This is a genomic window from Cedecea neteri, from assembly GCF_000758325.1.
Lineage (GTDB): Bacteria > Pseudomonadota > Gammaproteobacteria > Enterobacterales > Enterobacteriaceae > Cedecea > Cedecea neteri_B.
The window spans coordinates 2,006,815-2,122,157 of the sequence record NZ_CP009459.1 but is presented as its reverse complement, the minus strand read 5'-3'; the positions used below and the strand labels follow the sequence as shown (position 1 = coordinate 2,122,157).

Sequence of the window (115,343 nt, the reverse complement as noted above, 5' to 3'; positions counted from 1 at the left end):
TTAACCGCAGAGCAGCAACAGCAGCTTGCCGAGAGTTTGCAGGCGCTTACTCTGGAAGAGAAAAAGCTGTCCGCAGAGCACCAACAGCAGCAGCTACACCAGCAATGGCTGGCCCAGCAAACCCGGCTTTCCGCCGACAAAGCCCAAAAGCAACAGGCGCTCGAGGGTGCCAGTCAGGCGCTCAAAGACGCAGAGCCCATGCTGGCGAAACTCACCCGAGCCCTACCCGCCGAAAAACTTCGCCCTCACTGGCAGCGGCTGCAGGAAAAACAGCAGTCGCTGAAGCAAAACAGCGAGGCGGCGGAGAAAGTGATTACCCGCTTACAGCAGCTTTCCGTCCGCCGGCAGAAAACCCGAATGCTGGCCGCCGAGCAGGCTCAGCGGCTGAAGAGTGAAGCTCAGCAGGTGGAAGACTGGCTCGCGGCGAATGACCGCTATCGACTTTGGTCTGCCGAACTGACGGGCTGGCGCATGGCATTCATGCAGCAGCAGCGCGACGAAAAACAGCTGACTGAACTAAAGCAGGCCCTCGAGGCCAGTCGGCTAAAGCTACAGGCGCTGCCGGAGCCAAAGCTTGGCCTTTCTCCTGATGAAGTGAGCACTCATTTACAGCGAATGCTGGCAACCCGGCCTGCTCGCCAGCTGTTGGCTACTCTGCAGCCGCAGTTTGCCACGCTGGAGAAACGCAAAACCGAGCAACAGCGCGAGCTTATCGAGCTGGAGAAACAGATTGCCGAGCGTGAGGTTGAGCTGGGGCAAAAGCGCCAGCAGTACAAAGACAAACGCCAGCACGAAGCGGATCTGGAAAAAGTCGTTGAGCAGGAAAAACGCATCCAAAGCCTTGAGGCCGAGCGCGCTCGCCTGCAGCCTGATTCGCCGTGTCCGCTTTGCGGCTCAACCCAACACCCGGCTGTAGAGGCGTATAAAGCTCTCGAGCCTGGGGAGAACCAACAACGCCTGGCCGCCCTTAAGCAAGAAGTGGCTAAACTTGCAGAGCTTGGCTTTGCCCTTAAAGGTCAGCTTGATACCCAGCGCCAGCAGCGCGAAAAACTGGCCCAGGCCGGCAGCACCATTGAGGCAGAAGAAAAGTCGCTCTCGGCCCGCTGGCAGCAACAGTGCGCGGAACTCGCTATCGCGCTAACGCCTCAGGACGATCTCAGCGCCTGGCTTGACGAGCAGGAACAGCGCGAGCAACAACTGCGCCAGCTCGGCGAGCGGCAAGCGTTGGAGGCACAATATCAGCGCGACAGTCAGCAACATGAAAAGCTGAATGCGGACTTTTTGGCGCAGCGCGCTTCGCTACAGGCGGGGCTGGAACAAGTCGGTCTCCAACGTCCGGAGCCGGGCGAAGAGCAAACCTGGCTTGAGACTCGCCACAAGGAGTCTCAGCAATGGCAGCAGCAGCAGGACAAACTGCCGCAGCTTCGCCAGCAGCTCTCCGCTCTCGACATGTTGCTCTCAACCCTTGTGGACGATGGCTCCAGCCCACTGCCGCTGGATGAACACGAGCACCAGGCTGCGCTGCAAAACTGGCAGGCGCTGCATAACGATTGCAACCTGCTTGAAGGGCAGCGCCAGTCACTGCAACAGCAGCTGAAGCAAAGCGAAGAAGAAAGTACGGCGGCGCAGACGCAGTTCAGTCATGCGCTTTCGGCCAGCCAGTTTAGCGATGAGGACGATTTCCGCAGCGCCCTGCTGGAAGAGACCGAGCGTCTTGAGCTGGAACAGCGTAAACAGCTTCTGGAGCGGCAGCATCAGCAGCAGGTCACTCTGCTGGAACAGGCTGAAAGTGCGCTGACACAACACTTATCGGCACGGCCAGAAAATCTGCATGAAGAAACAGCCCCTGGTGCACTGGACGCACAGATCTCAGCGCTTGCCCTCCAGCTGCGTGAGAATGCTTCACAACAGGGTCAAATTACCCAGCAGCTGCGGCACGACCAGGAAAACCGGGTTCGCCAGCAGACGCTAATGCTGGAGATAAAAGCCTGTGAAGCGCAGGTGGAAGACTGGGGCTACCTCAACGCGCTTATCGGCTCCAAAGAAGGGGATAAATTCCGCAAATTTGCGCAAGGTCTGACGCTGGATAACCTCGTCTGGCTGGCAAACAATCAGCTCAATCGCCTGCACGGGCGCTACCTGCTGCAACGTAAAGACAGCGAAGCACTTGAATTACAGGTTGTCGATACCTGGCAGGCCGATGCGGTACGTGACACCCGCACGCTTTCCGGCGGCGAAAGCTTCCTGGTGAGCCTGGCACTGGCACTGGCGTTATCCGACCTGGTCAGCCATAAAACCCGGATTGATTCCCTGTTCCTGGATGAAGGTTTTGGCACCCTGGACGCGCAGACGCTGGATACCGCACTCGACGCGCTGGATACGCTGAACGCCAGCGGTAAAACCATCGGCGTGATCAGTCACGTTGAAGCGATGAAGGAGCGGATCCCGGTGCAGATTAAGGTGAAGAAGATTAACGGGTTAGGTGTCAGCCGGCTGGATAAGGTTTTCGCGGTGGAGTGATTTTTGTCCCGGCTCGCTTTATGTCCGGTGCTGGCTTAAGCCACAGATCCGCTTCTGGTTTTTTACCCTCACCCTAACCCTCTCCCTAAAAGGGAGAGGGGATAGACAGTGCTCTCCGTCACCTGTTTCGCCCTCGCCCCTTTGGGGAGAGGGAATAGATTGCCTGCCGTTCTGACCTGTTGTTTTCTCCCTCTCCCCCATGGGGAGAGGGTCGGGGTGAGGGGTGATTTACTTCTCTATCGGCCACAGCCACGCCGCACCGCGAACGCCGCTGGAATCCCCGTGTACCGCTTTGCGAACGGGCGTTTCACACTCGCCGCCAAACACCCACGGCTTAATCAGCTGCGGCACCGTCCGGTATAAACGCTCCACGTTGCTCATCCCACCGCCCAGCACGATCACATCCGGATCCAGAATGTTGACGATATGCGCCAGCGACTTCGCCAGACGCGTCTCATAGCGGCTGATAGCCAGCTCTGCCAGCGGATCCTGCTGCTCTGCCAGGCTGATAATCTCATGCCCTTTCAGCGTTTTTCCGCTCAGGCGCTGGTAGTCCGTGCCAAAACCGGTGCCGGAAATAAAGGTCTCAATACAGCCCTGCTTGCCGCAGTAGCACGGCACTTCTTCCCGGAAACGCAGTTCGTCTTCATCCATCCACGGCAGCGGGTTATGCCCCCACTCGCCTGCGGTGCCGTTACCGCCGATCAGGCTCCGGCCATTGATCGCCACGCCCGCGCCGCAGCCGGTGCCGATGATCACCGCGAAGACGATCGGTGCCCCTGCGGCAGCGCCGTCGATAGCTTCCGACACCGCCAGGCAGTTAGCATCATTCGCCAGCCTGACCTCGCGCTTGAGCGCCACGCTAAGATCTTTGTCAAACGGCTGCCCGTTCAGCCAGATTGAGTTCGCATTTTTCACCACCCGGGTATAAGGGGAGATCGAGCCTGGGATCCCAAGCCCTACCGTACCGGTCTCGCCCGTGGCTTCTTCCGCCAGCCTTACCAGCTCAACAATGTTTTTGATGGTGGCCTGGTAGTCGTTTTTTGGCGTGGGCAAACGGTGGCGGTAAAGCTGTTTCCCGTCGTCTGCCAGCGCGATCACTTCTGTTTTAGTCCCACCGAGATCGATACCTATGCGCACAAGAACTTCCTCATTTGGTGATAATTATCAACTACCTAAAATGCAGGCCAAGCAAAGACAATGAAACGAGGCCGTCAATTCGTTATCATGCCCGCTGCGTTTAACTGACAACCTGGGACAGAATCATGCTGTGGTTTAAAAATTTAATGGTTTACCGTTTAAGCCGTGACATCACGCTGACGGCGGATGCAATGGAAAAACAGTTAGCCGCCTTCACCTTCACCCCTTGCGGCAGCCAGGACATGGCCAAAACCGGCTGGGTGTCGCCGATGGGCTCGCACAGCGATGCATTAACCCATGTTGCCAACGGCCAGATTGTGATTTGCGCCCGTAAAGAAGAAAAAATTCTGCCCGCTCCGGTCATCAAACAGGCTCTTGAAGCCAAAATCAATAAGCTGGAAGCGGAACAGGCCCGCAAGCTGAAAAAGACCGAAAAAGATTCCCTGAAAGACGAAGTACTGCACTCCCTGCTGCCGCGCGCTTTCAGCCGTTTTAGCCAGACAATGATGTGGATAGACACCGTCAACGGCCTGATCATGGTTGACTGCGCCAGCGCCAAAAAAGCGGAAGATACGCTGGCCCTGCTGCGTAAAAGCCTGGGTTCTCTGCCGGTGGTACCGCTGGCGCTGGAAAACCCTATCGAACTGACGCTGACCGAGTGGGTGCGTTCAGGGGATGTTCCGGCAGGTTTTGCGTTGATGGACGAAGCAGAACTCAAGGCGATCCTTGAAGGCGGCGGCGTGATCCGCTGCAAGCAGCAAGAGCTGGTATGCGATGAAATCGCCGCGCACATTGAAACCGGCAAAGTGGTCACCAAGCTGGCGCTGGACTGGCAGGAGCGTATTCAGTTCGTGCTGGCGGACGACGGCTCGGTCAAGCGCCTGAAATTTGCCGATATCCTGCGCGAACAGAACGACGATATCGACCGGGAAGATTTTGGCGGACGTTTCGACGCCGATTTTATTCTGATGACCGGCGAGCTGTCGGCGCTGATTACCAATCTGGTGGAAGCCCTGGGTGGGGAAGCGCAGCGTTAATCGCTGCGACTGACGCATAAAAAAGCCCCTCGCGGTGAAACGAGGGGCCTGAAACTCAGTTATTTATCGGCCAGGTAGCGGCAAAGGTAGGACGTTGGCTCGGCAACCTGCAGATGAAACTCGCTGTGGCCCGGAACGTTAAAGACTTCGCCCGCAGCATAGGTTTTCCACTCTGTTTCTCCCGGCAGCAAAACGTGCAATGCGCCGCTCACTACGGTCATCTCTTCCGGCTGGGCGGTCCCGAAGGTGTATTCCCCCTCCGCCATCACCCCAACGCTCGCACGGCCAGTGCTGCTGCTGGTAAAACCGATGGATTTTACTTTCCCGGAGAAGTACTCGTTACTCTGAAGCATGGACAGGCCCTTTATCGACATTATTGAAAAAACCACTATAGAGGCGAACTCTCCGGCCTGTCACGCAAATTGTTAATTCCGTTCAGATAAGCAATTCTGCAGCTAATCTGGCCACCAGTACGTTGGATAACAGCACCGGCACATCCAGCTGCTTTTGCAGTAAATCCCGGTGTTTTTGATGGTAGCCGAGGCAGTCGAGGACCAGAACGTCCGCCCCTTCCGCCATCAGTTTTTTTCCCGCCTCCAATAGCTCGTTTTCACTGCCATGTATCGGATTCGCGAGCGCGTAACGCGGCGGATGGGTCAGCTTGTGCCACTTCAGTTCCTGGAACTTAATCATTTCGGCCACCGGCAGAATGATCCCCACCTGATGACCATCCACAATCGACGCCACCAGCGGAGGAATGATGCGCTCAGGCTCCAGCAGGATGGCATTGCGGGCGCTTAACCCCGTCAGCGGCATCGTGCTCATCAGCAGGATAACTTCGTAGCCCTGATTATCCAGCTGTTCGATGATCCCCTGCATCGCTATCGAGATTTTGTTGCGGCCAACTGAAGTAATGGTGTTATCCGCCAGCAGCGTGAGCAACGTGTCTTCGCCTGGGGATGGGGAAAACTGAAGACGAACTTCCTCGGAGGAGAGATTGCCCAACAGGCTGACCTGGGAGATTTGTTGTTCAGAGATATGTTCAGTTAAAAAAGGTAAAACCTCACTGACTGACACTTTGCCGACGGTGAGAATGGCTACAGTTGGTTTCATGCTTCGCTCCGCTATTACTCAGTTACCGCCCTCTTCGCTGCACTGCTCCACGTCCGCTATGAAATAACTCCGCCGGGGTCGATCGTTTTCTGATCGCCACAATCCGCAGCATACAACCAGAGCGACATCGAAATCCTTAACGAAACATCAACTACTGAGCAACATCTCTAATGGAATATATTTTAGCTAAATGAATGAGATAAAAGTTTCTCTTATGAAGGAAGTCTCACGCGCAGCGTACGCCTGAAAATGCCGGTCAGGAACCAGAAGGAAGGCAGTTGAGTGGCCATCGCTCGTCCTCAATTTCTTATGGATGAGCGTTAAGTATAGGCTAACTGGCGCGGGCCATTTGTAATGCGCTAAGGATGGCTTCCACTACCGCATCCGGCGTGCGGGTGGCGTCCACAATGTGGCGGGCAACCTGCCGGTAAAGCCCTTCACGAGCGGCGAGCACGTCAACGATTTCATCGGTCACGCCTTTCCCGGTCAGCGTTGGGCGCTGCCCTTCTTCCGGGGAAGCGGTCAGGCGTGAAGCCAGCACCTGCGCCGGGGCATGTAACCAAACGGGGATGCCGTTTTCCTGCATAAACTGCCGGTTGCCCTCTGCCAGCACCATGCCGCCACCGGTCGCCACCACGGTCGCCGGAGCCGTCACGCGCTGCAGCGCATCGGATTCACGAGCACGAAACCCTTCCCAGCCCTCTTCGGCCACAATCTCCGCCACGCTCTTGCCGGTGTGGTTCAGCAGAAAACTATCGGTATCGACAAAGGCGTAACCCAGCGTTCTCGCCAATGCCTGACCGACGGTCGTCTTACCACAGCCGCGAGCGCCGACTAAGAATAGGGGTTGAGTCATCAAAGATAATCCTCGGAAATGCGGGCCTGAGGCCACAAGGGGTAAAAGCAGGAAAACAGAATGCGATAATACCACTAAACTAGTACGCGACAAGTGTAAACCTATGGTTACAAAAATGAAATTTATCGCTTAAAACCCAGCTATAACGGCATTAACTGATACGTAACAAGTGTAAACTAAATCCACCACCTGCTAACTGCGCCACAATACTTTAAACGCCAGGCCAATGACAACCCTTAATCTGAGATTCGGTAACACATTTATGGTTAGCTTTACGATTAAGGCGTTTCACCGACGCTGAATGTGATCCAGACTCGTTTTAAGATTTCATCATGACAGAGGTATGAACCATGCAAGCTGAAGAGCAACGTCTTATTGACGGGCTTTTTGACCGTCTGAAACAGGCCGAAAGCCAAAGTGCCACCCGCGATGCGGCCGCCGAACAGCGGATTGCGCAACACCTCAGCCAGCAGCCGGGTGCCGCCTACTACATGACGCAGACGATCCTTATTCAGGAAGCGGCCATGAAGCAACTGAATGGCAAAATTCAGGCCCTGGAAGCGCAGGTGAGCGAGCTGGAGCAGAAATCTCGCCAGCAGCAAAGCAGCGGCGGTTTCCTTGCCGGATTATTCGGTGGCGGCAGCAGCAACAGTAATAATACGGCTCGTGGCTCCGATCCGATTCCGGGTAGCCAGAACTATGGTACCTCTTCTGCACCAGGCTACGGCGCACCTCAACAAGGTGGATACAACGCCCCTGGCGGGTATGGTGCACAGCAGCAGCAGGCTGCCCCTGCCAGCGTTCCGCGTGCCGGAGGCGGGTTCTTATCTGGCGCGCTGCAAACCGCAGCGGGCGTAGCCGGTGGCGTCGTGGTGGCAGAAATGCTAACCAGTATGTTCCACCGCAGCCAGCCGGAAGAGATCGTTAATATTATCAATGAACCAGCGCCGACCTTCGACAACAGCTCATTCGACTCGGTCAATGACTACAGCCAGGTCGACGACCGTCAGTTCCTGAACCAGGGCGGCTGGCAGTCGCAGGACAATACCGATTACGGTAACGATGATTTTGGCGGCGACGATTACGGCGACGACGACGACAGCTTTATCTAAGACTTTTGCGCCCGCGCGACCTTCAGCAGCCACTTTTCCAGCTCATTGGCAAACTGCTGGCGGTCGCGCTGGCTCAGGCTGTCCGGCCCGCCGGTTTGTACGCCGCTGGCGCGAAGGGTATCCATAAAGTCACGCATCGTCAGGCGTTCACGAATGGTTGCAGGGGTATAAAGCTCGCCGCGGGGATTCAGCGCCACCGCCCCTTTCTCCAGTACGTCCGCCGCCAGCGGAATATCAGCGGTGATCACCAGGTCGTCTTTCTCGCAGCGACGCACAATTTCGTTATCCGCCACGTCAAATCCAGAGGCAACCTGAAGGCTGCGAATAAACCGCGACGGCGGCGTTTTCATCCCCTGATTGGCCACCAGCGTGACCATGACCTGAGCGCGATCTGCCGCGCGAAACAGCACCTCTTTGATGACTTTTGGACACGCATCGGCATCCACCCAAATTTGCATTATGGCTCCTGACTTTCGGTGGGAATGGGGGCGATTTTGCCGTGCTTTTGCCGAATGACAAAATTTATCTGTTTCCACCCCGGCCCGCTCGCCATTGAGTGCAAACATAGCCTAAGCGATAAAAAGCGCGTTAAGCTATGACCATCAAATAACAAAACACATCACCATGGAGTCATGCTATGGACAAGAAAATAGGGTTTATTGGCTGCGGTAACATGGGCAAAGCCATCCTCGGCGGCCTGATTTCCAGCGGCCTTGTGCCTGCCGGCAATATCTGGATCTACACCCCGTCGCCGGACAAAGTTCAGGCCCTGTGCGAAGAATACGGCATTAACCCGGCGCAGAGCGCGCAGGAAGTCGCGCAGATAGCCGACATCGTCTTTGGCGCCGTGAAGCCAAACATCATGCTTAAGGTGCTGAGCGAAGTTAACTCCGATCTGAATAAAGACACCGTGATTATCTCCATTGCCGCGGGCATCACTCTGGAAACCCTGGCCAAAGTGCTGGGCCATGACCGGAAAATTATCCGTGCGATGCCGAATACCCCTGCGCTGGTGAACGCGGGCATGACGTCAGTCACGCCAAACGCCCTGGTCACGCCGGAAGACATTGCCGATGCGGTGAGCATTTTCCGCAGCTTTGGCCAGGCCGAAGTGGTCAGCGAAGCAATGATCCACCCGGTCGTGGGCGTCAGCGGCTCTGCCCCGGCATACGTCTTTATGTTTATCGAAGCTATGGCCGATGCCGCCGTGCTGGGCGGTATGCCGCGCAAACAGGCCTACCAGTTTGCCGCTCAGGCGGTGATGGGCTCGGCGAAGATGGTGCTGGAAACCGGCACCCACCCGGGCGAGCTGAAAGACATGGTCTGCTCCCCTGGCGGCACCACCATTGAAGCGGTCAAAGTGCTGGAAGAGAAAGGTTTCCGCGCCGCCGTGATGGAAGCGATGGTGAAGTGTATGGCGAAGTCGGAGCTGCTCGGGAAGTCCTGATGTTGACAGAGCCCCTCACCCTAACCCTCTCCCCGAGGGGGAGAGGGAATTAGAGCGAGCATAAATCTTCTGTTCCCCCTCTCCCTCTCCCTCTCAGGGAGAGGGCCGGGGTGAGGGTCATTCAAAACAACTTACTTTTTCTTCAGGCAATTACTCATAAAGGTTTTTCTGGCGTCGCCCTTCAGCGATTGCTTCGCCGCGTCCGCATTACAGTCCTTCATTTTTTGCTGCTGAGGCGTCAGGGTTTTCCCCGCTGCGGCAGGCGCTTCCCCTTTGAGACAGCTGCTCATGTAGCTCTTACGCTGATCCCCTTTCAGAGATTGCGAAGCCGCCTGCTGATTACAGGTTGTCATACGCTGCTGCTGAGGCGTCATCGTTTTATCTGCCGCCGTTGCTGACCCAACCAGCCCTACCAGTAACACCGCTAATAATGAAAATTTCATACCTTATTCCTTTTTTATTGTGACGTTTAAAGTCTGGCCTAAGGCAAAAAAAATGCGACGTTTCCGCCGCATTTTTTTCTTACCTGTTACGCAAACACGCCTTTACTCCAGCGCCATCGCCGATTTCATGGTGTAGAACAGGTCGGTCTGATCGGTCAGTCCCACCACATTGGCGGCATGTGGGCCATAGGCTGCCACGCGCAGCTGGGTGCCGGTGTGCTCCTGAGATTCTCCCTCGGAATTACCGTAGCTGATGACCATCACCGCGCCGTCTTTGGTGTTCAGCGCCTGAGTCAGGCCAGGAGCTTTGGTGTCCGGCGCCACAATCTGGCTGGAATGGGCGTGATCGGCGGTGACGATAACCAGGGTATTGCCGTCTTTACGGGCAAACTCCAGCGCTTTTTGCACGGCTTCATCGAGATCGACCGTCTCGCCGATCTGTCCACAAGGGTTAGCGGCATGATCTTGTTTATCAATAGACGCACCCTCAACCTGCAGGAAGAAGCCTTTCTCGTTGCCTTTCAGCAGGTCGATAGCTTTTTCGGTCATCTGCGCCAGGGTTGGTACGCTGCTGTCGCGCTTCGGATTTGCCGTACAGGTCACGGCAGGCTGATCTATATTCCCGTGGTAAGTGGCCTTCGGGCCTTCCCAACGCACCGGCATATTGCCGTCGGCGAACATACCGATCAGCGGCTTCTGCTGGTTAGCTTCAGTCACCGCCGCAAGGCCAGCGGCGTTATCCACCCACTGATAGCCACGAGCATCGGCCTGCTCGCGCAGGGTTTTCCCGTTCCACTCACCGGCCTTCGCCGTTTCGCTAAAGGTTTTTGCCCCGCCGCCAAGCGTCACGTCGGCGCGGGTATTCAGCAGTTGCTCGGTAATAGAGCCTTTGCCCCCGTTTTCCAGCGCGTTAGTGGCACATTTTTCGCTGGTCGCGTTTGGGCCATAGCATTTACGCCCCGTCACGTGGGAAACCAGCGCCGCTGGCGTGGCATCCTGAATTTCTGCCGTGGAAACGTTGCCCGTCGCCTTACCGGCCGCCTTCGCCAGTTCGAGGATGGTCACGTGATCTTTCCCCTCGACGTCCACGCCCAGCGCGCCGTTATAGGTTTTCACGCCGGTACTCCACGCCGTGGCGGAAGCCGCCGAGTCGGTGACGTAATCCGGCTTTTTCGTTTTCTTGTCTAAAGAATAATGGGTGTATTGCCCGGTCAGCGGTAAGGCATCAATCCCTTTAAAGAAACCACCAGCCCCTTCGGCATAGTTTCTGGCGGCGGTAATTTCCGAATCGCCCATTCCGTCGCCAATCAGCAGAATAATGTTCTTCACTGTTTTATTGTTGAGCGAGGCCCGGATCGCTTCAGTTTGATCGCCTGTAATACGGCGAGCACCACCCGGCTGAGTTAAATCTCCCTGAGCGGCGCGACTTTCCAGAGGGGAAGAGGATGTTTCTTGTGATTTTGATGGGGCGCTGACAAGCAGCAAAGGCAGCAGGCTGGCGATAATTACGCTCTGTTTCACTTTATTTTCTCCATGTAGTAACTACTGAATATAAATAAAAACAGAGCGAGTATAAAAATGACTTATGACACTAATATGACAGTGAAATTTGATTCAACTACGGGGATGGATAAGGAGCTTTTTTAAATATTGTCGGAGTAATTCGGTATCCTGGACCGGCACTGCCGTCTTTGGGGAAGCATCATCTAACGCCCCTTCAATGCTGGCAACCAGTGCCGAACGCTCTCCCTGTTCAAGGCGTCTCAATAAGGCTGTTACCACTATTTCCAGTGCTTCAACCTGAGCAACCAGCTCTTTCGATTCTTCTTCCTTTTCGGCGAGCTTAACCAATAACTCAGCAATAAGATTTTTCATTTTCTCAGTCCCTGCGGGGTTAAGGCATGACGTTAACACTCAGATCCACCTGAGAGCAATATCCCAGGTTAAATATGTGCGTCACAGCAAATAGCGGCAATATTAAAATGATTCTCTCTGATAATAATCCCGACAACGAATCTTTTGCACCACAAAAAAAGAATAATGGAATATTATTCTCTAAATCTACAGCGGCGGACTAAATGAATAATAAGTCGAAATCAATCTTCATATTTCGCTCAATAATATCCCACGCAGAGAAACTGACTGGCGGCTAAGCGCTTTTGTCAGCCAGCGCCTGACGGGCATTTTTGCGCTTAAAAGCCACCGCCAACTGCCAGACATTGAGCAACACAACCACGGCGGTTGCCGCAAAAACGTAACGAAAACCGGCCATTGCGGAAACCCCGGCCCCCATTAAAGGCCCGGCGACATTCCCCAAATACATAAACGACTGGTTATAACCGAAGATACGCCCGGTGACCTGGTCGCTGCAGTATTTGAGTAACAGCGTTTGCACCGCCGGTAACATTGCCCCGTCAGCAAAGCCCAGCAAAAAGCGCAAGATACCCAGCTGCACCGGCGAAGTGACGAAGGACATGGCCAGGAATAACACCACGGCGCAGCACAGCGTCGCCATCAAAATACGTTCAGTGCCAATCCGATCCCCCAGTTTGCCCAACTTAGGCGCGGCAAAGAGCGCGGATATGCCCGGCAAGGCGGCAATAAATCCGCTCATAAACGCAATATTGTTGCTGTCCGGGGCCAGCTGTTTGATAAACAGCGCCAGAATCGGGCCAATCGAGCCGTTACAGAGCTGGATCACCAGCGTGGTGATAAACAGACTGAGGATCAGCCACGGATAGGGCAACGTGGCAAACACCTCTTTCCCGGTCAGGCGCTCATCTTTACTGATTTTCGGGCGAGCGCCCTCTTTAATCAGCAGCAGCGTCACCAGGAAACTGACCATCAGCAGCCCGGCAGTGGCAAAGAAAACCGGCCTTAGCCCAAGATGATCCGCCATAAAACCGCCGAGCAGCGGACCCACGATCACGCCGCTGATTTGCCCGGTTGAGAGCGTACTGATAGCCCAGCCGCTGCGCTCGCGTGGCACCTGAGAGGCAATCAGCGCCATCGCATTAGGAATATAACCCGACGTTAACCCCATCACCGCGCGCAGCAGGAACAGCTGCCAGACGTTGGTCGCAAAGGCCTGGAGAAGAATCGCCACCGCCATACCAAACGAGGCGCGAAGCAGCATCAGCTTGCGCCCTTTGCGATCGGCCAGGCTGCCCCACATCGGCGAAACGATGGCCGAAACCAAAAACGTGACGCTGAACGTCAGGCCGGACCAAAGGGAAAGGGCTTCATGGGATGTGACGCCAAGCTGCTCAACGTAGAGCGGAAGAAAAGGCAAAATTTGGCTGATCGCAAGGCCGGTAAAAAAACAGCCGAACCAGACCGAAATGAGATTGACCTTCCAGGACTCCATAGCGCGCTTTTTCAAAGGGGATGCAACCAGAACAGAACGATTTCTGGAAAGCTTATCACACTAATGAATATCGCCGTCAGCGCCCCACCGCTGTCATTACGATCCAGACATGATTGCTTACTAAAGCACATATCCTGCCCGAGTGGACAGGTTGATGCAGGAACCACATGAATCCCCGGAATGAGCGTGCTATGTTGTCCCCTTTCGTAAAGTTTATGGGTGGATTAAAGGCATGGCAAAACTGCGGGTTGGTATCGTGTTTGGTGGAAAATCGGCAGAACACGAGGTGTCGCTGCAGTCGGCAAAAAATATCGTCGACGCCATTGATAAGTCGAAGTTTGATGTTGTGCTGCTGGGGATTGATAAACAGGGCCAGTGGCATATCAACGATGCGTCCAGCTACCTGCTGAACGCCAATAATCCGGCGCTTATCGCCCTGAACCGATCAGAGAAAAACGTGGCGCTGGTCCCCGGCCAGACCGAACACCAGCTGATTGAAACCAGCACCGCAGAGCAGCTTTCCCAAATCGACGTGATTTTCCCGATTGTGCACGGCACGCTGGGCGAGGACGGTTCCCTGCAGGGCATGCTCCGCGTCGCCAATCTGCCGTTTGTCGGCTCCGGCGTGCTGGGCTCAGCGGTCAGCATGGACAAAGACGTCGCCAAACGCCTGCTGCGCGATGCGGGCCTGAACGTTGCCCCTTTCATCACGCTGACCCGCGCTAACCGCGCCAAAATCAGCTTCGCCGAGATCGAAAAACAGCTGGGTCTGCCGCTGTTTGTGAAGCCAGCCAACCAGGGTTCCTCTGTCGGCGTCAGCAAAGCCAGCACCGAAGAGCAGTACCACGCGGCGGTGGCGTTAGCCTTTGAGTTTGACCATAAAGTGGTGGTTGAAACCGGCATTAAAGGCCGTGAAATTGAGTGCGCCGTGCTGGGGAATGATTACCCGCAGGCCAGCACCTGCGGCGAGATCGTGGTGAACAGCGAGTTCTATTCTTACGACACCAAGTACATTGATGAGCAAGCGGCACAGGTCGTTGTCCCGGCGGCGCTCGACGCCGACGTTAACGACAAAATCCGTAAAATCGCCGTGCGTGCCTATCAGGCGCTGGAGTGCAGCGGTATGGCCCGCGTTGACGTGTTCCTGACGGAAAATAACGACGTGATCATCAATGAGATCAACACGCTGCCGGGCTTTACCAACATCAGCATGTATCCCAAGCTGTGGCAGGCCAGCGGCATCAGCTACCAGGAGTTGATTACCCGCCTGATCGAGCTGGCCCTTGAGCGCCACCAGCAGGACTGCGCGCTGAAAAGCTCAATCACTTCGTAATACTTAAGGCTCCGCCGTGTCCGACTCTTCCCGGGGACGGCGGATAATAAAGCCTGCTATCCAAAAACCAATCGCCCAGGTCACCAGCCCCACCGCATAGCTCTGCCAGCCCTTCGTTTCCAGCCCCAGCAGGCCGACCACGCCATTCAGAATAAAAATCAGCCCAATCGCCACCGCATAGTAGTGCCAGTCCCGACGCATTTTCAGGGTTAACATAGCCGCCTCACGCATTCAAAAATAAGCCTGCAGGCATTGTCGCACATCGGCGGCGGAGAAACGCGCGGTTGCCACGCACTCCGCCAGCATAATGTTAACGAGATTTACTTTAAGTTACTAAAATGTGAACTTGAGCAAAAAATGCAAATCCAGGAGGATTCTGGCCTTCAAATTACCAGCAATCTGATATTGACAACGCTTATCACCTGCCAAAATTCACGCCATGAGATACCACACATTGGGTTCAGATTGCGTTTTTACGGGAGGTCGTGATGCCTGATATTTCATTGTCGAAAGCCGTTATTCCGGCTACTCGGGTCATAATGACAGAAAAATCAGAAAGATCGGTGCCGGGCAATATTGCCTATGCGCTGTTCGTTCTCTTTTGCTTCTGGGTGGCCACCCAAATGCTGAATCTTATTGTGCAGGCGCCCGGCCTGCTGGAGTACCTGGCGCAAGGCAACGATGCCAGCCGCCCGCGCATTGAGATGGGCCTGGCGGTCAGCACCGTATTCGGGCTGATTCCCTTCCTGCTTGGCGCTGTCGCCATCGGCATTGTCGCCCTGACGATACGCCTGAGAAACCGCCGCCACTCCGCCTGGTATTACTGATCAAAAAGGCGGAAGCTTTGCCGCTTCCGCCCGTCATCGTCACCTCTGCATACAGCTTGCCCGCCTGTCGTCCACGCGTTTTGCAAACCAGGCCGTGGTCAAATTACGGGTAATTTTAGGGCTTTCAAGCACGATCCCCGGCAGGATTTCTCTGGCCAGCGGCTGCCCCGACTTTTTCTCCGCTATCGCAAAGACCTGCTTGTAAAGGCTGGTTTTTTCGAACCCAATGCTGTCGCCTTTTTGCAGCGCCCGGCGGATTTCGCTGTCGCTCATATCCAGCTGTTTCGACAGCTTACGCACCGCCATTTCAGTGCTGCTCGGTTTATCGCTGGTGTACAGAATCAGGTCGCCGTCCAGCGCCAGCTTCACGCCCGTCGCCTTACTCACGGCGCTCTGGAAAGCCGCATTGCGGCTGGCGTACCAGCCCGCGTTGTAGTCGGCGAAGCGATAAAGCGGTTTCGTATAGTTAGCTGGGTAATTCAGCAAATGATAAGTCCCGAACCAAAGCCCACCGCGGCGGGTGAAAACTTCCTGCCGCACCGTTCCTTCTATTTTCCACGGGTAGCCATCGGTATGTTTCTCGGCAAAGGCCACGCTCACCTGCATCGTGCCGCCGGTGCGTACCGGGTTAAAGCTGCCGAACAGCTTTTGCCCCATCGGCACCATCGTCAGGAAATCATCGAAAATAGCGCTGAGCTGCCCTTCGGTTTTGACGTTATCCAGCCGCTCGCTATAGCTTTTGCCGTTGGGGGAGTTAATCCGCAACGCGGTGTGCACCAGCAGCGGCGGGATGTGCATTTTCTCCGCGCGGCGGTCGATCTCTTTCCAGGCAATTTTATTCAACCCCGGCACCGCCGGATCGGCCTGCAAATTAGACTCCTGCAGCGCCACCGCCAGCACAGAACAGATATTCTCTTCGCTCTGCTCGAGGTTCTGGCTTTTCAGGGTCGTCAGCAGATCTTTTGCCAGCCCATCGCGGTCTTTTACCCCGGCAGGGATTTTGCGCTGGGCCAGGGTTTCGATATCCACCGGTTTTGCCGACGTTGTCGTGGTGCCCGGCGTTGTGGTTTTGGTTGTACAACCGGCCAGCACAAGCAGCGCCAGCAGCCCCGGCACGGCAAGCCGCCGGGCCTGAGAGACAGAACCCACCATGTTAATTTCACTCCCTTTCATCATCACCCGCACCACCCTGCCTGTTTTTCAGTTTGTGCGCTACTGGAAATCACCGATTGACAACTAGATGCCTGGTCAGTAATTTCATTTGCAACTACTGACCAGGCAAATACCATGAGTAATACTACGGGTAATCCCTATTCCAAACTGCACCTCGGCCTGCTGATTCACCTGTCGAACCAGTTCAAAGACCAGCTCATCACCCAGTACTTTTCGCCGATGGGCATCACCGGTGCGCAATTTAAAGTCTTGATAAGCATCTTTAAGGGCTTTAACAGCCCGGTAGAAGTCAGCAAAAACCTGGTGATGGATACCGGCGCCATGAGCCGCATGCTTGAACGAATGGTGAAGCGAGATCTGATCGTGCGAAACGTGAATCCCGAAGATAAACGCCAGGTCATTCTGGCGCTGACCGAGAAAGGGCAAGAGCTGTGCGAAGCTTTCCAGAACGATGCGCTGGCGTCGATCATCGGCACCCTTACCGAGCGCCTGACGCCTGAAGAAGCAAAGCAGCTCAATGAACTGCTGATCAAAATGCTGCCGGATGAGATCACCGAGCGCCACCTCTAAGCTTTCTGATTAAGGCCACATAAAAATGCAAACCTCTACCGAGCAGGTTGAACGCGCGCCGAGTAAGCGCAAGCGTAACTTCGCCATTTTTCTCATTATCCTGCTGCTGATCGGCGCGGGCTGCGTGGCGTGGTACATGCTTTACGCGCGCTATTACGAAACCACCGACGACGCCTACGTCAACGGCAACCAGGTCACGCTGACGCCGCAAATCGGCGGCACGGTAACGCAGGTCAGCGTCGATGAAGGAGACTACGTCGAAAAAGGGCAGCCGCTGGTGCAGCTCGACCCGAGCGACACCGAAATCGCGCTCCAGCAGGCAGAAGCTAACCTGGCGAATACCGTGCGTCAGGTACGTGGGCTTTACAGCACCGCGGATAACTACCGGGCCCAGGTCGCCGCGAAGCAGGTGGCGCTACAAACGGCACAGAGCGACTACGCTCGTCGCCAGAAGATTTTTGCCACCGGGGCCATTGCCGCTGAAGACCTGTCCCATTACCGCGATGCCGTCACCAGCGCGCAAAGCGATTTAGTCGCCGCACAGCAGGCATTACGCACTAATTTAGCGATGGTGGATGACACAGTTATCGACAGCCATCCGGAAATTAAAAGCGCCGTAGCGACACTGCGCCAGCGCTTCCTCGATAACGCACGTAGCACCATCGTTGCGCCGGTGAGCGGCTTTGTCGCCAAACGCGCCGTTCAGCTGGGAATGCGTGTTGATTCCGGTACCACCCTGCTGGCGATTGTGCCGCTGGACCAGGTCTGGGTAGACGCCAACTTCAAAGAGAGCCAGATGCAGGACATGCGCCTGGGCCAGAAAGTGACGCTCACCGCCGATCTCTACGGGGATGACGTGGAGTATCACGGCACCATTGAAAGCCTTGGCATCGGTACAGGCAGCGCCTTCTCGCTGCTGCCGGCCCAGAACGCCAGCGGGAACTGGATAAAAATCGTTCAGCGCCTGCCGGTCCGCATTACGCTTGACCCGCACGACATGCAGAAACACCCGCTACGGGTTGGCCTGTCGATGTTTGCTCGCGTAGATATTCGCAATGCAGACGGCCACCTGCTGCCGCAAAAAACCGTCGCCGCGCCGCGCTTCACCACCGACGTTTACCAGAACGCGCTGGACGAAGCCGACAAACTGGTCACGAAAATCCTTCATGACAATAGCCAGCCGGTAGCGTCAGCCAACCGCTAAGAGAGACGTTATGCAAGATAAGGCGGCGTTTACGCCTCCCAGCCTGCTGCTGGCGACTATCGCGCTGTCGCTGGCGACGTTTATGCAGGTGCTGGATTCCACCATCGCTAACGTGGCGCTGCCGACGATCGCCGGTAACCTCGGCGTCAGCGCCGACCAGGGCACCTGGGTTATCACCTCGTTCGCGGTGTGTAACGCCATTGCCCTGCCGCTGACCGGCTGGTTTACCCGCCGGTTCGGGCAGCTAAAGCTGTTCGTGGGTTCTGTAGCGCTGTTCACCCTCACCTCGTTCCTGTGCGGCTTTGCCCACAGCATGACCGAGCTGATTATCTTCCGCGCGCTGCAGGGCTTTTTCGCCGGGCCAATGTTCCCGATGTGCCAGACGCTGTTGCTGATTATCTTCCCGTCCAGCAAGCGAAGTATGGCGCTGGCGCTGCTGTCGATGGTGACGGTTGTCGCGCCGATTGTCGGGCCGATCACCGGCGGCTGGATCACCGATAACTATTCCTGGCCGTGGATCTTCTACATCAACGTGCCGATCGGGATCTTTGCCGCCATCGTGGTCTGGACGCAGCTGCGCGAGCGTGAAGAAACGACCACCATAGCCCCTATCGATTACATCGGGATTGCGCTGTTGGTGCTGGGCGTGGGGCTGCTGCAGGTGGTGCTGGATAAAGGGAACGATCTCGACTGGTTCGCCTCGCCGGAGATAATCACCATGTCGGTTATCTCCGCGGTTTCGCTGGTGTCGTTTGTCATTTGGGAACTGGGCGAGCGCCACCCGATAGTCAACCTGCGGTTGTTCGCCGACCGTAACTTCGCCATCGGGACGCTGTCGTTGACGCTGGGCTATGCGGCATTCTTCGCCATTAACATCATTTTGCCGCAGTGGCTGCAAACCCAGATGGGCTACACCGCAATTTGGGCCGGGCTGGCGGCTGCCCCGATGGGCGTGCTGCCGCTCTTGCTGACGCCGATAGTCGGGCGCTACGCCAACAAGGTTGATATGCGCCTGCTGGCCACGCTGTCGTTCCTGACCATGGGCGCTTCGTGCCTGATGCGCGCGCAGTTTAATACCAACGTAGATTTCCGCACCATTGCTGAAGTGCAGCTGTTTATGGGGATTGGTGTAGCGTTCTTCTTCATGCCGATCACCACTATTGTGCTGTCGAACCTGCACGGCGTTGAAGTTGCGGAAGGTTCTGGCCTGGCCACCTTCTTCCGCGTGCTTGGCGGGTCGTTTGCCTCGTCGCTGACTACCTGGATTTGGTCGCGCCGCGAGGTTTATCACCACGCCAACCTGACGGAGAGCGTCTCAGCTTACAATCCGTCAGCGGTGGATTACCTGCACAAGATGGGCGGCGCCACGCAGCAGCACCTGGCCGTAGTGGATAAAACCATTGAGCAGCAGGCCTATATGATGTCGACCATCGACTACTTCTGGCTGCTGGGCTGGGGCTTTATGGCGCTGATTGTGGTGATTTGGTTTGCTCGTCCGCCGTTTGTGCGGGCTGGTGCACCCGGCGCCCCTTCCGCAGGGCACTGATCAAAAAAGGGATGGCATTGCGCCATCCCTTTTCTTTTCGCCTCAGACGGCTTCTTCGGTGCCCGGCACCGGCTCATCCTGCAGCGTACGCTCGAAGCTGCGCAGACGTTTGTAGATAGACATCAATTCAACCAGCGTGGTCCAGGAGCTGATCAAATACTGGAACGAGCCGCGCACCTGGCCAAAAGCATTCAGAATCTGTTGCATGATACCGAAGGTAATAGCCCCCGCAGAAATCGTCGGGAACAGCAGAAACATACCGAATAATGCATCCAATTGCAGATAGAGAATACGGGCGATATTGAAATAGGTGTAATGGAAGTAGAGACGGAAATAGTTATAGCGAACATCTTCGTACAACGCTTTCACCGTCGGCGGCGTCGCGCGAGAAGCATCATCCTCACCATAAACCAATTCTTTACGGTAAGCCGCCTCAACGCGCTGATTATTAAACTGTAAACCCGGCAGCTTAATACCCACCAGCGCCAGCAGCCCGGTGCCAATTATTGACCAGATAATTGCCGCAATCACCAGACCATAAGGGATATTGCCCACGATAGGGATATCTTTAACATACGGAGACAGCGTCACCAGTATCGGCAGGAATGCGATTAACGTCATGACTGACTGCAACAAGCTCACTCCCATATCTTCCAGAGTAGAGGCAAAGCGCATGGTGTCTTCCTGCACACGCTGAGCAGCCCCTTCGATATGACGCAGCTTCTGCCAGTGTTCCATATAGTAGTCATTCATCGCGGTGCGCCAGCGGAAGACATAGTGGCTAATGAAGAACAGATTCATAACCCCCACCGTCACCGAGATTAACGCAAGGCCAAGGAATGCCCCAGCTTCGCTATAAAACTGGCCAACAGACACTTTATTGGGTGCGCTAAGTGCCGTTTGGATCAAACTGTAAAACGGATTGTACCAGGCATTTATCGCCACCCCGACTTCGACTAAAAACCAGGTGACAAAAACGATCAGCGAGGAACCGAGAATCGACCAGCGCTGCCAGGGATGGGGGCTAAAAATAAACCAGGCACCGGCAAACAGGCCAACACAAACGGCATAAAAAGCATAAAAAACAAGAGACTTAACTGCCCATAAGCGTGTCGCCCCAATGGGTAATTGCTGGCTGGCGCCTGCAAGATTCTCTAACCACAGGCCGCCACCGGCCTGCCAGAATATAACTGCGAGTAGTCCCCATATTGCCGCTGAAAGAAAAAACAGCTTCGGCGACGGGAAGAAAGATTTGAACATGACAACACTCCTGGTACGACTTTTTGTTGTTATATCTGCCGGTTATAGCGAACGTTCTACGATAATGCTTGCAGAATGTTGTATCAAGGAGTGAGAGAGGCTTACATAACTTAGCGCCAGCCGTCGAGAATAGCCGCCGTCGTTTTTACCGCCAGCGTATTGCCCGGAATCGACAGATTGGCCCAAACCTCGTTGTGGTGATTAATCAGCGCTTCGGCGCTCACCGATGCACGGTCCGCCGTGGTATGGGCGTCGCTGGCAACCGTCATCGCATAGCCCCGGCTGACACCGTTTTTGACCGTGGTATCCACGCAGTAATCCGTGGCGCAGCCACATACCACCAGCTCATCAATTCCATCCTGTTTTAACAACGAATCCAGCGTCGTGCGGTAGAAAGCATCACAGGCGGTTTTGGTCACATACAGCGCATGTTCCGGGCGATGCAGTTCGGGAATAATGTCGAACGCTTCACTACCTGGCTGAAGCTCTGCCTCGTGATGTTGAATAAAAATCACTTTTTCTGCGGCATCAATAAGCTGATTAATTCTGGCGGCGGTTTGTTCACGGGCACGGCGGGGCGACTCTAAAACGCCGTTTTGCATATCGATAACCATCACAACGCGGGCTGCAGGCATGCTAATTCTCCTCAAATAAGAAGAAAAAAAGCTTAGCACACCTGCCTGAAGATTAAATCGTGTAGAGCCCGGCGTGGCCAAAAGGCCGGGTTTTAAAACGACGGTGCAGCCACAGATACTGCTCCGGCGCGCGCATAATTTCGTGCTCAATCTTACGATTCATATAGGCTGCGGCAGCCTGCTCATCTTCGCCCGGATAATCACAAAACTCCGGCTCAATGACCAGCTGATAACCAGTCCCGCAGGGTTTGCGGATCAAAACCGTGGTCAGAATGGCGGGTTTTGCCAGGCGAGCAATAGTAAAGGTGCCGTTGGTTGTCGCGGCCTGCTGAACAGCAAAGAAAGGCGCAAAAGAACTGCCTTTCGGACCATAGTCCTGATCCGGGGCAAACCACACCGCCTCACCGGATTTCAGCGCTTTCACCATCCCCTTCAGGTTGCGCCTGTCGAGCATCGCTTTGTTGGAGCGCGACCGCCCCCGGGTTTGCACGTATTCCATAACTTTGTTGTTGTGTGGCCGGTACATCGCCATCATGGGGCGACACAGGCCCATTACGCGCCCGCCCAGTTCCAGCGACATAAAATGCACGCCGATAACCATCACGCCTTTGCCTTTGTCGCAGGCGGCGTTGATGTGCTCCAGGCCGCGAACCTCAAACCACTTGCGTACACGTTCATCAGACCAGAACCAGGCCATGCCGGTTTCAATCAAGCCCATGCCGAGCGAGCCAAAGTTTTTCTGAACGATCATCTCGACCTGCGCCTCAGTGTAATGCGGGAAGCAAAGGCGAAGATTCTGGCGGGCAATAGTGACCCGACGCTTGAGAAAACGCATGGAGAAACGACCAATCAGGTCGCCCATTTTCATCAACACCGGATACGGGAGCTGCACCCATAGCCAAAGCACACCCAGCCCAAACCAGGTAAACCAATAGCGAGGATGCAAGAGGCATTTATAAAACAGCGGTTTAGTAGACATATTCACTTCTTTAATGCGAGGAGATGATGTATCGCATAAAGAATTGAATCAATCGCGGTACGCCTTAAGCCGTTACTAAGATTCCGGGGTTCAGCAATAGTTGCACTCGGACCGTTAATAACGAGCAGGATAATACGCACTTTTTGCTAAAGCAGCGTAGCGAAATCATCTGTCTTTAATCTTATTTAAGATCATTCTTTAGGGCCGCCGGGCAACAGCGCCAGCCGGGACGTACACACGGGCAAAAAAATGCTTTATTAAGCCGCAACTGGCAAACTTTCGTACGCCAGCTGGTGATGTAACGCACGGTTACGCTTTTCAGGCCGTAAAGGCTGAATTGACGCTTTGCATAAGGGCGCAGAGTAGTATAAATACCTGCAATACCGCCTTATTTTTTAAACTGGATTTTTGCGTTGAAAACTCGTCTTCCTCGTCTTCTTTTGCTGGCCGCTGCGCTGCTGCCGTCACTCGGTTTTGCGCAACCGTCTCCGGCGCCTGAATTTGCCGCCGACGTTGTCGATCGCTACGCCAACCATATTTATTACGGCAGCGGCGCAACCGGCATGGCCATCGTGGTTATCGACGGTAACCAGCGGGTATTTCGCAGCTTCGGCGACACCAGACCGGGCAATAACGTTCGCCCACAGCTGGATTCGGTGATCCGCATTGCCTCACTAACGAAGCTGATGACCAGCGAAATGCTGGTAAAAATGCTCGATCAGGGCAAAGTCCAGCTCAACGATCCGCTCAGCAAATATGCGCCTCCCGGCGCGCGGGTGCCGACCTTTAACGGCCAGCCGATTACGCTGATTAACCTGGCCACTCACACCAGCTCCCTGCCGCGCGAACAGCCCGGCGGCGCAGCGCACCGCACGGTGTTTACCTGGCCGACGCGGGATCAGCGTTGGAACTGGCTCTCGCAGGCCACGCTGAAAGCCGCCCCGGGCACCGTGGCCGCTTATTCAAACCTGGCGTTTGACCTGCTGGCCGATGCCCTGTCCCGCGCAACAGGCAGGCCTTATGCCGACCTGTTCGATGAGCAAATCGCCCGCCCGCTGGGCATGAAAGACACCACCTTTACCCCTTCGCCAGACCAGTGCAAGCGCCTGATGGTCGCCGAGAAAGGTGCCAGCCCTTGTGATAACACGCTGGCGGCGGTGGGCAGCGGCGGCGTTTACTCTACGCCAGGTGACATGATGCGCTGGATGCAGCAGTTCCTCTCTTCCGACTTCCATCATCGCGGTAATCAGGCGGACAGAATGCAAACCCTGATTTATCAGCGCAGCCAGCTGCATAAGGTCATTGGCATGGACGTACCGGGGAAAGCTGACGCGCTGGGCATGGGCTGGGTCTGGATGTCACCGAAAGAAGGCCGACCGGGCATTATTCAGAAAACCGGCGGCGGCGGCGGCTTTATCACCTACATGGCGATGGTGCCGCAGAATAACGTGGGCGTTTTTGTGGTGGTCACACGCTCGCCGCTGACCCGCTTCGTCAACATGAGCGACGGCGTGAACGATCTGGTGACGGAACTCAGCGGCAATAAGGCTGTAGTAACACCGGCATCCTGAAAATTGCGCGCGGCGTTTAGCTGACCGCCGCGCCATTTTTACGGCGCTTCTTATCCACATACATAAGGGTGTCCGCCTCACGCAGCGCGTCGTCCGGCGTGGTCGTCGCGGGGTTAACGGCGATAGCTCCGATGCTCGGCCCCGCATAGTCAATCACGCAGGACTTAAGCTGATACTCTCCGCTCAGCAGCTCTGACAGCCTGGCGCGAAAAGCACCGGTCGCTCGCAGGGCTTCGCTGTATTCCGTTGGCCCCGCCCCGGCAACGATAAACTCATCGCCGCCCAGTCGCCCTAACACTTCATCGCCTCTCACGCCCTCTTTCAGCCGCTGGCCGATGGCGCAAAGGAAATCATCTCCGGTTTCATGACCGTGCATGTCGTTTATTTGCTTAAAACCGTCCAAATCGGCAAAGGCCACCAGCACGTAGCGGGCGTCATCTTTGGCGCGGGAGAACAGACGAGGCAGCTGATCGAAAACCGCGCGGCGGTTAGGCAACCCGGTTAATTCATCGGTATAGCTGGCGGTTGTCAGCGCCACGTTGGCCTGCTGCAGCTTCTTCATCAGTTGCTCATTTTGGATCTGCTGGGCAATGAGCTGAGAAAACAGCTGTAAGACCTGTTCGCTATGATCGGTCAGCACGCGCTGCTCGGAGCTGGCCGCGCAGAGCGTGCCATAGAGCGAACCATCGGCAAGGGTGACCGGCGTGCTCACATAGGTCACAATCCCCAGCGCCTTTGCCGCTTCAGAGTCACCCCATACGCTTGCGACATCGCAGGTATAGCGGCGGCCTTCGTCTAAAGCACGTTTGCACAGCGTATCTTCCCAGGGGACGGAGAGCCCTTCCGGGATATTCATCGCCCTGGTATTGCGGGAGAACACAATATGCTGCTGGCTGCCCTCCGCGTCGATGCGGGTCAGGTAGGTGGATTCCATATTGGTCACCAGCTCCAGCATTTCCAGCAGCTGTCTGACCAAACCTTCCAGAGTGTATTCGGCGTCTAAGGCGGAAGATATACGCTCAATTAGATTATCAATCATCACACTGAAATACCTTTATCGGAGGTGCAGACTTAGCGCCGGGAAGCGCACTTTTTACCGTATCACAACGGCAACTTCTACCCCTCAAAATATGATATTTCTGCCGGTAATTAAACCTTGCAAAATGTAGCGCCTTAGTGTGAATGCAGCTTGCCCCGGGAATCCAGAGAGATAAGTACCACCGAAGAGATAATCAACAGCGACCCCAGCCAGTCCGGCAGTGTAAAGCTAATGCCCAGCAGCAGCACCGACAGCAATGCGCTGCTTAAAGGCTCCGCGCAACTCAGAATGCTGGCCTTTGGCCCGCCAATCATTTGCGCCCCGGTCAGGTAGAGACTGAAAGTGATCGCCGTGCCGACTATCACCAGGTAGAAGAAGGCCAGCAGGGTGCCGCCGGTGGCGGTGAAACTGCCGATTTGGCTGGCGTAAAACGGCAGCAGCGCCGCGCCGCCCAGCAGCATACTCCACCCCACAACGGGCAACGTGCCGTAGCGCGCAATCAGCTTCGAGGGATAAGTCGTGTAGAACGCAGCGGCAAACGCGGAAGCGATCCCCCAGAACAACGCGCTGCCGGAAATCGTAATCGATGCCGGGTTGCCGTGGGTCACCAGCACAAACGTCCCGATTAACGAGGTGCCAATCGCGGCATAGACCAGTTTGCCGGAACGCTTTTTCCGCACAAAGGCAAACCAGGCCACGATAATGGTCGGCGAAAGGAATTGCAGCACCGTCGCTGTCGCGGCGTTGGACTGTTCGATGGTCAGCAGGAAGGTTAGCTGCACCGTCAACGCGCCGCAGAGGGTAAAAATCAGCAGGGAAATCAGGTCGTCACGCTGTTTAAACACGGCGAAGATTTTGTCTCCGTGCATAAACGACAGCATCAGCAGAATCAGGCCGGAGAACAGCAGCCGCAGCATAGTCAGCGACGCAGAGGAAATATGGCTCTGCTCCATAATGTACTGTGCACAAACCCCGGAGCTTCCCCACAGCACCGCCGCAAACAACACATACAGCATCCCTTTCCGACTAATGCTCATTCCCCTGCCCTTTTAACGCCTGTTTCTTTAGGACAGCATGATAGCGTAAATCCGGGAGGATAAGGTGCCGGACAGTGCTGCTGACAACGTCCGGCGGAGTAAAATTAACTGACTTTAGAGCGCCGCATGACGACTTATGCTTTACGACGCAGCAGCTTAAAGGCAATAAAGAGGCACAATATCCAGGCCGGCAACAGCATGGCAGACACGCGCATCCCGTCGATGGTGCACATCAGCCCCAACACCATCATCATAAAGGCGATGCACAGGTAGTTGCCGAACGGGTAAAGCAGCGCCTTAAAGCGGGTTTCATGCCCCTGACGGCGCATCGCGCGGCGGAACTTGATGTGCGCCAGCGAGATCATGATCCAGTTCAGCAGCAGCGTCGCCACCACCAGCGCCATCAGCAGGCCAAAGGCGTCATGCGGCAGCACGTAGTTTAAAACGACCACCAGGGAAGTGATCGCGCCAGACAGCAGCAGTGAATTGATCGGCACGCCGCCACGGCTGACCTTCGCCAGGAATTTTGGCGCATTGCGCTGCACGGAGAGGCCGAACAGCATGCGGCTATTGGAATACACGCCGCTGTTATAAACCGACAGCGAAGCCACCAGAATCACGAAGTTAAGCGCCGAGGCGACCACATTGCTGTTCAGATCGTGGAAAATCATCACAAACGGGCTGCTGTTGGACTTGATCTCCAGCCACGGGTAGAGCGAAAGCAGCACCACCAGCGAGCCGATATAAAACAGCAGAATGCGATACACCACCTGGTTTACCGCCTTAGGAATGGTGGTGTGCGGAGAACGCGCCTCGGCAGCCGTAATGCCGATAAGCTCCAGCCCGCCGAACGAGAACATGATCACCGCGAGGGACAAAATCAGCCCGTGCCAGCCCGTGGCGAGGAAGCCGCCGTGCTGCCAGAGGTTGCTGACACCCGCGCGCTCGCCGCCGTGGCCGGAAGCCAGCAGCCAGATGCCGAAGCCAATCATGCCGACAATTGCCAGCACCTTGATCAGCGCAAACCAGAACTCCATTTCGCCGTAGAGGCGCACGTTCACGAGGTTCGCGGCGTTAATCACCACGAAGAACAGCGCCACCCAGGTCCAGGTCGGCACCTCGGGGAACCAGTACTGCATATAAATGCCGCCGGCGGTCAGCTCCGCCATGCCGACCAGCACGAACATCACCCAGTAGTTCCAGCCGGACAGGAAGCCAGCAAACGGCCCCCAATATTTATAGGCAAAATGGGAAAACGAACCGGAAACCGGCTCTTCAACCACCATCTCACCGAGCTGACGCATGATCAGAAATGCAATGATCCCCGCCACGCCGTAGCCCAGCAGGACGGCAGGCCCCGCCATTTGGATAGCCGGGCCAATGCCGAGAAAGAGTCCGGTACCGATCGCGCCGCCCAGCGCAATCAGCTGAATGTGGCGATTCTGCAAGCCGCGCTGTAATTGATGGCCATCCTCCGGCCCCGCACTCTTGCCCTGTGGCTCAGAGGCGACTGACGTGTTTTTCACGCCCTGCTCCTTTGTGATTTGTCAAAGGGGCACCTTTTAACACCTGAAGCTAATAGTGGCAAGGAATGGTTACACTTCGGAAATAATCCCTGGTGAATGTTATGCTCGCACCCGTTTATCACCAGAGGAAAGGAGCAGGCATTGAAAACGCAAAAACGGGCGCTGGGCTGCGTGGCTATCGTCGTGGATGATTACGACAAAGCGATTGAATACTACACCCAAAAACTGGGCTTCACGCTTGTGGAGGACACGCCTCAAGAGGGAAAACGCTGGGTAGTCGTCACGCCAAACCCGGAAAGTGACTGCCACCTGCTGTTGGCCAAAGCCACCAACGAACGCCAGCAGGCCGCTATTGGCGATCAGTGCGGCGGCAGGGTTTTCCTTTTCCTTCATACCGATGATTTTTGGCGCGATCACGCCATGATGACGGCCAACGGCGTGCATTTCTGCGAAGTTCCACGAGAGGAAGAGTACGGCACGGTTGCGGTCTTCGAGGATCTCTACGGCAACCGCTGGGATCTGCTCCAGCACAACTAATACGCTTTGTACGGGCAAAGGAACAAATCGCTATAAGGCATAGCGTTTCGTTGTTAGACACTGACAATTCCGGCTTTTATCTTTCGTCATGATTTGTAAATTTTACAGCAAAAAATCTTGAGGGAATGCTATTGGCCAGGTTACTTGACGCATTACAAACAAAACCCACGCGCTTTCGCCTGGCCTTACAGGCAGCCCTGATTAGCAGCGTGGTGGTTTTCTCCGGCGCGGCGGCGGCCGATGACATCTTAAAAGAGGGCATCACGCCCGCCACCGACGCCAGCCAAATCCCGGCCACGGCCAAGCTGCGCAAAGACACCGTGGTCGCCGGGATTTCCGAACCTCAGGGGATCTTCAACCCTTACTTCTTCGTTAACGGCTGGGATGAAAACGTCACCAACGTCATTTTCTCACGCCTGATTGACTGGGACAGCCACGGCAATCTGGTCCCTGGACTTGCCGAAAGCTGGACGGTCAGCCCGGATGGCAAAGTCTATACTATCAAACTGCGCCCTGGCCTGACCTTTAGCGACGGCTCCCCGCTCACCGCCGAAGACGTCGCGTTCACGCTCACCGTGCTGTATGACCCGAAATATGACGGCGATACCGACATCACGCTTGCCAACATCGCGGGCGGTGCCGAATACAAAGCCGGGAAAGCCGATAGCGTCAGCGGTCTGAAGGTGATTGACCCACTCACGCTGCAGGTCACCACTACCCAGCCGGGTGCGACCACGCTGGGCAAGATTGGCGGCCCGGTGCTGTCGAAGGCTTACTACGGCAAAGGCTACCAGCGCGGCAACCTCGATTATCTGCGTACCCTGCACGGCAAACCGCTGGGCAACGGCCCGTATGTGTATGAGAAATATATCCCTGGGCAGGAAATCCGCTTCCATGCCAACACCCATTTCTATCGCGGTACGCCGCCAACGCCACGCTTTATTTACCGCGTGACTAACCCGTCCACCAATTTCCAGCTGTTCCAGACCGGCGAGACGGATTACGACGCCTTTACTTCCCGTCCGGACGATATCGAACAGCTAAAACTGCTGGGCTTCGCCAATATCAACCTTTACGGCTCCAGCGACTACAGCAAAGTTGAATTCAACGTTCGCCGCCCGGCGCTTCAGGACGTTAAAGTTCGCCAGGCGCTGATCTACGGCCTGGATCGCCAGAAACTGATCGATGTGGTGTACCAGGGTTATGGCACGGTTGCCAACGAGCCGATCTCGCCGATCTCCTGGGCCTATAACCCGGAAGGCGTGAACCCGTACAAATTCGATCAGGCGCAGGCGAAAAAACTGCTGGATGAAGCGGGCTGGAAGCCTGGCCCGGACGGCATCCGCGTGAAGGACGGCAAGCGTCTGGAGCTGACGCTGCTGGTCAGCAAAAAAGTGCTGAACGACGCGCTGATCCCTATCGCGAAAGAAAACTGGCAGCAGATCGGCGTGCTGCTGAAGCCGCAGGTTGTCGACTTCAATGCCCTGATGGCGCAGCGCAAAGCGGGCAACTACGATCTGGCCTCCTTCAGCACCAGCACGCTGAACGATCCGCACGACGGCGTGTGGGATTACTACAGCACCGAAGCCAAAGAATCCGGCTATAACAATCCGCAGGTGGACAAGCTGATTAACGAAGGCAACGCCACCCTCGACGAAGAGAAGCGTAAAGCTATCTACCACGAGCTGTACAAGGTGCTGGCGGCAGATCCCCCAGCGATTCTGCTCGGCAACCGCAAAATCCTGTCCGCCAGCAGCGCCCGCGTCACCGGCTTTAAGCCAGACATCTACAACGGCCTGACCGGCAGCCTGCCGGATGTGAAAATCGTTAAGTAACGCAGTAACCCTTGCCGCCGCCCTTTCACCGGGGCGGCGGCAGTGAGAAAGTGATGAAAAATTTTATTCTGCGCCGCCTGCTGCAAACCCTGCCGATGCTGCTGCTCGCCTCGTTTATCATCTTCATGCTGTTCGCGAAAACGCCCGGCGATTTTATCGACGGTAATATTACGCTTACCGCCGCCCGTGCTGCCGAGCTAAAAGCGATTTATGGCCTCGACCAGCCGCTGTTCACCCGCTATCTCCACTGGCTAGGACAACTGCTGACGGGAGACCTGGGTTTCTCTCTGCAATATCAAATCCCCGTTAGCCAATTGCTGAACCAGTACATCTGGAACTCTTTCCTGCTGGCCTCCATCGCGCTGGTGTTTTACTGGGGGATTGGTCTGGCGGTAGGGATTGTTTCGGCCATGAGGCCCAATTCGCTGTTTGACCATCTGGTGAGCGTGCTGGTGTTCGCCGCCATGTCTTTCCCGACCTTTTTCCTCTGCCTGCTGCTGATCAAATGGTTCGCGGTGGATCTGCACTGGCTGCCGGTCGGCGGCATGACCAACACCGGCAGCGACGCCACCGGCTGGGCCTACGTCGTGCAGGTTGCCGCCCACCTTGTGCTGCCCGTGCTCGCACTGGTGATGCTGCAGGCGGGCAGCCTGACGCGCTACTTCCGCGCCAGCATGCTGGACGTAGTGAAGATGGACTTTATCCGCACCGCCCGCGCCAAAGGGCTGCGCGAACGCACCGTAATTCTTAAACACGCCCTGCGCAATGCGCTGCTGCCGATCATCACCCTGCTGGGCTTTGAGCTGCCGGGGCTGTTCTCCGGGGCAATCATTACCGAAAAAGTCTTTAACTGGCCAGGCGCCGGCCACATTCATATTGATTCCCTCGCCGCCCGTGATTACCCGGTGCTGATGGGTTTCACGCTGTTTCTGGCGGTACTGACAATCCTCGGCAACCTGATTGCCGATGTGCTTTACGCGTGGGCAGACCCGCGCATTCGGGTGAGGTCGTGATGCTCAGCTCTCTGTTTTCTACTAACCGCCGTCTGCGCAAGGCCGAAATTCCGGCGCTGGCACAGGTGACACCTTCCCCGTGGCGCCAGGCCTGGCAGGCGCTGAGGCGCAACCGCCTGGCGATGTTCTGCCTGATTCTGCTGATAGTGATGGCAATCTGGTGCGCCCTGGGGCCGCTCTGGTCGCCGTGGAAGGACGACGCCACCGACGCCCTGATGATCAACAAGCCGCCGGGCGAAATCCACTGGCTGGGCACCGACTTCCTCGGGCGCGATGTTTACACCCGCCTGTTGCTGGCCGGGCGCATCTCATTAATTATCGGCCTGCTGACCATGCTGCTCTCGGTCACCCTCGGCTACCTGCTCGGCGCGGTTTCCGGCTATCTCGGCGGCTGGACCGACAAACTGATTATGCGCCTGGCAGACCTGGTGATGACCATTCCCAGCCTGCCGCTGCTGATTGTCGCGGGTGCGATGCTGTCGGAGCTCGACTTCTCGCCGGACTCGCGCATTTACATGGTGGTTATCATGCTGAGCCTGCTGGAGTGGCCGAAGCTGGCGCGCCTGGTGCGCGGGCAAATCCTCTCCCTGCGCGAGCGCGACTTTATGCTGGCGACCCGCGTATTAGGCCTTTCCGCCCGTCGCCGCCTGTTCGGGCACCTGCTGCCGAATACCATTCCGATTCTGGTAGTGATGGCGACGATGGCGGTAGCCAACGCTATTCTGATGGAGTCAGCGCTGAGCTACCTCGGCCTCGGCGTCGTGCCGCCCACGCCTTCGTGGGGCAACATGATGGACAGCGCCAACAGCCTGATCGACTTCCAGCGCCGCCCGTGGCTGTGGATGCCGCCGGGCATCGCCATTTTTATCACCGTGATCGCCATTAACGTGCTGGGCGACGGCCTGCGCGATGCGCTGGATCCGAAAATGAAGCGAGGCGCGAAATGAACGAAGCGCTGATTGAGTTTAATAACCTTTCTCTCTCCTTCGCCGGAGAACAGGGCCGCGTGCGCGCCGTGCAGGACGTGTCGTTTACCGTTCATGCCGGGCAAACCGTTGGCGTCGTCGGCGAGTCAGGCTGCGGTAAAAGCGTGACCGCCATGTCGCTGATGGGCTTACTCCCTCCACAGGCGGCTCGTATCGACGGCGGCGAAATCCTGTTTCAGGGAAAAAACCTGCTGGGCCTGAAACCTGCGCAGATGGCAGATTTGCGCGGCAACGAACTGGCGATGATTTTCCAGGAGCCGATGACCGCCCTGAACCCGGTGCTGACTATCGGCGACCAGCTTTGCGAGCCGCTGCTCCGCCACTGGGGCGAAACACCCAAAGCCGCCTGGCAGCTGGCGACACAAATGCTGACCGACGTCGGGCTGGCGCGAGCGGAAAGCCTGATGGCCAGCTACCCACACCAGCTTTCCGGCGGGATGCTGCAGCGCGTGATGATCGCCATGGCGCTGAGCTGCCGGCCAAAGCTGCTGATCGCCGATGAGCCGACCACGGCGCTGGACGTCACCGTTCAGGCGCAGATCCTGCGTCTATTGCGGGATCAGGCGCGCCAGCACCATATGGCGCTGATGCTGATCACCCACGATCTCGGCGTTATAGCCCAAATGGCGGAACACGTCGTGGTGATGTATGCCGGGCGCATCGTCGAGCAGGGGCCAACGGCGGAGGTGCTCCGCCATCCGCTGCATCCATATACCAAAGGGCTGATTGCTTCCCGGCCTGTTCCCGGCGAACGCCGCCGCAGGCTCTATTCGATTCCCGGCCAGGTGCCCGATTTAGCCGCCCTGCCGCCTTACTGCGCCTTCACCGATCGCTGCGAACGCGCCACCGAGCGCTGCCGCCAGGGCATTCCGGCGCTACTCGGGCAGCAGCGACAGGCCGCCTGTTTTTACAGTGAGTTAGCGGAGTCCGCATCGTGAACACTCAGTACGTTATTGAAGTCGAAGGGCTCAAAAAACACTTCCCGCTGCGCGACGGGCTGTTCGGCCAGCAAACCGGCGAGCTGCGCGCGGTGGACGGCGTCAGCTTTAACATTCGCCAGGGCACCATTTTCGGCCTCGTGGGCGAGTCCGGCAGCGGGAAAACCACCGTCGGCCGCACCCTGCTCGGCCTGTATGACAAAACCGCCGGTAGCGTGAAGTATCGCGGCAAAGAACTGAGTGAACTGAGCGCCAAGGAGTCGCGGGCATTGCGCCCCAAAATCCAGCTCGTTTTCCAGGATCCTTACAGCTCGCTAAACCCGCGCATCCGCGTGGGCGATGCCATCGGCGAAGCGATGCTGGAGCACAAGCTGTGTACCCGCGCCGAACTGCGGGACAAGGTGCTGGAAGTGATGAAAATTTGTGGCCTGGCGCCTCAGCATTACAACCGTTTCCCGCATGAGTTTTCTGGCGGCCAGCGCCAGCGCATTGGCATCGCCCGCGCGCTGATCCTTAACCCAGATTTTATTATTGCGGACGAACCGATCTCGGCGCTCGACGTCTCCATTCAGGCGCAAATCATCAACCTGTTTTCCGATCTGCGCGACGAACGCGGCGTGACGTTTCTGTTTATTTCGCACGATCTCGGCGTGGTGGAACACCTCTGCGACGACGTCGCGGTGATGTATCTCGGCCAACTGGTGGAAACCGCCAGCCGCGACGTGCTGTTCAGCCGACCGCTGCACCCCTATACGCAGGCGCTGTTAGCAGCCGTCCCGACGCTGGACCCGGACAGCGAGCCGGTAGCCGCCATTCAGGGCGAAATCCCCGATCCTTCTCGCCCTCCTTCCGGCTGCCGTTTCTCTTCGCGCTGCCCGCTAGTCACCGACCGCTGCCGCCAGGAAGTCCCGGCGCTGCGGGAAGTGGGCGACGCCCACCGCGTCGCGTGTCATTTGGTGTAGCTCTGCGATTCAGGCAGACAGCGGCCTGAGTACGCTGTCTGCCACCACTTGCCCGGACTCCAGCTTGATCAGCCTGTCCGCCAGCGGGAAATAGCGGTCATCGTGGGTAATGGCGAGCACCGTTTTGCCCTCCGCTTTCAGCAACGGCAGCAGCACTTTGTAGAACACCTCTTTAAAGCCGGGATCCTGATCCGCCGCCCACTCATCAAACAGATAAAAAGGCCGGTTCTCCAGCCACGCCTGCAGCAGCGCGAGGCGTTTACGCTGCCCCTGAGAAAGCGCGGTGGTTGAGAAGCGCCCCTCCCGGAAGGCCACTTTGTGGTCGAGCTTCAGCAGATGCAGCAGCTTGTTCACCTGATCCGCGGTGCGCTCGTGGACGTTATCCACGTCATCAAACAGGAAGAAATCATTGAACACCACGGCGAAGTGCTGGCGGTAGATCTCACGCTGCTCGGGCGTTATCAGCCTGCCGTTAAGCCGAAGTTCGCCGCTGTCCGGCGGGTAAAGGCCGACCAGCAGATTAGCCAGCGTGGTTTTCCCGCTGCCGTTGCCGCCCACCAGAAAGACAAGCTCGCCCTGGGCGAAACGAAGATTAAGCGGCCCGAGGGTAAAACGTTCCCCCTCTTCGCCCTGATACTCGTAGCGAATATCGGCCAGCTCAAGGCTGTCAAAACGCGGCAGGCTTTTCAGCGGCAGCAGCTTTTCCTGTGGCAGATCGGTTTTAAGCTGGGCGATTCGCTGGAGCGCGATGCGGGCGCTGGTCACCGTCGGCAGCGCCGACAAAACGCCTTCCACCGGAACAATCATGTACAGAAAAATCATCGTGTAGCCGGTCATTACCGCCGAGCTAAGCGCCAGCGACTCCCGCAGCCAGTAGAGCACCACGCCGATAAACGCGAAGAACAGCACGCTGCCCCAGCTCTTCGCCAGGCCGTAAAACACATACCCGCGAGTGCGTTCGATGCGAACCGCCTCAATGTTCTCGCTCAGCGGCCCGTCGACAAAATGTCGTCTGCGCGGCGGATTCAGGCGAAACTCGCGCCCGCCATCGAACAGTTTTTTACACTGGGCGATCAGCGTATCTTCCCGCTGCCGCGAACTGCGCAGCAGCCCCAGCGCTTTGCCGTGGGCGGCGCGGTAGCCCATCGCCCCCAGGCCAAGCACCAACAGCGCCAGCAGCAGGACCTGCCACGACAGCGTGCCGAGGTAAATCAGGCAGCCGACAATCGCCGCCCCGTAGATAAGCAGCCCCGGCAGGCTGACGAAAAAGACCACCAGCGTGTCGAGATCCTGGGTCAGAATGGACACCGCTTTCGCCATGCCGGTTTTCTCCAGCTGCGCCCACGCGGTTTCGCTAACGTGATCAACCACGTCTTTGCGCAAAGTGGCCTTCACTTTTTGCCCGAGCCACATAAACAGCGTTTCGGCGAGCACGCGGGTGCCCAACATTAACGCGGCCAGCAGCACAAACTTCAGCGCCACGTCGGCCAGCCCGCCGGGCGGCAGCGTCAGGCTATGGTTGATCACCGCCAGCAGCGAGGCGTTGCTTAGCCCGCTGACCACGCTGGCAAACGCCGCCAGCACCAGCCAGCCGCCCACCAGGCGGAACAGCATCATTAACAGAGACATTGTTACTTCCTTTTCGACATTACTCTTCCGGCGCTATTGTTGATGTGTATGCGCCCGGCTACGGATCAGCGGCCATACCAGCAGCGGTACGCCGACCAGCGACGCCACCAGCCCTACAGGCAGCTGACGCGGATAAAGAAAATTGCGGCCCATCCAGTCCGCCAGCACCATAATCAGCGCGGACAACAGCGCGGCGGTGAACAACTGCGCCATCGGGCGTTTCGCGCCAGCTTTACGCGCCAGATGCGGCCCCAGCAGCCCGACAAACGACACCGGCCCGACGATCAGCGTGGCCAGTCCGGTCATCAGTGCAGCCAGCGCCAGTACGCTAATCCTCGCCCTGGCGACATTCACGCCCAGCGAGCCGCTCACCTGCCCGAGCGGCAGCAGCAGCAGCCAGCGTTTGCACAGGGGAGAAACCGCCAGCAGCAGCAACATGGCGAAGAACACGCCGATGGCGATGCCGTTATTGACGTAGTAGGTGCTGCCGGTCATCAGCTGCAGCAGCATCGAACTGGCCTGGCGGTTATTCAGCATCACAATGCTGGCGATGGCCTGAAACAGGGCGTTCAGCGCCAGGCCGTTGAGCAGCACCCGCTGCGGGTTAAAGGCGCTCTGGCGGCTGCTCCACAGCGTCACCAGCAGGCTGATCAGCGCCCCGGCGGCGCTGCTGAGGATCATCAGCCCCGTTCCACCCGCCGGGAACAGCAGCAGAAATGCCGTCACGCCCATCGCCGCCCCGCCGCCGATGCCGAGGATCTCCGGGCTTGCCAACGGGTTGCCGCTGACGCGCTGCATCAACACGCCCGCCGCCGCCAGCAAAGCCCCGGCACTCAATGCCGCCAGCAGGCGCGGCAGGCGCATCGGCAGCAAAGCAGGTTGTTCCGCGAGCGTCGTCCAGTGCCAGCCGTGCAGCCCCTGCCCGACAAACAGCGACAGCACAACAGCCACCAGCAGCAGCGCAAAAGCCATGCCCGCCGGAAACCGCACGCCGCCCGCTTCGCCTTCGTAAGCCGAAGGTGTGGTGTCCAGCACCTGATGCCGGGCCTTGCCCGCCAGCAGGATCAGCAGCGGCCCGCCGGTCAGGGCAGTTAACATCCCCACCGGCAGCAGCTGCCCGTCCAGCAGCGTGACACGGCTGACGCACAGATCGGTGAACCACAGCAAACCTGCCCCGATAAGCAGCGAGTGGCTGAGCATTTGCCGGGTGGTACGTGCCCCGCCTAAGCGCGCCAGGTGCGGGGCGGCCAGGCCGATAAAGCCAATCACCCCGACGCTATTAATGATTAAGGCACTCATCACCAAAGCCAACGCCATCGCCGCCGAACGGATCAGCAGCGGGGATGCGCCTAAGCTACTCACCATCGCCTCCGGCAGCCTGAGCAGCGCCAGCGGGCGCAGCAACAGCAATAACGCCAGGCCGCACAGCCCGAGCCAGGGCAGAATCGCCGTCACGCCACCCCAGTCCTGCTGTGCCAGCGAGCCGCCGCCCCACATCAGCACCGACAGCAGAAAACGGTCGTTGATCACCGCCATGATCATGGTCAGCGAGCCGCACCACAGGTTGACCAGCATTCCCGCCTGAATCATCACTAACGGCGACAGGCGCTGCCGCCATGAAAGCAGCAACACCAGCAGCAAAGCGGCAACTTCCCCGGCAATCACTACCCCAGTTCGCGCCGACAGCAGCGTGGCCGGGAACCACATCGACGCCACGCCCAAAGCCAGCGTCGCGCCAGAGGTCATGCCGAGGGTAATCGGCTCCGCCAGCGGGTTGCGCAGCGCCCGCTGCATCAGCCAGCCGCAAAGGGCCAGTACAGCGCCGCCGAGCAAGGCCATCACCTGACGCGGGAACCACATGGCGTGCAGGATCACCGCCTGCGCGTCAGGCATTTGCGAGCTAAACAGCACGTTCAGGCCGTGCAGAAGCCCGCCGTACTGCGCGACGTTTTGCAGCGCCATGACGATGCTCGCCAGCCAAAGCCCGGCGATCAGCAGCCAGGAAGCCGTTGTTTTTCCCGTCTCAGCCATGCTGCCACCCCGCTACGATTTGCCCCAATGCGTCGGCAATGCGCGTGGCCGTCACCAGCGCACCGCCGGAATTGAATTTTTGCGCCGGGAAAGCCAGCTGAGTCTGAGAGGTGAGCGGCAGGCGCTGCCAAAGCAGTGAACTCTGCCAGCGTTGGATCTGCGGCCATTGCCCGTCCTCCGGCAAAAGAATCAGCCCGGCATTGTCTGCGCCAATGCGCGTCAGCTCGACCATCGCCTCGCCCTGCGCGTTAACGCCGCCGTGCCAGGCGTTGCTGAAACCACAGCGCGACAGCACATCTCCGGCGAGGCTGCCCGCGCCGTAAAGCCGCATATGCAGCGCGTCTACCGGCGTGGCGATAAACAGCGGGCGTTGATAAGCCGAGGCGGATTCTCTGGCGCGAAGCGCAGCCTGTTCAAAGGCCGCAGTGACGGCACGAGCCTGGGCCTGGCGCTGGAGTACAACAGCCAGCTTATCGAGGGAAATTTGCCATTCGGCGAGGCTGCCGGTTGGCAGAGTCAGCGTGGGCGTAATGCGCTCCAGCTGCGGCTTAAGCAGCGTATGGCCCGGCGTGATAACGATCAGATCGGGCTTCAGCGCATACAGGGTTTCGAGGTTTGGCTGAAATAGCAGGCCAATATCCACCACGCTGGCAGGCAACTCCGGTGTGCCTATCAGCTTGCGGTACCAGTCAGGTGCCGATACAGACTGCGGCGTCACGCCGAGCGCCAGAATTAGCTCGGTCAGCCCCCAGTCCAGCACCGCCAGACGCTGTGGAGGCCCGGAAACGGCACCAGCCGCCCCGATAAACGGGGCGGCCAGCGCAAAGGTCAGTAAACGTCTGCGAGAAAGCATTCGCTTACCACTGGTAACTTAACGTTGCCACGTACTGACGCTTAACCGCGTACTCACAGCCGTTGTTCTGACAGGCAGCGAGGTAGGTTTTGTTCGTCAGGTTGGCGGCGTTAAGGGCGACCTGCCACTGGCGATACTGCCAGCCAATACGAGCGTCATACACCGTGGCACCCGGCACCTGCAGCGAGTTGTCGGTTGTCGCATAGCTTGGGCCGACATAGCGCACGCCGCCGCCGAGCGAGAAACCATCCAGCGGGCCGCTGAACGCGTACTGGCTCCAGAGCTTAGCCAGATTGCGGGAAATCCCCATCGGGTGTTTGCCTTCGCTGCCGTCGTTCGCCTTCAGCACTTCCGGGTCGGTCAGCGAGTAAGACGCGAGGATCTGCCAGGCTGGGGTGACGTTCACTTTTCCTTCCAGCTCGATCCCACGGGAGCGGATCTCCCCGGTCTGCACGCTGTAGTTCACGTGATCGGGATCCGGCGTGGCGACGTTGGTCTGACGCAGATCGAACAGCGCCAGGGTAAACAGCGCGTCCATTCCGACCGGATCGTACTTCAGCCCGACTTCGGTCTGCTTGCCTTTGGTTGGCTTAAACGCATTGCCGTTAAAGTCGGTGCCGGCGCTCGGCACAAACGAGGTCGAGTAACTGATGTACGGCGCAATGCCGTTATCAAAGTGGTACAGCAGCCCCGCGCGGCCGGTGGTGGCGTAGTCGTTGCGCGTCTGGTGAGTACCGTCCAGCAGGTTGGTGGCTTTGGTCTGCGCGCTGTCATACCGCCCGGCCAGGCTCATCACCCAGTTGTCCAGCGCCAGCTGATCCTGCAGGTACAGCCCAGTTTGATCCATCGTCGAATGGCTGTTGCTGGTAAACGCCGGGATCTCCACCGGGGTGCTGTAGTCCGGGTTGAGGTAATTCAGCGGCGAGGCGTCGCCGTAGCCCGCCTGGCTGCGCACCGAGGAGTGCATCACGTCAACGCCGAGCAGCGCGGTGTGCGACACCGGGCCGGTATCAAAGCGGAACTCGCCCTGGTTATCCGCCGCAAAGTTGCTCATCGTTTCGGTGAGGTTCATGGAGTAGCGGTCAACCAGCGGCTGGGTTGGGTACGTCCCGAACGGGTACACCATGCGGTAATCGGCGCTGCTGCTGATGTAGCGCACGTTCTGACGCAGCGTAATGTTATCGTTCAATTCGGTACGGAACTGATAGCCGATGCTGCCCTGCCTGCGGGTGTAGGTATCAAAGCCCGGCTGGCCGCCGTAGAAATGGGTGCCAATGTTACCGTTCGGGTTGTTCACCAGCGTGCCTTTGACCGGCAGCATGTTGTAGAAACCAGTGTCCGGATCCTGGCGCAGCTGGGCCAGCAGCGTCAGGCTGGTGCGATCGTTTGGCTGCCAGGTCACGGACGGAGCAATGTCGTAGTGCTGGTAGCGGGTGTGATCGACCTGAGTTTTGGTGTCGAAGAAAGTGCCCGCCACGCGGCCGAGCCACTCTTTGCTGTCGGTCAGCGGGCCGGTGACGTCAAAGCCGGTGCCAAACTGGCTGTTATTTCCGGCGCTGACATAAACCTGGCCGCCCGGCTGGGCCTGCGGCGTTTTGCTGACAAGGTTCACCACGCCGCCGGGATTCGCCTGGCCGTAGAGCACCGAAGCCGGGCCTTTGACCACTTCAATACGGGAGAGCAGGAACGGGTCCCACGCCGGGCGGCTCCACCAGGCTTCGCGCGGCAGGCGCAGGCCGTCCAGATATTCGTCGGCTTCAAAGCCGCGCACCATGATGGTGTCAAAGCGGGTATCCGGGCCGGCATCTTCCGAGGAGACGCCTGCGACGTAGCGCAGCGTCTGGGGAATATTTTTTGCCGCCATGGCCGCGATTTGAGCCTGGGTTACCACCGAAATACTCTGCGGTGTGCGGCTAATCAGCGAGCTGGATTTAGTGCCAGCCACCGCCTCATGTGCCACCACATTGGTTTCATCTTCCTGCCCGGAAGAAGAAGGTGCCATGGCCGTAACAACCATCGTGCTGTCCTGTGCCGCCGGTTTGTCCGCTGCATGGGCAAAGCCCGCGCACGCCGCAAAGACCGCACAACTTAACGCCTTTAAAGGCATGTTCCCGTTTACCCATCCGCCCTGTTTCATATCGACCGTATCATGTTATAAGAAGAGGATCGAAATGATAATTATTCACCTTTAAAAGAGAAGAGCACCCGTGGCAGAATAGCGCGATCGGTTGACGGGATATCGCAAAGCGGACAGAGATTGTCTTAACGCGCTACTGCATCATGAAATGGCGAGAATCGGACGAACGGCAGGCAACAAATGATAAAGCAATTCACACAGCAGAGTCCGCAGGAAGCGTTTCTGGAAGTACGAGAACTCCATTATAGCGCAGGAAGCCAGGAACCGTTTCACGCCCACGAACAGGGCCAGCTGATTTACCCGATCAGCGGCGTGGCGAAGATCCGCAGCGAGCAAAACGTCTGGGTGGTTGCCCCCGGCCACGCGCTTTGGCTGCCGGGACGCCTGCCTCACGGGCTGGAAGCCATCGGCAATGTTGTCACCCACAATCTCTACATGACGCCTGCGGCTTCTGCAGCGTTCAGCCGCCACAGCCGCAGCCTGGCCGTCACGCCACTGTTTCAGTCCCTGACCGTCGCGGGCCTGGAAAAACCCGCCGATACTCAGCGTAGCCAGCTATTGCACGACTTGTTGCACAATGAGCTGCTGCGCCTGCAGGAAATTGCCCTGTGCCATATCACCCTCCCCCACGACAGGCGTATTCGCCAGCTTTGCGATGCGCTGTGCAGCGATCTTTCCCAGCGGGAAACCCTGGCCTGGTGGGGCAAACGGGTGGGCGCGAGCGAAAGAACCCTGGCGAGGCTGTTCCGGGAAGAGACGCAGCTCAGCTTTACCGAATGGCGGCAGCAAATGCACCTGGTGGAAGCGGTCTGCCACCTCGCGCGCGGCACCACCATTAGCAATCTGTCCAGCACGCTCGGCTACGCCAGCAGCAGCGCGTTTATCGCTATGTTCAGGAAAAAGCTGGGCGTTTCCCCGCAGAGGTATATTGGCCGCTATCTCTGACACGGCTTTTACAATCCGGTTCCATCGGCGATAATCAGCGTTTGCGCCCCGGACCGGAACAACCATGAGCGACACGAAGCCCCCGCAAACGACGGCCAAGCGCCCGATGAAACTCAGCACCTCGGTGACGCTGATGCTGTGCGCCGTTATCGGCTCGGTGCTGCTTGTGGTTTACGCGCTGTACTTTATCCAGATCAGCAACGCCACCCGCAGCGGCCTGAAAGACACCGCGCTGGCGGTGGCGAGAACCCTGGCCGACGATCCGACGATCAAATACGGCCTGACGCAGCCCCACAGCAAAGACATTATTCCGCCCGTGGCTTCCCGCGTGCAGGAGCGTAACGACCTGCTGTTCGTGGTAGTTACCGACATGAACGGCATTCGCTACTCGCACCCCAAACCCGGCAATATTGGCTCGCATTTTATTGGCGACGACATTTTCCCGGCGCTGGAAGGCAAAGAGAATGTGTCGATCAACCACGGCGTGCTGGCGGAAGCCCTGCGCGTTTTTACGCCGGTCTATAACGAGCAGCATAAGCAGATAGGCGTGGTCGCCATCGGCATTTCACTGAGCAAGGTAGACGAGCAGATCAGCAAGAGCCGCTGGAGCGTGCTCTGGACGGTGTTGTTCAGCGCCCTGTTCGGCTCGCTCGGCACCTGGGTGCTGGTGCGGGTGCTGAAACGCATTCTGTTCGGCTTCGAGCCGTATGAAATCTCCGCGCTGTTCGAGCAGCGCCAGGCGATGCTGCAGTCCGTTAAAGAGGGCATTATCGCCGTTGACCGCGAAGGCCGGGTAACGCTCATCAACCACGCGGCGCGCAAAATGCTGCTCTCCCCGGACGATTTCCGCCTCGGCAAAACCGTGCCGCCGGGGCCACTGGTGGCCACGCTGTGCGAAGTGCTGCACACCGGCACGCCGATTCAGGACAGGCAAATCATCAGCTATGGCCGCCTGGTCTTGTGTAATGCGGTGCCAATTCGTATAAATAATCAGGTGATCGGCGCCATCAGTACCTTCCGCGACAAGACTGAAATCAATTTGTTGACCCAGCGTGTAGACGGCATGGTGAATTATGTCGACGCGCTGCGCGAGCGCTCGCACGAATTTATGAATAAGCTGCACGTCATTCTTGGCCTGCTGCAGCTTAAACACTACGACAAGCTTGAAGAGTACATTCTGCAAACCGCCAGCAATTACCAGACGGAAATTGGCACGCTGCAGAGCAAAATTAAGTCGCCGGTGATTGCCGGGTTCCTGATTGGCAAGATTAACCGCGCGCGGGAAGCGGGCCATCATCTGGCGCTTGCCGATGAATGCCAACTGCCGGACAACCCGAACGAGCTTCAGGTGATGGCGCTGATTACCGCGCTGGGCAACCTGATAGAAAACGCGCTGGACGCGATGGGCGACCAGCCTGATGGGGAAGTGGGCGTGTTGCTCCACTACCAGAACGGCGTGTTAAGCGTTGAAGTCAGCGACGACGGGCCGGGTATCGACTCGGACCACATTCAGTCTATTTTTGACAAAGGCTACTCCACCAAAGGCGAGCAGCGTGGCGTGGGGCTGTTCCTTGCCAGGCAGCAGCTTGAGCGCCTTGGCGGCAGTATTCAGGTGGAGTCAGAACCCGGCGTCTTCACCCAATTCTTTGTGCAGTTACCCTGGGATAGTGAAAGGAACAATGCGTGATTAATGTCTTAATTGTTGATGATGATGCGATGGTCGCGGAGCTTAACCGCGCCTACGTCAGCCAAATCCCGGGCTTTAGCTGCTGCGGTTCTGCCTCCACGCTGAAACAGGCGCGGGAGATGGTCAGCAACCCGGAGTTAAAAATAGATCTGATCCTGCTGGATGTGTATATGCAGCAGGACAACGGCCTGGATCTGCTGCCGACGCTGCGTGAAGCGGGAAAAACCATCGATGTGATCGTTATCTCCTCGGCGGCGGACGCGGCGACTATCCAGAAGTCGATGCACTACGGCGTGGTGGATTACCTGATCAAACCGTTCCAGTTCCCGCGCTTTGAAGAAGCGTTAACCAACTGGCGCGAAAAGAAAAACCTGATGGGCACCCACAAATATTACGAGCAGGCGGACGTTGACCGACTGCTGCACGGTGGCTCGCCGGTGGTAGCGGACGCCAAGCGCCTGCCGAAGGGGCTGACGCCGCAAACGCTGCGCACCATTTGCCAGTGGATCGACACTCACCCGACGGAGGAGTTCTCCACCGACGAACTGGCGGCGGCGGTGAATATCTCTCGCGTGTCTTGCCGTAAGTATCTGATCTGGCTGGCGCAGATTAATATTCTGTTTACCAGCATTCATTACGGCATGACCGGCCGCCCGGTGTACCGCTATCGCCTGCAGGCCGAACAGCTTGGCCTGCTCAAGCAGTACTGCCAGTAATCAATTGGTAGCTGTCATCCAGTAACGTAAAGCGAAACTGGCTGGCAGAAGAGAGGATTATCTCTCGCTGTTTGGTGACAAAAATCGCCTCGATATCGGGGCGATTCGCCAGCACGGCACAGCCCTTTTCTATGCCCATCCCGTAAATCAACGTCGTCCAGATGTCCCCGTCCAGCGAATCAGTCGAGACGATCGTCACGCTATCCAGCTCGTTATCCAGCGGGTAGCCCGTACGCGGGTCGAGAATATGGTGATAACGTTTGCCGTCCAGCTCGAAATAGCGCTCGTAAACGCCGGACGTCACCACCGATTTGTTCGCCACCTCGATCACGCCCAGCATCTCTTCCGGGCCGCTGAACGGCTTTTTCAGCCCGATGGACCAGCCGCCTTCCGGCGAGCCCAGCGTCTGCACGTTGCCGCCGAGGTTAATCAACCCCTGTTTCACCCCCTGCCGCTGCAGGAAGTCGCGTACCCGGTCGGCAATATAGCCCTTGGCTATCGCGCCCAGGTCGATCTCCATCCCGCTATGTGCCAGATAAACGCTGCCTTCGGCTTCGTCCAGAACTACCTGATGCGTCTGCGTACGCGGCAGCAGCGCGGCAATGTCTTCTGCCGGGGGGACGCTGTCGCCCTTGAAACCAATCTTCCAGCGCTTCACCAGCGGGCCAATGGCGAGATTAAAAATACTGTCGGGAAACTGGCTGGCGGCTTTGGCGCATTTGATCAGCTCAAACACCGGGCGGCTGACGGTAACCGGATGCTTGCCCGCGGCGTGATTAATGCTCATCACCTGGGATTCAGCCCGGTTCACGGTGAGCAGATCTTCGTATTGTTTGATCAGGCGGAATACCTGAGAGGCGAGGGTTTCGTTGGGTTCGAACAGCTTGAGGAGAATGGGCGAGCCCATTAAAACGGCGGAGTAGCCATAAACACCTTCGGGTTGTGACATAGCGGGCTCCTTTTGCTGAAAAGGTTGCGCCCCGGCAAAGGCCGGAGCGCAGTTGGGCTTAGCGTTTTGCCCAGCTTGCCGCCTGATGGCCCGCCAGGGTACCAAAGACAATGATATCCGCCACCGCGTTACCGCCGATGCGGTTGCCGCCGTGAATCCCCCCGGCCACTTCACCCGCCGCGAACGCGCCTGGGATAACCTGATGCTGTTTATCCAGCACTTCGGTTTCGGCGTTGATGGTCACGCCGCCCATGGTGTGGTGCACCCCTGGGGCGATGCGGATGGCGTGGAACGGGCCATCTTTAATCGGGTTACGCAGCGCGGTTTTACGGCCAAAATCTTCGTCGTACTGATTTTCCACGAAGCCGTTGTAACGCTCAAGCGTGGCGAGGAAGGTGTGGTAATCCATCCCCAGTTTCTCCGCCAGTTCGCGAGGCCCTTCGGCGCTGACCACAAAGCCTTTGGCGATGTACTCATCCGCCGCTTTGTTTTTGGTGCGAACGTTCTCGTCGAACACGATGTAAGCGTATTTCTCCGGCAGCGCGATAATCTGCGCCGACACTTTATCGCGGGTTTCCATTTCGTTGAAGAAGCGGCTGCCTTTTTGATTCACAAGGATGGCACCGCCGCCGCGAATGGACTCGGAAATCAGGTACGAAGTGGTTTGCTCCACGGTTGGGTGAATCTGAATTTCGCCCATATCCACTGTGCCTGCGCCCAGTTTTTCCAGCAGCGCGATGCCGCCGCCCGTGGCGCCTTTGTGGTTAGTGGTGACAAAGCCTTCCAGATCCGGGCGGTATTTCACCACCATCGAGCTGTTGGCGCTGAAGCCTCCGGTCGCCACGATCACGCTTTTCGCGTGGATGGTCAGCGCTTCGTTTTCATCCGTCAGCAGCGCCACGCCGCTCACCGCGCCCTGGTCAAACAGGATTTCCGTTACTGCAGTCTCCATCAGCACGTCGATACTGCGTTTGTTGATGTTACGCAGCAGGCCGCTGATCAGGTAGCCGCCGACCGCAGATCCGTCGCGTGGGCGGTGGGTACGGTCAATGCTCATCCCGCCGGTGGTGGTGATGTCGTTCAGCATGATGCCGCGATCCGCCAGCCACTCAATGGCCTGCGGGGCGTTTTCCACAAAGCGGTGCAGCAGCTCTGGGTTGTTTTTGTTGTAGCCACCTTTCAGGGTTTCGGCATAGAACAGCTCTTTGCTGTCGAAAATGCCTTTTACGCGCTGGAAGCGGGTTTCCGCCGCGTTCATCCCGGCAGATGCCTTGACGGTGTTCCCGCCGATGGACGGCATTTTCTCAACGATCAGCACGCTGGCACCTTCGTCATGCGCCTGAATCGCCGCCGCCAGACCAGCACCGCCGCTGCCGACCACAACCACGTCGTAGCTCTGCGGGGCGCTAACGCCGCCGCTTTCTTCAAACGCCTGCTGTTTGCTGGATTTCACCATCGCTTTAGAAACGGCTTTTTTCACCGCTTCGCTCTGGGAAGTCGCGCCGGAAATGGCATCCACAAACGGCGAGTTGGCGGTCAGGATGCGGGTACGAATTTCTTCGAAGTTAGTGGTGAATTCCACGTCGTCCTGCGGGCCAGCAGCCAGCGCGATATCGGCGATCCGGTCGCTATCGAGGCTGACGTTAATCACCAGTTGGTTGACGTCGTCGCTGACGGTTTCTTCGAAGATCCCCGGTTTAAATTTAGAGGCACCGCCCATGCTCATGTCGCGGATCATCGCCTCGACCAGTGAGAAGCGCCACAGCGGCTCAGGGATGGTCAGTTCTTCGCGTTTGGTGCTGTCGATAAACAGATCCAGCACTTCGCCGTTGGCAATGCGGGCCGTCCAGTCCGGGTAGGCGATGCAGGCACGGCCTACGGCTACCAGGTCATACCCGTGCTCCAGTGCAGTTTCCACGTCGGAAGCATTCACGATGCCACCCACGCCCATCACCGGGATCTGCGCCAGCACGTCGGAACGCATTGCACAGTATTTGTTGATCAGCGGCGTCGGGTCGGTAGTGTCGTTAATGGACGGACGCAGCGAGTAGCCCAGGGAGAAATGCAGGTAATCCAGACCGCGCGCGGCCAGTTTTTCCAGCAGGTACATGGTGTCGTCGAAACGAATCCCAGGGACCTCAAGCTCTTCCGGGGAGAAACGGTAGCCGATGATGAAGGCGTCGTCGGCATACTGGCGCACCATCTGATGAGTGATATCCAGCACGGCAAGCGGGAACTTAGCGCGGTTGTCGCGGCTGCCGCCCCATTCGTCGTCACGCTGGTTTGAGTTCGGGGAGTAGAACTGTTGAATCAGATAGGTGTTCGCGCCGTGGATTTCCACGCCGTCGAAACCAGCCTGAATGGCGCGGCGAACGGCCTCACCAAATTTAGTCACCATGCCCGCCACTTCTTCCGTGGTCAGGGCACGCGGCGTTGCAGCACCATCACGCGGTGCGGCTAGCGCGCTTGGGCCAACCGGCGTGCGGCCACCGATGAGTTTAGGGTCGACCATGCGGCCGCCGTGGTAAATCTGCAACAGGGCTCTGGAGCCTTCAGCCTTGATCGCGCTGGCGATTTTTGCCAGACCGGCAATTTTTTCGTCGCTGTCTATCCCGATAGCGCCAGGGAAGGCCAGGCCTAAATCGTCAATGAAGCAGCATTCCACCACGATGGTGCCGATGCTCCCGGCGCGGACGCGGTAGTACTCCACCAGCTCTTCAGTCACGGTGCCATCAAAATACCCGGTACAGGTGGTCATCGGTGCCATTAGCAGGCGATTTTTTAACGCCGTACCGTTAGGTAAAGTAAATGGGCTTAACATGTTTTTGTCGGTGCTCATAATGTCGACTCCAAACTTTAAAATTTAAAACTGAGAATTCGGTTGCTGGCACTATTTTCGTTCTGGTTATTGGCCATTTCGCATATCAACAATATAAGACTATTTTTAGTTACCAAACTATTTACGTTAGTTTAAAAACTATTGAAGAACCGTAATAACACAATTACCCACAACGTGTTATTAATTAAAATATAAAAGATAACAGCTTATTAAATTAAGATAACATTTCGGTTACCTGGTAGATGCACACCGCGAACACACCCCAGGCCACGCAGCAAGCGGAATCGAGTCAGCAAAAAACATCAAAAATGGCCTGAGCGCTGCTTTTTTAATGATCAAACTGATAACTTTTTGCCGTAAATAACCCTGCTAAAATACGAACTATTATTTTTTACGAAAAGAATCATCAGAATCTGTTTTTTTGATCTCGATCAATTGTCATATACCCCGAAAGCGCAATATATAACTATCCATAAAATTTAATTCACCGCCGCAAAAAAGCGATGAATACTTATTTCCGCAACCGCTAACCAAAAACATTTAATTAATAAAGTAAGTTAAAAAACTAAAGTAAGCGGAAATATAAAACGAATCCTTAACTCCTTATAACGGTGTCATTATGAGTGTAATAACCACCAAACTACCGCCGCTCAAAGAGAGCTCTAAAAAAGCAGGCAGCAACAAACGTTGGCTGATGATGGCCCTGCCCATCATTGTGGCGCTGTTGTTGATGCTGGTTCCGGTTCCGGACGGCCTGCCGCCGTACGCCTGGCACTTCTTCGCTGTCTTCGTCGGCGTTATCGTCGGGCTTATCTTCGAACCTCTGCCGGGCGCAGTTATCGGCCTGACCGGGATCGTCGTCATTTCTCTGTGCAGCCAGTGGCTGCTGTTCAGCCCTGAGCAAATGGCCGACCCGAAATTCAAGCTGGCGGGTGCCTCCTTTAAATGGGCGGTTAGCGGCTTCGGGAACTCCACCGTCTGGCTTATCTTCGGCGCATTTATGTTTGCCGCCGGTTACGATAAAACTCAGTTTGGCCGCCGCCTGGCGCTGATTCTGGTGAAATACCTTGGCCGCCGCAGCCTGACGCTGGGCTACGCCATTGCCTTCGCCGACTTGCTGCTGGCGCCGTTTACCCCGTCCAACACCGCACGCAGCGGCGGGACCATCTATCCGATTATCGCTAACCTGCCGCCGCTGTACGGCTCAAAACCTAACGACCCAAGCTCGCGCAAAATCGGTTCTTACCTGATGTGGGTGGCTATCACCGCAGCCTGTATCACCAGCTCCATGTTCCTCTCTGCGCTTGCCCCTAACCTGCTGGCGCTGGCTTTGGTGAAAAGCATCGTTGGCATCAACATCTCCTGGGGGATGTGGTTCCTTGCGTTCCTGCCGCTTGGCCTGCTGTTACTGCTCACCATGCCGCTGCTGGCTTACTGGCTCTACCCGCCTGAAGTGAAAGTGAACGACGAAGTGCCAAAATGGGCGAGCCGTGAACTGGAAAAACTGGGCAAACTGTCCCGCAACGAAATCCTGCTGCTGGTGTTCGTCTGCTCCGCGCTGGTGATGTGGATCTTCGCGGCAAGCTGGATTGAACCTGCACTTGCGGCATTGCTGGTTATCGTGCTGATGCTGTGGACCGGTGTTCTGAACTGGAACGACATTACCAATAACAAAGCGGCGTGGAACACCTTCGTCTGGTTCGCCACCCTGGTTGCCCTGGCAGATGGCCTGTCTTCTACCGGCTTCATCTCCTGGCTGGGTAAAGAAGGCGGCGCGTTGATGACAGGTATCGCCCCGGGCACCGCGACCATTGTCCTGCTGCTGGCGTTCTACCTGCTGCACTACCTGTTTGCGAGCACCACCGCGCACACCACCGCGCTGCTGCCGGCGATGCTGACCATCGCCTCCACCATTCCGGGCATGAATATGGAAGTGTTCTGTCTGCTGATGGTGACCTCGCTGGGTATCATGGGCATCATCACCCCATACGGCACCGGCCCTAGCCCTATCTACTACGGTAGCGGCTATCTGCCAACCAAAGACTACTGGCGCCTGGGTACCATCTTCGGTGGCCTGTTCCTGGCCGCGCTGCTGGTGATTGGTTATCCGTGGATGTCCCTGATGTTCTGATTTAAAGCCGCTGGAGGGTAACCTCCGGCGGTTTATTTTTATGGAGTAACGAGCTATGTCGAACAAACCTTTTGTTTACCAAAATCCCTTCCCACTGGCGCATGACGACACCGAATACTACCTGTTAACCCGCGACCACGTTTCCGTCAGCGAATTTGAAGGCCAGTCCATTCTTAAAGTTGAGCCACAGGCGCTAACCCTGCTCGCTCAGCAGGCGTTTCACGATGCGGCGTTTATGCTACGCCCGGCACACCAGCAGCAGGTGGCGGATATCCTGAGCGATCCGGAAGCCAGCGAGAACGATAAGTACGTCGCACTGCAGTTCCTGCGTAACTCTGAAATCTCGGCCAAAGGCATTCTGCCGACCTGCCAGGATACCGGCACCGCCATCATCATGGGTAAAAAAGGCCAGCGCGTCTGGACCGGCGGTGGCGATGAAGCGGCGCTGTCTCAGGGCGTGTACAACACCTACATCGAAGACAACCTGCGCTACTCCCAGAACGCTCCGCTGGATATGTACAAAGAGGTGAACACCGGCACCAACCTGCCTGCGCAGATTGATCTCTACAGCGTGGACGGCGATGAATACAAATTCCTGTGCGTCGCCAAAGGCGGCGGCTCCGCCAACAAAACCTATCTCTACCAGGAAACTAAAGCGCTGATCACCCCGGCCAAGCTGAAAAATTACCTGGTTGAGAAGATGCGTACCCTGGGCACCGCAGCCTGCCCGCCGTACCACGTCGCGTTTGTGATTGGCGGCACCTCCGCTGAATCTACGCTGAAAACCGTGAAGCTGGCGTCGACACATTATTACGACGGCCTGCCAACCGAAGGCAACGAGCACGGCCAGGCGTTCCGCGACGTACAGCTTGAGCAAGAGCTGCTGGAAGAAGCGCAGAAGCTCGGCCTGGGCGCGCAGTTCGGCGGCAAATACTTCGCCCATGACATCCGCGTCGTTCGCCTGCCGCGCCACGGCGCCTCCTGCCCAATCGGCATGGGCGTTTCCTGCTCCGCCGACCGCAACATCAAGGCGAAAATCAACAAAGACGGCATCTGGATTGAGAAGCTGGAAAGCAATCCGGGCAAATACATCCCGGAAGATCTGCGCCAGGCCGGAGAAGGCGAAGCGGTGAAAGTGAACCTGAACCGCCCGATGAAAGAGATCCTCGCCCAGCTGTCCGACTTCCCGGTGTCCACTCGCCTGTCGCTCAGCGGCACCATCATCGTGGCGCGCGACATCGCCCACGCGAAGCTGAAAGAACGCCTCGATAACGGCGAAGAGCTGCCACAGTACGTGAAAGATCACCCAATCTACTACGCTGGCCCGGCTAAAACCCCAGCAGGTTACGCATCCGGTTCCCTGGGCCCAACCACCGCAGGCCGCATGGACTCCTATGTGGATCAGCTGCAGGCTAACGGCGGCAGCATGATCATGCTGGCGAAAGGTAACCGCAGCAAGCCAGTGACCGACGCCTGCCACAAACACGGCGGGTTCTACCTCGGCAGCATCGGTGGCCCTGCGGCAGTGCTGGCGCAAAACAGCATCAAGAGCCTTGAACTGGTGGAATACCCTGAGCTGGGTATGGAAGCTATCTGGAAAATCGAAGTGGAAGATTTCCCGGCGTTTATCCTGGTAGATGACAAAGGCAACGACTTCTTCCAGCAGATCCAGAACAAGCAGTGCGCGGGCTGTAACAAGCATTGAGTTCAGTGAATACTGATAATAAGGCGGGTACTACGGCGCCCGCTTTTTTTTGCCCCAAAGTTACCCCATACTGAGGCCACATTTCAGCCAACGCCAACGTAAGGATTCCGCATGTTAAGGATAATCAGCTGGCTACTGCTCACGCTGCTTAGCTGCGCGGGCCTTGGCGCCTGGTTTTTACAGCAGCAGTACGAAGACAAATCCGCCGACTTCCGCATTCTTTACCGTGAAATTACGGTCAAGCTGTCCCAGCACGATGCCATCATTCCGCTGCTGCCCGTCAGCCAAAACACCGTTGAGGTGCAGCACATTCTGCCGCAAGTGGTCGAGTGGCGGCGGCATGACAACCCGGAGCCGCGCCTGGCGATTGTGCCGGAAGCCAATGGCCGCTACTGGCTGAACCGCCCTAACCTTTCGCTGCTGATTGATCTCCCAACACTGCTCGACACGCTGGGCGAGAAAAAGACCTTTCAACATCTCAGCATCAGTTGGAATAACACTGTCCTTTGTGAGCAGGGCAATGCCGCCCCGGCTTACTGGCAGTGGGATAAAACCGTGGCCAGCCCGACGCAGCCGTTTTTAGTTTCGGTCAGCGACAGCCCGGCCTGGGCGAAACTGCCCTGGTGGCTGATAGCTTCCCCGGCGCTGTTTTGGGCGCTGGCGATCTACTTGCTGACGCAATATCAGGCCAATAAACGCCGCCGGGACATTGCCGACCTGCGCGTCCGCTACGCCGAACTGACGCGCCTCAATACCATGGGAGAACTGGCGGCCGGCATGGTGCACGAGCTAAACCAGCCGCTGAGTGCCATCATGAGCTATAGCCAGGCGGCGGTACGGCTGATTAAACAGGACAATCCGGCCCAGGTACCAGAACTGCTGGACGCTGCCGTGCTGCAGATAAAGCGCATCGATGCCCTGCTCAGCCAGTTCCGCCAGAAGCTCACCAGTGAAGGCGCCGAGTACCAGCGGGTCAACCTCCCACAGCTCTGGCAGCGCGTGTGCAAACTGCTGGATAACGAACTGCAAAGCAGCAAAATCCGCGTGACCAGCCATTTTGCCGATGACCTGCCGCCGCTGTATGCCCCGCAGCTGTGGGTGGAGCAAATCCTCCATAACATCGCCAGCAACGCGATTCAGGCACAAACTAACGGCGCGGGCTGGATACAGCTGGAGGCAAGTTCGGAAAATAACGGCATCACGCTGACGATAACGGACGGCGGGCCGGGGCTTTCCCCGGAGGCGCTGGAACAGGTCTTTATCCCATTCTTCACTACCCGCGCGCAGGGCGTCGGACTGGGGATGGCGCTCGCCGACACGCTGGTACAGCGGCTGAGCGGCACCCTTGAGGTTAGTAACGCGCCAGAGGGTGGAGCCTGCTTCCGCCTGTGGTTCCCTCTTAAGGAGGAGGAGAAATGATAACACCGTGTATCTGGCTGATTGACGATGACGCCGCCATTCGCGATTCGCTGAGTCTGCTGCTCGCCACCGTCGGCTGGAAAACCCTGGCCTTTGACAGCGCCCAGGCGTTTCAGCAAAACGCCGGTGACTTAAGCCAGCTCGACGGCTGCCTGCTGCTCGATATCCGCATGCCGGGGAAAACCGGGCTGACGCTGCTGGAGGAGTGGACGCAGCAAGGCCTGGCGCTGCCGGTGATTATCATGACCGGGCACGGCAACATCGATTTATGCCGCCGCGCGTTTAAAAACGGGGCCTTTGAGTTCCTGACCAAGCCGGTTGATGCCGATCTGCTGTTCGAGGTTGTCGGCGCGGCAATGGAACAACAGAAAGCGAAGATTGAAGCCCGGCAGCAGTGGCAGCCGCTGCAGGAAAAACTGGCCACGCTCACCACACGGGAAAAAGAGATGCTGGAACAACTTATTCAGGGCTATTCCAGCAAGGAGATCGCGCAGCTTTGTTCGCTGTCGCCGCGCACCGTGGAGGCTCACCGCGCTAATATATTTTCCAAACTGGAAGTCAATTCGCTGCCTAAACTGCTCAAAACCTACAGCGACATCGCCAAAGAGACTAAGTAAAACTACCTGGAAAGTTAGGTGTTCGCGCCAATTTCCCGCTATCTCCGCGTTGCATAGTATTGCCCCATAGCCAACAACTCTGGAGCAACATCATGAAACGTCTTCTGTTAAGCGCCCTGCTGCTGGGCGGTATCGTCTCCACGGCCAGCGCCGCCACCGGCGTGCTGAGCCAGAAAAACATCTCCCTCGACCTCGCCGATAAGCTGGCGCAAAGCGTCATTCAGGCCTGTGCCAAAGACAACTACAACGTGGCAGTCACCGTGGTCGATCGTTCAGGCACCCCGCTGGTGATGAAGCGCATGGACAACGCCGGGCCGCACACCGTGGAAGCCAGCCGCATGAAGGCCTTCACCTCGCTGACCACCAAAAACCCAACCGACAATGTGATGAAGGGCTCTCAGTCCAATGCGGGCGCGGCCAACCTGCGTGATATTCCAGGCTTCTTGCTGCTGGCGGGCGGCGTGCCGGTGAAGTCCGGTGAACAGGTGATTGGCGCGGTCGGCGTCGGCGGCGCACCGGGCGGCCATCTGGATCAGGCCTGTGCCCAGGCAGGCTTAAACAACATTGAAAAAGAACTGAACGCGGGATAACACCACAAGGAGCAGGACATGCATTACAAGAAAAGCTTACTGACGCTGGCGCTTATGCTGAGCGCGGGACATGCAGCCGCAGCCACCAGCGATGAAGGCTACTACGCTTCGGCGAAATACGTCCACAGCGAGCAGCATGCCAGTGACCAGGACACCAGCAGCCGTCCCGGCGTCGGCCAGTTTGTTGGCGGTAAAGAGAAAGACAGACTCGGCGGCGCTTCGCTGGCGGCGGGCTACCAGTATGGCAACGGCTGGCGCACCGAAGGGGAATATACCTTCCGCCAGAAAACTGAATTTACCAGCGGCTCAACCGCCTTCCCGACCAGCCTGAACCACCTGAAGCTGAACACCGAGCGGCTGATGCTGAACGTCTATCGCGATTACGATCTGGGCTATGGGGTATCGCTATTTGGCACCGCTGGCCTGGGTATTGCGAAAGTGAAAGCCGGCGGCTGGCAGGGCAATGCCGCTCGCGAATACGCCAACAGCACGCAAAACAATCTCGCTTATTCGCTGGGCGCGGGCGTCAGCTACTCGCCAATCGACCGCCTGAGCTTCGACGTGGGCTATCGCTACGTGGATATGGGGAAAGTGGAAAGCGGCTATAACACCTTCGGGAACGTGCGTGGCCTGAAGGACGAGCAGATGAAGGCTCGTCTGGCCTCCAGCGAGTTCACGATTGGTACTCGCTACCTGTTCTAACCACTAAGGCGGCCATCGGGCCGCCTTTTTACTAGGTTAGTGATGCAGCATCTCGTCGACAACCTGCGCTTTGGTCATGTTGTACGGGTAATAGGTCGGCCAGTTATCCATCTCTTTCAGCAAAGCATCTTGTGATTCACTTCCCATAAAAATATGGAAATGCTGCGACTGGCGCGGGGCGATGATGTGGTCGCTAAACTGCACGAATTTTGGTGCTTTGGACTGCGTGTCTTTGCACTCAAACAGGTAGCGAACGCCCTTCTTTCCCGAGGTGTAGGTCAGGATTTTGTGCCCGGCATAGTCGTAATGACAGCTTTGAACATCTTTGCCAACGTGAAACTCGATGACGTTATTCTCAATCCCAATCATCTCCACGTTTGTCGCATAGCCCTTTTGATAATACGCGCGATACTCCGCCAGGCTTTTGCCGCTTTTTTTGGCTTTTTTCTCCAACACCGGATCGAGGTCGCCGCTGAGCAGCAGAGGATTGACCGACTGCCAGATCCCGTCCCAGTCGGACAGCGCGCGGTCTTTCACGTTAACGTCGTCAAAGATCCCTTCGCTCGCCTTTTGTTCCACTTCCGTGAGCGGTTTGCCGTGATGGTGGCCGTGCGCCAGCGCCTGATGGCTCGCCAGCAACACGCCCATGCCCAGAATAAACGCCGATTTTTTCATGATCATACTGTTCCCCTGTGTATTCCTTACACGAAAACAAGAACGTTATAACATAACAAATGTCAATTCAATAGAATAATGCCACCGGGTCAGTCAAGGCCGCTGGAACGCATTCGCTCAATATCACGCAGCGGCGGGGAGCCGAATTCACGCTTGTACTCCCGATTAAACTGCGAGGTGCTTTCATAGCCCACCTGAAAAGCAGCGGTGGTTGCATCCTGGTGCTCAGCCAGCATGAGACGCTGCGCTTCGTATAAACGCAGGCGTTTTTGATATTGCAGCGGGCTGAAGGAGGTAACCTTTCGAAAATGCCGGTGGAAGGTGGACACCGACATATGGGCACAGTCGGCCAGCCACTCGATTTTCAGCGGCTCAAGATAGTTGCCACGTAGCCAGTGCACGGCCTGCGCAATGCGCTGACTGTGGCTGCCCTCCGTTGCAAGCGCTCTCAAGTACGCGCCCAGAGGACCAGCAAGCAGATAAAAATGCATTTCACGGATAAACAAAGGCGCCAGAAAAGGAATATGACCAGGGCGTTCCAGTAACTGAAGCAGCCGCAGCAAAGCATCGACAAGTTCCGGTGTGCAAGGCGTAATGCAGATACCTTTGTGGTTGTCGCTTTCAGATACACCGCCAACCTCAAGCTCGACGGCAAGTTCGGTAATCAGCGAGAGATTAAGTTCTAAATTCACGCACAGAAAAGGTTCATCGGCGTCAGTTTTGATATCGCTCAACAGGCAGGGAGTGTCCACCCCCGCCACCATAAACTGGCCGACGCCATATTCCAGTTGCTGGCTACCGATAACCGTCTTTCGTTGCCCCTGAACGATAAATTCGATCATCGGTTGGTAGATGCAGCTTTCATCCCGCACCGGTCTGTCACGACGGATAAGCCCCAGACCGTCGATTACCGTCGCGGTTTTCTGCGTGTCCGGCAGAAGGTAAAGCAGCCTCTCTCTTAACTCGGCATAACGCTGTTCCATATCTTCCCCTGGTGAAACCCTCCCGTCACATTTTAAGACAATGCAAGTATTAGGCAATGATGAGATAGCATTCAGCATTACATACCTCCGTCCCAGGACTACTATGAGCCTCAGCAAAGCCCCGGTAAATGAGCGATGAAGCATTATCGACTTTAGTACCGAGGGGCCTTAATCTGCGCAACGTTGGGATTTAACGACCCATCACCTGTTAGTTGCGTGCCATTTTTGTGAAATAAAGGGCTGAGTGATGAAACCACAAATTGTCGTCCATATGGAATCCACCGTCGATGGTCGTCTGGATACCACCCGCTATAGCAAACCGTTTAACGGGAAGTCGGCGGAAGAAGTGCTGGATATCTATTTCAAAGTGGCTGAACAGGTCGGCGGCGAGGCCACTATTCTCGGCCGAGTAACGCTGCAGGAGTTTCTGTCTCTTGAGACGTTCGAACACGCCGGCGAAGCGCCAACCAAAGCCGCAAAAACGTTTAATGCCCCGCGTAGCGGGAAGCGAATTTTCATCGTCACCGACCCCAGCGGAAAGGTGAAATACCAGCCCAGCAGCGAGTATGACTTTATTGCCATACTGGGTGAAAAGGTGTCTGACCGCTACCTCACCCACCTGCGCGAATGCAACGTGTCTTATCTCTTTAGTGGTGCCGAAGGCCAGGATATTGCCGGGGCGATGGAGATTTTAGGCCGTGATTTTGGTTTCAAAAAACTGCGCCTTGAAGGTGGCGGCACTATCAATGGAACCTTCCTGAAAGCGGGCCTGCTCGATGCTCTGAGCCTGCTGATTTACCCCGGCGTAGACGGGCTTTCCGGCATGCCGTCCATCTTTGAGTTCCACGGCAAACCGGGCGATCTACCGGCTGCGGGGCAGGCGCTTGAGCTGTTGTCCGTTGAGAAACTTGAAGAAGGTATGGTCTGGTTAAACTATAAATTCCACAAAATTTAATCGCTTAACTCACGAGTTAAATAGCAAAGAGATAGCGGCTCAGCGGGCGCTATCTCTGTTTTTATCTCAGCAAAATATCGTTTATTTAAGGAAAGCAAACCCACTCACGGAGAGGACTGGAAAGGCACACCCAGCGCCCAGCGGCTTTCCCAGTGGGCAACATACTGCCTGGCGATATCTGGCATATTGCTTAGTACCACCACGTTTTCACTGTTCTCCGTTTCGGCGGAAGGCGCGAAGTTGAACGAGCCGGTTTCCACGGTTCGCTCATCCACAACGATCGTTTTATCATGCTGAATGTGATAGTGCCCATCGATGCGAAGCTGAATACCGTTCGCCGCCGCAACGTTCATGGCTTTCAGGCTCGCTTTATTCTGATTACGCTTTTTATCCACCACCACGCGAACGTCAACGCCACGTTTTTTCGCGTCCACCAGCGCCTGAACAATATCGGGCGCCTGGAACGAATAACCTATCATGCGGATAGATTTCTGCGCCCCGGCGAGCGTCTGCAGCACCAGCGCTCTGGCCGAACCTTCCGGGGAAAAGCCTACCTGAACGTTTGGTGTGGCCATGGCGGAAGCTGGCAGGCTAAGCGCAGCAATGAAAAAAACAGACAGAATACCTGATTTCATGATGTTTAAAGACTTTTGCCGAGAATATAAATGGTGCTGGTTTGGGTGGCGCTGGAAAACGTTTCGCTGGTTAAATGGCGCATGCCCTGGGCCTCATAAAAGCGCCGTGCACCCTCGTTCCCCTCCAGTACTTCAAGCCAGAAGTAATTGTGCCCTCTCTGCTGCGCCAGCTGGATCATTTCGTCGAAAATCATCCGCCCGTAGTTTTTGCCTGTCTCACCGGGCGCCAGATAGAGTTTGTTCAGCAAAGCGCCTGAAAACGACTGCTCCGGCACCGGGCGGTTCCAGCTAATTTTGGCAAACCCCACGGGCTTTTCAGCCTCAGCAATAAACCAGCTAACCGTCGGATCGGCCAGGCTTTCCGTGAGCGTATCCTGAGCGTATTCCTGCTCAATAAAAGCCTGAAGTTCTTCACTGGAAACCCAATGCCGCTCAAAGTGATAGCGATAGCTTGTGCTCCCCAGCGCCGTTAAAAGTGGCACATCTTCCGGCGTTGCTCTACGTATTTTCAAACTCATGGCATTCACTCACGACGAAGGTTTCAGGCAAATGATAACAGTGTGGAGAAGCATATTGCGCTTTCAGTTTAGAAAATACAGCTTTATTTTCTTTAATACTTCGAGAAGCAAGAGGCACGTCAAACACACTGACAAAAATCAAATAAAACCAATAAAATCAATACCATCAATAAAAAATCAGCATAACGCAGTTAATTAAATAATAAACAAACATCTTTTTCATAACAATTTAAAACGCGCCAAAAACCACATGATTGAAATAAAAAATCAAGACATAAAATCTATAAAGATAATATTTTACATATTATCATTCATCTGTTGATGGTCGATTTACTTTGTCATAAATCTGAACAGAAAAGTGAGACGGCCTGACATAAACCGCCGCGATAATCCCCACTCTCAGCCCTGGTTTACGCAGGGCTTAGCCTCACAGACTTTTATTACTGCGCAAAGTTCATTGTACATACCGTTACACAGCAACGCTCATCATCGAGGTGAAGGCTGGTATATAGTGCAGCGGTACACAGGGACGATTTGTTGTGTTGAGACAAAATAACAAATTTTAAACAAATGGTTGTCATGTAGCCTTACATTAATAATGAAGATCAAAAATACTCTCTGCCTACATATCCTGATGGCGCTGCTTGCCGTTCTGGTCTTATGCGTTCCGGCCCTGGTGACGGGCTTGTCCACGCCGCTAACATTCCAGCCGCTGATTAAAAGCATGGACGGCACTGCGAAAGATCAAAAAGAGAAAATCGCGACAATTTCCCATGCTTTACAAGGTAATGCGTTATTTTTCCTCGGAGCTTCTGAAGTGTCGACCTCCGAAGATGAACATTACGCTGTATATAATTACTTTAATAAGCAATTACACCAGCCGGTGGTGGCTTACGGGGATAGTTATGTCGATAACATCACACAATTCCTGCTGCTGTCACGTTTTAAAAACGATATAAATGCCAACAGTAAAATTGTTCTGCTGTTTGCCCCGGACAGTTTTTATTTTGACACTATTCCTCCGGCTATTTTTGCCGATCATTTCCCGGCAGCTATTTTCAACCCGCTGATGGCGGATGAAAAAGCCCGACCTTTCCTTGTCAATTACTTACACCATATTGATGAAGAGGACATCAGCCATTTAACCCTGGGCGAAATGAAAATATATGGCTGGCATCCAAATGTTATTTGGCAGTCCATTAATTATGAGTTTGCTAACTTCTGCACTCTGATAAAAAACCACTGGCTGGCGTGGCTACACATTGTGCCCGAACCGCACCGTTCGTGGCCCGCTCCCGCTGAAAAGTACGCCGCGCCGGACTGGAACGAACAGCTGACCCATGCTCGCGTATTGAACCAGGTCCGTCAGCAAAGCGCCGCCACCTTGTGGATGGACAAAAGCGTTTATGAAGACGGAAAAACGGCGGAAGAGTGGTATGAAACGCCGGCGGTAAACCGCCAGATGGAAGCCTTCAAAGCCACCATCGATCTGCTCAAATCTCGCCATGCCCAGTTCGTGGTGATCGTCGACCCGCTTAACCCGTGGGCGCTGAAAAACACGCAGAAATTCCAGCCCGTTGACCGCCAGATCAGGGCGTATCTCGAGCAAAACCAGGTGCGCTATTTCGATATGTACGCTCAGCCTTACCAGAACGGCTGGAACTGGGATCGCCTGCATCCCACCGAGCTGGCGTGGGTTGCCATGGATCGTTTTATTGCCGAGAGCTTTACACGATGAAAACTGCCGTTCGCCTGTTTGTGCTTTACCTGTTGTTGGCCATCACGGTGATCGCCTGGTCTTCCGTGGACGACAGCATGAGTATCAAAGTGCATTTTGAATATCAAAAATTCTGAAGGATGAATGATGTATAGCTCCGGGGCATTTTTTTTCTTTCTGTTTTCATCGGCACTGCTGTTTGCGCTGGTTAACCGCGTATTGCATTACCGGCTGACTTATTTGGCGGCATTCTCCGTTCTCGCGGCACTGGCCTGGGGATATATTTTCCAGGGCGATTACCTGGTTCCGGTGGCGGTATTCTTTTCGTTTTATCTTCTCGTCACCCTGAAAGAAAAAGGCTGGTTAAAAACCTGGCAAGCGGTCACCCTCACGCTACTGCCACTATTGCTGGTGAAGCTACACCTGAATAATCATTGGGGCATGATTGGTTTGTCGTTCATGACCTTCCGCGCCATTGACGTGCTGCTTTACCGCAGCAAAAAAGATGGCCAGAACTTTTTGCATTATTTCTGCTATCTGTTTATGCCGTTTATTATTCTCGCGGGCCCGATGTACCGCTGGAGAACCTGGATCGGCGATATTAATAAGCCGGTATTCAGGCTGACCCGCGAACAGTTTTTACTGGCCGTGGAGCAAATCGTCACCGGCGTCGTGCAGAAGTTTTTGTTTGCGATGCTGATCGACAATCTGGTGATTGAGTCCTGGAGTCACCGGCCGTTCACTCTCACCGTCGGCGTGGTGATGTCTATCGCCTACAGCGCCTATCTCTATTTTGATTTTGCGGGCTACAGCAATATGGCTATCGGCGCCGGACGGCTGTTTGGCCTGAATATTCCGGCCAACTTCAATATGCCGATTCTGGCTAAAAACCCGCAGGACTTCTGGCGCCGCTTCCACATCAGCCTTTCTGAGTGGCTGCGCGACGTGGTCTTTATGCCGATTTACATGAATCTGATGAAGCTCGATTTCTTCCGTCAAAATAAAACCCTGGCACAGAACGTAGGCATCTTTTGCACGCTCTTTTGCATGGGGGCCTGGAACGGGCTTGAACGACACTACGTCATCAGCGGCGCGCTGTTCGGCGCCATTTCCGTTGCCCATAACATGCTGCTTTGGTCAGCCAAACGCAGCCCGGCCTTGAGTAACGGGTTACGCCATCCGGTTATCGCGTTTTTTGGACGAATTCTGACGCTGGCTAGCGCCGCGGTCTCCCTCTACATCTTTAGTGGAATGTCACCTCTATGAACCTTCATCCAGAGCTTCAGGAACTGCAGGATTTTCTGCGTGCGGCATTACTTGACCCCGCGCGTCCAGACCAGTTAGCCATCAGCGGTAGTGATACCGCTCTGACCTGGCAACAGCTTTCCGTCGCCGCAACCAACTGGGCGCAGCGCTACGCGCAGTGCAAACAGCCTGCCGGTACACCGGTGGTTTTATACGGGCACCAGCAGGCCGAATTTGCCGTGGCCATTTACAGCTGCCTGCTGCACAACATCCCGTATATCCCGGTGGACTGCATCTACCCGCAGGAGCGGCTGAAAGAGATCTGCCAGCTTGCCAGCGCCCCTTATTATTACGACGTCGTGGCGAAGCAGTTTGTGGCGACCGGCGAAACCGGCAGCGTACTGGCCGAGCCGGACCTGGCCTACATCATGTTTACCTCAGGCAGCACCGGGAAACCGAAAGGCGTGCAGATTGGCCGCGAGAGCCTGTGGCACTTTATGAAGTGGGTGCGCAATGACTTTGCGCTGCCGGACGTGCCGGTGTTAATGAACCATGCGGTGTTCAGCTTCGACCTGTCCCTGATTCCTTTGCTGGCGAACCTCGCCACCGGCGGGCACATTGTGCTGAACGCTAAGGAAGATATTGCCGCTGAAAACTGGCTCGATCGTCTGAAAGATAACGAGGTTTCGGCCTGGGTTTCTACGCCCTCTTTTGCTTACCAGAAGCTGCTTTCCCCGCAGTTTAGCGCCGAGTATTTACCCGCACTGAGCGTGTTTGTGTTCATCGGCGAAGTGCTGAATAAGGCGCTGGTAAAACAACTGCGCCGCCGTTTCCCACAGGCTAAGATCCTGAACTCCTATGGCCCAACGGAAGCCACCATCGCTACCACGGTGATTGAAATTACCGACGAGATCCTGCACAGCGAAAACGACGTGCTGCCGGTGGGCACCATGATGCCGGAATCCCACATGGAGATTACCTCAGAAGGTGAGCTGATTATCTGGGGGAAAAACGTCATGCGCGGTTATCTTGGCCTGCCGCAGGAAAACGCCGCAAAATTGCTACACCGCGAAAGCGAACAATATCGCGGCTACCGCACCGGCGATCTAGGCTACGAAGACGGGGTGCTGTATTGCCAGGGCCGCAACGACAGCCAGATCAAGCTGAACGGCTACCGGATTGAAATCAACGAGATTGAAAACCGCCTGTTGGCGATGTCCGGCATTAGCGAAGCCGTGGTGCTGCCGCTGATGAAATCCGGCGGCGGCGTGCTGCGCATTGCGGCGTTCTGCGTCACTGGCCTTGCCCCGGAGGCGATCAAGACTTCGCTCGCGAAGGTCATCCCACCTTATATGGTGCCTTCACAAATCATTATTAAAGACGCTTTGCCGCTGAACCCTAACGGCAAAATCGACCGCAAGCTGCTGGATACCCAGGCTCGCACGAATTAATGACCCAGGAAAATAAGATGGAACAAGAAATTCTCGCCCTGTTTGAAAAAGTGTTATCCCGCAAAGTCGGTTTTAACGATGAACTGATCGAGTCCGACATTCTCGACTCTATTCTGGCCGTTGATTTGGTGCTGGAAGTGCAGGATGTGTACGGCTGCATGATCCCGCCGACGGAAGTCGCCACCGTGCTGAAAACCCCGGCGGATCTGGCGCGTTATATTGAAGAGAATCGCTAAACCGACCTGTTCTTTCCCAAACATTCGGGAACAGTTCTGCCCCTCACCCCTGCCCTCTCCCCAAAGGGGAGAGGGAGAAAAGAGAAGGCTGGGAACGCTTTTTATCCCCTATCCCTTCCAGGGAGAGGGTGAGGGTAAAAAGCGCTGATTCAGGCTATAGGCTGCACCGTCTCTCTTTTTTTCAAAGCCGCGATCATTTGCCGCAGTTCAAACTTGAAAACGGGCTGAGAGATACTGTACCCCTGAAAGAGATGCACCCCGGATGCAAGCAGCAGCCTTAACTTCTCCCGGCTATCAATACCCTCGGCAACACAGTAACTTCCCGTTAATTCGCAGTAGTACGCCAGGCTTTTGATCAGCGCCAGCGCGTGAGGTTCATACTGCGCGTCGGCCACGACTTTGCGATCCAGTTTGTAATCGTTGAACCGCACCGCCCGTACCGGGAAATAAACGCTGCTCTGCGAAAAGCAATCATCCAGCATCACCCGGTATCCCTGGTGCTGAAGCTGGGTAATAAAGAACCGGCTATCCTGTTGCTGCTGCAAATTCAGGTCTTCTGAGATTTCAAGCACCAGTCTGTCCGTCCAGAACGGGTTTATCAGCCGCGTACTCAACTGTTTAATAATGCCGAACAAACTTTCACTATTTGAAACCTCGGCCGGAATATTCACCGCGAAATAATATTCCCCCTGGTACTGATTAATGCCGCCCACCGCCTCTTGCAACATAAACGCTGTTAACAGCCGCCACGTATAGCTGGAACGGATCTGCGGCAGAAACTCTGCGGGCTGTAGGGTTTGTCCGTTTCGATGCCAGCGGGCCAGGATCTCTAACCCTTTTAGCTGCAGCCCACCGTTCACAATAGGCTGGAATACCGGGTAAATATGGCGGTTGTGGATGGCATAAACCAGCTCCCTTTCAAACGGTGAAAGGGCAGCCAGCATCCCCGCTGAGTCTCCTTTTTTCTGCTGATTGCTAGCCATCGGTGCTTTCTCATGCAGCAGCGGATGAGCCATTTTTTTTAGGCCGGACATGCGCTGTACATAGAGTGTCTTATGGCTGACGCCGCGCTGTTTCGCCTGCTCCTGAATCGTCTGCCCGGCCAGGGAGTCCACCAGCACATCCAGCTCTTTTCGGGTGAGACCCTCTGGCCGGATCTGGCTCACCAGTTCCTCTTCAAGGGCGTGTTTTTTGAGGCTAACGCTGCTATTCCAGTCCCCCCGCAGCAGCGCGGCCAGACTGGCGCTGGGCAGATCGGACGGCGCGACTCGCACACCGCTAAGATAACCTTCTTTTTTCACTAACTTTTGCAGCGAACGCCAGACCCATGAGGCTGAACTTCGGCTCAAAATGAGCATGGATAGCTGGCCGTCGTTTCGATCGAGCAGCTGCGCTACCTGCCGCAGGACGACAAGCAGCCAGTAGGGCCGATCGGGCAGATAAACCACAAACCGCGCCCCGCTCTCCCCCAGCGCTCTTTCTGCTCCCAAACCAGGGAAAAAGAGTGCCTGGGTCTGACCTGCGGCTAACAAATTCGCCAGCCCGCACGCCATCATGTTGCAAGGCGAAAGAATGTAGGTCACACGCCCGCCCGCCTTTCCAGGTGAGCCGCTACTGGTAAACAAACGTCACCCCGATTATCGACTGCACATTACCCGCCGTAACCTGCCCGGTGGTTCGCGCGTAGGTCGCTGTCAGCCCCAGATTAACGGGGATCGTCCCCACCGTTCCCAGAGAAACGGTGTTGGCGCTGCCTGCCCCCAAAGCGGCTCCATTACGCAACAGCTGAACGCCAATCCCCTGTGCAGGCGAGCTGGCTGACGTATTGGTGAAAATAGAGTTATCGCTACCCAGCGTGTTGCCAGACAAAAAGTAACCAATTCTTTGGTTTTGCGCGCAGCGCACGGTGACGGGCGCAGGTGCCGTGCCAGGATAATCCGGCAGATTTACCGTCACGTTACGGGCAGACACATCGCAGCCGCCGGTGGGCACCACGACATCGTTGTTGGCGTAGATATTCCAGTTGATGATCTGGCGATTTCCGTTAATGGAGTCTTCTTTTTCTAGAATAAGCTGGGCAATCATGGTGTTGGCTTTAACCACTACGCCGCTGGCGGTGCTGATAGGCGTTAAATACAGCACGGCCTGCCAGCCACGGTAATCGCCCCAGGTGTGGTTCACCCAGGCGGTTTCCGTTGTGGTCGGGAAAGGGTATTGCACTCCGAAATAGCCTAATGACCCTCTGAAAGCAGAGAGCACGCCCTGATAAGCGGAGCCGGATCTGATCCGTACCGGATCGGTATATTGGGCTGGGGCATCGTTTTTGCACTGAATCGACTGGGAAAGGTCGACCACTAAGTTTTGCCCTGCCGAAATGGACGGCACAAGATTAACCCTGACGTTCACGGTGCCGGAACCGCTGATGGATGTCCCCAGCGACTGACAGGTAAATGCCTGGCTTACCGTTGACCATCCCAGGCCGGCCACCGTAGCCAATAACGCGATGACTTTTTTCATTGCATCCTCCTTACGATCAGGACCAGGTGTAGGTGACATTGATCACCGCCTGAATAGTTCCCTGAGTAGTCCCGCCGTTAACCGTTATCGCCCTGACCTGCAGAGGAAAACTCGCCCCCTGGCTACCGGCATCTACTGGAACCGTTTTATTGGTGCCGTTATTCAACGTCGCGCCGCCGTTATCCTGGAGCTGAAGCTGGAGGTTACGCGCCGTGCCCTGGTTGGCGTAATACCCCGTAGCATCCGCCGTGCCGCTGAACGTCGCGGTCACTTTAGAGGTCCCGACCGGACAGTTGGTCAAGTTCAGGACAACATCATGCCAGGTGGACGAGGCACCGGCCTGCACCAGGCTAAAGGTATAGAGATCGCCCAGATCGACCGTCGCCGTGGGGGTCGAGATCGTGCAGGGCTTCGCTACCACCCTGCCGTTCACGGTAATAGTGACGTCATCTGCTTTTGCCGTGAAAGAGAGCACTATCAGCACCCCGGCAAGCACCCTTCCGGGTAGAATCCATTTCATGTCTGTCTCCGGTTACTGAAATTCGAGTGTGAATACTGCGGTCGCATTGACGTGCCCGGCGGTGACCGGCAACTGCGTTGCCATCAGGCGGGCATAAAAACCCAACACGTTGGTCTGGCCGGGCACCAGCGTGGTCCACTGAATAGTTGACGACCCCGCGTTGATCGGCAGCGGTGTGCGGGCGCTGTTCAGGATTTGGATCCCCATGCCTGCCGCCGCCGCGCCGCTGTCCAGCTTTAATAAACTGGTGTTGACGCTATCGGCCACGCCGGTAAACCCGACTTTCACCGCGGTGGCCAGGCCACCACACGGGGAAAGCACGATGTTGAAAGGCACCAGCGGCGTGGTGGCACCCACCGCAGAAAACTGTTTGGCCGGGTTGTTCATCAGGTCGACGGTGAAATCTTTTGACTCCGCCGCCACAGAACAGGCGTTGTCCCGGACATTACCGCGAATAGTAATCGTGCTGTCTGCCGCTTCCGTAGCGGCAGCGAACAGTGACAGGGCGATGCCGATGATATAAAGAGATTTAGTCATGCTTATTCCTTAGCGACACAGCGTCGAAAGCGAGCTCAGCATCTGCTTCTGGCTCTCTTCCCCCAGACGATAGTCCGCCACGCAGCTGGCGCCCGGCCCGTCTCCCCATTTGGCCAACACCTTGCCCACCAGCGGCATGCCGCTCAGATAGACTTGCCCACCGTCGGCCACAATACTGCTCACCGGCAGGCCTTCGGCGGTCACAACGGCCCCGAAAGGCACAGGCTTGCCGTTGTGGGTCAGCGTCATGAGCATTTTCACCCCGACCTGTGGCTTGAATTCCGCACGCACCACGGCGCCGTGAGTTGGCACCACGTTGGTGACGGCATCCTGAAGGTCAACGTTGTCGGCCAGCGTGTTGGTATCCAGCGCGATCCTGTTTTCGCGATAATCGCTGGCGTACGGGAGCACGGCATAACCGCGCCAGTCGGTACGCACGCCGGTTTGGTTTTCGACTTTGACGTCACCGGCTCCAGGGGCTTTCACCAGCACGACCGTGCTGTTCAGCGGCTGGCTGAAAGTCACGCCATCCGCGTGCGCCAGTACCCCACCGCTTGCGCCGTAATAAACCTGTTTCATGCCGTCGCTGCGGCTATAGCCCACGTTCGCGTTGCCGTATCCACCGCGATAATTAAGCGCGGCATAACCCGTGCTGCTGCTGTTCCCGTGCCCGCCGCCTGCATAGCCGGTCTGCACGCTATAGCTCAGGTTATTGTCTTCCAGCAGCGTGCCGTACAGCCCGGCCAGGTTGGTCATGCGGCCATTAAGATCGTGAGAAGCGCTGTAGCTGGCGTTGGCGTTACGCCAGACGGATTTACTGTCGGAACGCAGCCAGTGGCTGAACGGTATATTGACGTTTACCGCCAGCATTTGGTCACGTCCCTCCTGCCAGGCGTTTTTGGTCAGGCTATAGCTGACCGTCCAGTTGATGTCATCCACTGAGCTGTTCAAGCCGACCTGTATCTGCTCGTCGGCGCTGCTGCTATTCCAGTAGGTCTGGTGGCTGCCGCTGAGATAAAGCGTTGTCGTTCTGCCCAACTGTTGGGTCAGACTCAGCTGCACCCTGCCGCGCTTGTTGTAGGCAAGGTTGTAGTAGTCGGTAAACTTAGGCTTAACCTGAATCACACCGTCCTGCGTTTCCACGCGGTAACCGCTCATCCGGCTGTAGGCGCTGTCGGCGAGGGTAAAATAGCCGCTGGTTGAATACCGATAACCCACCAGTTGGATGTTAGTGCCCAGTTCATTCAGCGATTTGTTATAGAGGAAGCGAAGCGACTGCCCCTGGTGTTCGCTGTCATCCGCAAGCTTAGCGTTGGCCTGGGTGACGTCCATCGACAACGCCCCCAGTACGCCCATGTTTTTCCCTACGCCAAGGTTGAAACTGCGGTAACGGTCGGCCAGTTGGCTGCCGCCATAAAGCGTCCAGCCATCAGGCAACCCCTGCAGCACTGTGCCCTGGAAGAACTTAGGCTCTTCCTGTTGGCGATTACCGCTGCGATATTCCCCGGCGGTCAGAGAAAAACGGGTGCGCCCTTCGCGCTGTAAAACGGGCACGGATGACCACGGCACGCTAAAGATTTGGCTGCTGCCGTCTGTTTCTTTGATAGTGACCTGCAGATCGCCGCCGCTAGTGGCAGCATAGAGATCGTTAATCGTGAACGGGCCGGGCGGAACGGTGCCCTGATAGATTTCATAGCCATTTTGTTTGACGATGACGTGCGCCGTGCCCCGGGCAATGCCGCGAATCACCGGCGCAAACCCTTTCATGCTGTCAGGCAGCATATTATCGTCGGAGGCTAGCTGAGCCCCCCGGAAATTGATCCCGTCAAAAATATCGCTGTCTGTATAGCTGTCGCCCAGCGTTAAACGGGAGCGCAGGGAAATAATATCGCGCTCGAGCCAGGTGTTGACGTGCTGCCATTTATTTTCGTTCGCTGAGCTGCCGCCGCCACTGTTGTAGCTCCAGGTGGTGTTGTCACGCAGCCGCCATGCCCCGAGGTTGATCCCGCTCTGCAGGTTCAGCCACGCATAATTGCTGTTACCCCCCCGATCGTTTTGCACGCTATTGCCGGTAAAATTGTAATTCAGCAGACCGGCATTAATGCCGTTATCCCAGCGGTCAGGCGGGATGTACCCCCTTGCCCGGTTGCCCATAAACGCCTGCGGCACCGTAAGGTTCAGCCTTTGCAGGCCGACATCAAACCCGGCAGTGGACTCCGGGATGAGCTCAGTCATCGGCACACAGGCGCCCGACGCCAGGGCATTCATGCCGGCGATGGCCGCCACGTTAACGCCCATTCCGGCCCATTGCTCACGCGTCAGGCAGGGAGCCAGGCCGCTGCTGTTCTTTGCTGCCTCGAATTTAACGTCCCGGGTAGTGACAAACCCTTCGTTGAGATAAATATCGACGCGGTAAGTCCCCGGCGGCGCTTCCTGCCCGCTTTCAAAACTGGACAAATCAGCCACCGCTGAAGGGTCGTCGGCTAAAAAGCGCGGGTTAAAATACAAATCTGCATGGGCGGAACAGGCCTGCATAGCAATTAAAAGCGCCAGCGGCGTTTGTGCCAGAGTAAAAAAAGAAGCTAATTTGCGCCGTGGGCGACGGGAGCCTAAACGCGCTAATCCATATTTTAGATGTGACATTGTCCCTCCGGTCCGCATTCGCCCGGCAGTCAGTTCTTCGTTGTTATTTAACGCAGGACGGCCTGTCCTGAATTACTGCATAACGCCCTGCATCCGTGGCGTCAGCGCACCGTAGTCGTTGATGGTCTGGTAAGTAATGTTGGCCCCGGCATCGGCCGGTAGCTTCACGGAGGTTTTCCCGAGCGGCGGGACAAGCGCGTTGTCCAGTACCCGGGTACCCGCATTAATATCCGTTACCGTCAGGTAATACGGGGTGGGATTATTTAAAATCAGCTGGCCGTTGCTGCGGCTAAAGGTCAGTTTTTCTGCCGCTTTCTCAGGGGCCAAAGGCAGATTATCCGGGCGGTAATAAAGTTTGATTCGGCTGATGATTGCCAGCTGGAGCGTGTTTTCATTCAGCTTTGATTTTTCCATGGAAGGAATGGCTTTCACGTTCAGCCAGAACAGGCTCTCCCGATCCTTCGGCAGCTGGTTATTGGTCGCATCTAAAATGCGTAACGTGGTTTCTTTCTTCCCTTTGATGGCAAACAGCGGTGGGGTTATCACAAACCGGCTGTCTTTATCACCACTGGCGTTTTCCACCCACGACTGAATAAGGTAAGTGCTTTTTTCATCGTTGCTTGTCACCGCCAGCTGCACCTGTTTTTGCCCTTCAGGATAAATAACGCGAGTTGCCCCTAACGCCACCCCTGCCTCTGCTCGAGCCATAAAGCCCATCGCCGCAGCTATCATCATCGCCGCCAGTAAACCGCGACCTCTTAGTAAGCTTTTTGTCACGCTCGCACCTTGTCCTTGTCGTTGCTGTTTGTGTCCACTATGCCCGCATTCAGGCTACAGGTAGGTCAGAGAAAACCAGGCCTGGGCATTCGCCAGCCCGCCGGTAACCTGATGCCCGGTGGCGCGATATTTGGCGATAAAATGAAGAGTGTTTGGCCCGGCGTATATTCGGGTCCACGCCTTTGCAGGGGCATTCAATGGGATTTGGCGCTCCTCGGCATCAAAGAGGGCAACGCCCACGCCTTCAGCTATGCCGGGCCCCTCGCCCACCGAGAGTACCGCCGGGTTTTTGCCGTCAGCAACGCCCATAAACGCCACGCCAACGTGCCGGCTAACATTGGTATTACAGTCCTGAAGGTGGAGAGCGAAAGGCACCGGGTCGCTGTCTTCGCCTGGCGCGTGGAAGCGATTGCTGCTGATCCTGCCCATTTCAACCGTCATTTGACGGTCGCCCGCCTCTACGCGGCAAGATTCGGCAACGATCGTGCCCTGGAAGCGCATATTGCCGCCTGGCAGCATGACATGCGTTCTGTTACCGGCCAGCGCCAGCGAGGGCAGAAGAACGCTCAATAGAACCCACTTTATTCCTCTCATCGTTATCACCTTCAAATCCGTAGTAGATGACGGGCCGTCCCTGGCCCCGAGTGATTTCCCTGTATGACTGACTGATTACTCGTACTGAACTTTAAAGGTCGCGTCCGCGTTAGCGGTACCGGCCGTAGCCGCACCCAGCGCGATGTAACGAGCCTGCAGAGGAATAATATTGGTGCCATCATTCAGCGTGGTTTTGGCGCTGAAGGTTGCCCCATCCAGTGCCAGCGGTGTGCTGGTGCTGTCGAGGATCTGAATCCCCACATTAGTCGCACCGCCCGCCGCAGGACCCTGAATTGCCAGCGTGTCGGGTTTACCGGTTACGGCTACGCCAGAAAACGCAACGGAGGCTTTAGTGGAAACAGTGGTATCGCAGTCGTTCAGTTGGATGTTGAAACCCACCGCAGAACTGGTGCTGCCTACCGCTGCCAGTCGGGCTGAACGTACCTGACCCAGTTGAACAGTCTGGTCCACCGAACCCGCATCAACGGCGCAGGCCGCGTTAACAATTTCACCTTTGAAATGAACGGTGCCACCGTTAACCGTAACGGCATAAGCCGCTCCCGAGCTCAGAGAGAGGGCTGACAGTACAACGAAAGCCAGATTTTTGATTTTCATAATTTATTCCTTTAAACAATTTCACTAAAACGAATCAGAACCGGCAGTCGCTATGCCTTCCATAAGACCTATGTTTCAGCTTCACGAAACGATCGCCTATTCACATAAGCTCGCCCCTAAGAGAGCTACCCTCTCAATATTGGTGGGGAGCCGGGGTGAAATATTAATAAAGTATCTTAAATTGGTTTTGAAATTATATTTAACAAAACATCAATATCATCACATTGCATTGATTTTAAATGCTTTTTATATTTAATCCTATTAAGAATTTTCCCTGAGGTTATTCCCAATCACGATTTAGAAATTAATTTCTATTGACATTCCATACGCTGTAAAGAAACTAGAGGCGACACAGTAACGTTTCCAAAAATTCAAAACAGGCAAAAATCAAAAAACCAACAGGGATGCTTCCACTTAAAATAATTATAAAATATTCATTGCATTGAATTTATCATTCATATTACAGGCGACTTCCCCCGAGCGGATTTTCTAAAAAGGAATTTAACATGCATCATTAATCTGGCATTGCACTGCAAATCTTAGCTTGCACATCAAAATCGTAACACCTGACGCAGACATTTTTCATACTGCGCCGGCCAGGCTTTCACATATCAAAAATACCTCTGGCGAGGATATACCACGCAATAAAGCCTATTGCATCGGGTATATAAAATAATGACTAATGGATAATTGATATGAATATAACCTCACCGTTATTGCCTGTGCCATCTCAACATTCCCACGTTGAGTTTGTTTATCACATACTTTCTGCCTGTCATTTTTCTGCAACAGGGCTTTCTGCATTGCTTCGTGAAAAAGGAATGAATACAAAACTGATTAGTCCGGAGAAAAGCAGTCGACTGCTCTCTAAAAAAAATGAAAACGATGAATTTAACCATCTAATTGTTTTTATTCCTGAAGATCCCTTTCAGATGCTGATGACGCTGAAAAGCCTGATATCGTTATTACAAATTCATCACCATAAAATAAATATCCTGATCATAAGTGGACTGTCATCTTCATGGCTGTTTAGTTATTTTAAAAATGTGATGCCGCGAAACTCGAACCTCAGTACCATCAGGGGAGTCAGCATCTATACCAGCGTGATAAAACTCAGAAATACGCTGCATAAAGACATTAAAAACATTCCCACGCTTGTCTCGCTTGCCAGGCAGGAAGAACGCAATGGCGGCTTACGCCACGAAGGGCTCACTATCCATGAGGTCAATACGCTGCTGGAGCTTTTCAGTATCTCTGATAAAGAGGACGCAGCGGCAATAAAAAACTTCAGTACTAAAACGCTTTATAACCTGCGTTCGAGCGGGTTAAAAAAACTGGCGGCTATTCACCCGATGATGGCCAGACTGTTGCCGGGCAGGCATCGCAAAGCACAGCGCCAGTCGAAATCCAGGGGGTTAACAACCAGACTGCTCAGCAGTGAGGAGAGAAAAATCACCCATGCCCTGCAACATGGCCTGATCTTCCCCGTTTTCCAGCCTATTGTGGACAGCGAGAAGCAGATCGTAGGGTTTGAGATATTCTGCCGCTGGTACACCAACGGCAATGTATTGTTGCCGAGAGACTTTTTCCATGATATCAGGACGCGAGAAACGTGGATCATGCTCACGGCCTACATCATCAGAGAAGCCGTGGTGAATATAAATAACTATGCGGGGAAATTGGAATTTTCAGTCAATATTCCACGAGCCCTCACTGAGAGCACAGCCCTGTTTAAAATTGTTGAGACAGCCAAAGCCCAGCTGCTTGATCAGGCCTGGATACGCTGCCTGGTATTGGATATCAACGAAAATGTGGATTTAAGCTATGAGTCTAAGACGGTAACCGTATTAAATCAGCTTACCGGGCTGGGCGTAAAGCTCGCGCTGGATGACTGCTTCGCCAAAAATAGCGTTGCGTTTCCAGTCAGGCAGATAAAATTTAATAGCTATAAGCTGGACCGTTACATTGTAGAAACGTTTATCAATAACCACGATGATAAAAATCTTATTGATAGTCTAATCTATTATGCCAGCGTGACAGGTAGCCAGTGCATCGCAGAAGGTGTTGATAGCCTGCAAAAATTTATTATGCTGAAGCAAATGGGCGTCAATTTATTTCAGGGGTACTACATTTCTAAACCAGTGCTCCGTGAGGAGTTAGATGCCTTAGTTTTCCGCGGACTTCAATAACCCACAGATATAATAGTGTCATTCGGCTTATAAAAAACCTCCACAACTCGCATTTATTTAGCAGACAGAAGATAACATTCTGTCTCAGATCCATTATTTATTGTCAGTCTGGTGATTAATAAACTGCCGGTCGTATGCACATATTATGAATATATAAGCAGCGTGTAGTATTCATTCATTGCCGCGACCTTGTTCAGGTTAATTCCGTCCGCCACCGGATAAGCCTGACCAGGGGTGGTTATGGCAGCTTTGCAGTGAAGCGCTGCTTCCTGGGAACAATGGATGATGATAAAGACATGATGTACGGCTATGCCGCCAGCAAGGCAGCGGAAACACAAGCCACTATGCGGATAAACTGACGCTTCCCCTGAGAACCACGTTCAGATTTGCAAGAGCAATGGGTTTAGAAGCTAATGCGAAAGGCTAGGTTAAAGCCCGTTTTAACGGGCTTTATGATGCTGAAAGGACTATTTTTTGAGGTACAGCGCCGAGTCAAACTGCGGTTTCTGCTCCTTCAGGAAAGCATCCACAGATTCAATAGATTTGGCGTACAGATGAGTGTCAACCGGTAAATCAACCGTTTTCTTGCCCAGCACCAGGGTGAATACCGGCTGGTATTCGCTGCGGTACCTTACTGCAGTGGTGATTTCTAATTTTGCGGCTTTAGTCAGTTTCAGGCCTTCTGCCGTCGTTTTCTCGTCTTCTTTACGGCCTTTATTGATTAAATCCGCCAGCTCGGTGAGCTTGTCTTTAAAGGCGGATTTATAATCATCCGCATTCGCCTGCTCCAAAAATTCCTGATTCGCGACGTTGTCATCGAAAATCATTTTCACAGAGACGACTTTATGCTCATCGTAGATGTTACCGAGCTTCACTGAACCGCCGGTGACGGAGATAATATTTTCACTCTTAAATAAAACCGGACCGGAACTAATTAAGGATGAAACGATAAGTGCAGCCCCAACGACAGCGCTGCCTGCAAGAATTGACTTCATTATAAATTCCCTGCGGTATTTTTAGTGCCGGGATTATAGAGCACTCGAGTTGTTGTTTAATAGCAGTATAATCTTGTTGGTTAAGACAATGGCACTCACTAAATTAACGGCATTGACGTTAGCTCTCCCTTTTACTACGAATATGGACTGTCGGTAATGAAACGCAAATACTTCGCCTTTGCTCTATTCCTGAGCCTGCCCGCCGTGGCGGCTAAACCTTCGCTCATTGTCTGCGAGCCACAAGATAAGAGCTCAACGACCTCCTCGGAGATTTGGCCCGCACCTTATCTGGATAACGACCAGCTGTGTTTCGATATTCAGGCCGATAAAGGCAGCACCTGCGTGGGCAACGGCCAGACTACCCAGTGGATGACCGAAGCGGTGATCGTGGACATCGGCGGTGAACCGCAGGGCCGCGACGATACCTGGTTCCGGGTAGTGCAGCCGGTCGTCAATGACAAAGAGATCGCCTATAAAATCGAAGGTTCACGGGACCAAAAAACCTGGGGCCTGGTTTCCAATGTGGAAATCAATCGCCTTACAGGCGGCGCAGTTGACTGGTTTGTGGCCGAACACGGCGGCACCGCGTATCAATGCCACCTGGAAGGCCCGAAGATTTAATCTGATGCGGAGGCATCGCGGCTGAATTAAACGCCATACCTCTGGTTGCCTTATAGGCTGTTAGAACGCCTTAATTTCTGGCGATCGATAAGGTTGCTGATCCTGACCCCGAACATAATCAGGGTCAAGTTCAGTTGAAAATACGAGATCAGAATGGATTAAAGCCGTGGTATACGGCTTTAATTTTATTTCGCCAGGCCAGGAAAGTGTACTTACCGGGAAAAACCGCCATCTCCCACTTGCGCCACGGCATACCATTTCATCAACTCAGCCGTTCCCGGCTCGTTCTCGGCGGGTGCCCATGGGGCCATATCTTGCTCAGCTACGGGCTGGTACGCCCCATATTTTACCTCAAAAATAACCCCACCTTTGTCCAGCGACAACACCGCATGCCAGGTCCCGGCATCTGTCTCCAGCACCTTACAGTCTTCACCTAACACAGCCCGCTGGGTCACGTTGCCCTTGTCATCAAAATGCAATACCAAAAAGCGCCCGCTAAGGGGTGTCAGCAGCTCGAACGTGTGCGGGTGGCGGTGAGGGCGAACATAGGTACCCGGTTCCATGGCAATAGCCAGGCGCTGAACAGGATCGCTCAATTCAGGATGGAGATTACGATTGGCACGTAAGCGAGGGGAATTTGCGGCCTGCTCGCTTTGTTTTTGTAGATCGCTGAACGTAATTTGTTTCATATTAACCTTTGTGAATGTAGGTCGCTCGCGGCAACCAGGAACCCGGCTGTCGCAAGGTTTGATGCTATCTCAACGGACAATTAGCCACGACTTTAGCAGGAAAAATCTCTGCCCGGATTATAGACGCTGCTGCTGATGTCCCATAGCCCCAGAACGGGTGTATTTACAATGACACTGGTGTTCCGGCCAGGATTTGCTTCAGAGTGGCAATGCGATAGTTGGCAGTAAAACGCTTTTTCATGGAGAGGTCCTCATGTGGCTGATGAAGACATTGGTCAGGTTGGGGTGTGTTGATTAATGGGGGCAGGTCACGTCGTGCCTGCAGGCTTACAGGTTTGTCCCTGTCGACCTGCCGCTATGAGGCTCAGCGTCCGGCGGCTGATGCGCATTTATCAGGGCGCATCACTGAGCTGGCACTGGAGCGCAGGCGTTTTGGCTACCGACGCATCTGGCAGTTACTGCGCCGTGAAGGCCTTCATGTTAATCACAAGCGCGTGTACCGCCTTTACCACCTTAACGGGCTGGGCGTAAAACGCAGACGACGTCGTAAAGGGCTGGCAACAGAACGTCTGCCGCTGCTCCGCCCGGAGGCGCCCAACCTGACCTGGTCGATGGATTTTGTCATGGACGCGCTGGCCACCGGTCGCAGGATCAAGTGCCTGACCTGCGTGGACGACTTCACGAAGGAGTGTCTGACAATTACCACTGCATTCGGGATTTCAGGCGTGCAGGTCACGCGAATTCTGGACAGCATTGCACTGTTTCGCGGCTATCCGGCGACGATAAGAACGGACCAGGGGCCGGAGTTTACCTGCAGAGCACTTGACCAGTGGGCTTATGAGCATGGGGTGGAGCTGCGGCTTATCCAACCGGGCAAGCCAACACAGAACGGATTTATTGAAAGTTTTAACGGACGATTCAGGGATGAGTGTCTCAATGAGCACTGGTTCAGCGATATCGTTCACGCCCGGAAAAAGATTAATGACTGGCGGCAGGATTATAACGAGTGTCGTCCCCATTCATCGCTGAACTACCAGACTCCGGCTGAATTTGCAGCGGACTGGCGAAACGGGAAATATGAAGAAAAACCAACCGACATTACTAGCTGAAGGTTGTATCTAATCCTGGGGGCAGGTCAACGGTCCCAGTAAGCCAGCAGTCGTGACGGGGAGAGCATTGCACTGTCGGATGAAAAATGTTAAAAAATTTATACATGATCCTATGGGTGTCAATATGAAACTTTTTAAGAATTCGATAATATTTTCAGAAAAACAAAAATTTGAATTCGCCAACGTAATAAAAAACAACCTCTTCAGCGAGAAACGTAATAAAGTGACAATTTTCTTGTGTGGAGGGGATGTTAACGATAGTAAATATGGACGATATAAAATTTCTAAAGTTTTATCGAGAAATGATAAGCTGGAGATTTTCTATCCAGAGGATTTATTTGATGACCTTCTTGCTGGACAGGGGCAATACAGTCTTTTAAGTATGGAGAATATGCTCGCTGAATCTGTGGATGCGATAATAATAACCCCTGAAAGCCCCGGTTCATATTCTGAACTTGGGGCTTTTGCAAATAATGAAAAATTAGCATCAAAAATGATATGTATACAAGATAATAAATTTAGATTTAAGAAAAGCTTCTTAAATTATGGACCAATACGGTTACTTAAGAAAAATAGTTCAACATCAGTGCTTAGGTGTGATTTTAACATCCTTGATAATGCCCTATTAAATGAGGAGTTTTATCAGTCCCTGATGAAAAGCATTAGAAATGTTCAAAAAAAATCACCCGTAAAGAAAAGTATAGATAATATATTGATGGCGGATAGATTTATCTTGCCATGCATATACCTTATGGATGGTATCAATAATGTATTGCTTTATGACTTGTTAAGTAAAGCTACAGGAAAGGCAAATACATTGTGCGAAATTATTGTAAAATCTGCATTATCAAAACTGATGAAAGAGCGAGTTATTGTTAGGACATCAGAAGGTTATCACATTACAGACGCTGGTATGGAATATGTACTACTTAGGTTTGATCGGCTAGTTTTAGACAAGCTAAGACTTGAAATGATGAACTTTGAAAATCGTAGCAATATATCATTGAACTATGGTAGGATTTTCTCAGCGCACCCTTAGCGAGTCCCTTGTAAGAGGTGACTGGATAGTGTTTCGCTGTCCTGCATTAAATCTACTGTTTTGGCAGTTTACCTCGAACTCAGAGAACATCTCCCGATGTTCTCTGAGAGCGAGGAAACCTGATATTTATGACGTAAGGGTGTGCGCTTTCATGAACAATTTCTCCAGTACCGACGTTTTTCGCTTACGTAACTTTGGTCTGCCTGTGATGTCTTCGCTAACAGATATGTCAAGGGAAATGCGACTATCTGTCGAACTTTTAACCTTGTTAATCACAAGAGCGGATGACTTTTACAAAGTTTATGGTGTACCAAAAACAGGTACAGAAAAAGGCGAAAGGGTGATTTGTCAACCCTCTCGAAGGCTCAAGGCTTTGCAAGCGTGGGTTTTAAGAAATATATTAGACAAACTTAATTCGTCACCTTTTTCAACTGGTTTTGAGCGAGGCCAGTCCATAAAAGACAATGCGAACCCACATGTTGGTTCGAACTTTGTATTAAATATTGATTTAGAGGATTTCTTTCCTAGCATTTCTTCTAATAAAATTTACACTGTGTTTAATTCGTTGGGTTATAATAAGTACATATCTTCAGTTTTGACAAAGATTTGTTGTTTTAAAAATAAGTTACCGCAGGGATCCCCCGCATCGCCTAAATTGGCGAACCTTGTTTGCATGAGGCTTGATCACAGGATTCATGGTTATGCAGGAAGACGAGGCATTATCTTTACTCGTTACGCTGACGATATTACTCTTTCGGCTCAGTCGTTAAAGAAGATTGAAAAAGCAAAGGATTTTTTATTTTCTATAATACCTACTGAACAATTAACTGTTAACTATAAAAAAGTGGTTATTAGTGGACCAAGAAAACAAAAAAAAATTACTGGATTAGTATTGTCAATTGATGATGTTGGCATAGGACGACAAAAATTTAGAGAAATAAAAAGCAAGATACATTATCTTTCCGTTGGGCGCTCTCACGATTATGCACATGTTGGTGGATTGTTGGCTTTTACAAAGAGTGTAGATGAGAAAAACCACAGACGGCTTGTTGTTTTTGCGCAAAAAATGAATAAGAAATTTAACCTTGATTTGGACAAGCTATTTAATCTCGGTTAATACTAATTGTGCGCAATATAATTATACTAAACAGTAGCGTCTGAAAGTTATAGTTTCCGCCCTAGCCCACTCACTTATTTCTTTCATTCTTGAAGCAGGACCATTTCATTCCGAAAAAACCTGTACAGGTTTTATTATACCCCTAAATCCTTTAGCGTTGTTTGGTATTATTCCCATCATTTTTGGAGGAACCCCATGGGCACCCCAGAGATCTTCAGGGCCTACTTTTTTGAGATGAAAAATCATCTTTCGTAGCGACATCACTCAGCAGCACGATCTTAATACCGTCCGGTTTTCCGTTGGGCGCGTAAAAAACAGATTATTAAAATTCCCGAGTTCCTTTGAATTGCCCTTAGCATCACGTAAAGGTTTGACGTCGATGATTTTTTTCATGGCATCTGTGACGTACATGATGTATCCCGCGTGTGCACCGTTCTGGTAATACTTGCGACGAAACAGTGTGGCAGATTCATTCAACTACGCGAAATTTAGTGCACTCAGGTATTTAGCGTTAGAATCGCTAAATTTCATGATCCTTGCTAACTACGACAACAATACGCGGTAGTACTAAAATAACATCATTTTCTAGATTTAATTTTTTAATTACTTGACTAATGAATACAAGCTGTTGAATCATATGAAGCATGACTAGTGTCGACTGTAGATAGCATGCAAGTAGAGTTAACGCTGCTTTTAGCGTCACAAGTGTGAGAAAAGCAGGTGGAGAGTAATCTATTATCCCAAGCTTTTGATGTACTTTCCGCGTGTGTATCTCTATTTTTAACTAAAACACTCTGTTTTATTTATTTCTAGATAATTAAGTGCGTAAAATTACCCTAAGACAAATTCCCAAGCACGATACATACTAGAAATAACCGGAAAAATCATAGTAATAAAAACTGGGGCTGCGAGATGAAATATTGGTGGGAGTCGGTGAGAACTACAGCGTATTGGAGATATGCTTTGTTTTCAGGCGAGGCAATAGCAAAGTTTTTTTCTGCTCTGGGCGTATTATATTTGTTAATCAATTTGGCTGATACTTTTAAGATTTACGAGAAAGGGCAGTATAGTAATTACGGAATTTTAATTCTTATAGTCTTGGCCATTATTTTTGTGATATTCACACGACGTCCAGTGTCACGAGTATCTTATAAAGTACCTAAGAAAGATTACACGTTTGAAGTAAAAATAAGTGATTTATTCAAGGAGAGTGGTGAGATAATAATTAGCTCAAACACCACATTTGATACTGACATGAGTTCAGGTCTAATATCTACAAATAGTTTGCAGGGTCAATTTGCAACTCAATTTTTTAATGGCCAAACAATAGAAATTGATCGGCAGATTGAAGAATCACTTGCTAGTGAAAATTATATTGAAGTTGATGGCAAGCCCGGTAAACGAAAAAAATATCCTTTAGGTACTGTCGCGCGCGTATCAGCGCATGGCAAGAATTTTTATTTTCTCGCAATGTCAGATATTAATTCTGTAGGAACAGCATTTTCAAATGTAAGAATGCTGGAAGAGGCTCTTGAAGGTCTATGGTCAAATATGGCTCGAAAAGGGGAATTAGGTGATGTGATTATGCCGCTGATGGGAACAGGAAGAGGACGGGTGGCTATACCTAGAAAGAAAATAATAGAGCGCATTGCTCAATCTTTTGCCGATGCGACTCAAGAACAGGTATTTTCCAATAAGTTATGTATCATAGTCCGACCTGAGGATGCATCAAAATTCTCATTAAATTTGTTCCAAGTGAGAGACTATCTAAGTCAGAGTCTTAATGCTTAATTATATAAGAATAGTAACGTAGTAAGTTGAAATCACTATGATTTATAGCTATAGGAGGAAAATATGGCTTACAGAAATGGAAATTATATAGCTTTCGATGGCTTAAGTGAAACTGATCCAACAAAATCAGACTTTCGTTATTATGCCTCAATTCAGGCATGGGCAGCGGGTAAGGGTCACGATTTTAAATATGTGAACAGTCACGATAAAACTTCAGCAGTACGAGACTCTAGTCTAAAAGCAACACTCGAAGCGCGTATTCGGGACCGTCTTGCCGCATCAAAAAATATCGTTATCATCTTAAGTGATGAAACACGCCAGACTGGGAGTATGCTTTCATATGAAATTGAGAAGGCTGTCGACACCTACGGACTTCCACTAATCTGCGCTTATACAGATTTAAATCAAATGTTGGCCCCTTCAGCGTGGAGCCATCGCTGGCCTCTTGCACTCAAAGAGTGTATAGAAAATGGAAGTGCTAGGGCTATCCATATTCCATTCAAAAAACTAGCTTTACTGCATGTGTAAGTATCCCTGCAAAACACACCATTCACTTTTAGAGATCTTCCGACATACTGATTATGTCCCCTGAGGAGATCGCCATGCGTAAAGCCCGATTCACTGAGCACCAGATCATCACCGTACTAAAGTCTGTCGAAGCAGGCCGCACCGTCAAAGATGTCTGTCGCGAAGCGGGAATATCTGAAGCCTCGTACTACAACTGGAAAGCAAAGTATGGCGGGATGGAGGCTTCAGATATCAAAAAGATGAAAGATCTTGAGGACGAAAACCGTCGTCTCAAGCAGATGTTTGCCGATCTCAGCCTTGAATGCCGGGCCCTGAAAGACGTTATCGAAAAAAAGCTTTAAAACCAGCGATAAAGCGGGAGCTCGTCAGCTATCTGACGGCACAATTTTCCATGAGCATCCGCCAGGCGTGCAGGACATTATCGCTGAGCAGGACGGTGTATTTTTATCAGCCTGACACCCGGCGTGATGAACCGGTGATCCTGGCGCTGACCGAACTGGCAGAACGTTATCCGCGATATGGTTTTAAGAAGCTGTTCCAGCTGCTGCGCAGGCAAGGCAACGCCTGGAACCATAAACGCGTTCACCGAATTTACTGTCTGCTAAAACTGAATTTTCGTCGCAGGGGAAAACAGCGTTTGCCAGTACGTAACCCGGCACCATTGACGACGCCTGAGGCACTTAACCAGAGCTGGTCGATAGATTTTATGCACGATGCGCTGGTCTGCGGCAGACGCTTTCGGACATTCAATGTAGTGGATGATTTTAATCGTGAGGCCCTGGCGATAGAAATCGACCTGAATATCCCGGCACAACGCGTCGTGAGAGTGCTGGACAGGATAGTGGCAAACCGCGGTTATCCGCTAAAGATGCGGATGGATAACGGGCCAGAACTGGTCTCACTGGCGCTGGCACAATGGGCTGAGGAGCATGGTGTGTTACTGGAATTTATCAAGCCCGGCAAGCCGACGCAGAATGCCTTTATTGAGCGTTTTAACCGGACGTACCGGACAGAAATCCTGGATTTTTACCTGTTCAGAACCCTGAACGAAGCACGGGAAATTACAGAGCGCTGGCTGACAGAATATAACAGCGAGCGGCCTCACGAATCCCTGAACAACCTGACGCCGGAAGAGTACCGGCTGATGGCTGAAAACCCGGAAATCTCAAAAAGTGTGTGGAACTAAAACGGGTATGCTTACACATGCACTCACCTATACAGTGCATAGTCATAGTTTGGAAACTGGGTTGCACTATTATTCTCCTGAGGCGCATCTTAAATTAGGGTGCGTGGATTAACAGTCATATGTTTTCGGCAATATAATCAATCAATTGAAAATGAGCAATTCGGTACAAAGACCGATCTCTTTCTTGTACAGCCTCTAGGGTTTTAAGAACCACAGCATCTTTCTGGCCAGCCTCTCAACCCGCGTGCGGAGAGTCAGGTTATTCCTCTCGATGCGTTGCATGAACATTTTTTCTGTAGGGTGCTTTTTTGAAAACACCACCCTTTTTCTGTTAGTTGGCCCCTTTCTAATAGCTAACTAAGTTTGCAATCATGTCCGCTTATGGCACGCAGCGGACAGACTAACAAGGCTGAAGCGAGGAGCGGACGTTGGCGATTGTTATCATCCGTCAGTAAGGTATTACTAGCATTATCATGTGTAAATTAACGAAGCAGGTCTGCTTGAAATGGGGAGGCATTGTTCATTGTGTCCCAATCTTAATACTGGCATAGTGCAAGGATAAAACACGAAAAATTCATATAAAGGTCTCTCTCATGAGCGAATCACGTAAGCAATTTATATTATCTAAAGGTGCGGTTTGCAATAACTGGAACTGGAGTTGGTCATTTACCAACCATGAAGAAAAAATGGTTATCTTTGGTGCGTGGGATTTCAATACTGACAATGATAAATCATTGATAATGCATAAAAATTGGGAGTATAAAAACAATCGTCGACAACCAGGGTACTCTCAAGCAATCGAGCATTTGAAATTATTAGATCAAGGATATAGCCTATATATCTTTCATCAAGAGAATATTGGTGATGATGAAGATGAACCAAAAATAGGAAAAATTAGTGACAATATTTTAAAAGCTCACATAAAACATGATGGAGAAGCTTGGTATGCATACCGAAATGCATTCGACTACTTACCTGATGAAATAGGTGAAGAAGAAGAGTATTTTGAAGGGACTCGAAATTTAGTGGCTGTAAATTCTTATGAACGAAATAAGGATGCTAGAGAGGCATGCATTAAGATTCATGGTTATAAATGTAAAGCTTGTGATTTTGATTTTGAAAAGAAATATGGTGATCATGGAAAAGGCTTTATCCATGTACATCATATCATACCCTTGAACATGATAGGAAAACGTTATAAGGTCAATCCAGAACATGATCTGATACCTTTATGTCCCAATTGCCATGCTATGGTACATCGTTTTAAAAACAATGAATTAGATTTGGAAAAATTGAAAGAACTTATATCATCGTGCAAATAATAATATTAAACACCTTCTCGCCTTTAACCGTCATCAAGTAGCTGACATTAAATTCTTAGCGAGTAATCAACCTCAGTGCCTGACTCTAATCGCCCATGAATACGCCTCTACCTACTCTGCGTAATTCATTTAACCACTGAATGACTTTTTCCCTATTTACTTCTCTAATAGGATATTTTCTAGCTTTACAGATTTCTTGAGCACCAGGAGAAAATGATGATGTTGTTACAATTATTCCACCCTTAGCATTTTCATCAATAACATCTGCCCAGAGAGATTTTACCAACACCTTGTCAATTTTTGATTTTGTTCGTTTGCATTGAATAAGCTGAACGGGAGGTGCGCTGGCATTTGCATTAGGGTGCCAAACTCGTACATCAATGCCACCATCATTTCTTCCACTTCCTATCTCAACTTTATATCCTTTTCGTTCAAAGTACTCAGCGGTTAGAGCTTCGAACTGTCTCCAATGCATTGAACCGAGTTTTTCAGTATTAATTGATAAATAGTTCAAATATCTTTGATCTATGAACTTTCCGTACATTGCATATAATGATTCACTCTCAAATAAGTCTCTAAGCTCAAGTGGTGATTCCCAATCAAGTACTCTTGCTGAAAGCCAGTCCCAAGGGCTAGCTTCTTCACTATCTTTCGTTAATTCAACGAGCCGATGTGCAATAATCAACGCTTCACTTCCAAATTGTATTTGGATATTTTCATAGTATTGGTTTTCATTAAAATCGTTGAATATCGATTGTTTTCCTTTGTCAAAGTGAATCTCTCCAAGATAACGTAATACCTGTTGGAATAGTTTTCTCCTGCTTGGATCATTCCTAAATTCCATCTCGAGCAATGTTGGTGCATGACCAATAAAATCATGTGATGTGACACCTAGGCGATACAAAAATTTTTGAAAAGTATCTTCAATGTGATTTGTTCTGATGCGACACAATTCCTCTTTCTGACTAGTGAAAATATCAAATAGTGGATCATCTTTATCTAAAAGTTGAATCATTTCATTGTTATTGAGCGCTAGCCCTGACTTATAACCTATTCTATCGCTAAAAAATGACCTAAATGATGTGTTTATTGTAATCCATGTACCCATTAAGCTATCCTCAAAGCATGAAATTAGTTTCATTTGCTTATATATTTAACCCCCCCCCTAAGGGGGTCTCATCCATTTCAAATCAATACTTCAGACTATTCATTAGTAATATAACAAACTCAGTAGAGGTACAACGTTTGCATTCAAAAATCTTGCAAGGTCCGCTTCTGGCTGTGAGTTCAACTGATGGACGCAACACACTTATTGAACCGTTCTGCGGGTGATTCATAGTCTAGCGTTTTTCTCGGCCTTTCGTTGAGCTGTCTGGCAACACTGTTAAGTCTTTGCTGGCTGTGAACCAATAAGTCAGTTCCTTTTGGAAAATATTGTCTGAGCAATCTGTTCGTATTTTCATTTGAGCCACGTTGCCAAGGAGATTGAGGATCACAAAAATAAATCTGAATGTCTGTCGCTACAGTAAATCGTGTGTGGCTGGTCATTTCAGCGCCACGATCCCAAGTTAATGTTTTATAAAGCTCAGCAGGTAATTCCCGGGCTTGTCTGATGAGTGCAGATATAACCGTTATGGTCTTGTTGTCTCTGATCTTCGCCAGCATAACAAAACGGGAATGACGTTCTACGAGGGTGATGATATAGGAGTTTTTCGAGCCCTGAATCAAGTCACCTTCCCAGTGACCTGGAATGGCTCTGTCAGCGGCCTCGGGTGGCCTTTCGCTGATAGGTATCGTGTGCGGAATTGACCCTAATCCTTTCCCTTTAAGCGATGACGTTCTGGATCTACGCACTGCTCTTCCGCTTCTGAGGCATTGCTGCAGCTCTTTTTTTAGTGCTCCCCGGGTTTGTATAAAAAGCGTTTTATAAATCGTTTCGTGTGACACATGCATTTCCTGATTATCCGGATAACAGCGTTTCAGCCAACCGGCGATCTATTCCGGCGACCAGTCCTGATGCATCTTCTCTGCAATGATTTTACACAATGCGGGGCTTTCAATTAGCTTGCAAGGTTTTGGTCTCCGCGCATTTTCCCATGCAGTAGCATCGGCTTTTGCTGCACGGTATTGTTTTGCACCACCGTGCCTCCTGATCTCGCGGCTAATCGTTGAGGGCGCTCTTGATAATTTGGCGGCGATGTCCCTGATACTGAGTTTTGCTACCAGCCCTCTGGATATCTCCTCTCTTTCATCAAGCGAAAGCGCTAATCGGTGCCGCTTTCGCACGGGAGGACGGTAGCCGCCTGTCTGGTGGATAGTGGGCATAATGGAAGAATGAAATCTGTCGAACATTCTGGCGATATCATGCAGGGAATCACCTTGCTTATATCTGTCCCAGATAATCGCCTTCTGCTCTGGCGTGTAGTTAATCCGAGTTCTTCGTTTCATGACAACGTCCCCCGTTGCATCGACCCATTGAACTCACAGCACTAAGCAGACAGTCAGACGCAAATGTAAATCCGTACAAAAAAATTACTGTGGTTGAACTCCTCCAAAACGGAGGAGCTAAGCTTTATATTTCACACTACCTACTAATAAAGGACCAATTTAAGGTTCGTATCATAAGGCCATGATTATTTTATATTTTCCAATGTTATCAATATAATCCGCATACCACTGTATCATCTCCCTCCGCCCTTCCAGATACAAAGCATGATTGTACGTCCCACGAATCGCATTCTTATCGACATGCGCAAGCTGGGTTTCAATCCATGCCGTGTTGAACCCTTCCTCGTGCAAAATCGTACTCATCGTGTGACGGAAACCATGCCCCGTTACCTTCCCTGTATATCCAATCCGTTTGAACACCTGATTTATACTCGCTTCGCTCATCGTTTTGCGGGGATCATTCCTCCCAGGAAACACCAGTGGATATTGCCCTGACATCACTTTGAGTTGCTGTACAATTTCCAGTGCTTGGGTAGATAGGGGGACAAGGTGAGGCCGTTTCATCTTCATTCGGTCGGCAGGTATTTCCCACACCGCTTTTTCAAGATCAAACTCACTCCAGAAAGCACCTCGGAGCTCACCGGTGCGAACCCCCGTAAGGATCAGCAGCCGAGCGGCAAGAACAACTAGCGGGCTTCCTGTATAGCTGGATAGGGCTTTAAAGAAGTCTGGTAACTCTTCAACAGTCAGGAAGGGGTAATGCTTCGATTCATGCCCTGACATCGCGCTGGTAAGATCCGCTGCAGGATTGTATTCCGCACGACCTGTAACTATGGCGTAACGAAAGACTTCGCTGCAGCGCTGGCGAACCTTCTTGGCCTTCTCTGTCGCGCCACGGCTTTCCATTCGACGCAGCACATTAAGCAGAACCAGCGGTTTGATTTCATTCACTGGCACTTGGCCGATATAGGGAAAAATATCTTTATTGAAGGCTTCGATAATATCGGAGGCATAGCCTTCTGACCACCGGCTCACCTTCGTACCGTGCCATTCAAGTGCCACAGACTGGAACGTGTTGTTGAGCTGCACATCACGAACCAGCTTTTCTTCTTTCTTCGCGAAAGACGGATCGATACCCTCGGCCAGCTTTTTCTTGGCTTCATCACGTAGTGCCCTCGCTTGTGCAAGGGACACTGCTGGGTAGACACCAAAAGCCATACGCTTCTCTTTTCCATTGAAGCGATATTTCATCCGCCAGTATCGAGAACCAGAGGGGACGACTTCAAGATACAAACCAGCACCATCTGCCAGCTTGTAGGCTTTCTCTCTGGGTTTAGCTGTATCTACCTTCCGCGCATTTAGCTTCATTGGGGGCATCTCCCTGGACCGAACACAGAATGCCCCCATTTATGCCCCCAACTGCAACTTGATTTCGGTTGAGTCCAGTTGATAACAGGAGATAAAATACGGGCCAGAAACCGCAGTATACGGGCTTTTAGTTGATTTCGGTAGACTTGGGAAGAGTTTGAAATGGTGCCGATAATAGGAGTCGAACCTACGACCTTCGCATTACGAATGCGCTGCTCTACCAACTGAGCTATATCGGCTTTCAGGACGCGCCACGAGCGTGGCTGCGGTGTAAAAGGGTAAGGAAGATTGGGTGATGCGTCAACCACTTATCAAACTGACTGCTGATTTTTGCATCACCCTGTCTTCAATTACGCACGAATCGTGTCGTCGCCAAAGCCGATCCACTTGTAGGTGGTTAAGGCTTCCAGCCCCATCGGGCCGCGGGCGTGCAGCTTCTGGGTGCTGACCGCCACTTCTGCGCCGAGACCGAACTGGGCACCGTCGGTGAAGCGGGTTGAGGCGTTGACGTACACGGCAGAGGAATCCACTTCGTTAATAAAGCGGTTCGCGTTGCGCAGCCTGCGGGTCAGAATAGCGTCCGAATGCTGGGTGCCGTGCTCGCGAATATGGGCGATGGCATCATCAAGATCCGCCACCACTTTCACATTCAGGTGCAGCGACAGCCATTCGTCGTTGTAATCCGCCTCTTTCACCGCTTCCACCACTGCCGGGCCGGTTTGCAGCACAGGCAGCGATTTCTCGTCCGCATGCAGCGTCACGCCGGTCTCGGCCATCTGCTTGCTCAGCGCAGGCAGGAAGCGGTCGGCAATCGCCTGGTGCACCAGTAGCGTTTCCACCGTGTTACAGGTGCTTGGCCGCTGGGTTTTGGCGTTGACGATGATTTTCAGCGCCGGTTCAATCTCGGCGGTGTCGTCCACCACGATATGGCACACGCCGATGCCGCCGGTGATCACCGGGATCGTCGACTGTTCACGGCAAAGTTTATGCAGGCCCGCGCCACCGCGTGGGATCAGCATGTCGATGTAGCGATCGAGACGCAGCATTTCGGTGACCAGCGCGCGGTCCGGGTTTTCAATCGCCTGAACCGCCGCTTTTGGCAGGCCGCACTCTTCCAGCGCCTGCTGGATCACCGCCACCGTGGCGTTGTTGGTGCGCCAGGTTTCTTTCCCGCCGCGCAGAATAGCGGCGTTGCCGGTTTTCAGGCACAGAGAAGCGACGTCCACGGTCACGTTCGGGCGAGCTTCATAGATCACGCCCACTACGCCAAGCGGTACGCGGCGGCGTTCAATGCGTAGCCCGCTATCCAGCAGCCCGCCGTCGATTACCTGCCCTACCGGGTCGGCGAGGCTACACACCTGGCGCACATCGTCGGCGATGCCCTTCAGGCGGGCCGGGGTGAGCTGCAGGCGGTCAAGCATCGCTTCGCTGAGGCCGTTTTTACGCGCCTCGTCCACGTCCTGCTGGTTGGCGGTCAGGATCTGTTCCGAACGCGCTTCAAGGTAGTCGGCAATTTTTTCCAGCACGCGGTTTTTTTCGCGGCCGGAGAGCAGTGCCAGCTGGTAAGAGGCCTCTTTTGCCGCTTTGCCCATTTGTTCAAGCATCGATCTGCTCCTTAATTAACAATCATGTCGTCGCGATGCACGGCCACCGGGCCGTATTCATAGCCGAGGATTTCGTCGATTTGCTGGGAGTGATGCCCGGCAATGCGGCGCAGCGCGTCGCTGTTGTAGCGACAAACGCCGTGGGCGATGTCGCGCCCTTCCAGGCTGCGAATGCGGATCACCTCCCCACGAGAGAAGTTGCCGCTCACGCTTTTGATGCCTTTTGGCAGCAATGAGCTGCCACGCTCCAGAATGGCGGACAGCGCGCCGTCATCCACGGTAATTTCACCGGCAGGCGGAGCACCAAAGATCCAGCGTTTACGGTTTTCCAGCGGCGACTGCTGCGCGTGGAAGCGCGTCCCCACGGGGTTGCCGGCCATGACATCGCCGATAACGCCCGGCTTGCTGCCTGCGGCGATGATGACGTCGATACCCGCGCGGCAGGCCACGTCGGCCGCCTGGAGCTTGGTGCCCATGCCGCCCGTGCCGAGGCCGGAAACGCTGTCGCCCGCAATGGCGCGCAGCGCATCGTCAATGCCGTGCACTTCTTTAATCAGTTCCGCTTCCGGGTTGTTACGCGGGTCGGCGGTGTACAGGCCCTGCTGGTCAGTGAGCAGCAGCAGCTTGTCGGCCCCGGCCAGAATCGCGGCCAGCGCGGAAAGGTTGTCGTTATCGCCGACTTTGATTTCCGCCGTCGCCACGGCGTCGTTTTCATTAATGACCGGCACAATGTTGTTATCTAACAGCGCTCTGAGCGTGTCGCGGGCATTAAGGAAGCGTTCGCGGTCTTCCATATCGGCGCGGGTCAGCAACATCTGCCCGACGTGAATGCCGTAAATAGAGAACAGCTGTTCCCAAAGCTGAATCAGGCGACTTTGCCCTACCGCGGCCAGCAGTTGCTTGGACGCGATGGTGGCGGGGAGTTCGGGGTAGCCGAGGTGTTCACGTCCGGCGGCAATCGCCCCGGAGGTCACAATCACAATACGATGCCCCGCCGCGTGCAGCTGGGCACACTGGCGAACCAGTTCAACAATATGGGCGCGGTTCAGGCGGCGGGAGCCACCGGTTAATACGCTGGTGCCTAGTTTTACGACCAGCGTCTGGCTGTCACTCATGATTCTCTGCCGTTTCTACAAATAAGGGGAAATTAAAAAGCCAGATGACGTTGTAACAGGAGTCGCGCGGCTTGCCAACAGGCGGCGTGGGAAAAGGGCTAATAAGCAAGAAAGGATCGCTGACGATAGCGGATATATTTTACATTTTTATGACATATAAACTTTATTACGTTTATTTAATCTTTCTCCTAAATTGTCATAAATCTTTAATCTGAGAACGATAAAACCCTTCCTGTTTTTAGCAGGAGCCCGACTCCTGGATCAATTTTGCAAGCGTTCATCATTCTTGGGATAACAAATGAAAAAGAGCACACTGGCATTAGTGGTAATGGGCATCGTGGCTGCTTCTGCTTCTCAGGCAGCCGAAGTTTATAACAAAAACGGCAACAAGGTTGACATCTATGGCCGCGTTAAAGCTGAACATTATTTCAGCGATAACACCGGTTCCGATGGCGACCAGACTTACGCTCGCCTGGGCTTTAAAGGTGAAACTCAGATTAACAGCCAACTGACCGGTTACGGCCAGTGGGAATACCAGATTGCAGGTAACAAAGCAGAAAACGACTCTACCGGCACCAAAACTCGTCTGGCATTTGCGGGCCTGAAAGCCGGGGACTACGGCTCATTCGATTACGGTCGTAACTACGGCGTGCTGTACAACATCGCCTCTTACACCGATATGATGCCAGAATTCGGCGATGACTCTTTCGTCAGAACCGACACCTTCATGACCGGCCGTGCTACCGGCGTGGCGACTTACCGCAACAACAACTTCTTCGGTCTGGTTGATGGCCTGAAGCTGGCTCTGCAATACCAGGGCAAAAACGGCGCTGACAGCGCGAACACCCGCACCGACACCTCTCGCCAGAACGGCGACGGCTTCGGCACCAGCCTGTCTTACGACATCGCTGATACCGGCCTGAGCGTAGGCGCAGCATACGCCAACTCTAACCGTACTAACGCGCAGAAAGCGTCCGTTTACGGTAAAGGCGATAAAGCTGAAGCCTGGACCACCGGCATCAAGTACGACAAAAACAACGTGTACCTGGCAACCATGTACGCTGAAACCCGTAACATGAACCCAATCAGCGTCCCGGGCTCCCTGGCGGGCACCAGCAGCAGCGTGTCTGGTTTTGCTAACAAAAACCAGGCGTTCGAAGCCATCGCTCAGTACCAGTTCGACTTCGGTCTGCGTCCATCTCTGGGCTACGTGCAGTCTAAGGCGAAAGACATCGAAGGCATTGGTGATGCGGATCTGGTGAAATACATCGACGTGGCCGCGACCTATTACTTCAACAAAAACATGTCTGCGTTCGTTGATTACAAAATCAACCAGCTGAGCGACAACAACAAGCTGAAGCTGAACAACGACGACGTTGTTGCGGTAGGTATGGTTTACCAGTTCTAATTCGCGATACTGCGGATAAAAAAATCCCCGTCAGCTTGACGGGGATTTTTTATTTTCAGGCAGAGAGTTTAAGCGGCTTTTCCGCAAAGTTCTCGGCAGGCACCAGCCCAAGCTCAAGGGTGGCGAGTAAATCTTTCAGGCGTCCGTGGAAACCGCGCAGCGTCTGCTCCAGTTTTTCATCCACTTCTTTATCTTTTGCCGGGGTGGCCGTCCATTTGCCGTCTTTATCAAACAGGCCGAACTGCCAGGTGTAGGTAAATTGCTTTTCCTGTGCTTCCAGCACCATCCACCATCCCCAAAACTCACGCTTCTCCGGCGCGGGCTTTACGTTAACGCACACCGCCAGGCAATCGAAGAAGAAACGGTTGTCTTCACACTGCTCTTCCCGGATATACGGGCCAAGCGAGGCGAACTTTCTGATCAGTCTACTTTTCGGGTGTCCACTCGGTAACGTCATTACGATCTCCTGTTGTGAAGCAACTGTTTTAGCAAACCGTCGTAATTTAGCAAATATTTAACGTAATCTTTGTTTCACCCAGCCGGTAATTTCCTGCAGCGCTTTGTCAAAATTTTGATACACCGGCTTGAACGGGATCTGGAGTAATTTGCCGTCGGCAGATGACGAAGTGATTAAACGGGATTCTTCTTCCGGACTGAATGGGTCATTTTCCCAAAAACCGGACAACATCGGCGTTGGGCAGCGGCGGCCCAGCAGACCCTGCGTTTTCAGGGAGTAACGGTTTAGCTCCACGCTCAGCGCGCTGTCGGAGATGCTGGTCATTCCCAGGCGGCTCGCCAGCACGTCGATGTACATTTCCGGCACGTTGGCCTGGCGCTGCGGGTCGCTCAGCAGGGCGTGAACCACCGGCCCAAGGCAGGCGACGGCTTTCAGGCGAGGCGCTTCGAGGTAGGCCAGGCGCACGGCAACGTTGGCGCCAAAGCGGAAGCCGAACGCCGCAACGCGGGTGTGATCAATCCACGGAATATTAGGCAGCGCTTTGAGTACGTGCTGGTGCAGCACGCTGGAATCCTGGGTCAGTTTCCACTTAGAGGAGAAGCCCACTGACGGCATGTCGATGGTCAGCATCGCGATGCCCTGTGGCGCAAAATATTTCTCAAACAGGCTGTAATAATCGCTCTGTAAGGCATCAAGGCCGCCGCACATCAGCACCGTTGGGAATGGCCCTTCAGCCCCTTTAGGCATGTGCAGGAAGCCGCTGATAGTGCCGCCGCCGGTCATCGGGAATTCAAGCTCGCGTAGCCCGCCGGACAGCCGGGGAGCAGCCTCTTCATAAGCCCGGTTAGCCAGCACCTGGGCCTGCTCCGCCAGCGCATCCCCTTTCAGATGCGGGTAAGCCGCAATGCTGTAGAGGTTTGCCGCCTGCAGCCAGCATTTGCCAATCTTCTCTTCGTCCATTTCCTGGCCCGCACGCTGCTGCCAGAGCATCGCCTGCTTAGACCATTCGTAGATCCAGTTTCCCCCGCGGTAACCCATCACGGTGTCAAACAGCTCGTCGTTGGTACGTTCAGCCTCGGTGCAGGCAATCCGGGCCTGCACTTCAAGAATTTCACGCGGATCGACCCCGCGCCAGATCCACATCAGGCGGTTGATCATACGGTACCAGTGGGGTACGTTTTTGCCGTCCAGCGCAGACTGGATCGCGGGCGTGGTGGTATGCCGCGCGCGACGGACAAGCGTGGACGTTTCCGGGTGTTTGAATCTGGGCTTAAAGAGGGTTTCGCTGAGGTTGGCCTGCGACATCGTTTCACTGCCTCCATGAATACGAGAAACGTCGCTATTGTAGCCTGATACGGTCCAAATAACACAAACGCCCGGCTAAGCCGGGCGCCAAATAAATGACAAAGCTCAAAATAAGTGAAGCTGCATCAGAGGATACAAAACAGTAAACAAGGAAAATCAATTTTTTGATTTTCGCCTGATAACCACAAAGAGGGAAAAACCACGTTTTTTTCCTCTTTGTCAAAACGATTACGCCCGGCTATGCCGGGCGTAAATCAATGCAAATTTGGGGGGATTAACGGCCAGCCAACGGCGGCACAAACACCACGCCCATATCCCACGGCTGCTCAATCCAGGTGTCCTGCGGGATATCAATCACGTAATCGTCCACCAGCGGCTGACCGGCTGGTTTGGCGAAGATAGTGACGAAGTGAGCTTTCGGATACATTTCGCGAATGGCCACCGCGGTGCCGCCGGTGTCGACCAGGTCATCGATCACGATGAAGCCTTCGCCGTCGCCTTCTGCACGCTTCAGCACGGTCAGTTCACGCTGGTTGTCGTGGTCGTAGCTGGAAATGCAAACGGTATCAACATGGCGAATACCCAGTTCACGAGCCAGCAGCGCGCCCGGCACCAGGCCACCACGGCTAACGGCAATAATGCCTTTCCACTGTTCGGCTGGCAGCAGACGCTGAGCCAGTTTGCGGGCGTGAATCTGCAACATGTCCCAGGTGACGACGTATTTTTCGCTCATGTGAAGTGTCCCGGCCTGTAAATAACGGCTTAAAAAGTATTCGAAGGAGTTTTGGTTGCGCGAGATTATAGAGATCTGACGCACTAAAAACCAGTGCCGCAGGCCATTGGCAGCCGATTTTGCTCGTATTCAGCCTTCACGCAACAAAAGAAAGTGGTATTCTCAGAACATCGCGCAAGCCGTGCTTGTGGTGTATCTGAACCCGGCTAAAAACGTAACCGGTCAGCCAAAAAAACGACTCCAGGGAGACTCAACGTGTCTGAATTGTCTCAATTATCGCCACAGCCGCTGTGGGATATTTTTGCCAAAATCTGTTCTATTCCGCATCCGTCCTATCATGAAGAAGCGCTGGCGGAACACATCCTGTCCTGGGCAAAAGAAAAAGGCCTGCACGTCGAACGTGACCAGGTGGGGAATATCCTGATTCGCAAGCCTGCTACGCCGGGCATGGAAAACCGCAAACCTGTGGCGCTTCAGGCGCACCTCGACATGGTGCCACAGAAAAACAACGACACCGTTCACGACTTCACTAAAGATCCTATCCAGCCGTACATCGACGGTGAGTGGGTAAAAGCACGCGGCACCACTCTGGGCGCAGACAACGGCATCGGTATGGCGTCCGCGCTGGCGGTGCTGGCAGACGATAGTGTGGCGCACGGCCCGCTGGAAGTGCTGCTGACCATGACCGAAGAAGCCGGGATGGACGGCGCATTTGGCCTGCAGGCAGGCTGGATGCAGGCCGATATCCTGATCAACACCGACTCCGAAACGGAAGGTGAGATCTACATGGGCTGCGCGGGCGGGATCGACTTCATCACTACGCTGCCGCTGCAGCGTGAAGCGGTTCCAGCCGGGTTTGACACCTTCAAGCTGACCATCAAAGGGCTGAAAGGCGGCCACTCTGGCGCAGATATTCACTTGGGCCTGGGCAACGCCAACAAGCTGCTGGCTCGCTTCCTGCTGGCTCACGCAGCGGAACTGGACGCACGTCTGCTCGATCTGAACGGTGGTACCCTGCGTAACGCCATTCCGCGCGAAGCCTTTGCCACGCTGGCCGTGCCTGCGGCGAAAGCGGCCGAGCTGAAGTCTGCGGCTAACGACTACCTGGCCGTTCTGAAAAACGAACTGTCCGCGGTCGAGAAGAACATTACCGTGCTGGTGGAAGCCACAACGTCTGACAAACAGGCGCTGACCACGAAAGCTCGCAATACCTTCCTGCATCTGCTGAACGCGACGCCAAACGGCGTGATTCGTAACTCTGATGAAGTGAAAGGCGTGGTTGAGACTTCCCTGAACGCAGGCGTCGTGACCATGAGTGACGACAGCGCAGAAATTATCTGCCTGATTCGTTCCCTGATCGATTCCGGTAAAGACTACGTGGTTAGCGTGCTGGAGTCCCTGGGTGAACTGGCCGGGGCTAAAACCGTGGCGAAAGGCAGCTATCCTGGCTGGCAGCCGGACGCTAAGTCTCCGGTGATGGCTCTGGTGCGCGAGACTTACCAGAAGCTGTTCAACCAGACGCCGAACATCATGGTTATCCACGCGGGTCTGGAATGCGGCCTGTTCAAAAAGCCGTACCCGGAGATGGACATGGTGTCCATCGGGCCAACCATTACCGGCCCACATTCCCCGGACGAGCAGGTGCATATTGAGAGCGTTGGCCAGTACTGGACGCTGCTGACGGAGTTGCTGAAGGCGATTCCGGCGAAGTAAGTTTTACCCTCGCCCTAACCCTCTCCCTATAAGGGAGAGGGGATTTTCTTTGTTTGCCTTACTTGCCTCTTGCTCACTGACGCTTTCTCTCAAATAGAGAGGGTACTTTCTTTGTCAGCCTCACTTTCAGCGATAACGCTGTTTTTCCCCTTCTCCCTTCCACGGAGAAGGCCGGGATGAGGATCTTGTTCACAACCCCAGCAGCAACTGCCTCTCCAGCTGTGGGTCGAGCAGGGTCACATGCAGCCCCACCAGCCGGACGCCGCGCCCTCCCCGCCGCTCTTCCCATGTTTTACGGGCCGTAGCGATCAGGTCTTCTTTGTTCAGCTTCGGCCAGACGTGCTCCTGGGTCGTCAGCTGAAAGTCATTAAACTTCAGCTTGATGCCTTGCCGGGCAATGCGCAGGTCGGCCCGCTCTTTGGCCAGGCGCCTCTCAAGCTCCGGGTACAGACGTTCAATAATCTCTTCGCATTCTGGCCATTCATGAATGTCTTCCGCCAGCGTCCGCTCTACCCCCACCGACTTTCTCTGGCGATCGTTACTGATCTCGCGTTCATCAATACCCTGGCTGCGCTCCCACAGCACCCGGCCAAATTTCCCAAAGCGTTTTAACAACATCGCCAGGTCAGCATTTTGCACGTCGGCGCAGGTTCTCAGACCGAGAGTTTCCAGTTTTGCCGCGGTGACTTTGCCCACGCCGGGAATTTTCCCGAGCGTGAGCGTCGCTAAAAAGTCCGGTACCTGTTCGGGCGTAATCACATACTGGCCGTTGGGTTTATTGAGGTCAGAAGCTATCTTTGCCAGAAACTTTATCGGCGCAATACCGGCTGAGGCAGTCAGGTTTATTTCGTCGGCAATCGCCTGGCGAATTTCGCGGGCTATCAACGTGGCCGATCCCTGGCAGTGCTCGCTGTCGGTGACGTCCAGATAGGCTTCATCCAGCGACAAAGGTTCGATGCGCGAGGTATAGCGGGAGAAGATTTCGCGGATATGGTTAGAGGCTTCTTTATAGGCCTCAAACCGCCCCGGCAGCAGAGTGAGATGCGGGCAGAGTTTTAGCGCCATCGCGGTCGACATCGCGCTGCGCACGCCGTATTTTCTGGCTGGGTAGTTCGCCGTGCTGATCACGCCGCGCCGCTGGGCGCTGCCGCCAATAGCGAGCGGAATATCGCGCAGGGCCGGATTATCACGCATCTCAACGGCGGCAAAAAAGCAGTCCATATCGACATGAATAATTTTGCGCATATCCACTCAACCAGAAAAACAACACTGGATAAGTATACAGCTATTTTTCAAAATGAGGAAATCGTCTCAGGTAGACGATGAACAACCTGGCGAGCGGCGTCACCATGGGCATAAAGTGACACACCGCAAAAACTCCAATTGATTCCAATAAAATGTGTAAACGCCCGCGTCTGGCGCTTGCGAAAATTAGCCACGATGCTAATGTGAGCGCAATCCTGTACAGAATTTTCTGATTTCGGGTCCCTTTAGCCGTCCTGGCTGTTAGTTTCAGCTTTATCAAGGAATCAAGCAGTATGCGTAAGATCGCACTGATTATTGCGATGCTCTCTATGCCGTTTTTCTCTTTCGCCAGCCTGCTGAATAGCAGCGGTGTCGCCGCCCCTGTCGGCAAAGATAGCAGACAGCAGCTAATGGGCTCCCCGGTTTATATTCAAATCTTTAAAGAAGAACGCACCCTGGAACTGTGGGTGAAGATGGGCGAGCAGTATCAGCTTCTCAACAGCTACCGCATCTGTAACTATTCCGGCGGCCTGGGACCAAAACAGCGTCAGGGCGATTTTAAAAGCCCGGAAGGTTTTTACAGCGTTGATCGCAGTCAGTTAAAACCGGACAGCCGCTTCTATAAAGCCATTAATATCGGCTTCCCGAATGAATTTGACCGCGCTCACGGCTATGAAGGTAAATACCTGATGATTCACGGCGCCTGCGTGTCGATTGGCTGCTATGCCATGACCGACTCCGGCATCGACGAAATCTTCCAGTTTGTGACCGGGGCTTTGGTGTTTGGCCAGCCGCGCGTGCAGGTCAGTATCTTCCCGTTCCGCATGACCGACGCCAATATGGAACGCCACAAGTACTCCACCTACATCAACTTCTGGAAAGAGCTGAAACCAGGCTATGACTACTTCGCGGCCAACCATCAGCCACCGGGCGTGGCCGTGGTCAGCGGGAACTACGTCATCAGCAAACCTGCCGTGATGACGCCAGTTCAGCCGCAGCTGGCTTCAAACTATAAGCTCACCGAGGCAAAATAACGCCGACTTGCCTGGCTCAATTTTGTGCCAGGTTTCGTTGGCGGTCAGCGGCTGAGTCGCGATGACCGTGACCACATCGTTCGGTGTGGTCTCTTCCTGAAAATCAATTTCCACGTCCTGATCCAGCAGTTTAGCGACGCCGAATGGCGCTCTGCGGGTGATCCAGAACAGGTTCGTCGAGCAAAACGCCATCACGTAGCGCCCGTCCGACAGCAGCATGTTAAACACGCCCTTCTCTCTAAGCTCTGCACCCAGTTCAGTAATGTAGCGGAACACCGCTTCCATATTGCCCGGCGTGCGCGGGTAACGCTGCGTGAGTTTGTGCAGCAGCCAGCAGAACGCCTGCTCGCTGTCCGTTTCGCCAATCGGGCGGAACGTCCCCGTCTCCAGCGTGCGATGGCCCTTTAGCTGCCCGTTATGGGCATAGGTCCAGTTGCGGCCCCAGAGTTCACGGGTGAATGGATGGGTATTTTCCAGCGCCACTTTGCCGCGGTTCGCCTGGCGAATGTGCGCCACCACCGAGCAGGATTTAATCGGGTATTCCTGGACGAGGCGGGCGATGGGCGAGTTAAAGCTCGGCTGCGGATCTTTAAAAGTGCGACAGCCTTTCCCTTCGTAGAAGGTAATACCCCAGCCGTCTTTATGGGGGCCTGTTCCGCCTCCGCGCTGCACCAGTCCGGTAAAACTAAAACAGATATCCGTCGGTACGTTGGCACTCATCCCGAGCAGTTCGCACATCTCTTCTCTCCCACAACGAATGTCCCCTGCCCCGGGAGGAGCAGAGGACATTACGGGCTAAGCTTTAACCATTTCTTTTTCGATTAACTGAATCAGGATGTGGATCACTTTAATGTGAATTTCCTGAATGCGGTCCGCATAGCCGAAGTGCGGCACACGAATTTCGATATCAGCCGTACCGGCCATTTTGCCGCCGTCTTTGCCGGTCAGGGTAATGACTTTCATGCCTTTCGCGCGGGCAGCTTCAATCGCTTTGATGACGTTGCCGGAGTTGCCGGACGTGGAGATCCCCAGCAGCACGTCGCCTTCACGGCCAACGGCTTCAACGTAGCGAGAGAAGACATAGTCGTAGCCAAAATCGTTGCTGACGCAGGAAATGTGGCTCACGTCAGAGATCGCGATCGCCGGATAGCCCGGGCGGTTCTCACGATAGCGACCGGTTAACTCTTCCGCAAAGTGCATAGCATCGCAGTGTGAGCCACCGTTCCCGCAGGACAGTACTTTGCCGCCCGCTTTGAAACTGTCTGCCAGCAGCACTGCTGCGCGCTGGATGGCATGAATGTTGGCTTCATCCTTAAGGAAGTTAGTTAGCGTTTCCGCCGCTTCATTTAGCTCACTACGAATAAGATCCTGGTACATGAGGAGGTCCTTGAGGTTTGAGTGAATTTCACATCCCGCAGTGTACCGGATAGCGCCGAAAGCGAGAAGCGTAACCCCGCGTGTTAAGCCGGGGTTTTCCCCGGAAGTGCGGCAACAATGTGAGCAAGGTTGTAATTATTTTGTAAACACATTGCTAAATAAAGCAACATCCACTACAACCAATACATCACAAGTGGTCAGACCTCCTACAAGCAAGGGAGCTTTCTTTATGTTGATTTTAAGCATTGTCCTTACCGTTGTTCTGCTGGGTGTGCTCTTCTATCACCAGGCAAATCTGCTGCTTAGCAGCGTGCTTCTGCTCGCGTGGACCGCCGCGCTGGGCTTCGCTGGCATCTGGTCTTTCTGGGTGCTGGTTCCGCTGGCGCTAATTCTGGTGCCGCTGCTGGTCACACCGCTGCGTAAATCGCTGATCTCTGCCCCGATCTTCCGTGGCTTCCGCAAAGTCATGCCGCCAATGTCCCGTACCGAAAAAGAAGCTATCGACGCCGGGACGACCTGGTGGGAAGGCGATCTGTTCCGCGGCAAGCCGGACTGGCAGAAACTGCATAACTACCCGCAGCCAAAGCTGACCGCAGAAGAACAAGCGTTCCTGGATGGCCCGGTGGAAGAAGCCTGCCGCATGGCGAACGACTTCCAGATCACCCACGAACTGGCCGACCTGCCTCCTGAACTGTGGGCCTATCTGAAAGAGCATCGCTTCTTCGCGATGATCATCAAGAAAGAGTACGGCGGCCTCGAGTTTTCCGCCTATGCTCAGGCTCGCGTGCTGCAAAAACTGTCCGGCGTTTCCGGGATCCTGGCGATTACCGTCGGCGTGCCTAACTCTTTAGGTCCGGGCGAACTGCTACAGCACTACGGCACCGAAGAGCAAAAAGATCACTACCTGCCACGCCTGGCGCGCGGTCTGGAAATTCCTTGTTTCGCACTGACCAGCCCGGAAGCCGGTTCCGATGCCGGTGCTATCCCTGATAGCGGCGTGGTGTGCATGGGGGAATGGCAGGGCGAACAGGTGCTCGGTATGCGCCTGACCTGGAACAAACGCTATATCACGCTCGCCCCTATCGCTACCGTGCTGGGCCTGGCGTTTAAACTGTCTGACCCGAACCGCCTGCTCGGCGGCGAAGAAGACCTCGGCATTACCTGCGCACTGATCCCAACCCATACGCCAGGCGTGGAAATCGGCAAGCGTCACTTCCCGCTGAACGTGCCGTTCCAGAACGGCCCAACCCGTGGGAAAGACATCTTTGTCCCTATCGACTTTATTATCGGCGGCCCAAAAATGGCCGGTCAGGGCTGGCGTATGCTGGTTGAGTGCCTGTCCGTAGGCCGTGGGATTACGCTGCCGTCTAACGCCACTGGCGGCCTGAAGTCCGTGGCAATGGCAACGGGCGCTTATGCCCACATCCGCCGTCAGTTCAAAATCTCTATCGGCAAAATGGAAGGTATTGAAGAGCCGCTGGCACGTATCGCCGGTAACGCCTATGTCATGGATGCTGCAGCTTCTCTAATTACCTACGGCATCGTACTTGGTGAAAAACCTGCCGTGCTGTCTGCGATTGTTAAGTACCACTGTACCCACCGCGGCCAGCGCGCCATTCTTGATGCGATGGATATCGTCGGCGGGAAAGGCATCATGCTCGGTGACACTAACTTCGTGGCCCGTGCTTACCAGGGCGCGCCGATCGCCATCACCGTTGAAGGCGCCAACATTCTGACCCGCAGCATGATCATCTTCGGCCAGGGCGCAATTCGCTGCCATCCGTACGTGCTGGAAGAGATGGCCGCGGCGCAGAATAACGATGTGAATGCCTTCGATAAGCTGCTGTTCAAACACATCGGCCACGTGGGCAGCAACAAAATGCGCAGCCTGTGGCTGGGCCTGACCAACGGCCTCGGCAGCAGCACGCCAACCCGCGATGCAACTAAACGCTACTACCAGTACATCAACCGCCTGAGCGCAAACCTGGCGCTGCTGTCGGATGTCTCCATGGCCGTGCTGGGCGGTAGCCTGAAGCGCCGGGAGCGTATTTCTGCTCGCCTGGGTGATGTGCTGAGCCAGCTTTATCTGGCAACTGCGGTGCTGAAACGCTACGAAGACGAAGGCCGTAACGAAGCAGATCTGCCGCTGGTTCACTGGGGCGTGCAGGATGCGCTGTTCCAGGCCGAACAGGCGATTGATGACCTGCTGCGCAACTTCCCGAACCGCTTTGTGGCCGGTACGCTGCGCCTGGTTATCTTCCCGCTGGGCCGCCGTTACGATGCGCCGTCCGATGCGCTGGACCACAAGCTGGCGAAAATCCTGCAGGTACCGTCCGCAACCCGTACCCGTATTGGTCGCGGTCAGTACCTGACGCCAAGCGAGCACAACCCTGCTGGCCTGTTGGAAGCCGCTCTGCTGGATATTATGGCCGCCGAGCCAATCCACCAGCGCGTGTGCAAAGAGCTGAAGCGGAATCTGCCGTTCACTCGCCTGGATGAACTGGCGAAGCAGCTGCTGGGTGAAGGCAAGATCACCGCCGATGAAGCGGCGATTCTGACCAAAGCCGAAGCCAGCCGACTGCGCAGCATCAACGTGGATGAGTTTGAGCCGGAGGCGCTGGCAACACAGCCGGTGAAGGTGCCGGAAAAGCACAGAAAGGTTGAAGCCGCCTAGCCATTAACCCCTCTCAGGAGGGGTTTTTTATTGCCAACAAAAGCATGTTTTCTCGTGCTACAGTGGAAGAAATATTCTGCTAAGAGGCTGCCGATGGTGTCTGGTCTGAAAGTTTCCGTTCTGCAACAACCGCTCGTCTGGATGGACGGTGCCGCGAACCTGCGTCACTTTGATGTGCTGCTGGAGGGCCTGCGCGGGCGTGACCTGATTATTCTGCCGGAGATGTTCACCACCGGCTTTGCGATGGAAGCCGCCGTGCAGTCAATGCCGGAACAGGAAGTGATTGACTGGATGCAGTTCAAAGCCCAGCAAACGCAGGCGATGATCGCCGGCAGCGCCGCTCTGCAAACTGAACGCGGGCCGGTGAACCGCTTCCTGTTGGTTCAGCCGGACGGTAAAGTTCACTTCTACGATAAGCGCCACCTGTTCCGCATGGCCGATGAGCATCATCATTACCAGGCCGGGGAAGAGCGGGTAATTATTGAGTGGAAGGGCTGGCGTATTTTACCGCTGGTTTGCTACGACCTGCGCTTCCCGGTGTGGTCCCGCAACCGCAACGATTACGATCTGGCGCTGTACGTCGCCAACTGGCCGGCGCCGCGCTCGCTGCACTGGCAAAGCCTGCTACAGGCACGCGCCATTGAGAACCAGGCTTATGTCGCAGGCTGCAACCGCGTCGGCACCGACGGTAACGGACACCATTATCGGGGCGACAGCCGGATCATCAGCCCGCAGGGCGAGATCCTGGCAAGCGTTGAACCTCACCAGGCAGCACGACTTGATGCCGATCTTTCGCTGATTGCTCTGCGGGAGTACCGGGAGAAATTCCCGGCCTGGCAGGATGCCGATCCTTTCAGCCTGTGAGGATGACGTATGAAGAAACCGGCCCATTCAGGCCGGTTTTTTATTGCTCCGCCAATAGGGTGACGGCGCGAGTAAAAGCCTGGACGGCAAGGGCCACATCGCTTTCAGTGACGGATTCCGCCGGATGATGGCTGATGCCCTTCTCGCAGCGAACAAACAGCATGGCGCTCGGCCAACGCTCGGCGATGGCAATGGCGTCGTGCCCTGCGCCGCTTGGCAACGACAGGCTTCGCCCCTGAACTTCGCTCACCGCCTGCGTTAGCGTTGCCTGCAACGCCGCATCACACGGCGTGGCCGGAATCGCGTAGTAGGCTTCTGCGGTAAACTGCATACCGCGACGGGCAGCAATCGCTTCCCCTTCCGCAAGAAGCTGGTCTAACAAACTCGCCAGACTTTCATCCCGCGGACTGCGAATGTCCAGCGTAAGCTGAACGTCGCCAGGGATGACGTTCACCGCGCCTGGCGCACAGCTTAACGTTCCCACGGTGGCCACTTCGTCTGGGCCGTGGCGGCGCGTGGTAGATTCAATAAAGGTCATCCACTCGGCGGCGGCGGCCAGCGCATCTTTGCGCAGCGCCATCGGCACCGTCCCGGCATGGCCCGCATGGCCGGTAAAGCTGCAGTTCAGACGACGGGCGCCGTTAATGGCCGTGACCACGCCCAGCGCAAGCCCCTGCTCCTCCAGCACCGGTCCCTGCTCAATATGCAGCTCAAGGTAAGCGCTGTAATCGCTTTTCGGCCGCTCCGCGCTGGCAATACGCGTGGGATCCAGCCCGGCAATCGTCATGGCCTGCGCCACGCTGACGCCGCTGGCATCTTCACAGCTCAGCCAATGCTCCGGCCAGCTGCCGGTGATGCCCCGGCTTCCCAGCAGAGTAACCCCGAAGCGGGTGCCCTCTTCATCGCCAAAGCCGACAATTTCGATGGCCTGTTCGAGCTGGATATTGTTTTGATAAAGGTAGGCGACAACTTCCAGGGCGCACAGCACGCCGAGCATCCCATCGTAGCGGCCCGCATTACGCACCGTATCAAGATGGGACCCCAGCAGAATCGCCTGCGCGCCTTCTTGCTTGCCTTCATAGCGCCCACAAACATTGCCGACCGCGTCCTGCCAGGTTGTCATGCCGAGCTGCTCCATCCAGCCAGCTACCAGCTGATTCGCCCGCAGATGCTGCACCGAAAGGTAAACCCGGGTCAGCTGGCCCGCGCTTTCGCTGATAGCGGCCAGTTGGTCAGCCCTGTCCATTACGCGCTGGGCCGCAATTTCTGCATAATTCAAACCCATAAGCGGCGTGCCCATTAGCGAGCACCCTGCGCGTAAACGTTCCACGCCGCCTGCATCGCTTCACCCTGCACGCTTTTAAAGCCGAGGCGGTTAAGCACCGCTTCCAGCGCGGTGAGCGTTTGCAGCACGCAGTCTTTGCGGGCGTTATAGCCCATCGTGCCGATACGCCAGATTTTGCCCTGCAGCGGGCCGAAGGAGGTGCCGATCTCGATATGGAAATCTTCCAGCAGCAGCTTACGCACTTCTTCGCCGTGAACCTGCGCCGGGATAGTCACGCCGAGCACGTTGTTCATCTTGTGGTTAAGGTCGCCGAAGGTTTCCAGCCCCATGCCCTGGATCCCCGCCACCATCGCCCTGCCGTGCAGCTCATGACGGGCAATGCCGGCGTCCAGACCTTCTTCCAGGATAACGCGGGCGCATTCGCGGGCAGCAAACAGCATGCTCGTTGCTTCGGTGTGGTGGTTCAGGCGTTCCGGCCCCCAGTAGTCCATGATCATGCCCAGATCGAAGTAGTTGGAGTAGATCATCTCTTCGTCTCCGTCCTGATGGGCAGCGGTGCGAATACCTTCTTCCACGCATTTACGGCGGCGAATAGCCTCTTCCATTTTCGGGCTAAGGGTGACCGGTGAGCTGCCTGACGGGCCGCCCAGGCACTTCTGTAACCCGGCGGAAACGGCATCCAGTCCCCAGGCATCGGTGAGCAGTTCGTTCCCGCCAAACGACGCCGTGGCATCGGTGTAAAACAGCACGCCGTAGCGGCGGCAAATCTCGCCCAGTTCGGCCAGCGGCTGCAGCATCGTGGTGGAAGTATCGCCCTGCACGGTCAGCAGCAGGCGAGGTTTTACCGCTTTGATGGCATCTTCGATTTGCTGCGGGCTGAATACTTCGCCCCACGGCACTTCAATAGTGTGGACTTCAGCGCGACAGCGGCGGGCAATCTCACACAGCAGGTGACCAAAGCGGCCAAACACGGGCACAAGCACTTTATCGCCAGGGCGAATAGCCGACAGCAAAATGGCCTCGATCCCGGCGCGGGAAGTGCCGTCCACCAGCATCGTCCACTTGTTTTCGGTGCGGAAGAGCTCGCGGTACAGCACCATCACCTCATTCATATAACCCGTCATCACCGGGTCGTACTGGCCGATAAGCTGGCTCGCCATGGCACGCAGCACGCGCGGATCGGCATTGATCGGGCCTGGCCCCATCAGCAAACGGTGCGGCGGATTGATCTGGGAAAACTGCTGAATATCAAACATGGCGATTCCTTGAGTCTGAGATTGAAACAAAAGATTCTTATAACCATCTTTTGCAACTAATGTGCCAGCCGCAGGCAAAATTTTTTCCGGCTGACAGGCTTAAGCCAGCGCGGAAAAACAGGTTTGGGTAAAAACGATGAACTCTTTTGGCTCACCCGAACTGTGCAGCTGCACCAGCGGGGAGCATCAACGCTGTTCGAGCTCGTCCAGCTCTGTATACAATTCAGCGATATTATGGATACGCTGACGTCCAGTGGTCAATGATTCATGCAGCACCGCGTTAGCCAGTAAATTCACCAGGCTCATGGCGCTGCTGTAACTGTCGAACGCCGAAACGCTATCGAGCGGCGCGCTCAAATGCCAGCCAGAGTAATCTGCCAGCCCCGCCGAACCCGGCTCGCTCAGCACCACCAGCGGTATACCGCGCTGCTGCAAACTGACGAGCAGCGGCTTGACAATGCGCGGTCGGCGGCGAAATGCCACGGTGACCACACAATCTTCCGGGCCAATATCCACCAGCTCTTCCGCCAACGTCTGCCCCGGCTGCGGGAGCAGATGTACGCCGCTGCGCACCTGCAAAAGCTGCTGGCGCAAGTGCATCGCCACCGGCCAGGAGTTACGCATCCCAATGATAAATAGGCGCTTCCCGGTCACAAGGGCATTGACCACTTCGGCAAACGGACCCGCTTCCAGCTGATTCACCAGTTGAGTGAGGTTCGCCATTTCCTGCTTGTAATGACGCGCCAGCAGCGTATTGCCCTGCACGGCATCGCGGTTTTCCGTCAGCGGCATCCCGCTCTGCCGCAGGGTACGCAGCTCTTCGCGCATATCTTTGTAGCGCTCGTAGCCTAAGCGCTTAAACAGGCGGCTCACGGTGGCCTTAGACACGCCTGAAAGCCGCGCCAGCTCGGCGCTGTTGTAGCTGATCAAGTCATCAAAATGGTCAACGATGAAGGAGGCCACGCGCTGCTCCTGCGGGGAAAAAAGCGCCCATGATGCCCGCAACCGCTCGTCTAACTGTTTCATGCTGACTCCTGTAACTTTTGTTTCATCGAAGCCTGACACAGTGAAACGATCCTCGTCAACCTGGAACATCTCTTGCTTCGGATTTCCCTATCCGAGCGGAATTCCTGCAAGAGAAGAAAAATATGCAAAGCAATATGGCCCCCGGTGGCATGGCGGTGACGCCTCACCATCTGGCCTCTGAAAGTGCGCTCTCCGTCCTGCGTCAGGGCGGCGATGCGATTGAAGCGATGGTCGCAGCCGCCGCCACTATCGCGGTGGTTTATCCGCATATGAACGGCATAGGCGGGGACGGATTTTGGCTGATTGTTCCGCCAGAAGGCGAACCCGTAGCCATCGACGCCAGCGGCGCTGCCGGCTCACTGGCGTCACTGGATTTCTACCGGGGAGAACGCGCCATTCCCCATCGCGGCACTCGGGCTGCATTGACCGTGCCCGGCACGCTGAGCGGCTGGGCAGAAGCGCTAAAAGTGTCATCGGAGCTTGGCGGCGGGCAGATGCCGCTTTCCCGCTTAATGGCCGATGCTATTCGCTATGCGGCGGACGGGATCCCGGTCACCGCCTCTCAGGCGAACGCGACACAAAGCAAGTACGCCGAGCTGGTTGATGTTCCTGGTTTTGCCAACACCTTCCTGCAGCGTGGTGAAGTGCCCGCGACCGGGAGTCGTTTCACACAGCCCCGACTGGCCGCGACCCTGACGCGAATGACGGTTGAAGGCCTGGACAGTTTCTATCGCGGCCCGCTGGCTTCAATCATTGCCGAAGAGCTGGCCGAACTGGGGCTGCCGATCGTCGCGGCTGACCTCGCAGCACATCGGGCAACCCGCAGCAAACCACTTCGACTTGAGCACCAGGCCGGGGAAGTTTTTAATCTCGCCCCGCCGACGCAAGGGCTGGTCTCGCTGGCGATCCTCGGCATTACTGACCGCCTGTCGATGGCAAACGCCAGTGAAGTTCAGACCATACACCGCATCGTGGAAGCCACCAAAAAAGCCTTTGCGCTGCGCGACAGGCATATCACCGACCCACGCCTGATCGCGACCTCAATACAAAACCTGCTAGATCCTGAAGAGTTGGATCTGCTGGCCGCGAAAATTGACGACCAGAGCGCCGCCCCATGGGGCAAAGGCAAAGGCCCGGGCGACACGGTCTGGATGGGTGTTATAGACGGTAACGGCCTGGCCGTGTCGTTTATCCAAAGTATTTATCACGAGTTCGGCAGCGGGGTTGTGCTGCCTAAAAGCGGCGTGCTATGGCAAAACCGCGGCGCTTCTTTCAGCCTCGATGCGGATCATCTGCTGGCGCTGGCACCGGGCAAAAAACCGTTCCACACCCTGAACCCGGCGGCGGCCAGGCTCGCCGATGGCAGAACGCTGGTCTACGGCTCGATGGGCGGCGACGGCCAGCCGCAAACACAGGCGACAATCTTTACCCGCTATGTGCTGCAGGGCATCGATTTACAGGAGGCGATTTGCGCGCCGCGCTGGCTGCTGGGCCGCACCTGGGGGCAGGTTTCCGACAGTCTTAAACTTGAAAGCCGCTTCAGCCCCGACACCGTCACTGCGCTTGAGGCTCTGGGACACGAAGTAGAAACAGTCCCTGCCTTCAGCGAGATCGTCGGCCACGCCGGCGCCATCGTCAGACATACCAATGGCATGCTCGAAGGTGCGTGGGATCCCCGCAGCAACGGCAGCGCCGCAGGCTTTTGAGGAAAATATCAATGAATCAATCTTCTTTTGAGTGGCAGCCCTACATTGCCCTGATGGAGCAGTTGCTCGCCGTGCCGCTGACCGACGAGCGCCGCAAAGAGCTGGAGCTGCAGCTGACACGCATTGCGGCGATGGCTGAACCGCTGATGGCCTTCCCACTTGCCGACCGCCAGGAAACCGCCGGAGTTTATACGTTATGACCGCCCTTTCTATCCGCCAGATCCAGCAGGGGCTGCGGGACAAAGATTTTTCAGCTACCGAGCTGGCCCAGCAAACGCTGGCAAAGATTGAGCAGCGAAACCCGCAGCTTAATGCTTTTACCGGTGTCACCCAGGATCGTCTTCTGGAGGAGGCGGCCTCGGTCGACCAATTGATTAGTCGCGGTAGCCCTTTACCCGCGCTGGCGGGTGTGCCTTACGCAGTAAAAAATCTTTTCGATATTAAAGGGGTAACAACCCTTTCAGGCGCAGAGCTGTTTGCCGGGCACCCCGCGGCCGCCGAAGATGCCTTCGCTATTACACAACTGCAAAAAGCGGGGGGAATGCTAAGCGGGGCGTTGAATATGGATGCCTATGCCTACGGCTTCACCACGGAAAACAGTTATTACGGAGCCACCAAAAACCCGCACGATCTCTCGCGTATTGCCGGCGGCTCGTCCGGTGGCTCAGCGGCGGCGGTGGCGGCGGGCATGGTGAATTTTACCCTTGGCACCGACACCAACGGCTCCATTCGCGTCCCGTCTTCACTTTGCGGGCTCGTGGGCCTGAAGCCGACTTTTGGTCGCCTGTCACGCGGCGGCAGCCATCCCTTTGTCGCCAGCCTCGACCATATCGGCCCGCTGGCTCGCAGCGTGGAGGATGTCGCGGCGGTTTACGATGTACTGCAAGGGTATGATGGCAGCGATCAATTTCAGACTTTGCGCGCCATTGAGCCGGTTTGCGCAGCGCTTGATCGTGATACGCAGCTTCGCGTGGCGGTGCTGGATGGTTTCTTTGAAAACTGGTGTGATGAAGATGCAAAAGAAGCCGTTAGCCGGGTAGCCAAAGCACTCCAGGCGACGGAGAAAGTTTCTATGCCAGAGGCTGAACTCGCCCGCTCGGCGGCCTTTTTGTTAACCGCCGCCGAAGGGGGCAATCAGTATCTGCCCGCGCTGCGAAACATCCCTGAACGCTTCGAGCCTAATTCTCGCGAACGCCTTCTGGCCGGGGCCATGACGCCGTCGGCCTGGTACACGCAGGCGCAGCGCTTCCGCGCCTGGTTCCGCGATCGCACGCTGCCGCTCTTTGACCATTTTGATCTGCTCGTTGCGCCCGCCACGCCCTGCTGCGCCACGCTTATCGGCCAGCAAACCATGCACATCAACGGGCAGGAGATCCCGGTCAAAGCCAGTATGGGGATCCTGACGCAGCCGATCTCTTTCCTCGGGCTGCCGGTTGTCAGCGCCCCGCTGATCGCAGCCAGCGGTTTGCCGATTGGCGTACAGCTGATTGCCGCACCGTGGCGGGAAGACGCTTGCTTGCAGGCCGCACGCCGCCTGGAAGTTCAGGGCATTTTACAGACGAAGGTAAATTAAATGATGCGAGATAATATCGACCGCCCGGCCGTTTTAAATGAAGTCACTGCGGCATTTTATCGCTACGAGCAGGCGCTGATTACCAATGACGTCGCCGTTCTGGATGAGCTGTTCTGGGAGGATGCTCGCACCGTGCGTTTTGGCGCAACGGAAAACCTGTATGGTATTGAGCAGATCCGCGCTTTCCGCAACGGGCGCTCACCGAAGGGACTGGATCGCCAGCTGAGAAACACCGTCATTACAACATTTAGCGACGATTTGGCGGTAGCAAGTACTGAGTTTACGCGAGAAGGTAGCGATAAGATTGGCCGCCAGATGCAGACCTGGGTTCGGTTTGCATCTGGCTGGAAGATTGTGGCGGCGCATGTGAGTTTAATGGGGTGATTTCCCCCTCACCCTGGCCCTCTCCCCGAACGGGAGAGGGGATAACAGCCTGATAGCAATAAATATTACTCAACAAACGGATGCGTCTTCACCCAATGCTCGGCAATGTCCCGCCTTCTGCAAATCCACACCCCTTCATGTTGCTGCACGTAATCCAGAAAACGCTGCAGCGCCCGGAAGCGGCCTGGTCGCCCTAACAGGCGGCAATGCATGCCGATGGACATCATTTTCGGTGCCGTGTCGCCTTCTTCATACAGCACGTCGAAACTGTCTTTCAGGTAGGTGTAAAACTGCTCTGCGGTATTGAACCCCTGCGCGGTGGCGAAGCGCATGTCATTGGTATCCAGCGTGTACGGCACGATCAGATGGGGTTTGGTGCTACCGTCTTCGCAGGCCACTTTGCTCCAGAAAGGCAGATCGTCGCCGTAATAATCGCTGTCGTACAGGATGCCGCCGTGCTCAACCACCAGCCTGCGGGTATTGGGGCTATCGCGCCCGGTGTACCAGCCCAGCGGACGGGAGCCGAACAGATCTTCCAGGATTTCCATCGCCTGATGCAGGTGCTGGCGCTCGGTGGCAACGTCCATATTCTGATAATGGATCCAGCGCCAGCCGTGGCTGACCACGTCGTAATCGGCGGCTTTGATCGCGGCCACAATCTCCGGGTTACGGGCCAGCGCCATGGCGACGCCAAACACCGTCAAAGGCAGGCCGCGCTTCTGAAATTCATTGTGGATACGCCAGAACCCTGCCCGGGAGCCGTATTCGTACAGGGAGTCCATCGACATATGGCGATCGGGAAAACTGGCCGCCCCGATGATATCCGAGAGAAATTGTTCCGAGCCGCTGTCGCCGTGCAGAACGTTGTTTTCCGCCCCTTCTTCAAAGTTCAGGACAAACTGAACCGCAATACGCGCGCCGTTCGGCCACTGCGCATGGGGAGGATTGCCGGCATAACCGGCGAGATCGCGCGGATAGTTTTCGGTAAAAGGGTAGCGATTACGCTTTTGTTCTTCCGTCATAGTTGGCCTCTTTAACCTTAACCCAGGCGAGCAAAAGAGCCGGAAAGCGGCTTTTTATTCGGATACGCAAGGTCACCAAATTTACTGGTGCCGATGCCCAGCGCAACCAGCGATTCCACCAGCTTCACCGCCGCTGTGACGCCGTCGATGACCGGGATGCCGATCTCTTCGGTCAGCTCTTTCGCCAGGTTTGCCATGCCGCCGCAGCCCAGCACGATTGCCCCGCTGTTGTCTTCTTTTTTGGCCTGAATGCAGCGCTCACGCACCATGCGTTGAGCCAGCCCGGTGCCGTCTTCCAGCGCCAGCACGGGCAGATCGATGGCATGCAGCGCCGCGCAGTGATGTTCAAAGCCGTATTGCTGCAGTAAATGGCGGGCAATGATCACCGTGCGCGGCAGCGTGGTGACGATAGAGAAGCGGGTGGCGACCATCGTGGCCATATGCATGGCCGCTTCGGCAATGCCAATCACCGGCCCGCTGGCTATCTCACGCGCCGCCAGCAGCCCTGGGTCGCCAAAGCAGGCGATGACGTGTCCGTTCGCGCCCTGCGCTTTGCCATGCTGAATTTGTTCCAGCACGCCGATGGCCGCAATGGCTTCGTCAAAGTGCCCTTCGATTGACTCCACGCCCTGTTCCGGGCAAGTCGCGAGGATTTGCGTACCGGGGGCGGCAACGCTACGCGCGGCTTCTGCAATGGTGTGCGTCATCGCCAGGCTGGTGTTGGGGTTGATCACTTGAATAATAGGCTGTGGCATGGTTATTCCTGTCGGGTGCCGAAGAGGCGGGCGAAGTCTGGGGTGGTTTCACCGCTGCGCTCAAAATGCAGGCTGGAAACAATGTGATCGAAGTGGTGCTGCATCGCCAGCGTCAGCGACTCAATGTCTTTTTTGCGCAGCAGATCGATAAGGTGTTCATGATCGTCACAGCGGCAGCCCCGCTGCCACGGCGCGCCCCAGGCAGCGATCACCAGCGAGGAGCGGTGCGTCAAACTGGTGACCATTTCCGTCAGCACGGCGTTGCCGGAGATAGCCTGCAACTGAATATGAAACGCCGCCGACAGGCGGATTGCAGCCGGCCCATCTCCGTCGCGGTGCGCCTTTTCTTCCTGCTGGATGATTTTACGCAGCGCGGCAAGGTGCGGCGCCTGAAGATGCTCGAGTACATGAGGCAGGTTGGCGCATTCGAGAACGGAGCGCGTCTGGAAGATCGCTTTTGATTCTTCAACGTCCGGCATCGCCACAAATGCACCACGCCCGGGCAGCATGGTGATCATTTGCACCGTTGCGAGGCGCGTTAAGACTTTACGGATCCCGGTTCGGCTGATGCCAAAAACTTCCGCCAGCGCTTCTTCCGGCAGTTTACTGCCCGGCGGCAGCTGGTGTTCGACCATCGCCGTCATCAGCGATTGCCAGATAACGGCTTCTTTATCATGCAGTTCTGCTGGGGCTGTCACCCCGAAATCACGTTTCATTCACCTCTCCTGTTAGCACCAGGCACCCTATATTTGTATACAATATCATTGATAATTGAATACAAGAAATGCAAACCTGGCCTGGTTCCTGCAATACCTATGGCAGACGTAATCCATCTTCTGTTTTTATAGGAGCAGATCCCATGCCAGGTATAGAGAACAACGCAACAGCCATGAAAGAGAGTGCCAACGCCGGCTACAGCCCGCGCCTGTGCAACGATGACCTGGCCCCAACCCGCCACCAGACTTGGTCCTGGTATAATATTTTTTCGTTTTGGATGTCGGATGTACACAGCATGGGCGGCTATGTAGTAGCAGCCAGCTTCTTTACGCTCGGGCTTGCCAGCTGGCAGGTGCTGATTTGCCTGCTGGCAGGGATTTGCATCGTGCAATTTTGTGCCAACCTGGTCGCTAAACCCAGCCAGATGGCGGGCGTGCCTTACGCGGTGATTTGCCGCCAGGCTTTCGGCGTCTTCGGGGCTAATATTCCGGCGGTGATCCGCGGGCTTATCGCCTTCGCCTGGTACGGGATACAAACTTACCTGGCCGCTAACGCATTAATGCTGGTGCTGCTGAAGTTCTGGCCCACGCTGGCGCCAATGACGGGCGTGAGCTTCCTCGGCCTGTCTCAGCTCGGCTGGATCTGCTTCGGTATTATGTGGGTGCTGCAGGCGATGGTGTTCTGGCACGGGATGAACGCGATTAAGCGCTTTATTGATATTGCGGGCCCTGCCGTATACATCGTGATGATGGCGCTGGCAGGCTGGATCCTGTATCAGACCGGTTTCGATGGCATCTCCTTTACCTTAGCCAGCAAACAGCTTAGCTCCGGCGAGCAGGTGTGGCAGATGATCACCGCCACCGCGCTGGTTGTGTCGTACTTCTCCGGCCCGCTGCTGAACTTCGGCGACTTCTCTCGCTACGGTAAAAGCATGAATGAGATCCGTCGCGGCAACCGCTGGGGCCTGCCGTTTAACTTCCTGTTGTTCTCGATTGTGACCGTGGTGATTGTGTCCGGTACTCAGTCGCTGTTCGGCAAGATGATCACCGACCCGATCGAGACCGTGAGCCATATCGGTAACAGCCTCGCGATGGCGATTGGCCTGCTGACGATGATCACCGCGACTATCGGGATCAATATCGTGGCTAACTTTGTTTCTCCGGCGTTCGACTTCTCTAACTGCTCACCGCAGAAGATTAGCTTCCGTGCAGGCGGGATGATCGCCGCGGTGGGTTCTGTCCTGCTGACGCCGTGGAACCTGTTCCAGTCCCCGGAGCTGATCCACTACACGCTGGATGTGCTGGGCTCGTTCATTGGGCCACTGTTCGGCATCCTGCTGGCGGACTTCTACCTGGTGAAAGGCGGTAAAATTCACGTCGACGATCTGTTTAACGACACGCCGAAAGGCCGCTACTGGTACAGCAACGGCTTCAACCCGAAAGCGATCATCGCCCTGGTGCCTTCGGTTGCCGTCTGCCTGACCATCAGCTTTATTCCTTCGCTGCATGAAGTCGCCAACTTCAGCTGGTTTATCGGCGTGTTCCTCGGCCTGAGCTGCTACCGCTGGCTGGCGCGTAGTGAAAAAGTCAGCGTTGCTGCCGGGTTTGCTGGCCGCGTCGCTACCTCCAAAGAGTAAACCTTGATGCCTGGGCCCGAAAGGGTTCAGGCTTTTTCATTTCCAGACATACTCTTTTTCTTCTCCACGACGACGGCTGGCCCGACAGCGAGTAATATATTCTCCCTTCGCCCTTTCCAGCAAAATCCCGTGTCAAAGGAGAGTCCCTTGCTCAGCAGTAAGAAGTCGGCCACTGAGGCTGCCCCCCATAAGCCATCGGCCTGGTATGTTTTGCTTCTGTTCACCATCCCACCGCTGCTTTGGGCGTGCAATTACATCGTCGGCAAAGCCGTTCGCAACGATATTCCCCCGGTGGGACTTACCTTTATGCGCTGGCTGGTGGCGCTGATTGTGATTCTGCCTTTTGCGCTGCCATATATAAAAAGAGACTTCCGCCGTTACCGGGAATATCTGGGCTGGATTGTCGCCGTGTCGGTGACGGGTATCGTCTGCTTTAGCCTGCTGGTGTATATCGGTCTGCATCACACTTCAAGTACCA

At 54.7% G+C, this 115,343-nt stretch carries 102 protein-coding genes, 1 tRNA gene and 4 pseudogenes (2 of these 107 only partly in view); 50 read left to right on the top strand and 57 right to left on the bottom strand.

All coding sequences use genetic code 11. The features are described from left to right. Nucleotides 1–2,520 carry the 3' portion of an exonuclease subunit SbcC gene (sbcC, locus tag LH86_RS10000; RefSeq protein WP_039300814.1) on the top strand. The gene continues 636 nt to the left of window position 1, outside the view, so only the last 2,520 of its 3,156 coding nucleotides appear in the window; the start codon falls outside the window, past its left edge; it ends in the stop codon at nt 2,518–2,520. A 228-nt stretch (nt 2,521–2,748) separates the two neighbouring features. Here sbcC and mak read toward each other — a convergent pair whose 3' ends face one another. Next, entirely contained in the window at nt 2,749–3,660 is a 912-nt protein-coding gene (gene mak / locus LH86_RS09995; RefSeq protein ID WP_039300811.1) for a fructokinase, read from the bottom strand. 125 nt (nt 3,661–3,785) lie between these two features. Here mak and rdgC point away from each other — a divergent pair, with 125 nt between their 5' ends. Continuing rightward, nucleotides 3,786–4,697 carry a recombination-associated protein RdgC gene (gene rdgC / locus LH86_RS09990; RefSeq protein ID WP_008454497.1) on the top strand — a complete coding sequence of 304 codons (912 nt, stop codon included), beginning with the start codon at nt 3,786–3,788 and terminating at the stop codon, nt 4,695–4,697. Between the two features lie 59 nt (nt 4,698–4,756). Here the strand turns inward: rdgC and ppnP are convergent, their stop codons facing one another. The 3 genes from ppnP to aroL form a co-directional block, all read right to left on the bottom strand. Beyond that, nucleotides 4,757–5,050, bottom strand: a complete 294-nt coding sequence (gene ppnP, locus LH86_RS09985) for a pyrimidine/purine nucleoside phosphorylase (RefSeq protein WP_008454495.1) — start codon at nt 5,048–5,050, stop codon at nt 4,757–4,759. A gap of 82 nt (nt 5,051–5,132) precedes the next feature. Then, complete coding sequence (locus LH86_RS09980) at nt 5,133–5,810, bottom strand: AroM family protein (protein ID WP_039300809.1); 678 nt, start codon at nt 5,808–5,810, stop codon at nt 5,133–5,135. 331 nt (nt 5,811–6,141) lie between these two features. Further along, the gene (gene aroL / locus LH86_RS09975) at nt 6,142–6,666 is read right to left on the bottom strand and encodes a shikimate kinase AroL (RefSeq protein WP_039300807.1); all 525 of its coding nucleotides are present in this window, start codon (nt 6,664–6,666) and stop codon (nt 6,142–6,144) included. 350 nt (nt 6,667–7,016) lie between these two features. On the opposite strand from aroL, the gene LH86_RS09970 reads away from it, so the two are divergent. Then, the gene (locus tag LH86_RS09970) at nt 7,017–7,778 is read left to right on the top strand and encodes a DUF2076 domain-containing protein (protein WP_039300805.1); all 762 of its coding nucleotides are present in this window, start codon (nt 7,017–7,019) and stop codon (nt 7,776–7,778) included. Here the strand turns inward: LH86_RS09970 and LH86_RS09965 are convergent. Continuing rightward, nucleotides 7,775–8,236 carry a YaiI/YqxD family protein gene (locus LH86_RS09965; protein ID WP_008454481.1) on the bottom strand — a complete coding sequence of 154 codons (462 nt, stop codon included), beginning with the start codon at nt 8,234–8,236 and terminating at the stop codon, nt 7,775–7,777. The genes LH86_RS09970 and LH86_RS09965 overlap by 4 nt on opposite strands. Before the next feature lie 179 nt (nt 8,237–8,415). On the opposite strand from LH86_RS09965, the gene proC reads away from it, so the two are divergent. Then, nucleotides 8,416–9,225 carry a pyrroline-5-carboxylate reductase gene (gene proC / locus LH86_RS09960; protein ID WP_008454480.1) on the top strand — a complete coding sequence of 270 codons (810 nt, stop codon included), beginning with the start codon at nt 8,416–8,418 and terminating at the stop codon, nt 9,223–9,225. Between the two features lie 131 nt (nt 9,226–9,356). Here the strand turns inward: proC and LH86_RS09955 are convergent, their stop codons facing one another. The 4 genes from LH86_RS09955 to LH86_RS09940 form a co-directional block, all read right to left on the bottom strand. Next, nucleotides 9,357–9,668: a PsiF family protein gene (locus LH86_RS09955; protein WP_008454479.1), complete on the bottom strand. Its 312-nt coding sequence runs from the start codon at nt 9,666–9,668 to the stop codon at nt 9,357–9,359. A gap of 102 nt (nt 9,669–9,770) precedes the next feature. After that, nucleotides 9,771–11,189, bottom strand: coding sequence for an alkaline phosphatase (phoA, locus tag LH86_RS09950; protein WP_039300800.1), 1,419 nt, complete (start codon nt 11,187–11,189; stop codon nt 9,771–9,773). A gap of 93 nt (nt 11,190–11,282) precedes the next feature. After that, on the bottom strand, nt 11,283–11,543 hold the full coding sequence (gene iraP / locus LH86_RS09945) for an anti-adapter protein IraP (RefSeq protein WP_038475168.1): 261 nt from the start codon (nt 11,541–11,543) through the stop codon (nt 11,283–11,285). A gap of 274 nt (nt 11,544–11,817) precedes the next feature. After that, a complete protein-coding gene (locus tag LH86_RS09940; RefSeq protein WP_039306062.1) occupies nt 11,818–13,035 on the bottom strand; it encodes a multidrug efflux MFS transporter in 1,218 nt (405 codons plus the stop codon). A 232-nt stretch (nt 13,036–13,267) separates the two neighbouring features. Here LH86_RS09940 and ddlA point away from each other — a divergent pair, with 232 nt between their 5' ends. Beyond that, nucleotides 13,268–14,368: a D-alanine--D-alanine ligase gene (gene ddlA / locus LH86_RS09935; protein WP_039290686.1), complete on the top strand. Its 1,101-nt coding sequence runs from the start codon at nt 13,268–13,270 to the stop codon at nt 14,366–14,368. A gap of 3 nt (nt 14,369–14,371) precedes the next feature. Here the strand turns inward: ddlA and LH86_RS09930 are convergent, their stop codons facing one another. Beyond that, nucleotides 14,372–14,584 (bottom strand): DUF2754 family protein, encoded by a 213-nt coding sequence (locus LH86_RS09930; protein WP_052045637.1) that lies wholly within the window; start codon nt 14,582–14,584, stop codon nt 14,372–14,374. Nucleotides 14,585–14,856: 272 nt separating this feature from the next. On the opposite strand from LH86_RS09930, the gene LH86_RS09925 reads away from it, so the two are divergent. Beyond that, the gene (locus LH86_RS09925; RefSeq protein ID WP_039300793.1) at nt 14,857–15,195 is read left to right on the top strand and encodes a DUF2755 family protein; all 339 of its coding nucleotides are present in this window, start codon (nt 14,857–14,859) and stop codon (nt 15,193–15,195) included. A gap of 39 nt (nt 15,196–15,234) precedes the next feature. On the opposite strand, the gene LH86_RS09920 is transcribed toward LH86_RS09925, so the two are convergent. Further along, complete coding sequence (locus tag LH86_RS09920) at nt 15,235–16,347, bottom strand: DUF1615 domain-containing protein (protein WP_039306059.1); 1,113 nt, start codon at nt 16,345–16,347, stop codon at nt 15,235–15,237. Between the two features lie 135 nt (nt 16,348–16,482). On the opposite strand from LH86_RS09920, the gene LH86_RS09915 reads away from it, so the two are divergent. From LH86_RS09915 to LH86_RS09905, 3 genes are read left to right on the top strand one after another with little or no spacing between them, the layout of a single operon-like run. Next, nucleotides 16,483–16,938 (top strand): transcriptional regulator, SarA/Rot family, encoded by a 456-nt coding sequence (locus LH86_RS09915; RefSeq protein WP_008454465.1) that lies wholly within the window; start codon nt 16,483–16,485, stop codon nt 16,936–16,938. A 25-nt stretch (nt 16,939–16,963) separates the two neighbouring features. Beyond that, entirely contained in the window at nt 16,964–18,142 is a 1,179-nt protein-coding gene (locus LH86_RS09910; protein ID WP_039290678.1) for an HlyD family efflux transporter periplasmic adaptor subunit, read from the top strand. A gap of 10 nt (nt 18,143–18,152) precedes the next feature. Next, nucleotides 18,153–19,688, top strand: coding sequence for a DHA2 family efflux MFS transporter permease subunit (locus tag LH86_RS09905; protein ID WP_039300790.1), 1,536 nt, complete (start codon nt 18,153–18,155; stop codon nt 19,686–19,688). A gap of 42 nt (nt 19,689–19,730) precedes the next feature. Here LH86_RS09905 and sbmA read toward each other — a convergent pair whose 3' ends face one another. The 3 genes from sbmA to lpxP all read right to left on the bottom strand — a co-directional run bounded on the left by sbmA (nt 19,731) and on the right by lpxP (nt 22,562). Then, nucleotides 19,731–20,948 (bottom strand): peptide antibiotic transporter SbmA, encoded by a 1,218-nt coding sequence (sbmA, locus tag LH86_RS09900; RefSeq protein WP_039300787.1) that lies wholly within the window; start codon nt 20,946–20,948, stop codon nt 19,731–19,733. A gap of 110 nt (nt 20,949–21,058) precedes the next feature. Beyond that, the gene (locus LH86_RS09895; protein WP_039300783.1) at nt 21,059–21,583 is read right to left on the bottom strand and encodes a cysteine hydrolase family protein; all 525 of its coding nucleotides are present in this window, start codon (nt 21,581–21,583) and stop codon (nt 21,059–21,061) included. 52 nt (nt 21,584–21,635) lie between these two features. Continuing rightward, on the bottom strand, nt 21,636–22,562 hold the full coding sequence (gene lpxP / locus LH86_RS09890; RefSeq protein ID WP_039300781.1) for a kdo(2)-lipid IV(A) palmitoleoyltransferase: 927 nt from the start codon (nt 22,560–22,562) through the stop codon (nt 21,636–21,638). 413 nt (nt 22,563–22,975) lie between these two features. On the opposite strand from lpxP, the gene ampH reads away from it, so the two are divergent. Further along, on the top strand, nt 22,976–24,133 hold the full coding sequence (ampH, locus tag LH86_RS09885; RefSeq protein WP_039300778.1) for a D-alanyl-D-alanine-carboxypeptidase/endopeptidase AmpH: 1,158 nt from the start codon (nt 22,976–22,978) through the stop codon (nt 24,131–24,133). Between the two features lie 16 nt (nt 24,134–24,149). On the opposite strand, the gene LH86_RS09880 is transcribed toward ampH, so the two are convergent. From LH86_RS09880 to pheP, 3 genes are all read right to left on the bottom strand, one after another. Beyond that, entirely contained in the window at nt 24,150–25,172 is a 1,023-nt protein-coding gene (locus LH86_RS09880; protein WP_039300776.1) for a sensor domain-containing diguanylate cyclase, read from the bottom strand. A 134-nt stretch (nt 25,173–25,306) separates the two neighbouring features. Beyond that, the gene (locus LH86_RS09875) at nt 25,307–26,209 is read right to left on the bottom strand and encodes an EamA family transporter (RefSeq protein WP_039300773.1); all 903 of its coding nucleotides are present in this window, start codon (nt 26,207–26,209) and stop codon (nt 25,307–25,309) included. A gap of 134 nt (nt 26,210–26,343) precedes the next feature. Further along, entirely contained in the window at nt 26,344–27,735 is a 1,392-nt protein-coding gene (gene pheP, locus LH86_RS09870; protein ID WP_039300771.1) for a phenylalanine transporter, read from the bottom strand. Nucleotides 27,736–27,876: 141 nt separating this feature from the next. Between pheP and LH86_RS09865 the strand changes: the two genes are divergently transcribed. From LH86_RS09865 to LH86_RS09840, 6 genes are all read left to right on the top strand, one after another. After that, on the top strand, nt 27,877–28,272 hold the full coding sequence (locus tag LH86_RS09865) for a VOC family protein (protein WP_039300769.1): 396 nt from the start codon (nt 27,877–27,879) through the stop codon (nt 28,270–28,272). 125 nt (nt 28,273–28,397) lie between these two features. Next, complete coding sequence (locus tag LH86_RS09860; protein WP_419657063.1) at nt 28,398–30,107, top strand: ABC transporter substrate-binding protein; 1,710 nt, start codon at nt 28,398–28,400, stop codon at nt 30,105–30,107. Nucleotides 30,108–30,160: 53 nt separating this feature from the next. After that, nucleotides 30,161–31,120, top strand: a complete 960-nt coding sequence (locus LH86_RS09855) for an ABC transporter permease (RefSeq protein ID WP_039290647.1) — start codon at nt 30,161–30,163, stop codon at nt 31,118–31,120. Then, on the top strand, nt 31,120–32,067 hold the full coding sequence (gene opp4C / locus LH86_RS09850; protein WP_039300764.1) for an oligopeptide ABC transporter permease: 948 nt from the start codon (nt 31,120–31,122) through the stop codon (nt 32,065–32,067). Before LH86_RS09855 ends, opp4C begins: the two co-directional genes overlap by 1 nt. Continuing rightward, nucleotides 32,064–33,044, top strand: a complete 981-nt coding sequence (locus LH86_RS09845; protein WP_039300761.1) for an ABC transporter ATP-binding protein — start codon at nt 32,064–32,066, stop codon at nt 33,042–33,044. Before opp4C ends, LH86_RS09845 begins: the two co-directional genes overlap by 4 nt. Beyond that, on the top strand, nt 33,041–34,006 hold the full coding sequence (locus LH86_RS09840) for an ABC transporter ATP-binding protein (protein ID WP_039300759.1): 966 nt from the start codon (nt 33,041–33,043) through the stop codon (nt 34,004–34,006). The genes LH86_RS09845 and LH86_RS09840 overlap by 4 nt, the downstream gene beginning before the upstream one ends. A 9-nt stretch (nt 34,007–34,015) precedes the next feature. Here the strand turns inward: LH86_RS09840 and LH86_RS09835 are convergent, their stop codons facing one another. Genes LH86_RS09835 through LH86_RS09820 form a run of 4 tightly spaced genes read right to left on the bottom strand, consistent with a single transcriptional unit; the run spans nt 34,016 to nt 40,656 of the window. After that, nucleotides 34,016–35,635 (bottom strand): cyclic peptide export ABC transporter, encoded by a 1,620-nt coding sequence (locus tag LH86_RS09835; RefSeq protein ID WP_039300756.1) that lies wholly within the window; start codon nt 35,633–35,635, stop codon nt 34,016–34,018. A 33-nt stretch (nt 35,636–35,668) separates the two neighbouring features. Next, the gene (gene fhuB / locus LH86_RS09830; RefSeq protein WP_039300753.1) at nt 35,669–37,666 is read right to left on the bottom strand and encodes a Fe(3+)-hydroxamate ABC transporter permease FhuB; all 1,998 of its coding nucleotides are present in this window, start codon (nt 37,664–37,666) and stop codon (nt 35,669–35,671) included. Then, nucleotides 37,659–38,519 (bottom strand): iron-siderophore ABC transporter substrate-binding protein, encoded by an 861-nt coding sequence (locus LH86_RS09825; RefSeq protein WP_039300751.1) that lies wholly within the window; start codon nt 38,517–38,519, stop codon nt 37,659–37,661. Before LH86_RS09825 ends, fhuB begins: the two co-directional genes overlap by 8 nt. 4 nt (nt 38,520–38,523) lie before the next feature. Further along, on the bottom strand, nt 38,524–40,656 hold the full coding sequence (locus LH86_RS09820) for a TonB-dependent siderophore receptor (protein WP_039300748.1): 2,133 nt from the start codon (nt 40,654–40,656) through the stop codon (nt 38,524–38,526). A 180-nt stretch (nt 40,657–40,836) separates the two neighbouring features. On the opposite strand from LH86_RS09820, the gene LH86_RS09815 reads away from it, so the two are divergent. From LH86_RS09815 to dcuR, 3 genes are all read left to right on the top strand, one after another. Beyond that, nucleotides 40,837–41,601, top strand: a complete 765-nt coding sequence (locus LH86_RS09815; protein WP_039300745.1) for an AraC family transcriptional regulator — start codon at nt 40,837–40,839, stop codon at nt 41,599–41,601. Between the two features lie 64 nt (nt 41,602–41,665). Next, the gene (locus LH86_RS09810) at nt 41,666–43,288 is read left to right on the top strand and encodes a sensor histidine kinase (protein WP_039300742.1); all 1,623 of its coding nucleotides are present in this window, start codon (nt 41,666–41,668) and stop codon (nt 43,286–43,288) included. After that, a complete protein-coding gene (dcuR, locus tag LH86_RS09805; RefSeq protein WP_008454417.1) occupies nt 43,285–44,004 on the top strand; it encodes a two-component system response regulator DcuR in 720 nt (239 codons plus the stop codon). Before LH86_RS09810 ends, dcuR begins: the two co-directional genes overlap by 4 nt. Here the strand turns inward: dcuR and LH86_RS09800 are convergent. Together LH86_RS09800 and LH86_RS09795 are read right to left on the bottom strand one after the other, a co-directional pair. After that, on the bottom strand, nt 43,985–44,953 hold the full coding sequence (locus LH86_RS09800) for an FAD:protein FMN transferase (protein WP_039300740.1): 969 nt from the start codon (nt 44,951–44,953) through the stop codon (nt 43,985–43,987). The two genes, dcuR and LH86_RS09800, sit on opposite strands and share 20 nt — an antisense overlap. A 58-nt stretch (nt 44,954–45,011) precedes the next feature. Beyond that, the gene (locus LH86_RS09795; protein WP_039300737.1) at nt 45,012–47,792 is read right to left on the bottom strand and encodes a flavocytochrome c; all 2,781 of its coding nucleotides are present in this window, start codon (nt 47,790–47,792) and stop codon (nt 45,012–45,014) included. 619 nt (nt 47,793–48,411) lie between these two features. On the opposite strand from LH86_RS09795, the gene LH86_RS09790 reads away from it, so the two are divergent. The 6 genes from LH86_RS09790 (at nt 48,412) to LH86_RS09765 (ending at nt 54,956) form a co-directional block, all read left to right on the top strand. Next, a complete protein-coding gene (locus LH86_RS09790; protein WP_039300735.1) occupies nt 48,412–49,923 on the top strand; it encodes a DASS family sodium-coupled anion symporter in 1,512 nt (503 codons plus the stop codon). Nucleotides 49,924–49,978: 55 nt separating this feature from the next. Next, nucleotides 49,979–51,628, top strand: a complete 1,650-nt coding sequence (fumA, locus tag LH86_RS09785; RefSeq protein WP_039300732.1) for a class I fumarate hydratase FumA — start codon at nt 49,979–49,981, stop codon at nt 51,626–51,628. Nucleotides 51,629–51,739: 111 nt separating this feature from the next. Beyond that, the gene (locus LH86_RS09780) at nt 51,740–53,047 is read left to right on the top strand and encodes a sensor histidine kinase (RefSeq protein WP_039300730.1); all 1,308 of its coding nucleotides are present in this window, start codon (nt 51,740–51,742) and stop codon (nt 53,045–53,047) included. After that, nucleotides 53,047–53,664: a response regulator transcription factor gene (locus tag LH86_RS09775; RefSeq protein WP_071842865.1), complete on the top strand. Its 618-nt coding sequence runs from the start codon at nt 53,047–53,049 to the stop codon at nt 53,662–53,664. The genes LH86_RS09780 and LH86_RS09775 overlap by 1 nt, the downstream gene beginning before the upstream one ends. Nucleotides 53,665–53,756: 92 nt before the next feature. After that, entirely contained in the window at nt 53,757–54,254 is a 498-nt protein-coding gene (locus LH86_RS09770; protein ID WP_039300725.1) for a GlcG/HbpS family heme-binding protein, read from the top strand. Between the two features lie 18 nt (nt 54,255–54,272). Then, on the top strand, nt 54,273–54,956 hold the full coding sequence (locus tag LH86_RS09765) for an outer membrane protein (protein ID WP_039300722.1): 684 nt from the start codon (nt 54,273–54,275) through the stop codon (nt 54,954–54,956). 36 nt (nt 54,957–54,992) lie between these two features. On the opposite strand, the gene zinT is transcribed toward LH86_RS09765, so the two are convergent. After that, nucleotides 54,993–55,637, bottom strand: a complete 645-nt coding sequence (zinT, locus tag LH86_RS09760) for a metal-binding protein ZinT (protein ID WP_039300719.1) — start codon at nt 55,635–55,637, stop codon at nt 54,993–54,995. 83 nt (nt 55,638–55,720) lie between these two features. Continuing rightward, on the bottom strand, nt 55,721–56,614 hold the full coding sequence (locus LH86_RS09755) for an AraC family transcriptional regulator (RefSeq protein ID WP_039300716.1): 894 nt from the start codon (nt 56,612–56,614) through the stop codon (nt 55,721–55,723). A gap of 247 nt (nt 56,615–56,861) precedes the next feature. Between LH86_RS09755 and LH86_RS09750 the strand changes: the two genes are divergently transcribed. Next, the gene (locus LH86_RS09750) at nt 56,862–57,569 is read left to right on the top strand and encodes a dihydrofolate reductase family protein (RefSeq protein ID WP_052045566.1); all 708 of its coding nucleotides are present in this window, start codon (nt 56,862–56,864) and stop codon (nt 57,567–57,569) included. Nucleotides 57,570–57,673: 104 nt separating this feature from the next. Here LH86_RS09750 and LH86_RS09745 read toward each other — a convergent pair whose 3' ends face one another. Both LH86_RS09745 and LH86_RS09740 read right to left on the bottom strand, forming a co-directional pair. After that, entirely contained in the window at nt 57,674–58,204 is a 531-nt protein-coding gene (locus LH86_RS09745) for a phospholipase D family protein (RefSeq protein ID WP_039300713.1), read from the bottom strand. Between the two features lie 5 nt (nt 58,205–58,209). After that, a complete protein-coding gene (locus LH86_RS09740; protein ID WP_039300710.1) occupies nt 58,210–58,722 on the bottom strand; it encodes a GNAT family N-acetyltransferase in 513 nt (170 codons plus the stop codon). Nucleotides 58,723–59,320: 598 nt separating this feature from the next. On the opposite strand from LH86_RS09740, the gene LH86_RS09735 reads away from it, so the two are divergent. The 4 genes from LH86_RS09735 (at nt 59,321) to LH86_RS09720 (ending at nt 63,371) form a co-directional block, all read left to right on the top strand. Then, a complete protein-coding gene (locus LH86_RS09735; protein ID WP_039300707.1) occupies nt 59,321–60,460 on the top strand; it encodes a D-alanyl-lipoteichoic acid biosynthesis protein DltD in 1,140 nt (379 codons plus the stop codon). A gap of 126 nt (nt 60,461–60,586) precedes the next feature. After that, nucleotides 60,587–61,705, top strand: a complete 1,119-nt coding sequence (locus tag LH86_RS09730; protein ID WP_039300703.1) for a cytochrome c552 — start codon at nt 60,587–60,589, stop codon at nt 61,703–61,705. After that, nucleotides 61,702–63,135 (top strand): AMP-binding protein, encoded by a 1,434-nt coding sequence (locus LH86_RS09725; RefSeq protein WP_039300698.1) that lies wholly within the window; start codon nt 61,702–61,704, stop codon nt 63,133–63,135. The genes LH86_RS09730 and LH86_RS09725 overlap by 4 nt, the downstream gene beginning before the upstream one ends. Nucleotides 63,136–63,152: 17 nt before the next feature. Further along, on the top strand, nt 63,153–63,371 hold the full coding sequence (locus LH86_RS09720; RefSeq protein WP_008454337.1) for an acyl carrier protein: 219 nt from the start codon (nt 63,153–63,155) through the stop codon (nt 63,369–63,371). Nucleotides 63,372–63,520: 149 nt separating this feature from the next. Here LH86_RS09720 and LH86_RS09715 read toward each other — a convergent pair whose 3' ends face one another. From LH86_RS09715 to fimA, 8 genes are all read right to left on the bottom strand, one after another. Further along, nucleotides 63,521–64,954: an EAL domain-containing protein gene (locus tag LH86_RS09715; RefSeq protein WP_071842823.1), complete on the bottom strand. Its 1,434-nt coding sequence runs from the start codon at nt 64,952–64,954 to the stop codon at nt 63,521–63,523. Between the two features lie 28 nt (nt 64,955–64,982). Beyond that, entirely contained in the window at nt 64,983–65,888 is a 906-nt protein-coding gene (locus LH86_RS09710) for a fimbrial protein (protein ID WP_039300695.1), read from the bottom strand. Nucleotides 65,889–65,904: 16 nt separating this feature from the next. After that, nucleotides 65,905–66,408 (bottom strand): fimbrial protein, encoded by a 504-nt coding sequence (locus tag LH86_RS09705; protein ID WP_039300692.1) that lies wholly within the window; start codon nt 66,406–66,408, stop codon nt 65,905–65,907. A 12-nt stretch (nt 66,409–66,420) separates the two neighbouring features. Continuing rightward, the gene (locus LH86_RS09700; RefSeq protein ID WP_039300690.1) at nt 66,421–66,945 is read right to left on the bottom strand and encodes a fimbrial protein; all 525 of its coding nucleotides are present in this window, start codon (nt 66,943–66,945) and stop codon (nt 66,421–66,423) included. A gap of 9 nt (nt 66,946–66,954) precedes the next feature. Then, nucleotides 66,955–69,588, bottom strand: coding sequence for a fimbrial biogenesis usher protein (locus LH86_RS09695; protein WP_039300688.1), 2,634 nt, complete (start codon nt 69,586–69,588; stop codon nt 66,955–66,957). A 72-nt stretch (nt 69,589–69,660) separates the two neighbouring features. Further along, the gene (locus LH86_RS09690; RefSeq protein WP_071842822.1) at nt 69,661–70,365 is read right to left on the bottom strand and encodes a fimbria/pilus periplasmic chaperone; all 705 of its coding nucleotides are present in this window, start codon (nt 70,363–70,365) and stop codon (nt 69,661–69,663) included. Nucleotides 70,366–70,419: 54 nt separating this feature from the next. Next, a complete protein-coding gene (locus LH86_RS09685) occupies nt 70,420–70,959 on the bottom strand; it encodes a fimbrial protein (protein ID WP_039300682.1) in 540 nt (179 codons plus the stop codon). Between the two features lie 75 nt (nt 70,960–71,034). Then, nucleotides 71,035–71,574, bottom strand: coding sequence for a type 1 fimbrial major subunit FimA (gene fimA, locus LH86_RS09680; RefSeq protein ID WP_039300680.1), 540 nt, complete (start codon nt 71,572–71,574; stop codon nt 71,035–71,037). A gap of 695 nt (nt 71,575–72,269) precedes the next feature. Here fimA and LH86_RS09675 point away from each other — a divergent pair. Beyond that, a complete protein-coding gene (locus tag LH86_RS09675; RefSeq protein ID WP_081943006.1) occupies nt 72,270–73,763 on the top strand; it encodes an EAL domain-containing protein in 1,494 nt (497 codons plus the stop codon). Between the two features lie 467 nt (nt 73,764–74,230). Here LH86_RS09675 and LH86_RS09670 read toward each other — a convergent pair whose 3' ends face one another. Next, nucleotides 74,231–74,758 carry a hypothetical protein gene (locus tag LH86_RS09670; RefSeq protein WP_039300676.1) on the bottom strand — a complete coding sequence of 176 codons (528 nt, stop codon included), beginning with the start codon at nt 74,756–74,758 and terminating at the stop codon, nt 74,231–74,233. A 156-nt stretch (nt 74,759–74,914) separates the two neighbouring features. Between LH86_RS09670 and LH86_RS09665 the strand changes: the two genes are divergently transcribed. Continuing rightward, nucleotides 74,915–75,379: a hypothetical protein gene (locus LH86_RS09665; protein WP_039300673.1), complete on the top strand. Its 465-nt coding sequence runs from the start codon at nt 74,915–74,917 to the stop codon at nt 75,377–75,379. A gap of 212 nt (nt 75,380–75,591) precedes the next feature. Here LH86_RS09665 and LH86_RS09660 read toward each other — a convergent pair whose 3' ends face one another. Next, a complete protein-coding gene (locus LH86_RS09660; protein WP_039300670.1) occupies nt 75,592–76,068 on the bottom strand; it encodes a WbuC family cupin fold metalloprotein in 477 nt (158 codons plus the stop codon). Between the two features lie 299 nt (nt 76,069–76,367). On the opposite strand from LH86_RS09660, the pseudogene LH86_RS09655 reads away from it, so the two are divergent. From LH86_RS09655 to LH86_RS09645, 3 genes and pseudogenes are all read left to right on the top strand, one after another. After that, a pseudogene (locus LH86_RS09655) lies at nt 76,368–77,177 on the top strand (IS3 family transposase); the annotation flags it as partial. 79 nt (nt 77,178–77,256) lie between these two features. Continuing rightward, the gene (locus LH86_RS09650; RefSeq protein ID WP_052045564.1) at nt 77,257–78,216 is read left to right on the top strand and encodes a retron St85 family effector protein; all 960 of its coding nucleotides are present in this window, start codon (nt 77,257–77,259) and stop codon (nt 78,214–78,216) included. A gap of 151 nt (nt 78,217–78,367) precedes the next feature. After that, nucleotides 78,368–79,333, top strand: a complete 966-nt coding sequence (locus tag LH86_RS09645) for a retron St85 family RNA-directed DNA polymerase (protein WP_039300664.1) — start codon at nt 78,368–78,370, stop codon at nt 79,331–79,333. 21 nt (nt 79,334–79,354) lie between these two features. Here the strand turns inward: LH86_RS09645 and LH86_RS22795 are convergent. Next, a pseudogene (locus LH86_RS22795) lies at nt 79,355–79,840 on the bottom strand (Presumed portal vertex protein); the annotation flags it as partial. A gap of 405 nt (nt 79,841–80,245) precedes the next feature. Here LH86_RS22795 and LH86_RS09640 point away from each other — a divergent pair. From LH86_RS09640 to LH86_RS09625, 3 genes are all read left to right on the top strand, one after another. Further along, the gene (locus LH86_RS09640) at nt 80,246–81,124 is read left to right on the top strand and encodes a macro domain-containing protein (RefSeq protein ID WP_039300661.1); all 879 of its coding nucleotides are present in this window, start codon (nt 80,246–80,248) and stop codon (nt 81,122–81,124) included. 63 nt (nt 81,125–81,187) lie between these two features. Then, nucleotides 81,188–81,652, top strand: a complete 465-nt coding sequence (locus tag LH86_RS09635) for a TIR domain-containing protein (RefSeq protein WP_052045563.1) — start codon at nt 81,188–81,190, stop codon at nt 81,650–81,652. Nucleotides 81,653–81,726: 74 nt separating this feature from the next. Continuing rightward, nucleotides 81,727–82,838 (top strand): IS3 family transposase gene (locus tag LH86_RS09625; protein WP_156107018.1). Its coding sequence is split into 2 segments (ribosomal slippage): nt 81,727–81,988 and nt 81,988–82,838, totalling 1,113 coding nucleotides; the frame shifts between segments, so codons are not numbered across the junction. Between the two features lie 195 nt (nt 82,839–83,033). Here LH86_RS09625 and LH86_RS22015 read toward each other — a convergent pair. Beyond that, nucleotides 83,034–83,162 (bottom strand): annotated as a pseudogene (locus LH86_RS22015) (IS1 family transposase); the annotation flags it as partial. 269 nt (nt 83,163–83,431) lie between these two features. On the opposite strand from LH86_RS22015, the gene LH86_RS09620 reads away from it, so the two are divergent. After that, nucleotides 83,432–84,160, top strand: a complete 729-nt coding sequence (locus LH86_RS09620; RefSeq protein ID WP_039300653.1) for an HNH endonuclease — start codon at nt 83,432–83,434, stop codon at nt 84,158–84,160. A gap of 85 nt (nt 84,161–84,245) precedes the next feature. On the opposite strand, the gene LH86_RS09615 is transcribed toward LH86_RS09620, so the two are convergent. The 6 genes and pseudogenes from LH86_RS09615 to proB all read right to left on the bottom strand — a co-directional run bounded on the left by LH86_RS09615 (nt 84,246) and on the right by proB (nt 90,695). Continuing rightward, on the bottom strand, nt 84,246–85,268 hold the full coding sequence (locus LH86_RS09615; protein ID WP_052045561.1) for a restriction endonuclease: 1,023 nt from the start codon (nt 85,266–85,268) through the stop codon (nt 84,246–84,248). 179 nt (nt 85,269–85,447) lie between these two features. Next, nucleotides 85,448–86,608 (bottom strand): annotated as a pseudogene (locus LH86_RS09610) (IS30 family transposase). 171 nt (nt 86,609–86,779) lie between these two features. Then, complete coding sequence (locus LH86_RS09605) at nt 86,780–87,976, bottom strand: tyrosine-type recombinase/integrase (RefSeq protein ID WP_039300650.1); 1,197 nt, start codon at nt 87,974–87,976, stop codon at nt 86,780–86,782. Nucleotides 87,977–88,139: 163 nt separating this feature from the next. Beyond that, nucleotides 88,140–88,215, bottom strand: a tRNA-Thr gene (locus LH86_RS09600). A 111-nt stretch (nt 88,216–88,326) separates the two neighbouring features. Then, the gene (gene proA / locus LH86_RS09595) at nt 88,327–89,580 is read right to left on the bottom strand and encodes a glutamate-5-semialdehyde dehydrogenase (RefSeq protein WP_039300647.1); all 1,254 of its coding nucleotides are present in this window, start codon (nt 89,578–89,580) and stop codon (nt 88,327–88,329) included. A gap of 11 nt (nt 89,581–89,591) precedes the next feature. Then, nucleotides 89,592–90,695: a glutamate 5-kinase gene (gene proB, locus LH86_RS09590; RefSeq protein ID WP_039300644.1), complete on the bottom strand. Its 1,104-nt coding sequence runs from the start codon at nt 90,693–90,695 to the stop codon at nt 89,592–89,594. 298 nt (nt 90,696–90,993) lie between these two features. Between proB and ompC the strand changes: the two genes are divergently transcribed. Then, the gene (gene ompC / locus LH86_RS09585; protein WP_039300641.1) at nt 90,994–92,103 is read left to right on the top strand and encodes a porin OmpC; all 1,110 of its coding nucleotides are present in this window, start codon (nt 90,994–90,996) and stop codon (nt 92,101–92,103) included. Between the two features lie 55 nt (nt 92,104–92,158). Here ompC and crl read toward each other — a convergent pair whose 3' ends face one another. From crl to gpt, 3 genes are all read right to left on the bottom strand, one after another. After that, nucleotides 92,159–92,560, bottom strand: coding sequence for a sigma factor-binding protein Crl (gene crl / locus LH86_RS09580; protein WP_039290542.1), 402 nt, complete (start codon nt 92,558–92,560; stop codon nt 92,159–92,161). 57 nt (nt 92,561–92,617) lie between these two features. After that, nucleotides 92,618–93,865: an esterase FrsA gene (frsA, locus tag LH86_RS09575; RefSeq protein ID WP_039300637.1), complete on the bottom strand. Its 1,248-nt coding sequence runs from the start codon at nt 93,863–93,865 to the stop codon at nt 92,618–92,620. A gap of 274 nt (nt 93,866–94,139) precedes the next feature. After that, nucleotides 94,140–94,598: a xanthine phosphoribosyltransferase gene (gpt, locus tag LH86_RS09570; RefSeq protein WP_008457349.1), complete on the bottom strand. Its 459-nt coding sequence runs from the start codon at nt 94,596–94,598 to the stop codon at nt 94,140–94,142. Between the two features lie 255 nt (nt 94,599–94,853). On the opposite strand from gpt, the gene pepD reads away from it, so the two are divergent. Next, the gene (gene pepD / locus LH86_RS09565; RefSeq protein WP_039300635.1) at nt 94,854–96,311 is read left to right on the top strand and encodes a beta-Ala-His dipeptidase; all 1,458 of its coding nucleotides are present in this window, start codon (nt 94,854–94,856) and stop codon (nt 96,309–96,311) included. Nucleotides 96,312–96,500: 189 nt separating this feature from the next. On the opposite strand, the gene dinB is transcribed toward pepD, so the two are convergent. Next, complete coding sequence (gene dinB, locus LH86_RS09560; protein ID WP_039300631.1) at nt 96,501–97,556, bottom strand: DNA polymerase IV; 1,056 nt, start codon at nt 97,554–97,556, stop codon at nt 96,501–96,503. Between the two features lie 293 nt (nt 97,557–97,849). Here dinB and dpaA point away from each other — a divergent pair, with 293 nt between their 5' ends. Continuing rightward, a complete protein-coding gene (dpaA, locus tag LH86_RS09555) occupies nt 97,850–98,590 on the top strand; it encodes a peptidoglycan meso-diaminopimelic acid protein amidase (protein WP_039300629.1) in 741 nt (246 codons plus the stop codon). On the opposite strand, the gene LH86_RS09550 is transcribed toward dpaA, so the two are convergent. Together LH86_RS09550 and lpcA are read right to left on the bottom strand one after the other, a co-directional pair. Continuing rightward, the gene (locus tag LH86_RS09550; RefSeq protein WP_039300626.1) at nt 98,561–99,328 is read right to left on the bottom strand and encodes a class II glutamine amidotransferase; all 768 of its coding nucleotides are present in this window, start codon (nt 99,326–99,328) and stop codon (nt 98,561–98,563) included. The genes dpaA and LH86_RS09550 overlap by 30 nt on opposite strands. 57 nt (nt 99,329–99,385) lie before the next feature. Continuing rightward, a complete protein-coding gene (gene lpcA / locus LH86_RS09545) occupies nt 99,386–99,967 on the bottom strand; it encodes a D-sedoheptulose 7-phosphate isomerase (protein ID WP_008457307.1) in 582 nt (193 codons plus the stop codon). Nucleotides 99,968–100,196: 229 nt separating this feature from the next. Between lpcA and fadE the strand changes: the two genes are divergently transcribed. Together fadE and LH86_RS09535 are read left to right on the top strand one after the other, a co-directional pair. Further along, nucleotides 100,197–102,641 carry an acyl-CoA dehydrogenase FadE gene (gene fadE / locus LH86_RS09540; RefSeq protein WP_039300622.1) on the top strand — a complete coding sequence of 815 codons (2,445 nt, stop codon included), beginning with the start codon at nt 100,197–100,199 and terminating at the stop codon, nt 102,639–102,641. Between the two features lie 96 nt (nt 102,642–102,737). Continuing rightward, nucleotides 102,738–103,505, top strand: coding sequence for an amidohydrolase (locus LH86_RS09535; RefSeq protein WP_039306042.1), 768 nt, complete (start codon nt 102,738–102,740; stop codon nt 103,503–103,505). A 40-nt stretch (nt 103,506–103,545) separates the two neighbouring features. Here the strand turns inward: LH86_RS09535 and hpxK are convergent, their stop codons facing one another. The 3 genes from hpxK to LH86_RS09520 form a co-directional block, all read right to left on the bottom strand. Further along, nucleotides 103,546–104,805, bottom strand: coding sequence for an allantoate amidohydrolase (gene hpxK / locus LH86_RS09530; protein WP_052045560.1), 1,260 nt, complete (start codon nt 104,803–104,805; stop codon nt 103,546–103,548). Then, nucleotides 104,805–106,046: a pyridoxal-phosphate-dependent aminotransferase family protein gene (locus LH86_RS09525; RefSeq protein ID WP_039300619.1), complete on the bottom strand. Its 1,242-nt coding sequence runs from the start codon at nt 106,044–106,046 to the stop codon at nt 104,805–104,807. Before LH86_RS09525 ends, hpxK begins: the two co-directional genes overlap by 1 nt. Before the next feature lie 186 nt (nt 106,047–106,232). Then, nucleotides 106,233–107,072 (bottom strand): MurR/RpiR family transcriptional regulator, encoded by an 840-nt coding sequence (locus LH86_RS09520; protein WP_039306038.1) that lies wholly within the window; start codon nt 107,070–107,072, stop codon nt 106,233–106,235. 122 nt (nt 107,073–107,194) lie between these two features. Between LH86_RS09520 and LH86_RS09515 the strand changes: the two genes are divergently transcribed. Genes LH86_RS09515 through hpxZ form a run of 4 tightly spaced genes read left to right on the top strand, consistent with a single transcriptional unit; the run spans nt 107,195 to nt 110,735 of the window. Further along, nucleotides 107,195–108,778 carry a gamma-glutamyltransferase family protein gene (locus tag LH86_RS09515; protein ID WP_039300616.1) on the top strand — a complete coding sequence of 528 codons (1,584 nt, stop codon included), beginning with the start codon at nt 107,195–107,197 and terminating at the stop codon, nt 108,776–108,778. Nucleotides 108,779–108,789: 11 nt separating this feature from the next. Further along, nucleotides 108,790–108,978 (top strand): oxalurate catabolism protein HpxX, encoded by a 189-nt coding sequence (gene hpxX, locus LH86_RS09510; protein WP_039300613.1) that lies wholly within the window; start codon nt 108,790–108,792, stop codon nt 108,976–108,978. Beyond that, nucleotides 108,975–110,351: an AtzE family amidohydrolase gene (locus LH86_RS09505; RefSeq protein WP_039300610.1), complete on the top strand. Its 1,377-nt coding sequence runs from the start codon at nt 108,975–108,977 to the stop codon at nt 110,349–110,351. Before hpxX ends, LH86_RS09505 begins: the two co-directional genes overlap by 4 nt. Beyond that, nucleotides 110,352–110,735 (top strand): oxalurate catabolism protein HpxZ, encoded by a 384-nt coding sequence (gene hpxZ, locus LH86_RS09500; RefSeq protein WP_008457285.1) that lies wholly within the window; start codon nt 110,352–110,354, stop codon nt 110,733–110,735. A 65-nt stretch (nt 110,736–110,800) separates the two neighbouring features. Here hpxZ and puuE read toward each other — a convergent pair whose 3' ends face one another. From puuE to LH86_RS09485, 3 genes are read right to left on the bottom strand one after another with little or no spacing between them, the layout of a single operon-like run. Beyond that, nucleotides 110,801–111,757 carry an allantoinase PuuE gene (gene puuE / locus LH86_RS09495; RefSeq protein WP_039300608.1) on the bottom strand — a complete coding sequence of 319 codons (957 nt, stop codon included), beginning with the start codon at nt 111,755–111,757 and terminating at the stop codon, nt 110,801–110,803. 17 nt (nt 111,758–111,774) lie between these two features. Beyond that, the gene (gene hpxA / locus LH86_RS09490; RefSeq protein ID WP_039300606.1) at nt 111,775–112,512 is read right to left on the bottom strand and encodes an allantoin racemase; all 738 of its coding nucleotides are present in this window, start codon (nt 112,510–112,512) and stop codon (nt 111,775–111,777) included. 2 nt (nt 112,513–112,514) lie between these two features. Further along, nucleotides 112,515–113,228: a GntR family transcriptional regulator gene (locus tag LH86_RS09485; protein ID WP_039300604.1), complete on the bottom strand. Its 714-nt coding sequence runs from the start codon at nt 113,226–113,228 to the stop codon at nt 112,515–112,517. A gap of 143 nt (nt 113,229–113,371) precedes the next feature. Here LH86_RS09485 and LH86_RS09480 point away from each other — a divergent pair, with 143 nt between their 5' ends. Continuing rightward, the gene (locus LH86_RS09480; RefSeq protein ID WP_039300602.1) at nt 113,372–114,865 is read left to right on the top strand and encodes an NCS1 family nucleobase:cation symporter-1; all 1,494 of its coding nucleotides are present in this window, start codon (nt 113,372–113,374) and stop codon (nt 114,863–114,865) included. 147 nt (nt 114,866–115,012) lie between these two features. Beyond that, nucleotides 115,013–115,343 carry the beginning of a DMT family transporter gene (locus LH86_RS09475; RefSeq protein ID WP_039300600.1) on the top strand. It continues 593 nt past the right edge of the window, so only the first 331 of its 924 coding nucleotides appear in the window; the start codon lies at nt 115,013–115,015; its stop codon lies beyond the right edge, outside the window.

Bases quoted from the DNA above. Each gene is read 5' to 3' on its own strand.
- LH86_RS09520 (WP_039306038.1), bottom strand. From the start codon at position 107,072: ATGAAACAGTTAGACGAGCGGTTGCGGGCATCATGGGCGCTTTTTTCC.
- LH86_RS09515 (WP_039300616.1), top strand. From the start codon at position 107,195: ATGCAAAGCAATATGGCCCCCGGTGGCATGGCGGTGACGCCTCACCAT.
- LH86_RS09810 (WP_039300742.1), top strand. From the start codon at position 41,666: ATGAGCGACACGAAGCCCCCGCAAACGACGGCCAAGCGCCCGATGAAA.
- LH86_RS09755 (WP_039300716.1), bottom strand. From the start codon at position 56,614: ATGGAACAGCGTTATGCCGAGTTAAGAGAGAGGCTGCTTTACCTTCTG.
- proC (WP_008454480.1), top strand. From the start codon at position 8,416: ATGGACAAGAAAATAGGGTTTATTGGCTGCGGTAACATGGGCAAAGCC.
- frsA (WP_039300637.1), bottom strand. From the start codon at position 93,865: ATGTCGCAGGCCAACCTCAGCGAAACCCTCTTTAAGCCCAGATTCAAA.
- LH86_RS09905 (WP_039300790.1), top strand. From the start codon at position 18,153: ATGCAAGATAAGGCGGCGTTTACGCCTCCCAGCCTGCTGCTGGCGACT.
- LH86_RS09695 (WP_039300688.1), bottom strand. From the start codon at position 69,588: ATGTCACATCTAAAATATGGATTAGCGCGTTTAGGCTCCCGTCGCCCA.
- lpcA (WP_008457307.1), bottom strand. From the start codon at position 99,967: ATGTACCAGGATCTTATTCGTAGTGAGCTAAATGAAGCGGCGGAAACG.
- LH86_RS09880 (WP_039300776.1), bottom strand. From the start codon at position 25,172: ATGATTGATAATCTAATTGAGCGTATATCTTCCGCCTTAGACGCCGAA.
- LH86_RS09480 (WP_039300602.1), top strand. From the start codon at position 113,372: ATGCCAGGTATAGAGAACAACGCAACAGCCATGAAAGAGAGTGCCAAC.
- LH86_RS09485 (WP_039300604.1), bottom strand. From the start codon at position 113,228: ATGAAACGTGATTTCGGGGTGACAGCCCCAGCAGAACTGCATGATAAA.
- LH86_RS09835 (WP_039300756.1), bottom strand. From the start codon at position 35,635: ATGTCTCTGTTAATGATGCTGTTCCGCCTGGTGGGCGGCTGGCTGGTG.
- LH86_RS09710 (WP_039300695.1), bottom strand. From the start codon at position 65,888: ATGAAAAAAGTCATCGCGTTATTGGCTACGGTGGCCGGCCTGGGATGG.
- LH86_RS09660 (WP_039300670.1), bottom strand. From the start codon at position 76,068: ATGAAACAAATTACGTTCAGCGATCTACAAAAACAAAGCGAGCAGGCC.
- hpxK (WP_052045560.1), bottom strand. From the start codon at position 104,805: ATGGGCACGCCGCTTATGGGTTTGAATTATGCAGAAATTGCGGCCCAG.
- LH86_RS09670 (WP_039300676.1), bottom strand. From the start codon at position 74,758: ATGAAGTCAATTCTTGCAGGCAGCGCTGTCGTTGGGGCTGCACTTATC.
- fumA (WP_039300732.1), top strand. From the start codon at position 49,979: ATGTCGAACAAACCTTTTGTTTACCAAAATCCCTTCCCACTGGCGCAT.
- LH86_RS09915 (WP_008454465.1), top strand. From the start codon at position 16,483: ATGAGTAATACTACGGGTAATCCCTATTCCAAACTGCACCTCGGCCTG.
- LH86_RS09930 (WP_052045637.1), bottom strand. From the start codon at position 14,584: ATGTTAACCCTGAAAATGCGTCGGGACTGGCACTACTATGCGGTGGCG.
- LH86_RS09925 (WP_039300793.1), top strand. From the start codon at position 14,857: ATGCCTGATATTTCATTGTCGAAAGCCGTTATTCCGGCTACTCGGGTC.
- LH86_RS09955 (WP_008454479.1), bottom strand. From the start codon at position 9,668: ATGAAATTTTCATTATTAGCGGTGTTACTGGTAGGGCTGGTTGGGTCA.
- LH86_RS09780 (WP_039300730.1), top strand. From the start codon at position 51,740: ATGTTAAGGATAATCAGCTGGCTACTGCTCACGCTGCTTAGCTGCGCG.
- LH86_RS09800 (WP_039300740.1), bottom strand. From the start codon at position 44,953: ATGTCACAACCCGAAGGTGTTTATGGCTACTCCGCCGTTTTAATGGGC.
- LH86_RS09855 (WP_039290647.1), top strand. From the start codon at position 30,161: ATGAAAAATTTTATTCTGCGCCGCCTGCTGCAAACCCTGCCGATGCTG.
- LH86_RS09795 (WP_039300737.1), bottom strand. From the start codon at position 47,792: ATGAGCACCGACAAAAACATGTTAAGCCCATTTACTTTACCTAACGGT.
- opp4C (WP_039300764.1), top strand. From the start codon at position 31,120: ATGCTCAGCTCTCTGTTTTCTACTAACCGCCGTCTGCGCAAGGCCGAA.
- LH86_RS09895 (WP_039300783.1), bottom strand. From the start codon at position 21,583: ATGCCTGCAGCCCGCGTTGTGATGGTTATCGATATGCAAAACGGCGTT.
- fimA (WP_039300680.1), bottom strand. From the start codon at position 71,574: ATGAAAATCAAAAATCTGGCTTTCGTTGTACTGTCAGCCCTCTCTCTG.
- proB (WP_039300644.1), bottom strand. From the start codon at position 90,695: ATGAGTGACAGCCAGACGCTGGTCGTAAAACTAGGCACCAGCGTATTA.
- hpxA (WP_039300606.1), bottom strand. From the start codon at position 112,512: ATGCCACAGCCTATTATTCAAGTGATCAACCCCAACACCAGCCTGGCG.
- ppnP (WP_008454495.1), bottom strand. From the start codon at position 5,050: ATGCTTCAGAGTAACGAGTACTTCTCCGGGAAAGTAAAATCCATCGGT.
- LH86_RS09605 (WP_039300650.1), bottom strand. From the start codon at position 87,976: ATGAAGCTAAATGCGCGGAAGGTAGATACAGCTAAACCCAGAGAGAAA.
- LH86_RS09685 (WP_039300682.1), bottom strand. From the start codon at position 70,959: ATGAGAGGAATAAAGTGGGTTCTATTGAGCGTTCTTCTGCCCTCGCTG.
- LH86_RS09825 (WP_039300751.1), bottom strand. From the start codon at position 38,519: ATGCTTTCTCGCAGACGTTTACTGACCTTTGCGCTGGCCGCCCCGTTT.
- LH86_RS09965 (WP_008454481.1), bottom strand. From the start codon at position 8,236: ATGCAAATTTGGGTGGATGCCGATGCGTGTCCAAAAGTCATCAAAGAG.
- LH86_RS09745 (WP_039300713.1), bottom strand. From the start codon at position 58,204: ATGAAATCAGGTATTCTGTCTGTTTTTTTCATTGCTGCGCTTAGCCTG.
- LH86_RS09550 (WP_039300626.1), bottom strand. From the start codon at position 99,328: ATGTGCGAACTGCTCGGGATGAGTGCCAACGTACCGACGGATATCTGT.
- LH86_RS09845 (WP_039300761.1), top strand. From the start codon at position 32,064: ATGAACGAAGCGCTGATTGAGTTTAATAACCTTTCTCTCTCCTTCGCC.
- LH86_RS09750 (WP_052045566.1), top strand. From the start codon at position 56,862: ATGAAACCACAAATTGTCGTCCATATGGAATCCACCGTCGATGGTCGT.
- LH86_RS09650 (WP_052045564.1), top strand. From the start codon at position 77,257: ATGAAAAATGTTAAAAAATTTATACATGATCCTATGGGTGTCAATATG.
- LH86_RS09970 (WP_039300805.1), top strand. From the start codon at position 7,017: ATGCAAGCTGAAGAGCAACGTCTTATTGACGGGCTTTTTGACCGTCTG.
- hpxX (WP_039300613.1), top strand. From the start codon at position 108,790: ATGAATCAATCTTCTTTTGAGTGGCAGCCCTACATTGCCCTGATGGAG.
- LH86_RS09665 (WP_039300673.1), top strand. From the start codon at position 74,915: ATGAAACGCAAATACTTCGCCTTTGCTCTATTCCTGAGCCTGCCCGCC.
- fadE (WP_039300622.1), top strand. From the start codon at position 100,197: ATGTTGATTTTAAGCATTGTCCTTACCGTTGTTCTGCTGGGTGTGCTC.
- LH86_RS09735 (WP_039300707.1), top strand. From the start codon at position 59,321: ATGAAGATCAAAAATACTCTCTGCCTACATATCCTGATGGCGCTGCTT.
- dinB (WP_039300631.1), bottom strand. From the start codon at position 97,556: ATGCGCAAAATTATTCATGTCGATATGGACTGCTTTTTTGCCGCCGTT.
- LH86_RS09645 (WP_039300664.1), top strand. From the start codon at position 78,368: ATGAACAATTTCTCCAGTACCGACGTTTTTCGCTTACGTAACTTTGGT.
- LH86_RS09980 (WP_039300809.1), bottom strand. From the start codon at position 5,810: ATGAAACCAACTGTAGCCATTCTCACCGTCGGCAAAGTGTCAGTCAGT.
- fhuB (WP_039300753.1), bottom strand. From the start codon at position 37,666: ATGGCTGAGACGGGAAAAACAACGGCTTCCTGGCTGCTGATCGCCGGG.
- lpxP (WP_039300781.1), bottom strand. From the start codon at position 22,562: ATGTCTACTAAACCGCTGTTTTATAAATGCCTCTTGCATCCTCGCTAT.
- LH86_RS09620 (WP_039300653.1), top strand. From the start codon at position 83,432: ATGAGCGAATCACGTAAGCAATTTATATTATCTAAAGGTGCGGTTTGC.
- LH86_RS09730 (WP_039300703.1), top strand. From the start codon at position 60,587: ATGTATAGCTCCGGGGCATTTTTTTTCTTTCTGTTTTCATCGGCACTG.
- zinT (WP_039300719.1), bottom strand. From the start codon at position 55,637: ATGATCATGAAAAAATCGGCGTTTATTCTGGGCATGGGCGTGTTGCTG.
- LH86_RS09720 (WP_008454337.1), top strand. From the start codon at position 63,153: ATGGAACAAGAAATTCTCGCCCTGTTTGAAAAAGTGTTATCCCGCAAA.
- LH86_RS09790 (WP_039300735.1), top strand. From the start codon at position 48,412: ATGAGTGTAATAACCACCAAACTACCGCCGCTCAAAGAGAGCTCTAAA.
- LH86_RS09910 (WP_039290678.1), top strand. From the start codon at position 16,964: ATGCAAACCTCTACCGAGCAGGTTGAACGCGCGCCGAGTAAGCGCAAG.
- LH86_RS09815 (WP_039300745.1), top strand. From the start codon at position 40,837: ATGATAAAGCAATTCACACAGCAGAGTCCGCAGGAAGCGTTTCTGGAA.
- LH86_RS09770 (WP_039300725.1), top strand. From the start codon at position 53,757: ATGAAACGTCTTCTGTTAAGCGCCCTGCTGCTGGGCGGTATCGTCTCC.
- LH86_RS09705 (WP_039300692.1), bottom strand. From the start codon at position 66,408: ATGAAATGGATTCTACCCGGAAGGGTGCTTGCCGGGGTGCTGATAGTG.
- gpt (WP_008457349.1), bottom strand. From the start codon at position 94,598: ATGAGCGAAAAATACGTCGTCACCTGGGACATGTTGCAGATTCACGCC.
- sbmA (WP_039300787.1), bottom strand. From the start codon at position 20,948: ATGTTCAAATCTTTCTTCCCGTCGCCGAAGCTGTTTTTTCTTTCAGCG.
- LH86_RS09615 (WP_052045561.1), bottom strand. From the start codon at position 85,268: ATGGGTACATGGATTACAATAAACACATCATTTAGGTCATTTTTTAGC.
- iraP (WP_038475168.1), bottom strand. From the start codon at position 11,543: ATGAAAAATCTTATTGCTGAGTTATTGGTTAAGCTCGCCGAAAAGGAA.
- LH86_RS09640 (WP_039300661.1), top strand. From the start codon at position 80,246: ATGAAATATTGGTGGGAGTCGGTGAGAACTACAGCGTATTGGAGATAT.
- LH86_RS09860 (WP_419657063.1), top strand. From the start codon at position 28,398: ATGCTATTGGCCAGGTTACTTGACGCATTACAAACAAAACCCACGCGC.
- rdgC (WP_008454497.1), top strand. From the start codon at position 3,786: ATGCTGTGGTTTAAAAATTTAATGGTTTACCGTTTAAGCCGTGACATC.
- LH86_RS09875 (WP_039300773.1), bottom strand. From the start codon at position 26,209: ATGAGCATTAGTCGGAAAGGGATGCTGTATGTGTTGTTTGCGGCGGTG.
- LH86_RS09740 (WP_039300710.1), bottom strand. From the start codon at position 58,722: ATGAGTTTGAAAATACGTAGAGCAACGCCGGAAGATGTGCCACTTTTA.
- LH86_RS09635 (WP_052045563.1), top strand. From the start codon at position 81,188: ATGGCTTACAGAAATGGAAATTATATAGCTTTCGATGGCTTAAGTGAA.
- ompC (WP_039300641.1), top strand. From the start codon at position 90,994: ATGAAAAAGAGCACACTGGCATTAGTGGTAATGGGCATCGTGGCTGCT.
- dpaA (WP_039300629.1), top strand. From the start codon at position 97,850: ATGCGTAAGATCGCACTGATTATTGCGATGCTCTCTATGCCGTTTTTC.
- LH86_RS09940 (WP_039306062.1), bottom strand. From the start codon at position 13,035: ATGGAGTCCTGGAAGGTCAATCTCATTTCGGTCTGGTTCGGCTGTTTT.
- proA (WP_039300647.1), bottom strand. From the start codon at position 89,580: ATGCTTGAACAAATGGGCAAAGCGGCAAAAGAGGCCTCTTACCAGCTG.
- LH86_RS09920 (WP_039306059.1), bottom strand. From the start codon at position 16,347: ATGGTGGGTTCTGTCTCTCAGGCCCGGCGGCTTGCCGTGCCGGGGCTG.
- hpxZ (WP_008457285.1), top strand. From the start codon at position 110,352: ATGATGCGAGATAATATCGACCGCCCGGCCGTTTTAAATGAAGTCACT.
- aroL (WP_039300807.1), bottom strand. From the start codon at position 6,666: ATGACTCAACCCCTATTCTTAGTCGGCGCTCGCGGCTGTGGTAAGACG.
- LH86_RS09725 (WP_039300698.1), top strand. From the start codon at position 61,702: ATGAACCTTCATCCAGAGCTTCAGGAACTGCAGGATTTTCTGCGTGCG.
- LH86_RS09505 (WP_039300610.1), top strand. From the start codon at position 108,975: ATGACCGCCCTTTCTATCCGCCAGATCCAGCAGGGGCTGCGGGACAAA.
- crl (WP_039290542.1), bottom strand. From the start codon at position 92,560: ATGACGTTACCGAGTGGACACCCGAAAAGTAGACTGATCAGAAAGTTC.
- LH86_RS09820 (WP_039300748.1), bottom strand. From the start codon at position 40,656: ATGAAACAGGGCGGATGGGTAAACGGGAACATGCCTTTAAAGGCGTTA.
- puuE (WP_039300608.1), bottom strand. From the start codon at position 111,757: ATGACGGAAGAACAAAAGCGTAATCGCTACCCTTTTACCGAAAACTAT.
- ddlA (WP_039290686.1), top strand. From the start codon at position 13,268: ATGGCAAAACTGCGGGTTGGTATCGTGTTTGGTGGAAAATCGGCAGAA.
- LH86_RS09525 (WP_039300619.1), bottom strand. From the start codon at position 106,046: ATGTTTGATATTCAGCAGTTTTCCCAGATCAATCCGCCGCACCGTTTG.
- LH86_RS09700 (WP_039300690.1), bottom strand. From the start codon at position 66,945: ATGACTAAATCTCTTTATATCATCGGCATCGCCCTGTCACTGTTCGCT.
- LH86_RS09765 (WP_039300722.1), top strand. From the start codon at position 54,273: ATGCATTACAAGAAAAGCTTACTGACGCTGGCGCTTATGCTGAGCGCG.
- LH86_RS09675 (WP_081943006.1), top strand. From the start codon at position 72,270: ATGAATATAACCTCACCGTTATTGCCTGTGCCATCTCAACATTCCCAC.